The organism is Serratia sp. 201 (genome assembly GCF_037027545.1).
Classification (GTDB): Bacteria; Pseudomonadota; Gammaproteobacteria; order Enterobacterales; family Enterobacteriaceae; genus Serratia; species Serratia bockelmannii.
The window spans coordinates 110,394-225,736 of the sequence record NZ_JAXCHC010000006.1; the positions used below are offsets into that span (position 1 = coordinate 110,394).

The window sequence follows — 115,343 nt, forward strand, 5'->3', positions numbered from 1 at the left end:
GTCAAATTGCCGCTATCGTGCCGGTGAGAAAGCCTGACGGCATCATCCCGCCTGGGGATTAGCTGGGGAGGAGGATTGGGGCGTAGCTGGAATTGTGATCTCAGGCACTGTTTGACTCCCTTGCAACGATGCAAAAAAGCCCGCCAACGCGTGCGGCGAGCACTGAGAACGTTAACCATGACGTTAGCACAAGTATTCGCGCTGCTGAAGTTTTGTCCATGGCCGGAAATGCGATCCGCGACCGCATCGCCGCGCGCCGGCGCCAAACGTAAAAAAGTGTGATCAATAGCAACTTAACTCCAAGCCTATGCGGAAGCTTGTTGCAATACGTTTAGGGTTGGCAGAAGTTAGGGGGAGCTATTAATTACGAACCATAAAATAATTAGCGCCACTCCAATCCCGGCGGGAACCGCGATTTATACCCTGGAATACTATGCTGATCCCATCAAAACTGAGCCGCCCGGTACGGCTGCAAAATACCGTGATCCGCGATCGCCTGCTGGCCAAACTGGCCAGCGCGGGCAACTATCGCCTGACACTGGTCAATTGCCCGGCGGGATACGGGAAAACCACGCTGATCGCCCAATGGGCGGCCGGCAAGGCCGATCTGGGCTGGTATTCGCTGGATGAGAGCGACAACCAGCCGGAGCGCTTCGCCAGCTACCTGATTGCCGCGCTGCAGCAGGCCAGCGGCGGCCGCTGCGTCAAGAGCGAGGTGCTGAGCCAGAAACACCAGTACGCCAGCCTGTCGGCGTTGTTCGCCCAGCTGTTTATCGAGCTGGCCGACTGGCACCAGCCGCTGTACCTGGTGATCGACGACTACCACCTGATCACCAACGACGCCATCCACGAAGCCATGCGCTTCTTCCTGCGCCATCAGCCGGAAAACCTGACGCTGATCCTGCTCTCACGCACCCTGCCGCCGCTCGGCATCGCCAATTTGCGGGTGCGCGATCAGCTGCTGGAAATGGGCACGCAGCAGCTGGCATTCACCCACCAGGAAGCCAAACAGTTCTTCGACTGCCGCCTGGCGGCGCCGATGGAACAGCAGGACAGCAGCCGCCTGTGCGACGAAGTCGAAGGCTGGGCCACCGCGCTGCAGCTGATCGCGCTGTCGGCCCGCCAGTCCGCCTCGTCGGCTCAGCTGTCGGCCAAGCGCCTGGCGGGGCTGAACGCCAGTCACCTGTCCGACTACCTGGTAGACGAAGTGCTGGACCACGTCGATGCCGATGCGCGCGCTTTCCTTCTGCGCTGTTCGGTGCTGCGTTCGATGAACGATGCGCTGATCGTGCGACTGACCGGCGAAGACAACGGCCAGCAGCGGCTGGAGGAGCTGGAGCGCCAGGGGCTGTTTATCCACCGCATGGACGACACCGGCGAGTGGTTCAACTTCCACCCGCTGTTCGCCTCTTTCCTGCGCCAGCGTTGCCAGTGGGAACTGGCGCTGGAGCTGCCGGGGTTGCACCGCGCCGCCGCCGAGGGCTGGCTGGCGCTGGGGTATCCGGCGGAGGCCATTCACCACGCGTTGGCGGCCAGCGACGTCAGCATGCTGCGCGACATCCTGCTGCAACACGCCTGGTCGCTGTTCCACCACAGCGAACTGGCCTTGCTGGAGGAGTGCCTCAACGCGCTGCCCTATGAGCGCCTGATCCAAAACCCCAAGCTGGCGCTGCTGCAGGCCTGGCTGGCGCAGAGCCAGCACCGCTACAGCGAGGTCAATACCCTGCTGGAGCGCGCCGAGCGCACCATGCGCGAACAGAAAATCGAGATAGACCAAACGCTGCACGCCGAGTTCGACGCCCTGCGCGCCCAGGTGGCGATCAACGCCGGCAAACCGGAAGAAGCCGAGCGGCTGGCGACCGAAGCGTTAAAATTCCTGCCGCTGTCCAGCTACTACAGCCGCATCGTCGCCACCTCGGTGACCGGCGAAGTGCACCACTGCAAGGGCGAGCTGGCGCGCGCGCTGCCGATGATGCAGCAAACCGAACAGATGGCGCGTCGTCATCAGGCCAACCATTACGCGCTCTGGGCGCTGCTGCAGCAGAGCGAAATTCTTATCGCCCAAGGCTACCTGCAGGCCGCTTACGAAACCCAGGATAAGGCCTTCGAACTGATCCGCGAACAGCACCTGGAACAGCTGCCGATGCACGAATTCCTGCTGCGCATTCGCGCGCAGATCCTGTGGTCGTGGTCACGGCTGGACGAAGCGGAAGACGCGGCGCGCGCCGGGCTGAAAATTCTGGCGAACTACCAACCGCAACAGCAGCTGCAGTGCATCGCCATGTTAGCAAAATGCTCGCTGGCGCGCGGCGATCTGGACAACGCCAATACCCATCTGCAGCGGTGCGAAGCCCTGCTGCACGGCGCTCATTATCATCGCGACTGGCTGACCAACACCGACAAATCGCGGGTGATCCACTGGCAGATGACCGGCGACACCGCCGCCGCCGCCCAGTGGCTGCGCCACACCGAAAAACCCGGTATGGCGGACAACCACTTCACGCAGGGCCAATGGCGCAACATCGCGCGGGTGCAAATCCTGCTCGGCCAGTACGAAGAGGCCGGCGTGGTGCTGGATGAACTGAACGAGAACGCCCGCCGCCTGCGGCTGGTGAGCGATCTCAACCGCAACCTGCTGCTCAGCAACCAGCTCTACTGGCTGCAGGAGCGCAAGGGCGAAGCGCAGCAGGCGCTGATCGAAGCACTGTCGCTGGCTAACCGCACCGGCTTTATCAGCCATTTCGTCATCGAAGGCGAAGCGATGGCGCAGCAGCTGCGCCAGCTGATCCAGCTCAACACGCTGCCGGAGCTGGAGCAGCATCGCGCCCAGCGTATCCTGCGCGACATCAACCAGCATCATCGGCACAAATTCGCGCATTTCGACGAGAACTTCGTCGATAAGTTGCTGACCCACCCGCAGGTGCCGGAGCTGATCCGCACCAGCCCGCTCACCCAGCGTGAATGGCAGGTGCTGGGGCTGATCTATTCCGGCTACAGCAACGACCAGATCGCCGGCGAGCTGGACGTGGCGGCCACCACCATCAAGACGCACATCCGCAACCTGTATCAGAAACTGGGCGTGGCCCATCGCCAGGAAGCGGTGCAGCAAGCGCAGCAGCTGCTGAAGATGATGGGGTACGGCGCGTAAAAACCCTGATATCCCTCTGGTCTTAAACGCCGCCGAGTTGGTTACAATAGCGGCGTCCCCCAATAACGAGGCAGTCAGCAGTATGGAACAGTTCGAAGCGATCAACGTTGAGCAGGCGTACACCCGCTGGAAAGAGGGCAGCGCCGCCCTGGTCGACATCCGCGATCCGCAAAGTTTTGAAGCCGGGCATACGCCGGGCGCCTTTCACCTCACCAACGCCACCCTGTCGGCCTTTATGCAGCAAAACGACTTCGAGCGGCCGGTGATGGTGATGTGCTACCACGGCAACAGCAGCCGCAGCGCGGCGCAATACCTGCTGCACCAGGGGTTCGACGCGGTCTACAGCATCGACGGCGGTTTCGAAGCCTGGGCCCGCCAGTACCCGCAAGACGTGGAAACCTCTGCCTGATCCCCGCCGCCCGCTGCGCATCGGCGGGCTTTCCCTTCGATTTTATGCGCGTTTTCGCGGGTTTTTCGCAGATCCGTTTGCCAGCGCTCAGGATTTCGACGTTATAATCGGCCGTCAGGGTCATCGGCGAGCAAGCCGCGGCCAAAATCATTCACTTACGACGGAAGAGCAATGGTTAGAGTAATCGCCATATCCAACCCGCGCCTGGCGCTGGCCTTTGTCGACTATATGGCGACCCAGGGCATCCGGCTTGAGCTGCGCAACAGCGGCGAGGCGGCGGAAATCTGGCTGGCCGACGACAGCCACCTCGAGCAGGTGCAACACGAGCTGCAGCAGTTTCTGGTCGATCCGCTCAACCGCCGTTATCAGGCCGCCAGTTGGCAGACCGGCCATACCGACGCCGGCCTGCACTATCAGAGCGAATCCTACCTGCACACCCTGCGCAGCAAGGCCGGGCCGCTGACGCTCGGCGTGATGGTACTGTGCATCGCGGTCTACATCCTGATGCAGGTGCTGGGTGACGATACCGTGATGTACTGGCTCTCCTGGCCGCAAGACAGCAGCCAATACACGCAGCTGTGGCGCTGGGTCAGCCATGCGTTCCTGCACTTCTCCCTGCTGCATATTCTGTTTAACCTGATGTGGTGGTGGTATCTCGGCGGCCAGATGGAAAAACGCCTCGGCGCCGGTAAGCTGTTCGTGCTGGCGGTGGTGTCGGCCTTCTTCAGCGGCTGGGCACAATCGCTGTTCAGCGGCGCGCTGTTCGGCGGGCTGTCGGGCGTGGTCTATGCGCTGATGGGCTATGTGTGGCTGTCGGGCGAACGGGCGCCGGAGCGCGGCCTGATGCTGCCGCGCGGCCTGATGGTGTTCTCGGTGCTGTGGCTGGTGGCCGGATATTTCGATATTTTAGGAATGTCGATCGCCAACGCGGCACACGTAGCCGGTTTAGTGTTAGGGTTATTGATGGCATTTTGGGATACGCGTCATCGCGCACACAACGAACAATAACAGCCGGGAGCTGTGCCCAGCGGGCATGGCGGGCGTTTTAGGGGATTATCGTGAAGCAAACACAGCGTCATGACGCAATTATCGAGCTGGTGCGCCTGCAGGGTTACGTCAGCACGGAAGAGCTGGTGGAACATTTTGACGTCAGCCCGCAAACGATTCGCCGCGATTTGAATGACCTGGCCGACCAGAACAAGATCCAGCGTCACCACGGCGGCGCGGCGCTGCCTTCCAGCTCGGTCAACGCTGCCTATAACGATCGCAAGGTGATGTGGTCGGAAGAGAAAGCCCGCATCGCGCAGCGCGTCGCCAGCCAGATCCCGGACGGCGCCACGCTGTTCATCGATATCGGCACCACGCCGGAAGCGGTGGCCCATGCGCTGATGAACCACAAGAACCTGCGCGTGGTCACCAACAACCTCAACGTCGCCACCCTGCTGACCGCCAAGGAAGACTTCCGCCTGATCCTGGCCGGCGGCGAAGTGCGCACCCGTGACGGCGGCATCATGGGCGAAGCCACCCTGGACTTCATCTCTCAATTCCGCCTCGATTACGGCATTCTCGGCATCAGCGGCATCGATATGGACGGCTCGCTGCTCGAATTCGACTATCACGAAGTGCGCACCAAACGCGCGATTATCGAAAATTCCCGCTGCGTGATGCTGGTCACCGACCACTCTAAATTCGGCCGCAACGCCATGGTCAACCTGGGCAACATGAACCTGATCGACTACCTGTTTACCGACCAGCTGCCGCCGCCGAGCGTGATGAAAATCATCGAGCAGTACGACGTGCAACTGGAGCTGTGCTGATCCGCTGTTAACCTGCGGGGCGCGCCGCCGCCCCGTTTCCTACTCCCCGCCCTCTTCATCGACAGCCGTTTGCGCGCTCGCGCCATATCCACATCATTTATGTGACTATCATCACCAAACTGTTACCTCTATCACGCCTAAATGTTTTTGTTTGGTTAAGTCTTGGCTTGCTTGTTGGTTTTTGATTACAATCATGAGCGAAAACGAACATGAAAGAGCTATTTCGAACATCTGGAGGAAGATGACGTGGAAACCAAAGACTTGATCGTTATCGGTGGCGGCATCAACGGTGCCGGCATCGCGGCGGATGCTGCCGGGCGCGGGCTGTCGGTACTGCTACTGGAAGCGCAAGACTTGGCCTGTGCTACGTCTTCCGCCAGTTCCAAACTGATCCACGGTGGCCTGCGCTACCTGGAACACTACGAATTCCGTCTGGTGAGCGAAGCGCTGGCCGAGCGTGAAGTGCTGCTGAAGCTGGCACCGCACATCGCGTTCCCGATGCGTTTCCGCCTGCCGCACCAGCCGCACCTGCGTCCGGCCTGGATGATCCGTATCGGCCTGTTCCTGTACGATCACTTGGGCAAACGCACCAGCCTGCCGGGCAGCAAGGGGTTGCGCTTTGGACCAGAGTCGGTGCTGAAGCCTGAACTGAAGCGCGGTTTCGAATATTCCGACTGCTGGGTTGACGATGCTCGCCTGGTGGTGCTGAACGCGCAGGAAGTGGAAAAACGCGGCGGCGAAGTGCGCACCCGCACCAAAGTGACCCGCGCATGGCGTGAAAACGGCCTGTGGATGGTGGAAGCGGTCGATATCGACAGCGGCAAAACCTTCACCTGGCGCGCCAAAGGCCTGGTGAACGCCACCGGCCCGTGGGTGAAAAACTTCTTCGACGACGGCCTGAAGCTGAAATCGCCTTACGGCATCCGTCTGATCAAAGGCAGCCACATCGTGGTGCCGCGCGTGCACGATCAGCCGCAGTCTTACATTCTGCAGAACGAAGACCACCGCATCGTGTTCGTGATCCCGTGGAATGACGAGTTCTCCATCATCGGTACCACCGACGTGGAGTACAAAGGCGATCCGAAAGACGTGAAGATCGACGAGAACGAAATCGCTTATCTGCTGAAAGTGTACAACGATCACTTCAAGAAGCAGCTGGGCCGCGACGACATCGTCTGGACTTACTCCGGCGTGCGTCCGCTGTGCGACGACGAGTCCGATTCACCGCAGGCGATCACCCGCGATTACACGCTGGACGTGCACGATGAGCAGGGCAAAGCGCCGCTGCTGTCGGTCTTCGGCGGCAAGCTGACCACCTACCGCAAGCTGGCCGAGCATGCGATGGAAAAACTGGCCCACTACTACCCAGGCTGCGGCCCGGCGTGGACCAAAAACGCCACGCTGCCGGGCGGTGACATCGACGGCGACCGCGACGGCTACGCGGCCAAACTGCGCCGTGCGCACGGCTGGTTGCCGGAAGCTCTCGCGCGCCGCTATGCCCGCACCTACGGCAGCCAGAGCGAGCTGATCCTGGCCGGCGCCAACGGCCTCGCCGATCTGGGCGAAGATTTCGGCCACGGTCTGTATGAAGCCGAGCTGCGCTACCTGACCGAGAAAGAGTGGGTCGTAGAACTGGCCGACGCCATCTGGCGCCGTACCAAGCTGGGTATGTGGCTGGACGAGGCGCAGCAGGCGCGAGTGAAAGCCTGGCTGGCAGAACACGCGAAAACGAAAGCGCTGTCTCTGGCTTCCTGAGCCGCAGCGTAACGAAAAAACGAAAAAGGGCCGGTTATCCGGCCCTTTGCTTTTTTCCTGCCCCGCTTTACAGCTTCACCGGCTGAATGTGCCAGATTTCGTCCGCGTATTCCTGAATGGTGCGATCGGAGGAGAAGTAGCCCATGTTGGCGATGTTCAGCACCGCGCGCCGCGTCCATTCGTCCTGATTGAGATAGACCTCGTCCACCTTGTCCTGCGTGTCCACATAGCTGCGGTAATCCGCCAACAGCTGATAGTGGTCGCCGAGGTTGACCAGCGAGTCGAACAGATTGCCATAGCGTTTCGGCTCTTCCGGGCTGAACACGCCGGTGGCGATCTGCGTCAGCGCCTGATGCAGCTCCGGGTCTTGCTCATAGTACTGGCGCGGGTTGTAACCGTTGCGGCGCAGCTCCTCGACCTGCTCGGCGGTATTGCCGAAGATAAAGATGTTCTCCTCCCCCACGTGCTCGCGCATCTCGACGTTGGCGCCGTCCAGCGTGCCGATGGTCAGCGCGCCGTTCAGCGCGAACTTCATATTGCTGGTGCCCGAGGCCTCGGTGCCCGCCAGCGAGATCTGCTCCGACAGATCCGCCGCCGGGATGATGATCTGCGCCAGGCTGACACCGTAGTTCGGAATGAACACCACCTTCAGCTGGGTATGCACGCGCGGATCGTTGTTGATCACTTTGGCCACGTCGTTGATCAAGCGGATGATCTGCTTGGCGGCATAGTAGGCCGAGGCCGCCTTGCCGGCGAAGATCACCACCCGCGGCACACGCTCGATCTCCGGATCGTCCAGCAAACGGTTATACAGCGTGATGACATGCAGCACGTTGAGCAGCTGCCGTTTGTACTCGTGGATGCGCTTGATCTGCACGTCGAACAACGCATCCGGGTTGACCACCACGTTGAGCGTTTTGGCGATATACAGCGCCAGCCGCTCCTTGTTCTGCCGCTTGGCACGCTGTACCGCCTGCAGGAAGCTCGGGTAGTCGATATTGGCCTGGATCTCGCTCAGCTGGCTGAGATCGGTGCGCCAGGTTTGGCCGATGCAGTCGTCCAGCACCGCCGCCAGCGGCGGGTTGGCCAGCGCCAGCCAACGACGCGGCGTTACCCCGTTGGTTTTGTTGCAGAAACGAGTCGGGAACAGCCGGGCGAAGTCGGCGAACAACGACTGCACCATCAGTTCAGAATGCAGGGCGGAAACGCCGTTGACCTTGTGGCTGGCCACCACCGCCAGCCACGCCATGCGCACCCGGCGGCCGTTGGTTTCGTCGATGATCGAGACCCGCGCCAGCAGATCGTTGTCGCCCGGCGCCACTTCCTGCACCATCTTGAGGAAGTGATCGTTGATTTCGAAAATCAGCTGCAGGTGGCGCGGCAAGATGCGGCCTATCATGTCCAGCGGCCAGGTTTCCAGCGCCTCGCTCATCAGCGTGTGGTTGGTGTAAGAGAACACCTGCTCCACCACTTCCCAGGCGTCGAGCCACTTGAATTTGTGCTCGTCGATCAGCCGGTGCATCAGCTCGGGAATCGACAAGACCGGGTGGGTGTCGTTGAGGTGAATGGCGATTTTGTCCGCCAGGTTGTCGAAGGTTTTGTGCATCAGCCAATGGCGATTGAGGATATCCTGTACCGTGGCCGACACCAGAAAATACTCCTGCCGCAGCCGCAGTTCGCGCCCGGAGGAGGTCGAATCGTCCGGATACAGCACGCGCGACACGTTCTCCGAATGGTTTTTATCTTCCACCGCCGCGAAGTAATCGCCCTGGTTGAACTTGCCGAGGTTGATCTCGTTACTGGCCTGCGCGCCCCATAACCGCAGCGTGTTGGTGGCGTCAGTGTCAAAACCGGGGATCACCTGATCGTAGGCGATGGCCACGACCTCTTCGGTCTCCAGCCAACGCGCCTTGGCGCCCTCCTGCTGCACGCGGCCGCCGAAGCGCACCTTGTAGCGGGTGTTATGGCGCGGAAACTCCCACGGATTGCCGTACTCCAGCCAGTAGTCCGGCGATTCCATCTGTTGGCCGTTGACGATGTTCTGCTTGAACATGCCGTATTCATAGCGAATGCCGTAGCCGCGCCCCGGCAGCGCCAGCGTGGCCAGCGAGTCGAGGAAGCAGGCCGCCAGCCGGCCCAGACCGCCGTTACCGAGCCCGGGGTCGTTCTCTTCCTCCAGCAGCTCCGCCAGGTTCAGCCCCATCTCATTCAGCGCATTGTCGATATCCTGATAGATGCCCATCGACAGCAGCGCGTTAGACAGAGTGCGGCCGATCAGGAACTCCATCGACAGGTAATACACCTGCCGCACGTCTTGAGACAGCTGGGCGCGGTTGGAACGCAGCCAGCGCTCCACCATGCGATCGCGCACCGCGAACAGCACGGCGTTCAGCCAATCGTGCCGGTTGGCGATAGCCGGATCCTTGCCGACGATAAACATCAGCTTATAGGCGATGGAGTGTTTCAGCGCTTCCACACTGACCGTAGGTGAGGTGTAACTAAACGGTGAAGTCATGGCTTTTTAATCCCTTGTAGGGAGCCCCGCCATTCGCCGCGGAATAGCGGGCTCCGCTGAACATGGACGCGGTACGCCGCGCCCCGACAATCTACCCTTACGGCTGCCCGCCGTGCGTCAACCCGAGACGCGAAACGCGGGCTACAAGCGTTGATAAAGCGATAAATACTCTTTCGCCGCCACCGGCCAGCCGAAGTCCACGCTCATGGCGTGACGCTGAACGTGGCGCCAGTGTTTCGGCCGGCTCCACAGCACCATGGCGCGGCGGATGGCGTTGCCCAGCGCAACGGCGTCGCAATCGTCGAACACAAATCCGCTGGCGGTGCCGTCGGCCAGGTTCTCTAGGGCGCAGTCCACCACCGTGTCCGCCAGCCCGCCGGTACGGCGCACCAGCGGCAGCGTGCCGTATTTCAGGCCGTAGAGCTGCGTCAGGCCGCAGGGCTCGAAGCGGCTCGGCACCAGAATGACGTCGGCGCCGCCGATGATGCGGTGGGAGAAGGATTCGTGATAACCGATCTGCACGCCGACCTGCTCAGGGTAGTCGGCGGCGGCGGCCAGAAACGCCTGCTGCAGCACCGCGTCGCCGGCGCCCAGCAGCGCCAACTGCCCGCCCTGCGCCAGCAATTCGGGCAACGCCTGCAGCACCAGATCCAGGCCTTTTTGGCTGGTCAATCGGCTCACCACCGCGAACACCGGCAGCGATTCGTCCACCTTCAGCCCCATGGCCTTTTGCAGATGCAGCTTGTTTTTGACCTTGCTTTTCAGATCGTCGGCGTCGTAGCGGGCACTCAGCCGCGGGTCGTGGGCCGGATCCCAAATCTTGTCGTCCACGCCGTTGAGGATGCCGCTCAGCCTGCCCTGCCGCTGCCGCTCCTGCAGCAGCCCCTCCATGCCGTAGCCGAACTCCGGCCGGGTGATCTCGCGCGCATAGGTCGGGCTGACGGCGGTCACGTGGTCGGCATAAAACAGCCCGGCCTTGAGGAACGACATCTGGCCGTAAAACTCCAGGCCGTAGACGTCGTAAAACGACGCCGGCAGCCACAGCTCGGTCACGTGATGGGCGGAGAACAGCCCCTGGTAGGCCAGGTTGTGCACCGTGAACACCGAACGCGCCGGGTGGCCGTTGGCGGCCAGATAGGCGCAGCTGAGACCGGCGTGCCAGTCGTGGGCGTGCACCAGCTGCGGGCGCCAGTAGCGATCCAGCCCCTTGGCCAGCTCGCAGGCCATCCAGCCCAGCAGCGCAAAGCGCCGGTGGTTGTCGGGGTAGGCGTACATGGACTGATCGTGGTACGGGCTGCCCGGCCGGTCATACAGCCAGGGCGCATCGATCAGGTAAATGCCCACGCCATGATAGGTGGCGTAACGCAGGCCCACCCGGCCGGCGAACGAATCGATTTCCGCCACCAGCACGGTGTCCGGAATGCCGTTGCGTACGTCAGGGAAAGCGGGCAATAGCACCCGAACATCGGCGCCTTCGGCGATTTGCGCCGCCGGCAGTGCGCCAACCACGTCTGCGAGTCCGCCCGTTTTCAGCAGGGGGAACATTTCAGAACATACGTGTAAGACCTGCATTATCACTCCTGAAAGTCGGCCGAAGGCCTCTGGATAAGAAATAAAGCAGGCTTGCCGCTGTTATGTGTGCCGCGTTGCGCAAGCCATCGAACCGTTCATCGGGCGGCAGGCTATCGTTCTGCCGCCCACGTTAACTCACAATTTTGACAACATTTCGCGCGTCACCAGCACGATGCCGCCTTCCGAGCGATAAAAACGCTTGCTGTCCTCATCGGCGTTTTCCCCGATCACCATGCCCTCCGGAATGTGGCAGGCGCGGTCGATGATGCAGCGCCGCAGGCGGCAGGAACGGCCGACGTTCACGTCCGGCAACAATACGGTAGAGTCGATGGTGCAAAACGAGTTCACTCGCACGCGCGGGAACAGCACCGAATGCACCACCACCGACCCAGACACGATGCAACCGCCGGACACCAGCGAATTCATGGTCATGCCATGGCTACCGGAGCGATCCTGCACAAACTTGGCCGGCGGCAGCGGTTCCATGTGGGTGCGGATCGGCCAGGCGCGGTCGTACATGTCCAGCTCCGGCGTCACCGACGCCAGATCGAGATTGGCGCGCCAGTAGGCGTCCAGCGTGCCCACGTCGCGCCAGTACGGCGGCAAGTCGGGGTTGGACGTCACGCAGGATAAGGTAAACGGATGTGCCCACGCCGCCTGCTGCGCGGTGATTTTCGGGATCAGATCCTTGCCGAAGTCGTGGCTGGAGCCGGGGGTCGACATATCCTCCTCCAATAGCTGGAACAGGTAGGCGGCATTAAAAATATAGATGCCCATGCTGGCCAGCGACATATCCGGGTTGCCCGGCATCGCCGGCGGATCGGTGGGTTTTTCCAGAAACTCGATGATGCGATCGCTTTCATCCACCTTCATCACGCCGAATTCACCGGCCTCGCTGCGCGGCACCGGCAGGCAAGCCACAGTGCACTGAGCGCCCTTCTCGACGTGGTCGATCAGCATGCGCGAATAATCCATCTTGTAGATGTGATCGCCCGCCAGGATCACCACGTATTCGGCCTCGTAGCGGCGGATGATATCCAGGTTCTGGTACACCGCGTCTGCGGTGCCCTTGTACCAATGCTCGGTGCTGAGGCGCTGCTGGGCCGGCAGCAGATCGACGAACTCATTCATCTCCTCGTTGAGGAATGACCAGCCGCGCTGAATGTGCTGCACCAGCGTGTGCGACTGGTATTGGGTGATCACGCCGATGCGGCGGATGCCGGAGTTCAGGCAGTTCGACAAGGCGAAGTCGATGATGCGGAATTTGCCGCCAAAGTGGACGGCGGGCTTGGCGCGGGTGGAGGTCAAATCTTTCAGACGTGAACCGCGGCCGCCGGCCAGGATCAGCGCTACGGATTTAATCGGCAACTGGCGCGCCAACATCAGGGGGTCTTTATTTTCAAACCTAACCATAGCGGACTCCTTTTATTATTTCCGTACCAGTACGCAAAGCGAGCGCGCGGCCTGGTGCCAGGCGGGCAATACCGCCCGTGAGTCTTCCTGAGTGAACGGGGCGACAACCTGCCAATCGCCTTCCGGCAACCTCATCTCCGTCGTTTGCGGCGTGGCGTTGATCAGCAGCAGCCAGCGCTGCGACAGCAGGATCTGCATGAGCGGCTCGCCCTGCTCCCACTGCTGCGCGTCGAGCGCCTGCCCTTGCGCGTTCAGCCACTGCACGCTGCCGTCATCCTGCTGCCACCAGCGGTCCTGCTGCAGCGCGGGGATCTGGCGGCGCAGCGCGATCAGTGCCGCGACGTAATCGGTTAGCGCATCGTCCGCCGTGGCCCAATCGAGCCAGGTGGTGGCGTTGTCCTGACAATAGGCATTGTTGTTCCCCTGCTGGCTGTGTCCCTGTTCATCGCCGGCCAGCAGCATCGGCGTTCCCTGGGACAGCAACAGCGTAGCGAGCATCGCCCGCTGGCTGGCCCTGCGGCGTTGTACAATGGCGTCGTCGGCGACCAGGCCTTCGACGCCGTGGTTGTTGCTGAAATTGCGATCGCTGCCGTCGCGGTTGCCCTCGCCGTTGGGCTGATTGTGTTTCTCATTGAAGCTGACCACGTCTTGCAGGGTAAAACCATCATGGGCGGTCAGCATATTGACGGTGGCGTAAGGCGCTCGCCCGCGCTGGTTATACAGATCGCTGGAAGCGGCAAAACGCCGGGCGAACTGGCCGAGCGACACGCCGCTCTGCAGCCAGAAACGGCGCATGTCATCGCGGTAATGGTCGTTCCATTCGGCGAAGCGGCCGGGAAACGCCCCCACCTGATAGCCACCGGGGCCAACGTCCCAAGGTTCAGCGATGAGCTTGCAGCGCGACAGCACATCGTCCGCCAGCATCGCCTGGAACAGCGGGGCATCGCGATCGAACTCCGGCGTGCGGCCGAGCACGCTGCCCAGATCGAAACGGAAGCCGTCGACGTGGCACTCCCGTACCCAAAAACGCAGGCAATCCATCACCCAGGCCACGCCTTGCGGCTGATCCAACCGCAGCGTGTTGCCGCAGCCGGTGTCGTTGACATAGTCCCCTTCGGGCGTCAGCCAGTAGTAGCTCAGGTTATCGATGCCGCTCAGCGACAGCATCGGCCCGTCCCTATCCAGCTCGGCGCTGTGGTTAAACACCACGTCCAGGATCACCTCGATGCCGGCTTGGTGCAGCGCCTTGACCGCATCGCGGAATTCGTTCAGCGGCGTGGCATCGGTGCTCAGGCTGGCGTAGCGGTTGTCCGGCGCATAGGGCGCCAGCACGTTATAGCCCCAATAGTTGATCAGCCCCAACCGCTGCAGGCGCGGTTCGGAGGTATGTTGCTGCACCGGCAGCAGTTCCAGCGCGGTGATGCCGAGGCGTTTGAAGTGGGCGACCATCGCCGGGTGCCCCAATGCGGCGAAGCTGCCGCGCAGCGCCGGCGGGATCTTCGGGTGCAGCAGCGTCAGGCCGCGCACGTGCGCTTCATAAATCACCGTCTGGCCCCAGGGCGTGGCAGGCGGGCGATCGTCCTGCCAGTCATACCGTTCGTCCACCACCACACATTTCGGCATTAGCTCTGCGCTGTCGTGCGGGTCCGGCTGCTCGTAACCGCCGTGCAGGTGCGGGTGATCCCCCACCGGCCCTTCCACCGCGCGCGCGGCCGGATCGAGCGCCAGTTTGTTGGGGTTGAAACGCTGTCCGTTCGTCGGATCAAACGGGCCATAGACCCGGTAACCGTAACGTTGCCCCGGCCTGCCGCCCGGCAAATAGCCATGCCAGATATCGCCGCTGCGCGCCGGCAGCGGCAGGCGTACTTCGCGCTGCTGGCCGTCGAACAGGCACAGCTCCACCCGCTCGGCGTGCGCCGAGTACAGGGTAAAGTTGATGCCTTCGCCGTCGTAATGCGCGCCCAGCGGCGCGGCGAGGCCGGCCGTCAGCTCCGTCATGGCGCCTCCCGCAGCAGATAAATGGTCGCCAGCGGCGGCAGCGTTACGCAGATGGAGAAGTCGCGGCCGTGGCTGCCGACCGCTTCGGAAGAGACCCGCCCCTGATTGCCGGCGTTGCTGCCGTGATAGTGGTGCGAATCGGTATTGAGGATCTCGCGGTAGTCACCGGCGCGCGAGAGGCCGATGCGGTAGCGGTAGCGCGGCACCGGGGTAAAGTTGCTGATGGCGATCAGCTCATTGCCCTGCGAATCGTAGCGCGCGAAGGCGAACACCGAGTTATCGTGATCGTCGACCACCAGCCACTCGAAGCCGTCCGGCCGGTAGTCGCGCTCGTACAGCGGCGCCTGCTGCCGATAGCAGTGGTTCAGATCGCGCACCAGCCGCTGCACGCCGTTATGCCAATTATCCAACCCCTCCAATAAATGCCAGTCGAGGCTGGTATCGAAATTCCACTCGCGCCCCTGCGCGAATTCGCAGCCCATAAACAGCAGCTTTTTGCCCGGATGCGCCCACATAAACCCGTAATAGGCGCGCAGGTTGGCGAACTTTTGCCAGGCGTCGCCCGGCATGCGGTCGAGGACCGATTTTTTGCCGTGCACCACTTCATCGTGCGAGATAGGTAACACGAAGTTCTCGGTATAGGCATACAGCATGCCGAAGGTCATCTGGTTGTGGTGATATTTGCGGTGCACCGGATCGCACTTCATATAATTGAGCGTGTCGTGCATCCAGCCGAGGTTCCATTTGTAGTGGAACCCCAGGCCGTTGGCGTCCGGCGGCAGAGTGACGCCGGGATAGTCGGTGGACTCCTCCGCCAGCGTCACCGCGCCCGGCTGCGCCTGGCCAATAGTTTGGTTGGTATAACGCAGGAAGGCGATGGCCTCCAGGTTCTCGTTGCCACCGTAGTAATTCGGCACCCACTCGCCGTCGGCGCGGCTGTAGTCGCGATAAATCATCGACGCCACCGCATCGACTCGCAGCGCATCGATACCGAAACGCTCCAGCCAATACAGCGCGTTGCCCGCCAGGTAGTTGCGCACCTCGTGACGGCCGTAGTTGTAGATCAGCGTATTCCAGTCCTGGTGGTAGCCCTCACGCGGATCGGCGTATTCGTACAGCGCGGTGCCGTCGAAATTCGCCAGGCCGTAGGCGTCGCTCGGGAAGTGCCCCGGCACCCAGTCAAGGATCACGTTGATGCCCGCCTCATGCGCCGCCGCCACGAACGCCCTGAAATCGGCCGGCGTGCCGAAGCGACGGGTCGGCGCATACAGCCCCAGCGGCTGATAGCCCCAGCTGCCGTCGAACGGGTGCTCGTTGATCGGCAACAGCTCGATATGGGTGAATCCCATGTCCTTCACATAGTCGATAAGCTGCACCGCCAGCTCGCCATAGCTAAGCCAGAAGTGATTATCGGTGTGGCGGCGCCATGAGCCGAGATGCACCTCGTAGATGGCGATCGGCTGGTCAAAATCGTTGGCGCGGCGGCGCGCCGGCGTCGACGGCACCCCCTCCGGCAGCGGCGCCACCAGCGAGGCGGTATCCGGGCGCATCTGCGCCTCAAAGGCGTAAGGATCGGCTTTCAGCTGGGTATTGCCGTAGCAATCGACGATTTCATATTTGTACAGCTGGCCGGCCCGCACGCCGGGCAGGAACAGCTCCCAAATGCCGTTCTCACGCCGCAGACGCATCGGATGGCGGCGGCCGTCCCAGAAGTTGAACTCCCCCACCACCGAGACGCGCTGGGCGTTGGGCGCCCAGACCGCAAAACTGACGCCGTCGATGCCATCCAGCGTAACGAGGTGGGCGCCCAGCCGTTCATAGGGACGCAAATGCGTGCCCTCGGCCAATAGCCAACTGTCGATATCCTGCAGCAGCGGGCCAAACCGGTAGGGATCGTCGACAGTCTGTTGGTGATCGCGCCAGCTGACCTGCAGCTGATAGCGGAAAGGATTTTTTCGCCGCGGCACCACGGCGCTGAAGAAACCGCGCGGATCGTCGCAGTTCAGCTGCACCAGCCGCCGGCCGGTTTGCTGTTCTACCAGCCAGACTGCGCCGGCGTCCGGCAGCAGCACGCGCACCTGCAGACCGTTATCGGTCGCATGCATGCCAAGCAGAGCAAAAGGGTCGGCGTAATGGCCGGAGATGATCTGATCAATCACGTCACGATCGGGAAGTACAGGCATAGTCTTCTTCCTTAGATTAACAGCATGATCTAAGCACGGCTTGTTGGTTATTCCTTGGCCGTTTTGGTCATCATGCAATGCATTCGGACTCTAAAGCGTGATTGCGGTCGGTTATTGACCAATCTTTACTCTGCCGACCTGAATTTCGCTCTTTATGCTTATTTTTTGAAATATTTCAGTCATGGTGAAAAAGTGTTCACCCATGCGTTAAGCATAGCCAATGTCTGTTAAAAACTGCTCAGCATTGCTCAGGAAAATTCTTCATTAAGAAAACTGCCAGCCCGGCGGCGTCTGAATGCGGCGGCCGACGAGGCGATATGCGGGGTGGAGCCCAGTGAAACGAGGCTTGCGGTGACGTTGTCCGACGCGGTGCGCGGCGAACAAAAAGGCGGAAAATAAGGCTTTAGGGGGCTGAAATCAGCCAGCCCCCAGGAAGTGCGGGTTTACAACAGGATGCGCAGCATGCGGCGCAGCGGCTCGGCCGCGCCCCACAGCAGCTGGTCGCCCACGGTGAACGCCGACAGGTACTCTGGCCCCATGTTCAGCTTGCGCAGACGGCCGACCGGCGTATTCAGCGTGCCGGTCACCGCCGCCGGCGTCAGTTCGCGCATGGTCAGCTCGCGGTCGTTCGGGATCACGCGCACCCAGTCGTTGTGCGTCGCCAGCATCTGCTCGATTTCCGGCAGCGACACGTCTTTTTTCAGCTTCAGGGTGAACGCCTGGCTGTGGCAGCGCAGCGCGCCCACGCGCACGCACAGGCCATCGACCGGGATCACGCTGCCGGTGTTCAGAATCTTGTTGGTTTCCGCCTGGCCTTTCCACTCTTCGCGGCTCTGGCCGTTGTCGAGCTGCTTGTCGATCCATGGGATCAGGCTGCCGGCCAGCGGCACGCCGAAGTTATCGGTCGGCAGTTTGCCGCTGCGGGTGGCTTCGGTCACCTTGCGCTCGATATCCAGAATGGCGGAAGCCGGGTTCTGTAGCTCTTTCGCCACGTCGGCGTGCAGCATACCCATTTGGGTCAACAGTTCGCGCATGTGGCGCGCGCCGCCGCCGGAGGCCGCCTGGTAGGTGGCGACCGACGCCCACTCCACCAGATCGTTGGCGAACAGGCCGCCGAGGGACATCAGCATCAGGCTGACGGTGCAGTTGCCGCCGACGAAGGTTTTGATGCCTTTGTCCAGGCCCTGCTGGATCACCGCGTGGTTGACCGGATCCAGGATGATAATGGCGTCGTCCTGCATGCGCAGCGACGAGGCCGCGTCGATCCAGTAACCCTGCCAACCGCTGGCGCGCAGCTTAGGATAGACTTCGTTGGTATAATCGCCGCCCTGACAGGTAATAATGATATCGAGCGCGCTCAGTGCGTCGATGTCATACGCATCCTGCAGCGTGCCTTGCTGGCCGCCGAAGGCCGGCGCGGCAGAACCGTGCTGCGAGGTGGAGAAAAAGACCGGGCGAATGGCGTCGAAATCGCGCTCTTCCGTCATGCGTTGCATGAGAACCGAGCCGACCATTCCGCGCCAACCGATGAAACCAACGTTTTTCATAATATCTGTATCCCGCCCGGATAAGGGCTTATGTAGGTGATAACGAGTTGTGTGCAATATCTCCTCACCTTACAAAATGTCGGCGCGGGCGCAAAGTGAATTTATTCGATGGCTGAGGATTTCTCAGCAATCCTTCTTATAGGCAAGGACGCGGCCGAAAAGGCCGAGGCGTTTTCCCGATCACGAGGTCACCATGACAGAGATGATTTCCGCTACGGTATTGCTGTTTTTAATTATGGATCCGCTGGGCAACCTGCCGATTTTCATGTCGGTGCTCAAGCACCTGGAACCGCGCCGCCGCCGGGTGGTGCTGATCCGCGAGCTGCTGATCGCCCTGCTGCTGATGCTGATCTTCCTGTTCGCCGGCGAGAAAATTCTGGCGTTCCTCAACCTGCGTACCGAAACCGTCTCCATTTCCGGCGGCATCATCCTGTTTCTGATCGCCATCAAGATGATTTTCCCCACGCAGGAGGGGAACAGCTCCGGGCTGTCCGCCGGCGAGGAGCCGTTCCTGGTGCCGCTGGCGATCCCGCTGGTGGCCGGGCCATCGATTCTGGCGGCGCTGATGCTGCTGTCGCACCAGTATCCGCATCAGCTGCCCCATCTGGTGGCAGCGCTGTTGATCGCCTGGGGTCTCTCTGCGGCCATTTTGCTGATGTCGAACCTGTTCCTGCGCCTGCTGGGCAGCAAAGGCGTCAGCGCGCTGGAGCGGTTGATGGGGCTGATTCTGGTGATGCTGTCGACCCAGATGTTCCTGGACGGCGTGCGGGCTTACATGAAGCTGTAGGCGCCTGGCGGCGCCGACAACGGCCCGCGCTCAGCGGGCGGTAACGCGGCGAATATAGGCGAGCGTATCGGCGACCACGCCGTCCAGCGGCTGGTTGATGTCAATCGCTTGCACATCCGGCTCCTGCTCGCCCGGCTCTTCCAACGTGGCGAACTGCGAAACCAGCATCTGCGGTTTGAAGAAGTGACCTTTGCGCTGCTTCAGGCGCTCCTCGATCACCGCCTTGTCGCCTTTCAGGTAGAGGAAATGCAGGTTGCTATTCCCTTCGCGCAGGCGGTCACGATAGCTTTTTTTCAACGCCGAGCAGACCAGCAGCGACACGGGATTGGTGCGTTGCATGGCGAAGATGGCGTCGTTCAAGGCCGCCAGCCACGGGGCGCGATCGTTGTCGTCCAGCGCGTGCCCGGCAGCCATTTTGTTGATGTTGGCGCGCGGATGCAGGTAATCGCCGTCCAGCATAGCTGCCTCGGCCTCGTGGGCGACGGCGCTGGCCACGGCGGATTTGCCGCTGCCGGATACGCCCATCAGGATAAATACGTGATTCTGCGGATTGCTCATTGTGTCATGCCCCTATGGGAACTGGCGCGAGCGCGCCAAATGCGTCCCAACTGATAAAGATACTCTGGAACGCCGACGCCCCGCAGGGCGTCGGATAAAGATTATACGACCGTCGCCAGCAGCAGACAGCCCACCAGGCCGCACACCGAGATGATGGTTTCCAGCACCGACCAGGATTTGATGGTTTCCATGATGCTCAGGTTGAAATACTCCTTGAACAGCCAGAAGCCCGGATCGTTGACGTGCGAGAAGATGACGCTGCCGGAACCGACCGCAATCACCATCAGCTCAGGGCTGACGCCGGTAGTGGCGATCAGCGGCGCGACGATGCCGCCGGCGGTGATCGCCGCCACGGTGGCGGACCCCAGAGCCAGACGCAGCGCGGCGGCGATCGACCAGGCCATCAGAATCGGCGAAACGTTGCTGCCCTCCATCAGGCCGGCGATGTACTGCTCGACGCCGCTGTCCACCAGCACCTGTTTAAAGGCGCCGCCACCGCCGATGATCAACAGCATCATCGCGATGATTTTAATCGAGTCGGTGATGGTGCCCATCACTTCATCCATGGTGCGGCCGCGGTTCAGGCCGAAGGTGAAGATGGCGATCAGGACGGCGATCAGGGTCGCCATCACCGGATCGCCGAAGAACTCGGCGAAGCGCAGCAGGCTGTGGCCCTTCGGCAGCACCATTTCAGCGACCGCGCGCAGCGCCATCAAGATCACCGGCACCAGCGACGTGGCAACGCTGACGCCAAAGCTCGGCATCTCCGCGTCGGTAAAGGTTTTCGGGTTGTACAGGCCTTCCGGCACCGGCTTGTCGATGCCTTTCAGGAAGCGGGCATAGACCGGGCCGGCCAGGATCACCGTCGGGATCGCCAGCAGCGTGCCGTACAACAGGGTTTTACCCATGTCGGCATGGAAGATGGTGGCGATGGCGGTCGGGCCTGGGTGCGGTGGCAGGAAGCCGTGGGTCACCGACAGCGCGGCGGCCATCGGCACGCCGACGTACAGCAGCGGAATGCGTGCGGAGGCGGCGATGGTGAACACCAGCGGCAGCAACAGCACGAAGCCCACTTCGTAGAACAGCGCGAAGCCGACGGTGAAGCCGGTCAGCACCACCGCCCATTGAATGTGTTTTCTGCCGAACTTGTCGATCAGCGTGGTGGCGATGCGCTGTGCGCCGCCGCAGTCCGCCAGCAGCTTGCCGAGCATGGCGCCGAAGCCCATGATCAGCGCCAGGCTGCCCAGCGTACCGCCCACGCCGGCCTTGATGGAGCCGATGACCTTATCGACCGGCATACCCTGTGCAATCCCGACCGCCAGGGCAACCAGAACCAGAGAGATAAAGCCGTTCAGCTTGAAGCGGATCATCAGCAGCAGCAGCAGCGCTACGCCGCCTGCAACAATCACTAATGGCATAGTTTTTCTCCAACCTTTTATCGCGACTCTCTTTACGATAGGCGTAAAGCGTGCGGTTGTTTTATTTTTAGGCTCTTTCCCGGTGTTTAAGAAGAGCTGTAGGTGTTGTTGAGTCAGAGGTTCAGTCTTGCAGCAAGATGACCGCACACTCGTTGTTACCGGTATCATGATACCGGTAACAACATGAGCGCCGGAACCGGGTAAGCGGCTAAAATTCGCGTTCTGGGACAGAGATCAAACTTATGTCGGCAACGAGCGGCGGGCTTACAGGCGGGATAACCAGCGCGCCTCAGGGCGCGCTGCAAAAAGAAAGGGTGTTAAAACAGAACGTTAAAATGGCTCAGATACTGCCACCGGGGATCACGGTGAAACCGACGTCCACCATGCGTGGGCATACCGTTTCACCGCGCAGCCGGGCCAGCAAGCGCTCGGCGCCGATCTGCCCCATGCGTTCACGCGGCGTCAGCACGCTGGCCAGCTTCGGCACCATCACCTGGCCGATGTCATGGCCGTGGAAGCCGGCGATCGCCATGTCCTGCGGGATCGACAGCCCCTGCCGCTGGCACTCGAAGGCCGCGCCGATCGCCAGGTCATCGTTGGTGCAGAAGATACTGTCGATCTGCGGATAGTCGCGCTGCGCCACGCGCAGCAGTTCACCGCCGGCGGAATAGGAGGAAGATCGCGCGGTCATGATGCTGTACGGCTCCAGGCCGGATTCACGCATCGCCTGCTCATACCCCTGCTGCTTGATGATGGTACGTTCATCCTGACGGGCGCCGAAATAGACCACGTGACGGTGGCCGTGCGCGATGATCTGCTGGGTCATCTGGCGCGCCGCCTCGAAGTTGTTGAAGCCCACCGCCAGATCGATGCACGGCGAGACGCAGTCCATCAGCTCCACCACCGGAATGCCCGCCACCTCGATCATTTTCAGGGTGCGCGGCGTGTGATGGCGCTCAGACAGGATCAGGCCGTCGATATTGTAAGAAAGCAGCGAGGTCAGACGCTCTTCTTCACGCTCCGGCAGGTAGCCATAGTGCGCCAGCATGGTCTGGTAGTTGTGCGCGTCGGTCACGCTTTCGATGCCGCGCAGCACTTCGGCGAACACCTGGTTGGTCAACGACGGCAACAGCACGCCAATCGCCCGGCTGGTGGCGTTGGAGAGGATGTCCGGCGCGCGGTTGGGGATGTAGCCCAGCTCATCCAGCGCGACGGCGATTTTTTGCTGCAGGGCGGCGGAAACCTGGTCGGGATTGCGCAGATAACGGCTCACCGTCATCTTGGTCACGCCCACCTTGTCCGCCACATCCTGGAGTACCGGCCGTTTTTTCTTCATTATCAATGAACTGACTAACCGTGAATGGGCAGTCATTTTAGCAAAAAAAACGGCGGGCCGATATTGTCGGTTATGCGACGGCCAACGCAAAAAGGGCTCACATCGTGAGCCCTTCATACGCAGACAAAGGGGGAAAAAGCGTGGTTTCTCCCCCTTTGTGACGATCAGCCGAAAATCAATAAATTGATTTTCCTTGTTTTTATATGTTTTGCCGGCGTTAAGTCAGGCAACGTCGGCAGGCGAGTCACTCACCTCAAGGGCTCACACCGTGAGCCCTTGATATTTACCGCTTAATCACACCGGCGGCAGATCGAACAGCAGGATTTCGCTCTCTTCGTCGGCCTGGATCGTCAGCGCCGATTCATCCCACACCGCGAACGCGTCGCTGATGCCGGCGGTCTGGCCGTTGACCGAGACCTTGCCACGCACCACCTGGATCCAAACGCGACGGCCGGCGGCGATCGGGCATTCCCCCTGCTCGCCTTTATTCAGCGCCCAACGCGACAGCGTCATATCCTGGAACACCTTCAGCGAGCCGTCACGCGCATCCGGCGACAGCACCAGCTGACGGCCCTGCGGCGCGTCGAACATGCGCTGCTCGTAGCGTGGCTCAAGCCCGACCTGATCCGGGATGATCCAAATCTGGTACAGGTGCAATGGACGATCCTGATTGGCATTGTACTCGGAGTGACGCACCCCGGTGCCCGCACTCATGATCTGGAATTCACCGGCCTGGATCTGCTCCTTGTTGCCCATGCTGTCCTGATGTTCCACCGTGCCGCTCAGCACGTAGGTCAGGATTTCCATGTCTTTATGCGGGTGAGTACCGAAACCCTGCCCTGCATCGATCATATCTTCGTTGATCACCCGCAGCGCCGAGAATCCCATAAAGTTCGGATCGTAGTAATCGGCAAATGAGAAGGTGTGCCAGCTATCCAGCCAGCCATGATTGGCGTGGCCGCGGTCTTCCGCTTTACGTACATAAATCATATTCAACTCTCCTCAATGTTTTTTTACAGTCTAGTCCTGCCAGCAGAATAAGAAAGCGTAAAAAACTCATGCCTCTGTTCAAAAATTTCGATGGAATGAAACAGCGGATGGGCAGCGGATTTGTTGAAGGCGGAAACGGCTGAAAAAAGGGCAAAAAAAAAGCCAGCACCCGAGCTGGCTAAGTAAACACTGGAAGCAATGTGAGCAATGTCGTGCCTTCGCAGTGAGAGTATCAAGGGTTGATGCCCTCCCCGGAACGCATCGCAATAATAATCATTATCATTCGCACCTGTAAAGCGTTTTTTTTGACCCGTTGAAATAATATTGACTCAAGGCAGTAAACGGATAAATTCAGAGGTTATTCAACCGGTAAGCAAAAGGAGCAGCGACATGAGCGAGATCGTGATACGCCACGTGGAAACAACGGATGCGCAAGCCCTGCATCATCTTTATTCGCAGACGCCCGTCTACCGCGATACGCTGCAGCTCCCGCTACCGTCCGTCGAGTCCTGGCAGAAGCGACTCGCCAATCCCGAACCGGGCACGCATAACCTGGCGGCCATCATCGACGGGCAGCTTGCCGGCCAGTTGGTTGTGATGCTGAATCAGCGCGTTCGCCGCCGCCACGTCGCCACCTTCGGCATCGGCGTCGATCCGCGCTACCACGGCAAAGGCGTCGGCAGCCGCCTGATGCGGGCGATGATCGACCTGTGCGACAACTGGGCCGCCATCGAGCGCATCGAACTGACGGTGTTCACCGACAACCCGGCCGCCATCGCGCTATACCGCAAGTTCGGCTTCGAGATAGAGGGCACCAGCCGCGGCTATGCCATGCGCGATGGCGTGCTGGTCGACGCCTACCATATGGCGCGTTTGCGTTCCGGGCAGCCGCACGGCGATGCGTAATATTCCCCACCCGCAGGGGCCGCTGTGCCGGCCCCTGCATATCAACCGCCGAACCTTTTTACACGCGCTGGCCGGCCTGACCGCCGCCGTCGGCATATTCTCTCCTCTCACCCCATTAGGTGCCGCTATGCCAACTTCCGCCGCCGGGCGCCCAGGCTCCCGCAACCTGATTACCGATGTGCCCGGCCTGAAGGTCGGCGTGGCTCAGGACAGCCGGGTGCGCACCGGCGCGACGGTGATCCTGCCGGACAGCCCGGCGATTGCCGCCGTGGACGTGCGCGGCGGCGGCCCCGCCACCCGGGAAACCGACGCGCTCGGTGAGGACAATTTGGTACAGACCATCGATGCGCTGACGTTCAGCGGCGGTTCGGTTTACGGTCTGGCGGCGGCGGATGGCGTCGCAGCCTGGCTGGGGCAACAGGGTAAAGGCTACGCACTGCGCCCAGCACCCGGCGTGCCGGTCTCCCCTATCGTGCCCACCGCCTGCCTGTACGATCTGGCCAACGGCGGCGACAAAAACTGGCAGCTCACGCCGCCGTATCGCCAGTTGGGCATCGAGGCGGTCGGCAAGGCCGGCCTGGACTTTCCGCTGGGCACCGTCGGGGCCGGCTACGGCGCCATGACCGGCATGGGCAAGCTGAAAGGCGGCCTCGGTTCGGCGTCGATCGTGGCCACCAACGGCGCTACCGTCGGCGCGCTAGTGGCGGTCAACAGTTTGGGTGCGGTGGTCGCACCCGGCACCCGCGCCTTCTGGGCGACGCCTTATGAAATTAACGGTGAATTTGGCAACGGCGGCGCGGCGGCGCTGGCGCAACTGCATGCGCAGGGTGAAGACGGGATGGTGCAAGAGCCGCAGGGCGGCAGAAAGAACACCACCCTGGCCTGCATCGCCACCGACCTGGCGCTGACGCGAGTGGAGTTGAAACGGGTGGCCATCATGGCGCAAGACGGTATGGCGCGCGCTATTCGCCCGCTGCACAGCCCGTTTGACGGCGACGTGGTGTTCGCCCTGTCCACCGGGCAGCGCGAGGTACAGGGCAGCCGCGAACTGGCGGTGCTGCAAATCGGCGCGCTGGCGGCGGACACCCTCGCTCGGGCGATCGCCCGTGGCGTGCATGCCGCTACACCATGGCCAGGCAGCCAGGTCGCAACCTGGCAAACGCTCGGCGGCTAACGCGCCGCCATCAAAAAAGGGGCGCTGGCAGCGCCCCTCGATCTTTATTCACCCTTACCGCTTAAATACCGGCGGTTTCCCGAATATAGCGGCGCGCTTTCACCGCATACTCGAACGGGTTGGCCAGCGCCGGATCCTGCTCGGCCTCCACCACCATCCATCCCTTGTAACCGCGCTCGTCCAGCAGCTTGAACACCGGCCTGAAGTCGATCACGCCATCACCCGGCACGGTGAAGGTGCCCTTCTTCACGCCATCGAGGAAGCTCAGCTTGTTGGCCTTCACTTCCGCCACCACCTCATCGCGCACGTCCTTCAGATGGACGTGGTTGATGCGCGGCAGATACTTCTCCAGGATCGCCATCATCGCCTGCTGGCTGCCTTCCGAATAGTAGGCGTGCCCGGTATCGAACAACAGGTAAACGTCGTCGTTGACCATGCTCATGTAGCGATCGATTTCGGCGGTAGTCTGAATGCCAGTACCCATGTGGTGGTGCAGACACACCTGCATGCCTTTGCCGGCGGCGATCTTCGCCAGCTCGTTGTAACCGTCGGCCACGCGCTGCCACTCTTCATCGCTGAAATACGGCTTCTCTTCGAACACGCCTTTGGTGGTGCCCTGAATGCTCTTGCTCTGCTCGGAGCAGCCAATCACCCTGGCGCCCATGGCATGCAGGAAATTCATGTGGTTGATAAATTCATCGATGGTTTTGTCTTTTTGGCCGTCGGCGAAAAAGGTGCTGAACCAGGCGTTGCAGATCTGGATGCCGCGAATATCCAGCATCGGTTTCAGCACCGCCGGATCGCGCGGGTATTTGCTGCCCACTTCGCTGCCGGTGAAACCGGCCAGCGCCATTTCGCTGACGCACTGCTGGAAGGTGTTTTCCTTGCCCAGATCGGGCATGTCGTCGTTGGTCCAGCCGATTGGCGCGATGGCCAATTTCACGTTGTCTTTATTCATGGTCTGCCTCGGTCCTTGGAGGGCCGCCGGTGCAAATGACGCCGGCGAGCCAAATAAGATTATTTGCCCAACAGCTCTCTTTCGATGCGCTCTCTGGTCGCCACCGCCTGGCTCGGCATCTTTTCCGGATAGCCGAACAGCGAGGTGCAGATGATCGATTCGCCGCCGGCCTTGAAGCTGCGGTTGGCAAATTCCATGTCGCGCAGCGTCTGGAACAGGGCGTCGAAATTCACCTCACCTTCGCCGATGCCGACGTGCTGATGCACCGCGGCGTCAACGCCCGGCGGATTGACGATATAACGGCAATGCTTGGTGTGATTCATGGTGTCGGCAATCAGCACGTGGGAAAGATCGTCCCCGGCGTACTGCAACATGCCGGCCACATCGCCCTGCCCCTTGTCGTAGTAGAAGGTGTGCGGCACGCTGTAGAGGTATTTGACGTGGTCGCTGCGCAGCGATTTCACCAGATCGGCGGTTTCGTTACTCAGCTCGCAGAAGTCCCACGGGTGCGACTGGATCTCCATACGGATACCTTCACGCTCGATGATCGGCAGCAGCTCCTCCATCGAGCGATACCACAGCTCCTCGCAGATCTCCGGCTCGTTGGGGTTGCCGGCCAGTTCGGTGTTGATCACCTGCACGCCCATTTCCACCGCGATCTCGATCATCCGTCGCCAGTTTTTGACTGCCGCCTGGCGGCGATCTTCGCCCGGCCCGGACCAGCGATACACCACGATAAATGAGGAGATCTCCACGCCGGTCGCTTTCAGGGCGTTTTTATACTCCGCCATGATTTCGCGGCTGGCCTTCGGATGCTTGTAAAACGGGTTGATCTGCGGGTGCGGCGACTGCTCGATGTATTTATAGCCCCAGTCCGCCACCTGCTGAACCATTTTGGTCACGCCCAAATCCCGGATAACGTCGACATCAAAAGCGATCTTCATGGTCACTCCTCTGCAATCATGGGTACGGGGTTCAAGCCGATGGCTTGTTGTAAAACGCCGGGCGCGCCGGCAGGGTCACCGGTACGATCTCACCGCTGAGCTGGGCCGCCACACAGGCGTCGGCGGTCACCGCGGCGGCGTAGCCGTCCCAGGCGGAAGGCCCGGTCAACTGGCCCGCGGCCACGTCGTTGATGAACCCCTGCAGCTCGACGTCATAGGCGTCGATAAAGCGATCCTTCCAGTCGGTCAGGATTTCGGTCGACAGGCGGGCGCCGCTGCGCATCTGCACCGAGGACGGCTCCGGCAGTTTGGCAATGCCGGTTTCCCCCACCACTTCACACTGAATGTCGTAGCCGTACTGGCAGTTGACGAAAATTTCGACGTCGATGCGCGTGCCTTTGGCGGTTTCGAACAACACAATCTGCGGATCTTTCAGATGCGGGAACGCCTTCGGGCTCTTGCGTGGGAACACCACCTGCACCGACACATAGTCGTCGTCGAGCAGCCAGCGCAGCACGTCGATTTCGTGGATCAGGGTATCGGTGATCGCCATATCGGTGGTGTAGGCCTCGCCGACCGTCGGGTTGCGGTGCGCGCAGTGCAACATCAGCGGTTCGCCGATCTGGCCGCTGGTCAGCACCTGTTTCAGCGCGCGATAGCCCTGGTCATAGGGGCGCATAAAGCCGACCTGCACCAGCCGCTTGCCGTGCTTCGCTTCGGCATCGACGATGTTCTTGCAGCCCTGCGCGGTCACCGCCAGCGGCTTCTCGCAGAACACCGGTTTGCCGGCGGCGATGGCCGCAAGCACGAATTCTTCGTGGCTTGGCCCCCAGGAGGTGACCAGCACCGCCTGCACGTCGGCGGCCTTGATAAGATCGTGGCCGTTGTCATACACCCGCGCATCCAGCTGCAGATCGCTCACCACCTTGGCGGCGTTGTCGCGATTGATGTCGTTCACCGCCACGACGCGGGCGCCCTGCAAAACTTTGCTGCAGCGACGGATATGATCGCGGCCGATGGCGCCGGTGCCGATAACCCCAATGTTCAATGTCATTTTCGCTACCCTCTGGAAAGTGTGTTGTGTTCGAAAACGAATCAGTAATCGCGCGCCTTATCGATGTTTTCCTGCAGCTTGCGCGCCACTGCGACGATTTTCTCGCTGTCGGCCACCTGAGCGCCGCCCACGCGCCACCAGCTGAGATACTTGTGCACCATGGTCTTCGGCAGCACCTTGATGTCCAGCAGCGTGGACACGGTCTGCCTGCGGGCGTCGGCCAGCGCATCGAGCAGCTGCTGCTCGGTGGTGACGCGATAGGTTTTACAGCCGTAAGCCGCCGCCAGCATGGCGAAATCGACCGGCACCAGTTTGCCGTCGAGCTTGCCGCCCTCTGGATTGCGGAAGCGGAATTCGGTGGTATAGCTGTCCATGCCGTGTTCCATCTGCAGGTTGTTGATGCAGCCGTTGGTCATGTTGTCGAACAGCACCACGTTGATCTTGCAACCTTCCTGAATCGAGGTGACCAGTTCGGAATGCAGCATCATGAAGGCGCCATCGCCCACCATCGCGTACACCTCACGCTGCGGCTCGGCCAGCTTGACCCCCAATGCGGCGTTCACCTCGTACCCCATGCAGGAGTAGCCGTATTCCACGTGATAACCGTGCTCGCCGCGGTTGTGCCACACCCGCTGCAGATCGCCCGGCAGGCTGCCGGCGGCGGCCACAATCACGCTGTCCGGCGGCAGCTCACGGTTCAGCACCCCCAGCACCCGGCTTTGCGTCATCGCCGAGTCGGTCTGAGCGATAAATTCGGCGAACACCCGTTCGCGATCGAGGTGATCGTCTATTTCCGGCACAAAGCCTGCGCCGCTGTATTCCACCGCGTAAACACGCTCGGTCTCTTCACGCTGGGCGCCGCGCGCCGCGGCGATGGCGTCGCCCCAGCCGGCGCGATAATCAGCCTGCGCCAGCAGCGCGCTCAGTTCGCTCAGGCCCTCACGGGCGTCCGCCAGCACCTGCACGCCGTCGAGTTTGCCGGCGTCAAAGGCGCTGACGTTGATATTGAGGAAGCTGACGTCCGGATGTTGGAACAGCCATTTGGACGAGGTGGTAAAATCGGTGTAACGGGTGCCGACGCCAATCACCAGATCGGCCTGTCGAGCCAGCGTGTTGGCCGCCAGGCAGCCGGTTTCGCCGATGCCGCCGAGGTTGAATTCATGATCGCTCGGCACCGCGCCTTTGCCGGCCTGGGTTTCGGCGAACGGAATGCCGAAGCGCTCGGCGAATTCGCGCAGCGCCCGCCCGGCCTGCGAGTACTTCACGCCGCCGCCGCACACCAGCAACGGTTTGCGTTTGGCCGTCAGCAGCGCCAAGGCGTCCGCCAACATGCCATCGGTCGCCGGGCGGCGATCGAGCCGGTGCACGCGTTTTTGGAAGAAATAGTCGGGGTAGTCGTAGGCTTCCCCCTGCACGTCCTGCGGCAGACACAGCGTCACCGCGCCGGTTTCCGCCGGATCGGTCAACACGCGCATCGCATTGATGCAGGCGCTCATCAGCTGTTCCGGTCGCACGATGCGGTCCCAGTATTTGCTCACCGCGCGGAACGCGTCGTTGGTGCTGATGCTGAGATCGTAAGACTGTTCGATTTGCTGCAGCACCGGGTCCGGCTGGCGGGAAGCGTAAACGTCGCCCGGCAGCAGCAATAAAGGAATGCGGTTGGCGGTGGCGGTGGCCGCGGCGGTGATCATATTGGCGGCGCCGGGGCCGACCGATGAAGTGCAGGCGTAGATCTGCCGGCGCAGTTTTTGTTTGGCGAAGCCGATCGCCGCATGGGCCATCCCCTGCTCGTTGCGGCCCTGATGCACCCGCAGATCGCCGCTATCCTGTTCCAGCGCTTGCCCCAGCCCCAGCACGTTGCCGTGGCCGAAAATCGCGAAAATGCCCGCGACGAATTTGGTTTCCACCCCGTCGGCCAGCAGATACTGGTTATCGAGAAATCTGACGAGCGCCTGCGCCATGGTTAGCCTGATCTTGCCCATTTACTCACCCTTTAGATTGAGGGCCGCCCCGGAAAGGGCTCGCGCCGAGCCGACAATCCCGTGTTTGTATTACGCGGCGGCAGCTATTATCTTGAGCAGGCGATGCCCGCTGCTCACGAAGTCGACAACCTGAAACGTGAAGCGATTATAAACAAATATATTTTTCATAAAATCACATTACAGAAGAAACATTTCATTTTGCGATAAAGATCGCATATTACATGAAAAGCCCGTTTCATCTCGTGATTCAGCCTTTACTGGCTTCGCGCCGCGCACCGGCCGATAACAACCGTTACCACACGGGCTGACAGCCTTTTATCCTGATCTAACCCCCTTTTCTGCGCGCGCCCGGTCGCCGTCTTATGGCCGCTTCATCGGCTTTTCCCGTTCTCCTGTCGATGTTTTAAACGCATCACATTTTCGGGGTGTAAATTTCATTCTATATTGAAATTGAAATTTTCATTCCCCATACTATCCACATGCTTCCTGCAGGGCGCCACGCTCGGGCCGCCGCCGGAGTTTTGCTTAAACAGAAGGAAACGGGTATGGCTACACAAGAAAAACAGCTTGATGTCATTTGTCTCGGGCGCATCGCCGTCGATTTCTATGCTCAGCAGATCGGCGCGCGGCTGGAAGACGCCGGCACATTCGCCAAGTACCTCGGCGGATCTTCCGGCAACGTGGCCTACGGCACCGCCATTCAGGGGTTAAAATCCGGCATGCTGGCGCGCGTCGGCGATGAACACATGGGCCGCTTTCTGCGCGAAGAGCTGCAGCGCGTCGGGGCCGATACTCGCTGCCTGATCACCGACAAACGTCGGTTAACCGGCCTGGTGATCCTCGGCATCAAGGATCAGGAAACCTTCCCGCTGATCTTCTACCGCGAAAACTGCGCGGACATGGCGCTGACGCCCGACGACATCGACGAGGCCTACATTGCTTCCGCGCGCGCGCTGGCCATCACCGGCACGCACCTGTCGCACCCGAACACCCGCGCCGCGGTGCTGAAGGCGCTGGAATACGCGCGCCGCCACGGCCTGCGCACCGCGCTGGACATCGATTACCGCCCGGTGCTGTGGGGGTTGACGTCGCTGGGCGACGGCGAAACCCGCTTTGTGGAATCGGATCAGGTAACGCGCGAGCTACAAGAGGTGCTGCACCATTTCGATCTGATCGTCGGCACCGAAGAGGAATTTCATATCGCCGGCGGCAGCACCGACACGCTGACGGCGCTGAAAAACGTGCGCCGGGCCACGGCGGCCACGCTGGTGTGCAAGCGCGGCGCGCAGGGCTGTTCGGTGTTCGAAGATGACATCGCCGACGACTGGGAACAGGTGAAGCTGCACGCTGGTGTGCGAGTGGAGGTGCTGAACGTGCTGGGAGCCGGCGACGCCTTTATGTCCGGCCTGCTGCGCGGCTACCTGAACGATGAGGGCTGGGATCGGGCCTGCCGCTACGCCAACGCCTGCGGCGCATTGGTGGTCTCGCGTCACGGCTGCGCCCCGGCCATGCCGACCAAACGGGAGCTGGATGACTATCTGCAGCGTGAACAACAGGTCACGCGCCCGGACCGCGACGCACGCCTGAATCACCTGCACCGGGTCACCACCCGCAAGCAACAGTGGCCGGAATTGTGCGTATTCGCCTTCGATCACCGCAAGCAGCTGGCGGACATGGCGCGCGAAGCCGGCGTCAGCGAGGAACGCATTCCGCGCCTGAAAACCCTGCTGTTAACGGCGGCGCAACAGGCTGCCGCGCAGGCCGGCCTCAACGGCAACAGCGGCATTCTGGCCGACACCACCTACGGGCAGGCGGCGCTGAACGAAATCACCGGTCAGGGATGGTGGATTGGCCGGCCGGTGGAGCTGCCCAGCTCGCGCCCGCTGCGCCTGGAGCACGGCAACATCGGTTCGCAATTGATCGACTGGCCGCAGGAGCACGTGGTGAAGTGCCTGGTGTTTTATCATCCGCACGACGCGGCAGAACTGCGCCGCGAACAGGATGAGCTGATCGCCGACGTCTACCGCGGCTGCTGCAAATCCGGCCATGAGCTGCTGCTGGAAGTGATCCTGCCGGACGGCAACGCCGACAAGGACGAGCGCTATTACCTGGAGATGATTGAACACTTCTACCGGTTGGGCATTCAGCCGGACTGGTGGAAACTGCCGCCGCTGAGCGCGGAAAACTGGCAGCAGGTCGGCGCGCTGATCGACGCCTACGATCCCGACTGCCGCGGCGTGCTGATCCTGGGGCTCGATTCCCCAGAGGCGGTGCTGAAGGCGGGCTTTGCCGCCGCCGCAGATGCGCGCTGGGTGAAAGGTTTCGCCGTCGGCCGCACTATTTTCGGCCAACCTTCGCGTCGCTGGCTGCAGGGGGAAATCGACGACGCGGCCCTGATCGAGCAGGTGAAACAAAAATACCTGACGCTGATCGGTTTCTGGCGCCAGTACCGTCCACAGGCGGGCGGCACGCACTGACAGCGAGAGCAGGTTCACGTCCCCTTAAGGCCATTTCGCCGCTTTAAGGGGATTTTTTTGCCCATTTTCTGTGAAGTCGCGCAATGTGCGATCGAATAAATCGCTTTTTGAGGAAATGAAATTTCCGCTCCGTCTGTTAAAATACCCTGTCAATATTTCAGGCGTCAGGCCAATGCGCCTTCACCCCACTGCGAGCCGAATGGATGAACAACCCAACTCAACTTTCGCTGTTACAGGACGAGATCCGCCACCGTTATGAAACGCTGAGCAAGCGTTTGAAGCAGGTGGCGCGCTATATTTTGGATAACAGTAACAGCATCGCTTTCGATACCGTTGCCTCCATCGCCGCACAGGCCAGCGTGCCGCCTTCCACCCTGATCCGTTTCGCCAACGCCTTCGGTTTCAGCGGCTTCAACGAAATGAAGCAGGTGTTCCGTCAGCATCTGATGGAAGAGACGGTGAACTATACCGAGCGCGCGCGCCTGTTCCGCCAAACCTCCACCGACGACAACGTCGCGCCAGAGAAGCCGGCGGAGATTCTCAACGTATTCACCATGGTCAACGCGCAGGCGCTGCAGCAGCTGGCGATGCAGATCGCTCCCGAGCAGCTGGATCGCGCCGTCGAGCTGCTCAACAACGCTGAAAACATCTACGTGATCGGCCTGCGCCGCTCGTTCAGCGTCGCTTCCTACCTCACCTATGCGCTGCGCCATCTGGAGCGCCGCGCGTTTCTGATCGACGGCCTGGGCGGGATGTTCACCGAACAGCTGAGCATGGTGAAACCGAAGGACGTGGTGATCGCCATCAGCTATTCGCCATATGCCCGCGAGGCGGTGGAACTGGTGGAATTGGGCGCCAAGCGCGGCGCGCAGCAGATCGCCATCACCGACAGCCAGGTCAGCCCGCTGGCCGCCTTCAGCGACGTCTGTTTCGTGGTGCGCGAAGCGCAGGTGGACGGGTTCCGCTCGCAGGTGGCTTCGATGTGCCTGGCGCAGACGCTGGCGGTCTCGCTGGCGCTGAATAACGCCCGGGACGAGTAAGGCTGACAAAAAAGCCCGGCAAGCCGGGCCTCAGGCGCTTATTGCGCGGCGGGATAGCCGTCGCCGTTAATCCAAGCGTGGTCTTTTTCCCAGGTGAATTTCCACTGCCGCACCGGCCCGGCCATCACGTTGAGGTAATAGTTGTCGTAACCCGCCAGGGTCGCCACCGGGTGATAACCGCGCGGCACTTTCACCACGTCACGATTGTAGACCGGCATGCACTCATCGAGCGTGCGATCGTCGGTATAGACGCGCTGCATGCAGAACCCCTGCTCCGGCTGTATGCGGTGATAGTACGTCTCTTCGAGATAGGTTTCGTGCGGTGAGTCTTCTTGATCGTGCTTGTGGCTCGGGTAGGAGCTGGTATTGCCCTCGTCGGTGTAAACCTCCACCACCAGTAGACTGTCGGCCGGCTCACTGTCCGGCAGAATGTTATGCACCAACCGCTGGTTACGCCCCTTGCCGCGCCGCTCCACGCCGATATCCGCCGGCGTAATCAGCCGTGAAGGCAGGTGGCCGCTGCCGGGTGCGCTGCACACCGCCAGCTCCAGATCGGTTTCTGCCCGCACGTCGATGCGATCGTGGTGCGGCACATACACCGCGTAAGGCGGCGTACGTTCGAACGGGCTCATGCGTTTACCGATATGCGGGTATTCGGCGCGCAGCGTGGCGACGGAGGCGATACCGGCAACCAGCACCAGGCACAGTTCCTGGTCGCCGCACTCAAGCTGCAGCGACTGCCCGGCGGCCAGGCGGTAAACGTCAAAGCCGACATAGCGCCAACCGGCATTTTCCGGCGTCACGTGCTGAATACGCCCCTCGGCATTCGGCGTCTGACATTTGGCAAGCAGTGAAGACATCTCGATTCTCCTGTTAATGACCCGTGCAAAGGCCGCTGCCCCGAAGGAGCAACGGCCTGGCCTGAATATGACAGCGCTTAACCCAGCGTCGGCATGCTGAATTCGGACACCGTCTGCTGCCCGGCCGGCCAGCGTGCGGTGGCGGTCTTCATGCGCGTGTAGAAGCGCACGCCGTCGGTGCCGTGCACGTTCAACGCGCCGAACACCGAGCGCTTCCAGCCGCCGAAGCTGTGGAACGCCATCGGCACCGGCACCGGCACGTTGACGCCGACCATCCCGGCCTGCACTTCCTGCACGAACTGACGCGCGTAGTGGCCGCTGCCGGTAAAGATGGCGCTGCCGTTGCCAAACTCATGGCCGTTGACCGTGTCGATGGCGGTGCGATAGTCCGGCACCCGCACGATGCCCAGCACTGGCCCGAAGATCTCTTCGCGGTAGATGCGCATATTCGGCTTCACATGGTCGAACAGCGTGCCGCCGACGTAGTAGCCTTCAGGGTAGCCCGGCACCTGATAATTGCGGCCGTCGGCCACCAGGGTTGCGCCTTCTTCCACGCCCAGATCGATGTAGCCCAGCACCTTTTTCTGGTGGGCAGACGACACCAGCGGCCCCATTTCATTCTCTTCGCCACCCTGCTGCAAGCCCGGCCCGACGCGCAGCTGCGCGATCAGCGGCTTCAGTTTGGCGATCAGTTTGTCGGCGGTATCGTCACCGACCACCACGGCGATCGGCAGCGCCATGCAACGCTCGCCGGCGGAGCCGAACGCGCCGCCCATCAACGCGTTGACCGTGGCGTCCAGATCGGCGTCCGGCATGACGATCGCCTGGTTTTTCGCCGCGCCGAAGGCCTGTACCCGCTTGCCGTGCGCGCTGGCAGTGGTATAGATATGTTCCGCCACGGTGGAGGAGCCGACGAAGCTCACCGCCTGAATGCGCGGATCGGTGCACAGCTGCGCCGCATCTTCATTGGCGCAGTGCACCACGTTGAACACGCCGTCCGGCAGGCCGGCTTCTTTCAGCAGCTCCGCCAGGCGCACCGAGGCCGAAGGCACCAGCGCCGGCGGCTTGAGGATAAAGGTGTTGCCGCAGGCCAGTGCGATGGGGAACATCCACATCGGCACCATCGCCGGGAAGTTGAACGGGGTAATGCCCGCCACCACACCCAGCGGCTGCATCAGCGAGAAGCTGTCGACGCCGCTGCCGACGTCCGGCGAATACTCTCCCTTGATCAGATGCGGGATACCGCAGGCGAATTCGACCACTTCCATGCCGCGCGTCAGTTCGCCCAGCGCATCCGAATACACTTTGCCGTGCTCGCTGACGATAAGCTCGGCCAGCTCGTCGCGGTGTTGTTCCAACAGCGCCTTGAAATTGAACATGATGCGCGCACGGCGCAGCGGCGTGGTGCGCGACCAGTCGGCGAACGCCCGATGCGCCACGTCGATGGCCTGTTTGACTTCGGCGGCGGTGCTCTGCGTGACGCGCCGCTCAACCTGCCCGCTGGCTGGGTTGTGCACGTCGATGGTTTGATTGCTGCTGCTCAGGCACACCTGCCCGTCAATAAAATTACCCACGGTTTTCATGTCACGCCCTCTTTTCAAGTCCGCTGTCGCCAGGCCACTCACAGGCGGCGCGGCGTTAATCGTCCCGCTCGCCAAACTCCGTCGGCAAGCCGGCTAAATCCTGACCGGATGCAGCAAACTCTATTTCATTGAAAAAAAAGTTTCAAATAAATTGTTTTGAAAAATTTGTTTTTAGTGCGTGAGGTCGCAATTTTGCGGTGTCGATCGGATTGGCGCTTTCATTGCCGTGCCAGGGAAAGCACAACAGCGGCGGAGAAAACAGAGCTAATACACACTGACTTTGCTACAGAAAACCCGCACTGAGCCTGCTCTGCCGTCGTTACCGTCCGCCCCCGAACGCCCAAGGCGCCTGGCGCAGAGGTGACGGTTTTTTTTGAACTGGATCTAAAAATCAATATTCCATTATTCACTAATTATGAAATAAATGTTCTTGTTTGTTCCAGCATTTATCGACGACATCGCCTTGATGACAGGCACGGTTCACACCCTTCCGCTCGCCCTCTTCCCGACACCCCGACCGTGCGGACGGAAGCCAGGATAAAAATCGGAGCAACACATGTCATATCAGCGTAAGCACAATACCGGCTACATATTGCGAATTTGCGGCATCGCCGCCCTGGGCGGCATTCTGTTCGGCTACGATACCGCCGTGATCTCCGGCGCGATCGAAGCGTTGAAAACCTATTTCGATCTCAGCCCGGCCGAAACCGGTTGGGCCGTCTCCAACGTGGTGATCGGCTGCGTGGTCGGCGCCTTCGCCGCCGGGCCGCTGGCGGCGCGCTGGGGCCGCAAAAAGGCGCTGATGCTGGCGGCGCTGCTGTTCACCGTGTCCGCCGTCGGCGCCGCATTGGCCCCGACCTTCACCTGGTTCGTCATCTACCGCATCATCGGCGGGCTGGCGGTCGGCATTGCCGCCACCGTGTCGCCGATGTACATGTCGGAGGTGTCGCCGAAAGACATGCGCGGGCGGGCGCTCAGCATGCAGCAATTCGCCATCGTCTTTGGCCAGATCGTGATTTTCTACGTCAACTTCAAAATCGCCAGCATCGCCAGCGAAGCCTGGCTGGTGGAAATGGGCTGGCGCTGGATGTTCGCCTCGGGCGTGATCCCCTGCATTCTGTTCTGCATCCTGGTGTTCGTCATTCCTGAATCGCCGCGCTGGAACGTGATGATGGGCCGCGACGATCAGGCGCTGGCGATGTTGACCAAGGTCTCCAACGCCGCCCACGCGCAGAATCTGCTGAAAGAAATCAAAGACTCGCTGCAGCAGGATCAACAGCAGCAGCACCGGAAGCTGAACTACGGCGATGTGCGGGTGCGGTTTATCCTGTTCGTCGGCTGCATGATCGCCATGTTACAGCAGGTCACCGGCGTCAACGTGATGATGTACTACGCGCCGGTGGTGCTGAAAACCGTCACCGAAAACGCGCAGGAAGCGCTGTTCCAGACCATCTGGATCGGCGTGCTGCAGCTGGTCGGTTCGGTCATCGGCGCCATGCTGATGGATCGCATGGGCCGCATTCCGCTGATGCGTTACGGCACGCTGGGCGCCATCGCCGGCCTGCTGCTCACCTCGTACGCGCTCTACACGCAGGCCACCGGCTATTTCGCGCTGTTCGGCATGCTGTTCTTCATGGTGTTCTATGCGCTGTCCTGGGGCGTCGGCGCCTGGGTGCTGGTGTCGGAAATCTTCCCGAACCGCATGCGCGCGCAGGGGATGAGCATCGCCGTCGGCTGCATGTGGGTCGCCAACTTCGCGGTGTCGCAGTCGTTCCCGATGATCAACGACCACCCTTACCTGTTCTCGCATTTCCACGGCGCCTTCCCGATGTGGATCTTCGCCGCCTGCTGTCTGTTCAGCTACTGGTTTATCGGCCGCTATATTCCGGAAACCAAAGGCGTCTCACTGGAAAAAATGGAGCAGGTGGTGATGGCCAAACGCCACCGCCAATCCCTGCCCGACGGCAAGCCGCTGCCGCTGGAAAACGGCAAATCCTGATCTCTCAACCCTGACCGCTGGAGTCATGCCCATGAACATTGCGCTGGACCGCTTCTGCATTAACCGCAAGATCGCGCCGAATCTCAATCTGGACCATTTTTTCCGCCTGGTGAAACGCTGCGGGCTCAGCAAAGTTGAGCTGCGCAACGACATGCCCAGCGGCAAGGTGACCGACGATCTGAGCGACGCGCAGCTCAACGCGCTCGCCGCGCAATACGGCATTGAAATCGTCACGATCAACGCCCTCGGCATGTTCAATCTGATGGATGACCCGGCGGCGCTGCAGCAGCGCGCCGAAGCGTTGCTGGCGCAGGCGCAGGCCATCCACAGCCGGGCGCTGGTGCTGTGCCCGCACTGCAGCGCCGACGACACGCGCAGCGAGCAGCAAAAACGCGACGACACCCTCGCCGCGTTGCGGCTGCTGGCACCGCTGTTTGCGCGCTATGGCGTACAGGGATACGTCGAACCGTTGGGCTTCGGCATCAGCTCGTTGCGATCGTCGCTGCTGACCCAGGCGCTCATCCGCGACTCGGGCGCGCCGTACCGTATCGTGCTCGATACGTTCCACCACTATCTGAGCGGCGTGACGCAAGCCGACTTCGACGCGCAGATCCAGGTGGCGCAGATCGGCCTGGTGCATCTGTCCGGCGTGGAGGACGGGCGGGATAAAGGCACGTTGAGCGACGAAGAGCGCATTATGCTGAGCGAGGGCGATCGGCTAGAGAGCCGCCGCCAGGTACAGAACCTCGAACGCCTGGGCTACACCGGCGTCTATGCCTTCGAGCCCTTCTCTTCACAACTGGACAGCTGGAGCGAGGCGGATATCGAACGGGAAATCCGCCAGAGCATCGCCCTGCTGCAAGGGTAAAAAAACGGCCTCCGTGGAGGCCGTTTTTCATGGCGTTACTTCAGGTTGCCGACCACCAGCTGGTGGCGCTCGTTGTAAAACTTACGGTAGGCCAAATAGCAGGCGATGATGGTTGACAGGCTGGCAGTAGAAAGCAGCATGAAGGTCACCATAATCTGGTATTTGATCGCTTTCACCGGATCGATACCGGCAAAGATCAGCCCGGACATCATGCCCGGCAAGCTGACCAGCCCAACGGTTTTCGCCGAGTCCACGGTCGGGATCAGCGAAGCGCGGATGCTGTCGCGGATCAGCGCCGCCGACGCGAACTTGGGCGTCGCCCCCAGGCTGAGCATCTCCTGAATCTTCTGCTGCTCGCCTTTGAAACGCTGGCCGAGGTTGGTGTAGCACAGCCCCACCGCCACCATGGCGTTACCGGCGATCATCCCGGAGATGGGGATCACCTGCATCGGTGTAAATTCGATGGAGCCGGTCAATACCAGCACCGCCAGCGTCAGCACCGCGCCGGTGGTAATGGCGATAAACGACGTCACGAACGCGTGTTCGATGTACTTGCTGCGTTTCTTGGCGTTGTAGGCCGCGTTAAAGCAGATGAACAGCACCATCAACACGGTGAGAACGGCGTTATCCAGGTCGAAAATATACTTCAGCACGTAGCCGACGATGATCAGCTGCACCACCGCGCGGCAGATGCTCCAGATAATGTCCTTTTCCAGCGCCAGTTTTTCCCGGTGGCTGATCAGGATGGCGACCACCACCAGCACCATCGACAAGCCCAAGGATTCGTTGGTGATGTTATGCTGATTCATGCTGTTGCTCCTGTTGCTCGGCGCCATGCGCGCGCAGGGTGATCACCTCGTCCGCATGCGCTATCTCTTCGGTATCGTGCGTCACCCACAGCACCGCCAGCCGGTGTTCCGCCACCAGTTGATGCACTATTTCGTTGACGTTGCGCTTATTTTCCTCGTCCAACGCGCTGGTGATCTCATCGAGCAACAGCACCCGCGGCATAAACTGCAGGTTGCGGATCAGGGACACGCGCTGCTTCTCCCCGCCGGACAGTTCATTGATGCTTTTGGTCAGCATCGCCTCTGGCAGCCCGAAACGCGCCAGATCGGCCTTCATTTTTCGCTCGGCTGGCGGTTCCTGGCGGATCTGGTAAGGCAGCGCCAGATTGTCGTAAACCGTATTGCCGAACAGTGACGGCGTCTGGAAGCAGTAAGAGACCTGCTTGCGATACGCCTCCGGCGACATCTCGTCGATCGCCTGGCCGTCGAAATAGAGCTTTCCGCTGGTCGGATCCATTAAGGAAGAGATGATTTTCAGCAGGGTGCTTTTCCCGCAGCCGGAAGGCCCGGTGATCAGTTTGAACTCGCCTTCACCCAGCGTGAAAGAGACGGAATCCAGGATCACCTGGCTGTCTATTTGATAATGAATATCATCCAATCTCAGTATGTCTTTCTTTTCCTTCATTACGATGCCGGCTCCCTACACCTGTTCCCGTCTGAGCGATAAGTATATGGCCGCAAAAAACATCTTAGCAATGGCTGTGCGGATGGCAGTGAACGAAGAGGGAGGATTGACGGAGCGAAACGCCCCGTCAAATGATAAATTTAATTAATGATTAGCTGTGGGAATAGTCAAAAGCGACCACCAGGGTCGAATCACTCTTTTTTTATCGCTGCCTGTTCGTCGCAGCTGTACCAACGGAGAGAATTGTTGATGCTGCGGTGGGTGCAGTGAACCTTGCCCTCCTTTTCCAGCGCCAGCAGCAGGGTGCGGGTGGTATAAATATTTTCGCCGCATTTATCCGCCAACTCGCGCGTCTTCGGCCACTGTTCCGGCGGGGGATGATGGCCCCCGGATCCTTCCACACGCTCCCTGCACAACCCTTGCAACACATTCAGCATCAGCGATTTTCTGCTTTCAAACGTTTTCGGCGCCTTGGCCATAGCATTCCTCCTGAGTGGTTACTGCTGAGCACCCCGCTCACGGCTGCACGTCAGCGATGCGCAGGGTGTAAATCATGGTGGCATTCGGGGGGATCGCCGGCGGGCTGCCCTGTTTGCCGTACGCCAGCGCCGGCGGCACCACCAGCGTGATCGAGCCGTGGCGCTGCAGCTTCTCGATAGCGGCGCGAAACAGCGGCGGATAGCGCGTCAACGGCTGCGAGATCACCGTCCCCGCCAGCTCCATGTCTTTGACCACCCGCCCGTCGGTCAGGCTTTCGCGCACCACGATATCTACCCGATCGTCGGCGCCGATCGCCCCGCTGCCGGCATAGTCCACCCGGTAGTAGAAACCGAGCGCATCCTGCTTGACGCCCTCCTGACGGGTAAAAGCGGCCAGATAGTCTTTACCGTCCAGAGGCGGAGCCTGCGTCTGCTGCGCCTGCTGCAAGCGCTGATGCGCCGTGCGCAGCGCGCTGTCGATGGCGGCCTCATCCAGCCGCAACCGCCCGGCCAGGGTATCGGCGATGCCCGCCAACAACAGCGGACTCTCCGCCTCCAGCCCCGCGCGCCGGTTCTCCTGCTGCAGATGCAGAATGTCGCGCCCGAGCGACACGCCGGCGGCATATGCCAGCTTGTCCGCCTCACTGGCCAGCACGGGTGGCTTGGCCGCCTGCTGCCGTTCGGCCAGCAAGGTCTCTACCCGCTGCTGCTGCTGTGCCAGTTGCGCCGCCAAACTTGCGCTGCGCTGTTCGGCCCGCGTGAGCGAAGCGGCCAATGCGCCCACCTCTGGCACCGGCGCAACGGCTTGCCGCAATCCCTTCAGGGCATCGGCCAGCGGCCGAATATCGACGACGACCCGCTCCCGTTTCGCCGCCGCCGCGGCCTGAGCCGCCGCCAACTGCCGCTCCAACTGACGGATTTTCTCCGCCTGTTGTTGCAAAGACTGCTTCAGCGACGTTAAACGAACGCTGTCTGCCCCGACGATGGCGGCCGGTTTGGTGGCCGGTTTGGTGACCGGTGCGGGCGCCGATTTACGCACTGTTTCTTCCCTGGGCGCGGCCGGTGGTGCCTGCCGTTGTTCGGCAAACTTCAACAGCGCGGGAATGCCGTCATCGGCGGCGCAAGCGGCCCCGCTCGCCGCTAACAGCAAAAGAACCATCGCCCATCCCTGCGCGCATCGCTTCATGGCTACAGATTCTCAACCCGGCTGGACAGATCGGACATCAGCTCATGCTCGACGTCGGCGCAGAATTTCTCGGTTTTATATTGATAAAGAGCATCTATCGCTTTACGGGTACTCTCATCCACGTTGCCGCGTACCCCGGCATATCCGGAGGCGTTGGAAAGAAGGCCGTTAAAATAGGCGATGCGTTTTTGGTAACTTTGCGGATTAATATTCTTTAATGAATTAACCCGTTGCTGACAAAGTGCGATGCGTTGCTCATCGGATTTATCATTAGGATTATTCTGTGAGATTTTTTTCACGGAATTCAGTTTTGTCTTGCTCCCGCCCGCACAGCCAGAAAGCGCCATAAAAGACAGCAGAAATATAGCCAAACCCATCCAGCGGCGCCCGCTGCAAGCATTAATCATCGTTATCATTCCGTTTATAATCCTTTAATTGTCACTTAGGTCATCATTATGTGGCGAACGGCAGCAGCACATGCCTTAATTTGATTAATCAAAATGGGTTAGGCGGTGAAAAATCCCTATACCGCAATGCGATAGGATAATTCACTACCGGTGTAATTGTTATTTAATTGTTAATCAATTAGGCTTAAACGCGAACTAAACGCGAATAAGAAACCCAATCTCTCGTGAACAAAAAACCATGAAACAACAATAAAAACAATGAATTATGTTTTATATTTTGTTTCTAAAGGGAAATGCATCATCTGCTGCCTAAGGGCGATATTAGCAAAACAATATTGTGAATTGTAGGTATCACCCTATTTCCCCCGATCTAATATCTCGCATATCGTTATTTATATAGTGATTTATACTGGATAATATTTGTATACGATCTATTGATTTTAAAGCAAATATGTTTCTTTTTCCTTTTGGTTTTATATTCTGAATTTGACTTAATTTAATAAAATCTATTTCCAAGCAATACTATTATTTGCAAGAATATTCCCAGCAACACGCCACACGTAAAACTCGTATTTTATTTACCAGAAAATCCATTGTCGATTTTCCAAATCTCGTTATTTCTCATAAATAACGGATGTCGGCGTATTGCCCAGAGCAAAAGGATCTGGCTCCAACCGCACGGACGGCGACATGGCGTTGCCGCCGCCGCGGGGGATTTAGATGTGCTGTTCTTTTATTTAAAAACTCTCTACAGGAACCTGAGAAATGAAACTGAATAAATTAATGCTGGCAACCGTGATTGCTTTCGCTTCCGCCTCTGTTGCTCATGCCGCATCTAATCAGGGCAGCGGTAAAGTCACCTTTACCGGCGAAATTATCGATGCGCCATGCAGCGTCGCGCCGGAATCCGTTGACCAAACCGTGCCGATGGGCCAGATCAGCAGCCGCATCCTGGCCAACCAGGGTAAATCCAGCATGCAGCCTTTCAACATCGAACTGAAAGATTGCTCCATCTCCACCATGAAAAACGTCAAAGTGACCTTTACCGGCACGCCTGATCCGGTCAACAACAAACTGCTGGCCCTGAGCGGCACGGCAACCGGCGCCGGCATCGTGATCTACGACAACCTGCACTCCAAAGAAGTGGAACTGGGCACCGCAACCGACGGTCAGGGTCTGAACGACGGCGACAACTCGCTGAAATTCGCCGCTTACCTGCAGGGCAGCAGCGCCTCAAGCGCCGTGGTACCAGGCGACTTCACCAGCGTGGCGAACTTCACCCTGGCTTACCTGTAATACCCCACAGGGGATGTCTCAGGGCATCCCCCGCTTTATTGCATGCCGCGGATACCGGCAAGGGAACAGGGAAAGACAGGGAGACGCCAGCATGACTATCCGCCTTTGCGGCCTGTTGCTCATCGCGCTCAGCGTCGGCAGCGCGGCGGCGGCAGCGAAAAATCAGGGCCACGGCAAAGTCAGCCTGGGCGGCACCATCGTTGAAACGCCGTGCGGCATCGCCAGCGACAGCCTGGATCAAACCGTCGATTTCGGTCTGATTTCCATGACCGACGCCTCGCAGGACGGGCAATCGGTGCTGATCGGCAGCCGCCGCCATTTCACGATCAAACTGGTGAACTGCGAGCTGGCCAGTCAGGTGAAACCTGACTTCATCTATCGCGCGGCCAACGTCACGTTCGACGGCACCGCTGACAGCGGGGATCCTTCCCTGCTCGGCGTTTACGGCGAGGCGCAGGGCGTGGCTATCGAGCTGTTGACCGATGCCGGCACCCCAATCCCGCTCGGCAGCACGACGGCGGATTACCAGATCGTCGCCGGCGACAACACGCTGCGCTTTGGCGCGCAGTTGCGCCTGCATCCTGACAAGGCGCGGGCAGGCGGCTTCAGCTCTCTGGCCAAATTCACCCTGTCTTATCTCTAGCGCCGGCGGGCGCTGCACAGCATTACGTATTCAGGTCGTACGGATGACCTGCTATTGGGCGCGGACTTGCCATGAGTGATTATGCTATGACGTCATTACTGACACGGAAACACCTACCTCTCCTCGTCATTCTATCTTTCCTCTGGGTACGTCCGGCATTTTCCGCCACGGAATTCAATACCGACGTCCTGGACATCGGTGAGCGCAGCAAAGTGGACCTTTCGCGCTTCTCCGACGCCGACTACGTCATGCCCGGCGCTTATTTACTGGACATCAAGATCAACCAGAAAACGCTGCCTCAGCGCAGCATTCAGTATTTCCCGTCACCGGATAACAAGAGCGGTAGCCAGGTGTGCCTGCCGCCTGACCTGGTGGAAAAAATGGCGCTGAAAGAAGAGGCGGCCAAAAAAATCACCCTGTGGCACGACAACCAGTGCGCCGACATTCGCGGCATCAAAGGCGCGACCCTCTCCGATCGCATCGGCGGCGGCGTGCTGGCGATCACCATCCCGCAGGCGTGGATGAAATACTCCGATCCCGACTGGACGCCGCCCGAACAGTGGGACGACGGCATTCCCGGTCTGCTGCTGGACTACAACCTGAGCGGCCAGTTAGGCAAGCAGAATCACAACAACAACACCGCCCAGAACCTGAGCAGCTACGGCACGCTGGGCGCCAACCTGGGCCCCTGGCGCCTGCGCGCGGACTACCAGGCCAATTACAATCAGCAGGCCGGCGATCGCAGCACCGGCTTCGACTGGAACCAGATCTACGCCTACCGCGCGCTGCCGATGCAGGCCGCCAAGCTGACGCTGGGTGAGATTTATCTCGACTCCGGGGTGTTCGACGCCTATCGCTTCACCGGCCTCAATCTGGCCAGCGACGAGCGCATGCTGCCGCCGAACCTGCAGGGCTACGCGCCGGAAGTGCGCGGCATCGCCAAGAGCAACGCCAAGATCACCGTCTCGCAGGAAGGCCGCACGCTGTACGAAACCACCGTGCCCGCCGGGCCGTTCGCCATTCAGGATCTCAACAGCTCGGTGCGCGGCAAGCTGGACGTCAAGGTGGAAGAGCAGGACGGCACCGTCTCGACCTTCCAGGTGGATACCGCCACCATTCCGTACCTGACCCGCCCGGGCTACGTGCGCTACAACGTGGCGCTCGGCAAAACCTCGGCCTACGACCACCGCACCCAGGGCCCGCTGTTTTCCGCCAGCGACTTCTCCTGGGGGCTGAGCAACGCCTGGTCGCTGTATGGCGGGGCGCTGCTCGGCGGCGACTATAACGCCTGGGCGCTCGGCCTCGGCCGCGATCTGAACGTGTTCGGCGCCATGTCGCTGGACGTCACCCAGTCGATCGCCCGTCTGCCCGGCGAGCCGACCGCCAGCGGTATGTCGTTCAAGCTCAACTACGCCAAACGCTTCGACGAGCTGAACAGCCAGATCACCTTCGCCGGCTACCGCTTCTCGCAGCGCAAGTTCATGAACATGTCGCAGTACCTGCAGGAGCGTTACGGCGATTACGACAAGAATTACAACGGCCGTCAGAAAGAGCTGTACACCATCACCGCCAGCAAAACCTTTATGGCGGAAGACAGCGCCAAGGCGATCACCGCCTACCTGACCTACTCGCACCAGACCTATTGGGATGCGCGAACCCAGGACCGTTACGGGCTGTCGGCCAGCAAGCTGTTCAGCGTCGGCGATATCAGCAACATCACCGCCTCGCTGTCGGCTTACCGCACCTATTACCAGGGCCGCACCGACGACAGTGTGATGCTCAACTTCACCGTGCCGATCGGCGACCGTCGGCGCGTCGGTTATGCGCTGCAAACCAACAACGGCGATGTCACGCAGACCGCGTCGTACAACGACTACAGCGATCCGGACAATACCTGGCAGGTCAGCGGCGGCTTTAATCAGTCCGGCAAATCGCTGGCGCGCGGGTACTACACCCACAACGCCTCGTTTGGCTCACTGAACGCCAGCGCCTCTTACCAGCAGGACAGCTACTCGTCGATCGGCGGCTCGTTCCGCGGCGGCCTCACCGCCACCCGGCACGGTATCGCGGCGCACCAGAACTCGAGCAACGGCGGCAGCCGCATGATGCTCGACACCGACGGCATCGCCGGCGTGCCGATCAACAACGGCCGCGCTTACAGCAACCGCTTCGGGCTGGCGGTGATTTCCGACATCACCAGCTACTACAACACCGACACCCGCATCGACGTCAACAAGCTGGCAGACGACGTCGAGGCCACCCGCGCCGTGGTGCAAGGCACGCTGACCGAAGGCGCCATCGGCTACCGCCACTTCGAGGTGGTGAAAGGCAGCAAGCTGCTGGCCACCATTCGCCTCGCGGACGGCAGCGAACCGCCGTTCGGCGCCGCGGTGCTGAGCGAGAAAGGCCGCGAGGTCGCGGTAGTCAACGACGGCGGCTCGGTCTACCTGACCGGCGTGCAGCCGGAGGAAAAACTGGACGTCGCCTGGGAAGGCCAACGCCGCTGCCGCATCGTGATCCCGGGCGCCGCCAAGCCGCTGGACCAGCTGCTGCTGCCGTGCGCCACCCTGTAATCCGTAACGCTGAGAAATAATGACATGAACACACACCCGATAACGCTACTGACCGCCGCCGGCCTGGCCCTGAGCGCCGTACTGCCCACCGCCGACGCGGCGATATCGCTGGATCGCACGCGCGCCGTCTATGTGAGCGACGCCAAATCGATCAGCCTGAATATCGTCAATGAAAACAAAGAGCTGCCCTTCCTGGCGCAGTCCTGGCTGGAGAACGAGCAGCACCAGAAAATCACCTCGCCGCTGGTGGTGCTGCCGCCGTTGCAGCGCGTGGAGCCAAGCGAGCGCAGCGTGGTACGCATCACCAAGACGCCGGAGGCGGATCGCCTGCCGCAGGATCGCGAGTCGGTGTTCTACTTCAACCTGCGCGAAATTCCGCCGAAAAGCACCAAAACCAACGTGATGCAGCTGGCGCTGCAAACGCAGATCAAGCTGTTCTACCGGCCGAAGGCCATCGTCGCGCCCAAGGGCCAGGTGTGGCAGGAAAAGCTGGTGTTCCGTAAAAGCGGCGGCGCTATCTCCGTCGATAACCCGACGCCGTTTTACATCACCCTGACCGGCATGACGCGGCAGACGCAAAAACAGGGCGGCGGCGCGATCGGCGGTTTTCAGCCGCTGATGCTGAAGCCGAAATCCAGCGAAAGCCTCAAGCTGCACGATACCGGCATGAACAGCTTCGTCATCACCTACATCAACGACTACGGCGGCCACCCCGAACTGCGCTTCGCCTGCAACGGCAGCGTTTGCACCGCCGTGCCCGAGAAAAAATAAGGAGGTCCAGCATGGCTGAATTCACCGATCGACTGCGCCCGCTGCTGCTCGGCGCACTGCTGTGCGGCGGCGGCGCGATGGCGGCAACGCCGCTGGGCGTGATCGAAGGCACCACCGGCACCGTCAGCTTTCACGGCGGCCTGCTCAGCTCCCCCTGCAGCCTGACGCCGGACAGCCGGGATCAGTCCGTCGATCTGGGCGACGTCAGCGCACGCGACTTCCGCAACGCCGGCGATCGCAGCGCGCCGGTGCGTTTTCGCCTCTCGTTCCGCAACTGCCTGCTGGGCGCGCGCGCGCTGGCGGATAACCCGGCCGGCCCGCGCAACGGCGACGCCGGCCGCCTCTACCTGCAGGGTGAGCAGGCCGCCACGCTGGTATTTCTTGGCGAAAGCGACGTCGACAACCCGTCGTTGCTGAAGCTGAACGGCGGCGTACAGGGCATCGGCCTGCGGCTGCAAGACCAGCAGGGCCAGGTGCTGGAGCTGAATCAGCGCAGCCGCCCTTACATTCTGCAGCCCGGCAGCAACACTCTGTGGTTCAGCGCCAGCGTGGAATCCACCCAGCGGGCGGTGATGGCCGCCGGGTTCGCCGCCGTGGCGCACATTCAGGTGATTTACCTGTGAGGCTCGAGAACGCGATGAAAACACAACTGACCAAACTCTGCCTGCCGCTGGCGATCGCACTGGCGGCCCCCGCCGCCTGGGCCAACGGCTACGTCACGCCGGACGGCGGCCCCAAACAGTTCTATATCGACCTCAATCAAAGCAACATCACCAACCAGGTAGGGTTCACCAAACTGTTTCCCTATGATCTGGGCGGCACCTATACCGGCAAGGTGTACTGCGATACCCCTATTCCCACCAGCCCGCACTTTTACAAGTCGGATTCGGCGTTGCCCCCCTCCGACTACGGCAACGGCTATTTAAAACTGAATGACTTTTTGGATTTAAAAGCCGAGGTGTGGATTGCCGGCAACAAGAATGCCTACGTCACCGTGCCTTTTTACAACGAATCGAATTTGCTGAGCCAACACCGTTGCCAGCCGCCGTACTTACAGGTCAACAACTACGGCAGCGGTTCCAAAGGCAAGATCACCTTCCGGGTGCGCAAAAAGATCATTAACGGCGTCGAGATTAACGATCGGCAGATCATCGAGATGTACGGCCGCCTCGGCTCGACCGACGGCGGTTTCGGCCCCAATCCGATGGCGCAGGTGTTTATCCAGTCCGCGATCCTCTATGTACCGGATAAATGCGTGGTGAACGAAGGCCAGCTGATCAACGTCGAGTTCGGCGAGATCGGCGGCAGCGATCTCAACGGTTCGAATTATCCGCAGAGCATTCCGGTGCGCTTCCAGTGCGAGGGCGGCAGCTTCGAGGACGGCACGCTGAACATCAAGCTGGCGGTGTCGGGCACGGCGGCTTCCTTCAGCAACGAGGTGTTCAAAACCGACAAGAACGATCTCGGCATCCGGCTGACGCACAACGGCCAGTTGGTTATCCCGAATGAGTTTTACCCGGTGCCGAACATCGGCAACGGCGGCTCCTGGAACCTGGTGGCGGCGCCGTTCGCCAACGGCGGCGCAGAGATCGGCGAAGGGGAATTCAACGCATCGGCCACCATCGTGGCGGCATTCCAGTAACCGAGGGAGGAACGGAAAATGCGTCTACGCGCTTTAGCGCTGCTGAGCTGCGCGCCCTGGTGGGTTGCCATACCGGCGGCGGCGAACACCGAGCTTATCGGCGCGCCGGTGCAGTTCCACGGCACCGTGGTGAGCCGCCCGTGCAATATCGAACCGCAGTCCGCCGATCAGCTGGTGGAGATGGGCACGGTGATCGTCAAAAACCTGTACCGCTACGGCCACACCACGCCGGTGCCGTTCAGCATCAAGCTGACCGACTGCAAGACCACGGTGTTCAAATCCGTCAGCGTGACCTTCAGCGGCACCGAAGACGGAGAGCTGCCGGGCAAGCTGGCGATCAACAACGGCGCGAACGGCGCCGCCATCGCCCTGTTCGATCATCAGGGAGCGGACATCGACCTGAATAAGGCCACCAGTGCCGTCGCGCTGCAAAACGGCCCCAACAGCCTGAACTTCACCGCCTATGTGCAGGGGCAGCCGAGCGCGATCCAGAACCAAAGCATTACCGAAGGCGAATTCACGTCCGTCGCCAATTTTGTGCTGGCGTACCAATAAGCCCGCACCACCCCAGGGAAATCAGGAAAACGACCGGCGCGCGAACGCCGGCAATGGGCCGTCACCGTTCGCTCCGGCGCGGTGCCACGGCCCTTTTAAGGAGCCACCCATGCCAGATATTCGCTTCACGCTGTTCGACAGCGATAACTTCTACCAGCAGGGGCTGCGTCTGCTGCTGCAGGACTATCTGCACTCCCTGAACGAATGCCAGCGTCTGTACCCGCAGTTCTCGCCGCTGGCGCTGCAGGCGTTGGATAACATCGAAATCGTGTTTCGCACGCCGGAAGAGCGCTGGGGTTGCGCCTGCTGCTACCAGAGCGCCTACGGCATCCCGCGCCAGCGGCAGCTGACCCTGCTGATCCTCGACGACACGACCCAGCAACAGGTGAAAAACCTGCCGCCGCTGTTCAGCATCCATCGGCGCGATTCGGCCTATGCCATCCGTCTCAAGCTGCAGATGGCGCTGGAAAAGTTCATCCAGCATCCGTGGGTGGCGCTGCACGCCGCCGGCCTGTGGAAATGCCAGGCCTGCCGCATCGCCGCGCTCAGCCACTGCGAAAAAAAGGTGTTGGGTTTGATGAGCAGCGGCATGTCCGCCTGCAGCATCGCCGGCCTGCTGCAGCGCAGCCAGAAAACCATCAGCGCCCATAAGCGTTCGGCGATGCGCAAGCTTAACGTGCGTAAAAACAGCGAGTTGAATAAGGTGCTGCTGAATCAGCGGGGGCTAAGCTGAGCGACAACAGGCTCGCGAGTGATATCAGAGTGGTTTACTCTGAATACTCATTTTTGTACTGCAAAGCGAGCCGGAATACATGCCCAGAACAGCCCAAGTCGTTGACGTCCCCGCCCTCGGCGAGATTGACCGCCAGGCGGGGCAGCTTAGCCACCAGCTGGCGCAGGCCCTGCGCCGGGCTATCCACAAAGGCGATCTGAAAGCGGGCGATCTGCTGCCTTCGACACGCCGGCTGTCGGCGGCGCTGAATCTGGCGCGCGGCACGGTATTGGAGGCCTTTGCTCAGCTGACGGCGGAAGGCTTTCTCGAACCGCAGCCCGGTTCCGGCACCCGGGTTGCCCACTATCAGGCGCCGCGCCGCACGCCACGCGCCACGGTACAGGCGAGTTCGGCGGTAGCGGTTCCGCTTTCTTCACAGGCGCAGCATCTGGCGCGCTTCGCCGCCCAGGTGCGGGCGCTGCCGCCGGTGCCGTTCACCGTCTCGGTGCCGATCGGCGATACCGCGCCCGACGATGTCTGGCGGCGGCTCGGCAACCGCATCCGGGCGCGCGGCCCCGGCGCCCCGTCGGGCTACGGCGATCCGCTGGGCGCGTTGCCGCTGCGCGAAGCCATCTGCGACTATGTGCGCCGTTCCCGCTCGGTAAATTGCACGCCGCAGCAAATCCTCATCACCGCCGGCACCCAGCAAGGACTGTATCTGGCCGCGCAGATCCTGCTGGACGCCGGCGACAGCGCCTGGGTCGAGGACCCCGCCTACGCCGGCATCACCGCCCTTTTTAACAGCCTGTTTCGCGATCGGCACATGATCAGGGTACCCGTCGCTAACGACGGCATCGACGTCGCCGCCGGCGTGCGCCTGGCCGCCGACGCCCGAGCCGCCTTTGTCACGCCGTCGCATCAATACCCGCTGGGCATGCCGATGAGCATGGCGAAACGAAGCGCCCTGCTGGCCTGGGCCAAAGAGCGGCAGGCCTGGATCGTGGAAGACGATTACGACAGCGAGATGCGCTACGCCGGCCACCCGTTCCCCTCGCTACAAGGGTTGGCGCCCGAGCGGACGCTTTATCTCGGCACCTTCAGCAAGGTGCTGTTCCCTTCGCTGCGGCTGGGTTACGCCATCGTGCCGCCGCCGCTGGTCGACGCCTTTTGCGGCGCGCGGATCCTGATGGATCGTCACCCGCCCAGCGCGGATCAACACGTACTGGCCGCCTTTATCGCCGAAGGGTATCTCGACCGGCATATCCGCAAAATGCGCGGCGTCTACGCCGAGAAACGCCGGATGCTGATCGAGGCGATCAACACGCATATCCCCGCCGATTTGGCGGTAGTGCAGCCCTGCAATCAGGGCATGCACATGGTGCTGTGGCTGAGGAAAGATCTCGATGACGTGCGGGTCGCCCAGTGCGCCAACGAAGCCGGGTTGGCGCTGCGGGCGGTGTCGCCGATGTATGCGCCCGGCCACGGTGAGCCGGGTCTGGTGCTGGGATTGGGCGGTTACCATGAACGCCAGGTACAGCAGGCGGTGAAACGGCTCGGCGAAGTGATCCTGGCCTGCGCCGGCAGCGGCGCCTAGCGGGAAAAACGCTTGGCGCCGAACACGCAAACCACCACGCCGGCCATCACGGCGATCATCATCGGCTGAACGGTTTCCTGCAGCAGCCAGGCCGCCAGCATCAGGCCGAAGAACGGCTGCAGCAGCTGCAACTGCCCGACGGCGGCGATGCCGCCCTGCGCCAGGCCGCGATACCAGAAGATAAACCCAATCCACATGCTGAACACCGAGACGTACACCAGCGACAGCCAGGCGGCACCGCTGACGGCAGGCCAAGTGGCCGGCGCCGCCCACCACGCCGCCACCAGCGTCAACGGCAAGGCGACCACCAGCGCCCAGGAGATCACCTGCCAACCACCGATCCGGCGCGACAACACCGCCCCTTCGGCATAACCCAGACCGCACAGCAGCACCGCGCCGATCATCAGCGCATCCCCCTGCCAGGCACCGCCGCTTTCCTGGCTCAGCGCGAACGCCCCCACCAGCGCGGCCCCGATACCGGAAAAGGCCCAAAAAGCGGGCTTGGGCCGCTCTCCGCCGCGCAAGACGCCAAAACCGGCGGTCGCCAGCGGCAGCAGGCCGATATACACCAGCGAATGCGCCGAGGTGGTGTGCTGCAGCGCCAGCGCCGTCAGCAGCGGGAAGCCGATGACCACGCCGAGCGCCACAAACAGCAGTGGCGGCAAATCGGCCCGCGTCGGCCGCGCCTGGCGGGTGATCAGCAACGCGCACAGGGCCAGCAAGGCGGCGATCGCCGCCCTGACCGCCGTCAGAAACAGCGGATCGAGCTCCAGCACCGCCACCCGCGTGGCGGGCAGCGAGCCGCTGAAGATAATCATGCCGAGGAAGCCGTTCATCCAGCCCTGAGCGGAATGCCCGACAACGGGATGAGCGGGGGTAACAACGAGAGTTTTTTCAGACTGACTGTCCATGATGCGAACGCTCCGCACGCCTGAGGCATACCGAAATCGGCAACCCGCGAGGCGAGGTCATAGTGAAAGAGAACAGCATTCCCCGGCGTCGCTTGCCGGGGTTGCGTTCTATTTTTCAGATAAAGCGGCTCACGGACAGGTCCAGATAGCGAGATTTTCACTGTGCCGGTTGCCAAAGCGCATCGCTAACGCCGAAGAAGGGCGTTTTTCGGGCTGTCCTTGGCCGTTTGGCGCCGCCGCCTGCGGGGTATCATGGACTTTTATGCGTTTTTGCAGAACAGGACAAGGTGCGGTGCCGTGGTGAAACCCTTCTTACGCAGTGGCAGTTTGGATGATGTGCTCGCTTTAGGCGAGAACGGGCAACCGATCTACGCCTGCGCGCAGCAGCTGCGGGAAACCCTGCGTCTTCGCCGGCAGCCACAGGCCGCCGACTGTCTGGCGATCCCCCAGCCGAACGAAAGCGGCACCCGCATCGACTGGTATGCGCCCTTCCCGGGAAAAGTGACCTCCTGGCTGGCGGCAAGCGACGCCCAGCGCGCGCAGGCGGTGCGCCACCTGGAACACTGTCTGGCGACCTTCCGCAGCCTGACGGAACAGACCCGGGCGACCGATCATCCCAGCCACCGCCTGTTCGGCGCGCTGCTGGCCAAAGCGATGCATATTCCCGATCCCAACCACGTCTACCTGGTAGACGACCGACCGGTGCTGACCTTTTGGGGCTTTATCAAACCGCAGGCGCAGAGCCCGGACGATCCGTTAGCCTGCCTGCGCCCGCTCGAATCGGAAGTGGAAAAACCGGCGCCGATCGCCGCCGCACCACGCAAGCCGGCCGTTGTTGAACCGGCAAAACCAACACCGGCCGCCGAGCCTGAACCGGTGCTCGCTCCGGCGGCCCCCGTCGAATCCCCTGCCGTCGTGCGCCCGCGTCGGCGCCACGCGCTATGGCTGTTACCGGTACTGCTGTTAGGCAGTGCGGCGCTGGCCGCCTGGCTGCACCGCTCACCGCCGCCGCAACCGGCGATGCCGGCTGAGGTGCACCCTCCGGCACCACCGGAAAAAACCGCCGCGCCATTGCCTAAGCTGCGCTTGCCGCTGGCGCACGCCACGCTGATGCCGCCGCCCCCGGCGCCGACCATCCCGCAACCGCTGGACAAAAATGCGCTGGTGCTGCCACCCGAGGCAGTGAAGGCTGGCTCCACCCGTTTCCTTAACGGCAAATGGCGCGCCACGGTGGCGCTGAAAGATCCGATCACCGGCAAACGCCCCAGCCTGCAATACCGCCTGAACGCGGGCAAAGGCAGCGCCATCATCGCCTACGGCGACGGCGTCACCTGCCGGGCGGCGGTCGAAGCCGGCCTGATGCAGTCCGGCAATCTGGTGATCAACAGCCGCACCAAGGCGCGCTGCAGCGACGGCAGCCGCTATCAGATCCCGGAAATCGTCTGCCGCCAAGGCGAGACCGGCGCGGCGGAGTGCACCGGCCGCTACGATGCGGACACCACCTATCCCATGACGTTCAAGCGCGAGAGTAAATGATGCTGGCCCCCCTTACTGACTACAAACACGGCATTACGCTGATTCAGGACAGCGGCATTCAGTTTCTGGACTTTGCCCTGACGCCGCGGCTGGACGCCGAGTTTCCCGGCAAATTCGTGCGCAAGACCGCCAGCGGCCCGCTGCTGCGCCTGCAATGGGAAGCCGAGAGCGGCAAATACCAGTTGCCGGCCGTGGGCGACCAGGCCGCCGAAGTGGTACGGCCGGAGTTCAGCTACCCGCTGCAGCAGTCGCTGCGCCTGCTGGATAAGCTCTGGCTGCCGTTGCCGTTCCTGCGCTACACCACCTCGGGAATGTTTTTATCAGGCCCGGATAACTGGGCACGTCTGCAGGTGGTGCAGTTGGATGAGCCGGATCAGGACGGTAACCTGCTGCGCGTGGTGCTGGCCTTCGACACCCGCGCCGCCGCGCCCGGTCAGGAAGCATTGGCGCCGGGCGAAAGCGATCTCGGCACCGGGCTGAACTTCACGCTGGCGCACCGCAACCACGAGCTGGGCGAGTTCCTCGATCTGACCTGGGTGGACGGCTGGCTGCGCGAGGCGTTCAGCCAGCGCGCCGCCGAGCGGGAACAGCGCGCCGAGGCGGAGATCAACGCCGGGCTGAAAACCTTCGAGTATCAGGCGCACTACCTCAACCTGTTGCACATGCTCGGCCATCAGCTGACGGTGCCGCAGATAAAAATGGTGGCGGCGACGCTGCAACAACCGGCGATCGACGTCGATCTGGTGCTGGACGTCGGCAATTCTCACACCTGCGGCGTGCTGGTCGAGGACCATCCGGAAGAGAGCAACGGCCTGAAGCAAACCTATGAGCTGCAGCTGCGCTCGCTTTCCGAACCGCATCAGGTCTACAACGAACTGTTCGAGAGCCGGGTGGAGTTTTCTCGGGCCGCGTTCGGCAAGCCGCATCTGTCCTTCCAGAGCGGACGCGACGATGCCTTCCAATGGCCGTCCATCACCCGCGTCGGCCATGAAGCCGCGCAATTGGCGCAGCGACGCGAAGGGCATGAAGGCACCACCGGCATCTCCAGCCCACGGCGTTATCTGTGGGACGAGGAGCGCTATGCGCCCGGCTGGCGCTTCAACGAGCGGCACGAGCCGATGGCCGCCGCCGCGCCGTTGACCACCCTGATCAACGATGAGGGCGTGCCGCTGTCCGCCCTGCCGACGGCCGAACGGCTGCCGGTGTTCGCCGCCCATTACAGCCGCAGTGCGGTGATGAGCCTGATGTTGAGCGAGCTGTTGGCGCAGGCGCTGATGCAGATCAACAGCATCGCCCAACGCAGCCGCATGCCGAACGCCACCGCGCCGCGCCGTTTACGCGCCATCATCCTGACGCTGCCTTCGGCGATGCCGAAGCCGGAGCGCGAGATCTTCCGCCGCCGCATGCAGGAAGCGATTGGGCTGGTATGGAAAGCCCTCGGCTGGCACCCGCAGGATGCGCCGTTCAACGGCGAGCACACCCGCCTCCCGGCGCCGCAAGTGCAGATCGAGTGGGACGAAGCCACCTGCGGCCAGATGGTCTATCTGTACAACGAAACCCAGGTGAACTTCGCCGGCCGCACCGACGCCTTCTTCGCCGCCATGGCGCGGCCCGATCGGCCGCTGGCGCCGGGTGAACAGCCCGGCAAGACGTTGCGCATCGCCTCCATCGACATCGGCGGCGGCACCACCGATCTGGCGATCACGCACTACTCGCTCGATGACGGCGTAGGCAACAACATCAAAATCAACCCGCGCCTGCTGTTCCGCGAGGGCTTTAAGGTCGCCGGCGACGATATCTTGCTGGACATCATCCAGCAGTTTGTCCTGCCCGCCGTGCAACAGGCGTTCGAGGCCGCCGGCGTGAGCGCCGCCGCGGCACTGATGGACAAACTGTTCGGCAACGAAGGGCGCATGGACGGGCTTTCCACCCTGCGTCAGCAGGCCGCGCTGCAGATCTTCATGCCCGCCGGACGCGCGCTGCTCGCCGCCTATGAGCAGTACGATCCGCTGGACAGCCGGGTGGAAATCGCCGCCAACCTCGGCGATCTGCTGCCGCAGCCGCCGACGCCGCAGGTGCTGGCGTTTATCAACGGCGAAGTGCAGCGCGAAGCCGACAGCGACGCCTTCGATATTCTGCACACCCCGCTGGTGACCCGCCTGGCCGATCTGCACGCCGCCTTCTTGTCCGATCGCATCGGCATCGGCCGCTGCCTGCGCCTGCTGGCCGAAGTGGTGGCGCTGTATACCTGCGACGTGCTGCTGCTGACCGGCCGCCCGGCGCGTTTCCCCGGCGTGCAGGCGCTGCTGCGCCACCTGCAGCCGCTGCCCGCCAGCCGCATTCTGCCGCTCGAGGGCTACCACACCCGCAGCTGGTACCCGTTCAACAAACGCGGCCGCATCGACAACCCGAAATCCACCGCTGCCGTGGGCGCCATGCTGTGCCTGCTGGCGATCGATCTGCGGCTGGAGAGCTTTTACTTCAACGTCGGCGATTTCCAGCCCTACTCCACCATTCGCTATCTGGGCATGCTGGACGGCAACAACATGCTGGCGGACGATAACGTCTATTACCGCGATATCGATCTGGATCGCGCCGATTTCGCGCTCGATCCCGCCGTCAGCTTCCAGCTGCGCGGCCCACTGCGTCTGGGCTTCCGCCAGTTGGACAACGAACGTTGGCCGGCCTCCCCGCTCTATACGCTGACCATCAATGACGCCCAGCTGGCGCGCAAGCTGGCCGGCGACGCGGTGATCGGCCTGCGTCTGGCCATCACCGCCAGCGCCGAACAGGGCGCCGAAAGCGTCAAGATCGCGCAGGCGGTGCTGGCCGACGGCAGCCCCGTCCCGGCTCACCACCTGCAACTGAAACTCAATACCCTGGCTGCCAGCGCCTCCGGTGCGACCCACTACTGGATAGACAGCGGGAGCATTTACCCACGATGAAAACGCACACCTTTGCCCCAGCGGCTCCGAATAACGCGCTCAGCGCCGGCATTGTGCAGGCGATCGACTGGGTGGACGCCACACGCCGACAATCCGCCCGCCTGGAGCGGGAAGCCGATCGCCTGACGCTGCGTCTGCGCGGTTGCCATAACCGCGCCGTCCAGTTGGAAAACACCCGGCCTGCGCAGGTCGCCATCGGTTTGTATGGCCACAACGCCGCCGCCAAGGCCCATCTGCTGGCGGCGCTGGCGCCTGGCGCCAAACGCTTCAACGCGGACCTGTCGCTCGCGGTGCGCTACTGCACGGCGGCCGAAACGGGGCCCGCCGATTATCCGATCGCCCTCGCGCTGCTCAACGAAGCGCAGTGGTTGGCCATCACGATCGACGCCGCCGCGATGCGCGGCTTTCGCCCGGACTGGGACGCCCGCGCCATCGCCGGCCATTTGCAAGCGTTGGCGCGCCACCGCCAAGCCGTCGCCCTCGATGGCCTCGATGGCCTCGACAGCAACGCCGTGCTGGCGCTGTGGGACAATCAACGCCGCCACGGCGGCAAAGAGCAACCCACGCTCGACAGGCACTTCTGGCCGCAGGCCGTGGCGCTGGCGCCGCAGCTGAGCATCGACGATCGCGCGCGCCTGTTTGCACCGCTGTGGGGAGAGGAGGCGACGTTGACGGCGCGTTATCGCCAGTTGGCGCACGCGTTGCAGGCGCTCGACGGCAGCCGACAGGTTCATGCCCCGCGCCACGCGTTGGCGCTGCTGACCGCAAGCGCCGCACCGGAAAACGCCACGATCGCCGTCATGACCGAAAACGGCGATGAACGGGAGATCGCACTGAGCGATCTGGCCTGGCTGACCGCAGAAGTGACCACCCTGCTGCCGCAAACGGCGCAGGCAGGCTTGCCCGCCGACGTGGCGCTGATCGACCTACCCGGCAGCCGCAGCTGTCCGCAGGCGGAGCCGGCGCAGCGTCTGCAGCAGGCGAAGCGCGCCCATTTACTGGCCCGTTGCGCCGACGGCCAGCACGCCAGCCTGCTGCTGGTGACCGATGCCGCCGCCACGCCGCAGGACGCCGCGCGCGTCGGCCAGGCGCTCGGCGATTGGGTCAACCACACCCAGGGGGAAACCCCGGCGCTGCGCCAACGCCGCAAGCCCGGTTTAATCTGGGCAATCACGCCGTTCGACTCGCGTCAGGAAGGCAAAGCGCGGCCCGACGACGCCGTCCAGCGTCAGGTCGGCGAGCCCGGCGACAGCTGGGCCACGCTGCTGGCGCTGGATGAACAGGACTGTCGCCGCATGGTGAACTACCTGGCCGCTCAGGCGCGTCCGGCCCACAAGCAAGCGCGCCTGCTCGAACAGCGTGAGGAATTGCAGCGCGAGCTGACGGAAAGCCTGCTCGGTAACTGGCTCACCGCCGCCGATCCGCACGCGACGCAGCAACGCGCGCAACAGCTGCTGCGCGCACTGCAGGCACAGGCCGGACGCCACGGCGAACTGCTGGAGCGGTTGCTACCCCAGCGCGATACGCTGCGCCAGCTTTATCAGCAACAGCAGCACACCGCACCGGCTCCGACGATGGCGCCTTCACCGTTCGGGCTGGATATCGATCTGTTCGGCGAGCAAGACCCTGCGGCGCCCGGCGAGCAAGACCCTGCGGCGCCCGGCGAGCAGCCCGCATCGCCTTTTGCCGCACGGATCTTCGCAGACTGGGTCAATCATCTGCGTGCGCTGCCGGACAGCCGCCGGTTGCTGGATCTGCTCGGCGTCGAGAAACCACACCTGGAATTGCTGGTCGATGCGCTGATCGGCGCCGCCTGCCGCCTGCGGCTCGACAACGAACTGGAGCGTGCGCTGTACGCCGGGGGCCTGCCGGAACAGGGTGAAGATCGGCAGATCAGCCAGGCGCTGGCGCTACTGGGCGACTTCGTCGCCTGGCTCGGCTTCCCGCGGCGCGATGTGGCAACGCGCCCCGAAAGCCGCGTCAATCCCGGCCAGCCGATCTTTACCCCGCCGCCGCAGCCGGCGGTGGATTGGAGCGGCCAGCAGCGGCTAACCCGACTGGCGCCGACGCCGACCAAGAATACCGCGTTTTATATCTATGACTGGCTGATCGGCCTGCAAACCCTGCTGGCGGAGAATGCGGCACAGGCGCAGCCCGCGCTGGCAGACGAGCAGCGCGCCGACCTGGCGGCGATCGTCGCCACCCTGCGCGCTGTGCCGTAGCGGGCGCAATCCGGGCCGGGCGCCGCCGGCGATCAGTGGCAGGCCGGCCCGGCCGACATCACTTCGCGAAAATGGGTGACCAGCGGGCGCAGGTTGGCCTTGTGCCACACTGCCCACAGCTGCGTGGTGTATTGCATCCAGGGCAGCTCGCGCAGCACCACGCCCTGCGGCGCGTTATGCCGCAGGCTGTGCTGGATCAGCGTCATCCCCAACCCGGCGGCGACCAGCCCCAGCGCGGTCAGCGGTTCGCCCGCTTCCAGCCGAATATCCGGATCGAACCCGGCCTTCACGCAGGCCGCCACAAAGTCGTCGCGCGAATGAGCATCCTCTTTGTGGATCACCGAGATCCAGGCCTGATCGGTGAGATCCGCCGGCTGCAGCGTCTCCCTTTCAGCCAGCGGATGCGTCTGCGGCAGGGCCAGCAGCATGCGATCGTCCAACACCTGCGTATAGTCCAAATCCTGATCGTCACGATCTGGCGCCGTATTGACCAACGCCACGTCCAGGCTACGCTGCCGCAGCCCTTCCAGCTGCATGGAAGAAGGTTGGCTGTAAAGCACGATGTGCACATCCGGCCGGGAAACCCGCAGCGATCGCAATGCGTTCGACAAAACGCCGGAGTGCATCGCATTTTCGATATAGCCGATGCACAGCCCGCCGTCTTCCCCCCGCCCCAGGCGGCGCCCGAGCGACTCAAGCCGGTTGGCGTGCGTCAACAGCGCGCGGGTTTCGGCCAGAAACGTCTGGCCGTCGGCGGTCAGGCGGATGCGCTGCTGATTGCGCTCAAACAGCATCAACCCGAGGCGCTCCTCAAGCTGGGAAATCTGCCGGCTCAGCGGGGACTGGGAAATGTGCAGCCGTTCGGCGGCGCGGCCGACGTGCTCCTCTTCCGCCACCGCGACAAAGTATTTCAACTGACGTAAATCGATCATGTGAGACCTCAAAGGACTTAACTTAGACAAATTATGTCCTATCAAGTCACAACTTGCCACGTTATCTTTAGCCTCGTGACGGGGCAGACAGGTATGAGCCCCATAAGTTTCCCTGAAAAGATAACGTATTGAGGATCGACTATGAGCATCAAAAATATTTTACCCGGCAAGATCGGTTTGGGCGGCGCGCCGCTCGGCAATATGTTCCGCAACATCCCGCAAGAGGACGTGCAAGCCACCGTCAGCGGCGCCTGGGATCTGGGCATCCGCTACTTCGACACCGCACCGCTCTACGGTTCCGGCCTGTCGGAAATCCGCATGGGTGAAGTGCTGTCGCAATACCCACGCGACGAGTATGTGCTGAGCACCAAAGTGGGCCGCATCATGCTGGACGAAGAAGAAGACACCTCCGCCCGCGATCTGGGTGAGAAAGGCGGTTTGTTCGAACACGGTTTGAAGAACAAGATCGTCAACGACTACTCCGCCGACGCCACGCTGCGTTCCATTGAAGACAGCCTGAAGCGCCTGAAAACCGACCGTCTGGACATCGTCTGGATCCACGATCCGGCCCAGGACTTTTACGGCGACAACTGGATTGAGCAGTTCAACATCGCTCGCACCGGCGCTTTCCGCGCGCTGACCCGTCTGCGTGAAGAAGGGGTGATCAAGGCCTGGGGCCTCGGCGTCAACCGCGTCGAGCCTTGCGAATTGGCGCTGGGCCTGAGCGAAACGCAGCCGGACGCCTTCCTGCTGGCCGGCCGTTACAGCCTGCTGGATCATGAACGCGCGCTGCAGCGTTTGATGCCGGAAGCCCTGGCGAGCAACGTCGACATTGTCGTCGGCGGCCCTTACAACTCCGGCGTGCTGGCCGGTGGCGAGCACTACGAATACCAGAAAGCGTCCCCGGCGGTGCTGGCAAAGGTAGCGCAAATCAAAGCGATCGCCGCTCGCTTCCAGGTCGACGTCAAAGCCGCCGCGCTGCAGTTCTCGCTGGCTAACCCGGCGGTCGCCGCCGTGATCCCCGGTTCGAGCCGCCCTGGCCGCATGGCCGAAGATCTGGCTGCGCTGGACGCCGTTATCCCGGCTGAATTCTGGGCCGAAATGCGCCGTCAGAAACTGGTGGCCGACAACGCGCCGCTGCCGATTCGTTAAGTTTTATGGGGCCGCATGGCCCCATTACCCCCATTAACTCGATGAGATACATGATGAAACTGGATCTATCAGGCAAAGTCGCCGTCGTCAGCGGCTCCACCTCCGGCATCGGCCTCGGCATCGCGCGCGGGCTCGCCAAAACGGGCGCCACCGTCGTGATCGTCGGCCGTCAGAAAACCGGGGTCGATAACGCTATCGCCGACATCAGCGCCAACGTGCCCGGCGCGCAGGTGCGCGGCGTGGTCGCGGATCTCGGGACGGAACAAGGGGCTGCTACCCTGTTCGCCGCGGAACCGAAAGCCGACGTGCTGATCAACAACCTGGGCATTTTCAACGATAAAGACTTCTTTACCGTGCCCGACAGCGAGTGGATGCACTTCTATAACGTCAACGTCCTCTCGGGCGTGCGTCTGGCGCGCCACTATGCGCAGAGCATGACCGAGCAGGGATGGGGACGCATTATTTTCGTGTCGTCCGAATCCGGCGTCGCCATCCCGGCGGACATGATCAACTACGGCGTCACCAAAAGCGCCAACCTGGCGGTGTCTCACGGCCTGGCGAAACGCCTCGCCGGCACCGGTGTGACGGTCAACGCCATCCTGCCGGGGCCAACCTTTACCGAAGGCCTGCAAGAAATGCTGGCGGATGCGGCGGCCAAATCCGGGCGCAGCGCACGCGATCAGGCCGACGAGTTCGTTAAAACCGAACGCCCAAGCTCCATCATTCAGCGCGCGGCGGACGTCGATGAAGTGGCCAACCTGGCCGTTTACCTCGCGTCTCCGCTGTCTTCGGCCACCACCGGCGCGGCGCTGCGCGTTGACGGCGGCGTCGTAGATACGCTGGCAATGTAACCCTGTACCCGAAACCGATATTAAGAGAGAAAGAAAATGGCTACTACATCCGTCTCTATGGACATCCCGGCATCTGCCGACACCGTATGGCAACTGATCGGCGGCTTCGACGCCCTGCCTGACTGGCTGCCGTTCATCCCGAAAAGCGTCGTTTCTGAAGGCGGCCGCGTGCGTACCTTAACCACCGCCGACGGCGGCACCGTCATCGAGCGGCTGGAAGCGTTCGACAACCGTCAACGCAGCTACAGCTACTCCATCATGCAAGCGCCGTTCCCGGTGGTGAATTACCTGTCCACCCTGTCAGTGCACGCCACCGACGACGCCAACGTGGCGCGCGTGGAATGGTCGGGCAGCTTCACGCCGGTCAACATCAGCGACGACGAGGCCATCGCCCTGTTCAGCGGCATCTACCAGGGCGGCCTGGATGCGCTGAGCGACAACTTCCCTCGTTAACGCTTGAACGCTTAAGCCCCACGGTCGATGGCTGCACCCATCGGCCGTTTTTTTTGGGGTTTGGGCGCACGAACGGGAACGCCGCGCAGCAGGATAAATCCGTCATCGCCGCTTATGCTGTAAAGGAGATGTTCGTTTGAGGAGATGACCGTGCGCCCCTTCAACTTGCAACGGCTGGATCATGTGGTTCTGCGCGTGCGCGATATGCAGAACAGCCTGCGTTTTTATACCCAGATCGTCGGCTGTGATATCGCCAAACAGCGACCGGATTTGGGGCTGGTGCACCTGCGCGCCGGTGCCTCCATGATCGACCTGGTGGACGCCAACGGCGTGCTGGGGAAAAAAGGCGGCGAAGCGCCCGATCCTCATAGGCAAAATGTCGATCACGTCTGCCTGCGCATCGATCCGTTCAACGAAGAGGCGTTGTTGACCTATCTGCGATCGCAGGGGATCGGCGTTGATCCCGCCGAATCGCGCTATGGGGCGGAAGGCGACGGGCCGTCCATTTATTTCAGCGATCCGGACGGTAATCGCGTGGAATTGAAAGGGCCGGCGGGATGAGATTAACGGGCCATAGATAATGGAGCCTTATCGGCCCCATCTGTTTGAACGCCACGGGTAGGTGTTCCACGCACCAACAATAAGCTGCTAGCTTATGGTTCTATCAATGTCATTGGCTATGAGAGGCGCTGCCCCATATGAGAAAACCGATCGCCTCGGTGATTTTTGTCCTGGTATTCGCTGTCTTGCCGAACATCATTCCCTCTCGGCTGCTGCTGACACCGGACATGGCGTTGGAAATGGTTCACAAGTCTAATGAATGGGGTCTCGGCGATCCGCAAGCGCTTTCGACAACCTGCCTGCTAATGCTTTATGCAGCTGTCGCGGGGTTGTGTCTGCGTTTTATGCCAAAAAAATCGGCCTAACCCGTCACTGCTGAACGTTAACGCCCCTGCGCTGCCAGCGCCTGGGCGCAGGCCCAGGCCGAGCTCCAGGCCCACTGGAAGTTGTAACCGCCCAACCACCCGGTCACGTCCACCACTTCGCCGATAAAGTAGAGCCCCGGCGCCTTGTGGGCTTCCATCGTCTTGGAAGAAAGTTCGTTGGTGTCGACGCCGCCGAGCGTCACTTCCGCCGTGCGGTAGCCTTCGGTGCCGTTCGGCTGCACGCGCCAGTTCTGCAACAGATCCACCAGCGCCGCCTGCTGCGGCGCATTCAGCTGCTTCAGCGTCGCCTCCGGCAATTGTCCCAGGGTCTGCAAGCACTCCACCAGCCGCTTCGGCAAGTGCAGCGCCAGGGTATTTTTCAGGCTTTGGTTCGGGTGCTGCAAGCGTTGTTCATCCAGGAAGCCCGCCAGATCCAGCTCGGGAAGTAAGTTAACGCTCACATACTCACCCGGTTGCCAGTAGCTGGACAGCTGCAGCACCGCCGGGCCGGACAGGCCGCGATGGGTAAACAGAATGCTTTCACGGAAGCTGACGCCGTTCTCGGCGGTGATCACCGCCGGCACCGAGACGCCGGACAGCGTCTGTACATGCTCCAACAGCGGTTTATGCAGGGTAAACGGCACCAGCCCGGCGCGCGTCGGCAGCACCTTAAGGCCGAACTGCTCAGCCAGTTTGTAACCGAACGGCGACGCGCCCAACCCCGGCATGGATAATCCGCCGCTGGCCACCACAAGTGAGCGAGCGCTCACTTTTTCACCATTCAGCGCCAGTGCGTAGCCATTCTCGGTTTTTTCCACGCCCAGCACTTCGCTGCGCAGGCGCATCGTCACCTGGCCCAGCTCGCACTCTTTGACCAGCAGATCCACCACCTGCTGCGCCGAATCGTCGCAGAACAGCTGCCCCAGCGTTTTTTCATGGTAGGCGATGCCGTAACGGTTGATCAGACCGATGAAGTCCCACTGGGTGTAGCGCGCCAGCGCCGACTTGCAGAAGTGCGGGTTGTTCGACAGATAGGCCGCCGGTTCGGCGTACATGTTGGTGAAGTTGCAGCGCCCACCGCCGGACATCAGGATCTTGCGGCCCGGTTTTTTGCCGTTGTCGAGCAGCAATACGCGGCAACCGAGTTGCCCCGCCTGCGCGGCGCAAAACATGCCGGCGGCGCCCGCCCCAATCACTACGACATCAAACTGTTCCACCTGAGCCTCACTTATCAAAACCACAATCGCGACAAAAGAGCGCCATATTACGCCGTTTCGCCGCCGGTCACCGCCAAATTCACGGCGGCAGATTGTAAAGCCCCGGCGGCGCCAACGCCATAGTAAGAAAATATTACAGAGGTCAGAGCAGATTAACGCGTTGATATTCCATATTTTTGTTATAGGCGCGTCATCGTTTCGTCATGTCCAAATCAAAAAAACGTCATATTTTCCTTTTCCCCGGCCCCGGTTGTCACTGATAATGCGCGGCGTTCATGTCCACAAACTGGCGTAACGCTTATGCTGCATTTGTTCGCTGGCCTGGATTTCCATACCGGCCTGATGTTAATTCTCGCATTGTTGTTCGTGTTGTTTTATGAAGCCATCAACGGTTTTCATGATACGGCCAATGCGGTCGCTACAGTTATTTATACCCGCGCCATGCGCTCGCAACTTGCGGTCGTGATGGCAGGTTTGTTCAACTTTCTTGGCGTAATGCTCGGCGGTTTGAGTGTTGCTTACGCCATCGTCCACTTGCTGCCTACCGATCTGTTGTTGAACGTCAGTTCAGCACACGGATTAGCCATGGTCTTCTCCATGCTGCTGGCGGCAATCATCTGGAACCTCGGCACCTGGTATTTCGGTTTGCCGGCCTCCAGTTCCCATACGCTGATAGGCGCAATCATCGGTGTCGGTTTAACCAACGCCCTGATGACCCACACCTCGGTCGTGGATGCGCTTAACGTCCCGAAAATGATTGGCATTTTCCTTTCTCTGCTGTTCTCGCCGCTGGTCGGCATGATGGTAGCGGGAGTGATGGTGTTCGCCTTGCGCCGCTATTGGAGTGGCACCAAGAAACGCCAGCGTATCCACATGACCCCTGCGGAACGTGAAAAGGTCGACGGCAAACGCAAGCCGCCGTTCTGGACCCGTATCGCGCTGATCCTGTCGGCGATTGGCGTCAGCTTCTCGCACGGCGCCAACGACGGCCAGAAAGGTATCGGCCTTATCATGCTGGTGCTGATCGGCGTTGCGCCGGCTGGCTTCGTGGTCAATATGAATGCAACCGGTTATGACATCACCCGTACGCGTGATGCCGTGACCCACCTGCAGCAATATTACCAGCAGCACGGCGACGCGCTGTCGCATGCGGTGTCGCTGACGCCGCTGGTGCCAAGCCCGGATGACGAAGCCGCGCCTGGCAAGCCTGCCGAGTTCCACTGCGACAGTTCGCGCGCCATGCCGGCGATCGAGCTGGCTCAGGGCATGCTGACCAACCTGCAAAGCTACGATCAGCTGACGGTTGACCAGCGCAGCCACCTGCGCCGCCTGCTGATGTGCGTGACCGACACGGCGGATAAAGTCGCCAAGCTGCCGGAAACCTCATCCGCCGACCAGCGTTTCCTGAAGAACCTGCGTCAGGATCTGCTGCAGACCGTCGAGTACGCGCCGATGTGGATCATCGTCGCCGTCGCGCTGGCGCTGTCGCTCGGTACCATGGTGGGTTGGAAACGCGTGGCCACCACCATCGGCGAGAAGATCGGCAAGAAAGGCATGACCTACGCCCAGGGCGTATCGGCCCAGATGACCGCGGCGCTGTCTATCGGCGTGGCGAGTTATACCGGCATGCCGGTCTCCACCACCCACGTCCTCTCTTCGGCGGTTGCCGGGACGATGATCGTGGACGGCGGCGGCGTGCAGAGCAAAACCGTGAAGAACATCCTGTTGGCCTGGGTACTGACCCTGCCAATCTCGATTCTGCTTTCCGGTGCGCTGTATTGGGTTGCGTTGAAGCTGATCTAAGCGATAAGCATCATGAGGAAGGCGGCCCCAGGGCCGCCTTTTTTTTGCCTGCATCAAGGGAAACAGAAAGGCATTAATACCAGATCATCAGCGCTATCAGGCTGATGACCACCAGGCCGCACAGGGCCGAGGTCAGCATAAACTGCCCGCGCACCCGCTCGCAGCGGCGGATAAACTCCGGATCGTGATGCTCGACATAGCGCTGCGCGAAGATATAGCGCACCAGCCTCAGCTGCTTGCTGGGTTGCCCGTGGGCGGTGAAAAAACCGCCGCCGTCGACGTACTGGTACAGCAACGGGTCACAGCCGCGCAATACCACCAGCAACGCGCGCAGAGAAGAGTAATACCGCACCATGTTTACCACACACACCACACATAAGGCCCAAAACAGCGCGACGGTACTGATCATGATTACCCCCTCAAGGCGTTGTTATCCGCGGCCTTCCGCCGGGTCCAACCGCCCTACCTCATTACCCGATACTCTGCTGGAGCTTACCGCTCTCATCCCCTTTTTTGCCTGCACGGGCCATGCCCATAACCCACCGCCTCCGGAGACGTTACCGCACCGCACAGAGAGATTTGCACGGCGTGGTTCCACTCAGAGGGGAAATGATGAGGCCCATATCCATCATTGTAGGTTAATGAAACGCAAACTGGCCTGAGCAGTGGATAAAATTTACCGCCCTGTGCCGAAAAGTCACCTGCCGGGACGTTATAAGCGATAACCGCCCGTTTTCGATTAGGCGGTTTTTATGGATAGTCTATCCCGCGCCACGCCGCTGATCTTTCCTCCCACGCTGGCTAGACTCAGGTTTCCGTTACGTTCATCCAAGGAAACTGTTATGGCAAACCATTCAATCAAGGGAAAAACCGTCCTCATCGCCGGCGGCGCCAAGAACCTCGGCGGGCTGATCGCGCGCGATTTGGCTGAGCAAGGCGCCAAAGCGGTGGTGATCCACTACAACAGCTCCGCCTCCAAAGCCGAAGCGGAGAAAACCGTCGCCGCCATTCAGGCCGCCGGTGCGCAAGGCGTCGCGCTGCAGGCCGATCTGACCACCGCGGGCGCAGTCGAGAAGCTGTTCGCCGATGCGGTCGCCGCCGTCGGCAAGCCGGATATCGCCATCAATACCGTCGGCAAGGTGCTGAAAAAGCCGATGGTCGACATCAGCGAAGCCGAGTACGACGAGATGACCGCGGTCAACGCCAAAACCGCGTTCTTCTTCCTGAAAGAGGCGGGCAAGCACCTTAACGACAACGGTAAAATCTGCACGCTGGTCACCTCGCTGCTCGGCGCCTTCACGCCGTTTTACGCCGCTTACGCCGGCACCAAAGCGCCGGTGGAGCACTTCACCCGCGCCGCCGCCAAGGAGTTCGGCGAGCGTGGCATCTCCGTGACGGCGGTCGGCCCCGGCCCGATGGACACCCCGTTCTTCTACCCGGCTGAGGGTGCGGACGCCGTGGCCTACCACAAGACGGCGGCGGCGCTGTCGCCGTTCAGCAAAACCGGCCTGACCGATATCGAAGACGTGGTGCCGTTCATCCGCCATCTGGTCAGCGACGGCTGGTGGGTAACCGGCCAAACCATCCTGATCAACGGCGGCTACACCACCAAATAAGTTCGACGGGGGGCGGAGATGCCCCCGCACCTGCTCGCGCGCAACCGCGTCATACGGCTACACTCTCTGTCAGAAACGGCGCCACGGAACAGCAGGTCACGAGATGGACAGATTCAATCAATACCGCGTATTCGTGCAGGTGGCGGAAATGGGCAGCTTTATCCGGGCGGCCCACGCGCTGGAGGTGCCGCGCGCCTCGGTGTCCGCCGCCGTGCAACAACTGGAAACACAGCTGGGCGTGCGCCTGCTGCACCGCACCACACGGCAAGTGCGCCTAACCGCCGACGGCGAACAGCTGCTCGAGCGGCTGCGCCCGCTGCTGGCCGAGGTGGAAGACATCGATCAGTCGTTTCAGGCCAGCCAGCGGCAGGCCTCCGGGCGGCTCAGCGTCGACGTGCCGAGCCGCATCGCTCGCCGGTTGATCGCCCCGGCGCTGCCTAGCCTGTTGCGGCGCCACCCTCATCTGCAGCTGGTGCTCGGCTCCGCCGATCGCGCCATCGATCTGGTGCAGGAAGGGGTCGACTGCGCGGTGCGCGTCGGCGATCTGCACGACAGCAGCCTGGTGATGCGCCCGCTCGGCCATATCGCGCTGATCAACTGCGCCAGCCCCGCCTACCTGAGCGAATTCGGCCATCCGCGCCAGCCCGCCGACCTCGCTGAGGGGCACTGGAGCATCGGTTACGCCTCGCCCAAAACCGGCCGCGAATCCCCCTGGGAATACCTGACCGACGACGGCCATACGCAACGCCTCGAACTGCCCAGCCGGGTGGTGGTCAACAACGCCGAAAGCTATATCGCCTGCTGCCGCGCCGGGCTGGGGCTGATGCAAATCCCGCGCTACGACGTGCAACACCTGCTCGACGCCGGTGAACTGGTGGAAGTCCTGCCCGGTTACCGCGCCGCCTCCATGCCGATCGCCCTGATCTACCCCCATCGCCGCCAGCGATCGCGCCGCCTGGCGGTGTTTCATGAGTGGTTTGAAAGCCTACTGCAGCCGCATCTGGAGCGCTGATTGCACATTTAGCGCTATACTTTGTTTAATAACGCTTATAATTCAAGCGGTCAGACCGTTAAAGCCCGCATAACCCATAGGCTTTTACGCCGCGCGGGTGTACAACGAAAGGTATCGGGCGGAGAGATTTTCGATGCGGCGCAGTGTGATCGCCCCAACATATCATTGCGTTATCCGAATGATACTATGGAACCAAAAGCGCCAGGCGGGTAAACGGAACGCCTGCTAACCCTTTTTAATCGGCATGTTTATGGAAGGAGTATTCTTATGGCTTACAAACACATACTGATCGCGGTGGACCTATCCCCGGAAAGCAAGATCCTGGTAGAAAAAGCCGTCTCGATGGCGCGGCCGTACAACGCTAAAGTTTCTCTGATCCACGTCGATGTCAACTATTCCGACCTCTATACTGGCCTGATCGACGTCAATCTCGGCGACATGCAAAAACGCATCTCTGAGGAAACCCATCAGGCGCTGACCGAGCTGTCGCAGAACGCCGGCTACCCGATCACCGAGACCCTGAGCGGCAGCGGCGATCTGGCGCAGGTATTGGTCGATGCCATCAAGAAATACGACATGGACCTGGTGCTGTGCGGCCACCACCAGGACTTCTGGAGCAAGCTGATGTCTTCCGCTCGCCAGCTGATCAATACCGTGCACATCGATATGCTGATCGTGCCGCTGCGCGACGAAGAAGACGAATAAAGTAAGCGCTTGCTAACCTAACTACCCCACGCCCGCGCCCTGCGGGCGTTTTTCATGCCGCCACGCCGATTAATCGCTTGATAATCAACCGCCCTCCGATGATATAGTCGCTAAAGACACAACATCCTCCCCCGGGCATCATCGACACCCAAATCTATAAGAAATAGCGGGGGAAATTTAATGCGAAAAGGAGTTATCCATGGAATATGCCGTATCGGTAGAGTCTTTCCTGTCCTCGTTACAACGCCATAACCCCCACCAGCCGGAATATCTACAGGCGGTGCGCGAAGTGTTCACCTCGCTGTGGCCGTTTATCGAGCGCAACCCGCGCTATCGCGAACAGGCGCTGCTGGAGCGCCTGGTGGAGCCCGAGCGTATCATTCAGTTCCGCGTCAGCTGGGTGGACGATCGCGGCCAGGTGCAGGTCAATCGCGCCTTCCGCGTGCAGTTCAACTCGGCCATCGGCCCCTATAAGGGCGGCATGCGCTTCCACCCATCGGTAAACCTGTCGATCCTGAAGTTCCTCGGCTTTGAGCAGACCTTCAAGAATGCGCTGACCACCCTGCCGATGGGCGGCGGCAAAGGCGGCTCCGATTTCGATCCGAAGGGCAAAAGCCAGGGCGAGATCATGCGCTTCTGCCAGGCGCTGATGACCGAGCTGTACCGCCATCTGGGGCCGGACACCGACGTGCCGGCCGGCGACATCGGCGTCGGCGGCCGTGAAGTCGGCTTTATGGCCGGCATGATGAAGAAACTGTCCAACAACACCGCCTGCGTATTTACCGGCAAAGGGCTCTCCTTCGGCGGCAGCCTGATCCGCCCCGAGGCGACCGGCTACGGCCTGGTGTACTTTACCGACGCCATGCTGCAGCGCCACGGCCTGGGCTTTGAGGGCATGCGGGTGGCGGTGTCCGGCTCCGGCAACGTGGCGCAGTACACCATCGAAAAAGCGCTGGAGCTGGACGCGCGCGTGATCACCGTATCGGATTCCGGCGGCACCCTGGTGGACGAAGACGGCTTCACTACCGAGAAGCTGGCACACCTGGCGGAGATCAAAAACCAGCGTTACGGCCGGGTGGCGGACTACGCCCGCGAACGCGGCCTGACCTATCTGGCGGGCCAGCAGCCGTGGAACGTGCCGGTGGATATCGCCCTGCCGTGCGCCACCCAGAACGAACTGGATCTCGAGGCGGCGCAGACGCTGATCCGCAACGGGGTGAAGGCGGTGGCGGAAGGCGCCAACATGCCGACCACCATCCAGGCCACCGACGCCTTCCTCGACGCCGGGGTGCTGTTCGCACCCGGCAAGGCGGCCAACGCCGGCGGCGTGGCCACGTCGGGGCTGGAGATGGCGCAAAACGCCGCGCGCATCGGCTGGCGGGCGGAAAAAGTGGATGTACGTTTACAACATATCATGGCGGATATTCACCATGCCTGCGTGGAATACGGCGGCGAGGGCAAGCAAACCCACTATGTACACGGCGCGAATATCGCCGGTTTCGTCAAGGTCGCGGAGGCGATGCTGGCCCAAGGCGTGCTGTAATCCGTCGTAAAGGTGATCTTGTTCACACATCGATTAAATGCTTCAATGCCGGCCTCTGCGCCGGCATTATTTTATGCCTTCACGCCATCAGAATGATGCAACCTAGTTAAATAAAAGTTAATAAATAGTTATTTACTACCATTTAATTGGTAGTAAATTTACCACCACCAGATAATTAAACATTTATTTAACACTAAATACGCCAATATTTTACTTAAATGTGCGCAGATCACATTTCATTAACTTCAGCTACGCCCCCTCTTCCATTCCTTTGTAATCTGCAGCGGTGGAAAAACCGCCACCCCTACAGATAAAAAAAGGTACAGCTAATGAAATTTAACCTCGCATTATTAAATGCATGTGTGGTTTCTGCGTGCATGTTATCGACAACACCTGTGTTCGCCGCTGATAAGTATGAGATTGCCGTAGTCGCCAAAGTGACCGGCATCCCGTGGTTCAACCGCATGGAAGTGGGCGTCAACGAAGCGGCGAAAAAACTCGACGTCAACGCCTACCAGACCGGCCCTTCTACGCCGGATCCGGCCGCGCAGGTCAAGGTGATTGAGGATCTGATCGCCAAGAACGTCAACGCCATCATCGTGGTGCCGAACGACGCCAAGGTGCTGGAACCGGTGCTGAAAAAAGCGCGCGACAAAGGCATCGTGGTGCTGACCCATGAATCCCCGGACCAGCAGATCGGCCAGTGGGACATCGAGACCATCGACAGCGAGAAATACGCGCAGGCCAACGTCGATGAGCTGGCGAAAGACATGGGCGGCAAAGGCGGCTATGCGATCTACGTCGGTTCGCTGACCGTGCCGCTGCACAACGCCTGGGCCGACTTCGCCATCAAATACCAGAAAGAAAAATACCCGGACATGTTTGAAGTCACCTCGCGCTTGCCGGTGGCGGAAAGCATCGACAAATCCTACGCCACCACGCTGGATCTGATGAAAACCTATCCGCAGATGAAGGGCATCATCGGCTTCGGTTCGCTCGGCCCGATCGGCGCCGGCCAGGCGGTGGCCAAGAAACGCGCCAAGGACAAAATCGCAGTGGTGGGCATCGCCATGCCGGCGCAGGCCGCCCCTTACCTGATGCGCGGCGACATCAAGAAAGCGCTGCTGTGGGATCCGAAAGACGCCGGTTATGCGCTGGTGACGGTGGCCGACCAGCTGTTGCAGGGCAAGGAAGTGAATAAGGACCTGTCGATCGAGGGCCTCGGTAAGGCCGACGTCGATATGGAACACAAAGTGATTCGGTTTAATAAGATTTTGGAAGTGACCAAAGACAACGCCAAATCGCTCGGATTCTGATTTTTCGCGTAATTTCGCCACACCGGGAAAGAAGTTAAACCCTCGTAGGGGCGCAGCGTTGCTGCGCCCAGGGCTTCGGCCGCTACGCAAGCACAGGTTAACGTTATGACAGCCTCCCCCGCATTTATCACCCTGGAGAATATCAGCAAGCGATTCCCAGGCGTGCTGGCATTAGACCAGATCAACCTGACGCTGAATAAAGGCGAAGTGCACTGCCTGGCCGGGCAAAACGGCTGCGGCAAAAGCACCATTATTAAAATCATCTCCGGCGTCTATCAGCCGGAAAAAGGCGCCAACATTTCGCTGGAAGGCAAACTCTTCCACGCCCTGACGCCGCAGCTGTCCGGTTATTACGGCATACAGGTGATCTACCAGGACCTGTCGCTGTTCCCTAACCTGACGGTGGCGGAAAACATCGCTATCCACCGTTACCTGCCCGGCGGCCACTTCTGGGTGCGCAAGCGGGTGATGCGCCAGACGGCGCTGGACGCCATGGCACGGGTCGGCGTACACATCGATCCCGATAAAAAGGTGGAAAAATTGTCGATCGCCGATCGGCAGCTGGTGGCGATTTGCCGCGCCATCGCCGCCGAAGCGCGGTTGGTTATCATGGACGAACCGACCGCCTCGCTGACCCGCCAGGAAGTCGACGGCCTGCTGCGGGTGGTTAACGAACTGAAGGCGGCCGGCATCTGCGTGGTGTTCGTCAGCCACAGATTGGACGAAGTGATGGAAGTCGCCGATCGCATCAGCGTAATGCGCGACGGCAAGCTGGTGGGCACCTGGCCGGCCAGCGAACTGGACAGCCATGAACTGGCGTTCCTGATGACCGGCCAACGCTTCCATTACAGCCCGCTGCCGCCGCTGCCGCCGGCTGAACAAGCGCCGCTGCTCGAGGTGCGCAACCTCAGCCGCGGCGAAAAATACCGCAACGTCAATCTGGCGCTGCGCGGCGGCGAGATCGTCTCGATCGTCGGCCTGCTCGGCGCCGGCCGCACCGAACTGTGCCTCAGCCTGTTCGGCATGACGCGGCCGGACAGCGGCGAGATCCGCATCGAGGGCCGCACGGTGCAGCTGCACAACAACCGCGAAGCGGTGCGCCACGGCATCGGCTATGTGTCGGAAGATCGCCTGACGCAGGGGTTGATCATGGAGCAATCGATCTACGACAACACCATCGTCACCGTCTTCGATCGGCTGCATACCTCGCTCGGGCTGCTGGATCACGCCAAGGCGACCGAGCTGGTCAACCGGCTGATCCGTGATTTGAACATCAAGGTGTCCGACAGCGCATTGCCGGTGAAAACCCTGTCCGGCGGCAACGCCCAACGTATCGCCATCGCCAAATGGGTGGCGACCCAGCCGAAGATCCTGATCCTCGACTCGCCTACCGTCGGCGTGGACATTGCCAACAAAGAGGGGATCTACCAGATCGCTCGCGATCTGGCGCAGCTAGGCATGGCGGTGCTGATGATCTGCGACGAGATCCCGGAAGCCTATTACAACAGCCATCGGGTGATGGTGATGCGCAAGGGCGAACTGATCGCCGAATTCGCGCCGCACCAGAGTACCGAACAACAGATCGCCGAGGTGGTGAATGGATAAGTCATTATTGGCCCGCCTGGCCGGGCGGCACGAGTTTTATCTCGGCCTGTTGGTGCTGCTGCTGGCGATCGGCCTAAGCGCCGGCACCGATGAGTTTCTGACGCTCGGCAACCTGACCGACGTCGCCACCAGCTACGCCATTCTCGGCATTCTGGCCTGCGGGCTGTTCGTGGTGCTGATCGCCGGCGGCATCGACATTTCGTTCCCGGCGGTCACCGCCATCGCCCAGTATGTGATGGCCAGTTGGGTGATCCAGCACGGCGGCAGCTTCCCGCTGGCGTTCGCCCTGGCGATCGGCGTCGGCCTGCTGCTCGGGCTGGTGAACGGTTTCCTGGTGTACTGGCTGAAGGTGCCGGCGATCATCATCACCATCGCTACCCTTAACCTGTTTTACGGCCTGCTGGTGTACGCCACCAACGGCACCTGGCTGTACGGCTTCCCGGACTGGTTCATGAACGGCATCAACTGGTTCTCGTTCCAGGGCGCCGACGGTTACGACTACGGCCTGACGCTGCCGCTGCTGTGCCTGCTGGCGACCATCGTCGTCACCGGCGTGCTGATGAACCGCACCCGGCTGGGGCGCCAGATCTACGCCATGGGCGGCAACCGCGACGCGGCGTCGCGCCTGGGGTTGAACCTGCTGCGGCTGCACTTCTGCGTCTACGGCTATATGGGCATTCTGGCCGGCGTCGCGGCGGTAGTGCAGGCGCAGATCACCCAGTCGGTGGCGCCCAACTCGCTGCTCGGCTTCGAGCTGACGGTATTGGCGGCGGTGGTGCTGGGCGGCACCAGCATGAGCGGCGGCCGCGGATCGTTGACCGGCACCCTGCTCGGCGTGGTGCTGCTGGCCTTCCTGCAAAATGGGCTGACGCTGCTCAGCGTCTCGGCCTATTGGCACCAGGTGTTCAGCGGCGCGATCATTTTGATCAGCATCAGCACCACCGCCTGGAACGAAAAACGCAAGCTGCTCAAGGAGATCTGACATGACGCAGTTAACTCGGTTGATCCCAAGCGATCGGATCATTCGTCTGCAGGGCGCGATCATCATCGCGGTGGCGCTGCTGTTCGCCGGTCTGCTCGGATCGCGCTTCTTCAGCCTCGGCAACTTCCAGTCGATCGCCTCGCAGCTGCCGATCCTCGGCCTGCTGGCGCTCGGCATGGGCATCACCATGCTGACCGGCGGCATCAATCTGTCGATCATCGCCGGCGCCAACGCCTGTTCGCTGGTGATGGCGGCGATCATCGTCAGCCATCCCGACCAGCCGCTGTTCCTGGTGCTGGCGCTGCTGGCCGGCCTGCTGGTGGCGGTGGCGATCGGCGCACTGAACGGAGTACTGGTGGCCTGGATCGGCGTTTCGCCGATCCTCGCCTCGCTCGGCACCATGACCCTGATCACCGGCCTGAATATCCTGCTGTCCAACGGCGCGGTGATCTCCGGCTTCCCGGCGGCGATTCAATTTCTCGGCAACGGCGCCGTGCTCGGTGTGCCGGTGGCACTGATCCTGTTTCTGTTGGTGGCGGTCGGGCTGTGGCTGCTGCTGGAGCACACCACGCTGGGCCGCAGCCTGTACCTGATCGGCTCCAACGAGCAGGCCACCCGCTTCAGCGGCGTGAACACCGCGCGGGTGCAGATCGCGGTGTATATCCTGTCGGCGCTGCTCGGCTGGGGCGCCGCCCTGCTGATGATGGCCAAGTTCAACTCGGCCAAGGCCGGCTACGGCGAATCTTATCTGCTGGTGACCATTCTGGCCTCGGTGCTGGGCGGCATTAACCCGGACGGCGGTTTCGGCCGTATTCTGGGGCTGGTGCTGGCGCTGATCGTGCTGCAAATGTTGGAAAGCGGCCTCAATCTGCTGGGGGTCAGCAGCTACCTGACCATGGCCCTGTGGGGCGGCGTGCTGATCCTGTTTATCGCGTTACAGAATCGAAAAGCCTGAGGAGAAAATAATGGCAAGCTATTTTATTGGCGTAGATGTGGGCACCGGAAGCGCGCGCGCAGGCGTATTCGATCTCAACGGCCGCATGGTCGGCCAGGCCAGCCGGGCCATCGATCTGTACCGGCCGAAGGCGGATTTCGTCGAGCAGTCGTCGGATAACATCTGGCAGGCGGTGTGCAATGCGGTGCGCGACGCGGTCAACCAGGCCGACATCAACCCGATCCAGGTCAAGGGGTTGGGCTTCGACGCCACCTGTTCGCTGGTGGTGCTGGATAAAGAGGGCAAGCCGCTGACCGTCAGCCCCTCCGGCCGCACCGAACAGAACATCATCGTGTGGATGGATCACCGGGCGATCGCCCAGGCCGAGCGCATCAACGCCACCAAACACCGGGTGCTGGACTTCGTCGGCGGCATTATCTCGCCGGAGATGCAGACGCCGAAACTGCTGTGGCTGAAACAGCACATGCCCACCACCTGGGCCAACGCCGGCTACCTGTTCGATCTGCCGGACTTCCTCACCTGGCGCGCCACCCAGGACGCCACCCGTTCGCTGTGCTCGACGGTGTGCAAGTGGACCTATCTCGGCCACGAGCAGCGTTGGGACAAGAGCTACTTCCAGCAGATCGGGCTGGAAGACGTGCTGGAACACGACGCGGCCAAGATCGGCAGCGACGTTAAAATGATGGGCGAGCCGCTGGGCCACGGCCTGACTCAGCGCGCCGCCAGCGAGATGGGGCTGATCGCCGGCACGGCGGTGAGCGTATCGATAATCGATGCCCACGCCGGCACCCTCGGCACGCTGGGCGCCACCGGCGTCTCCGGTGAGGTGGCCGACTTCAACCGCCGCGTCGCGCTGATCGGCGGCACCTCCACCGGTCATATGGCGATGTCGCGCACCGCGCGCTTTATCGGCGGCGTCTGGGGGCCGTATTACTCGGCGATCCTACCGGAATACTGGCTGAACGAGGGCGGCCAGTCTGCCACCGGCGCGCTGATCGACCACGTCATCCAGTCGCACCCGTGCTACCCGGAGCTGCTGGCGCAGGCGAAAACCCAGGGGCAGACCATCTATGAGGTGCTGAACGCCATTCTGCGCCGCATGGCCGGCGAGCCGGAGAATATCGCCTTCCTGACGCAGGACATTCACATGCTGCCGTACTTCCACGGCAACCGCTCGCCGCGCGCCAACCCGACGCTGACCGGCATCCTGACCGGGCTGAAGCTGTCGCGCACGCCGGAGGATATGGCGCTGCACTACCTGGCCACCATTCAGGCCATCGCGCTCGGCACCCGCCACATCATCGAAACCATGAACCACAGCGGCTACAGCATCGACACCATCATGGCCAGCGGCGGCGGCACCAAGAACCCGATCTTCGTGCAGGAGCACGCCAACGCCACCGGCTGCGCCATGCTGCTGCCGGAGGAAAGCGAAGCGATGCTGCTCGGCGGTGCGATGATGGGCACCGTGGCGGCGGGCGTGTTCGACACCTTGCCGGAGGCGATGAGCGCCATGAGCCGCATCGGCAAGACGGTGACGCCGCAGACCAATCAGATAAAAAGCTACTACGACCGCAAATACCGGGTGTTCCATGAGCTGTACAACGACCACATGAAATACCGCCGGCTGATGCAGGAGGAGGCGTGATGCAGCAGGAGTGGCGGCAGGCCGTGCAGGGTTGGCAAACCTACAGCCAGGAGCTGGCGCAGCTGGGCGAGCGCCTCGACGCGCGCACCTGGCAACGGCTGCTGGCGCTGCTGGCCGACTGCCGCGGTAAAATCGCCGTCACCGGCGTCGGCACCTCGGGGATTGCGGCGCGCAAGATAGCCCACATGCTAGCCTGCGTGGAACGGCCGGCGATCTACCTCGACGCCACCGGCGCGGCGCACGGCGATCTGGGCTTTCTGCGCGCCGACGATCTGCTGATCCTGATCTCGCGCGGCGGCAATTCCGACGAGCTAACCCGCCTGCTGCCGACGCTGCAGGCCAAAGGGGTGACGCTGATCGCGGTGACGGAAAACCCGCACTCCGCCATCGCGCAGGCGGCGCAGCTGACGATCGCCACCGGGGTGCAAAAGGAGATAGATCCGCTGAACATGCTGGCCACCACCTCAATTGTGCTGGTGCTGGCGATCTTCGACGCCGCCTGCGCCTGCCTGATGGCGCGCAGCGGTTACGACAAGGAGACCCTGCTGGCGGTGCATCCGGGCGGCGGCGTGGGGAAAAGTTTGCGGGAGGAAAACTGAGGGCCCGACACGGCGGGCCCGGCTGACATTACAGCGGCATGTAGATATCGAAACGGTGGCTTTTGGTCAGCGTGGCGGCGTGCGCCGGCACGTCGGCCAGCGGCGGCGCGTAGTCCGGGCGTTTCACCACCACGCGCTTGGTCGCCAGGCGGCGCGCCGGCTCCAGCAGGCCATCGGCGTCATCGTCGCTGCCCACCAGCGATTGAAACACCCGCATCTCTTTCTTCACCAGCGCGCTTTTTTGCTTGTGCGGGAACATCGGATCGAGATACACCACCTCGGGGCGCGGGCTGAGATCCGCCAGCGCCGTCAGGCTGGAAGCGTGCAACAGCGTCAGGCGCTCGCGCAGCCACGGGCCGATTTCCGCATCCTGATAGCCGCGCTGCAGGCCGTCGTCCAGCAACGCCGCCACCACCGGATTGCGCTCCAGCATCCGCACCCGGCAGCCCAGCGCCGCCAGCACGAAGGCGTCGCGCCCCAGCCCGGCAGTAGCGTCCACCACGTCCGGCAGGTAGCTGCCCTTGATGCCGACCGCCTTGGCCACCGCCTCGCCGCGGCCGCCGCCGAAACGGCGCCGGTGCGCCATGGTGCCGGTGACGAAGTCGACATAGATCCCGCCGAGCTTCGGCTCGTCGCGCTTACGCAGCTCCAGCCGTTCCGGCGTCAGTACCAGCGCCATCGGCGCATCGTCGTCGGACGTCAGCTGCCAGCGCTGCGCCAAAACAGACAAGGCGCCGGGATCGGCGCCTGCTTCACACAATAAACACACGCTCACGTGTCGGGTTATCCTTTAATGCCGTAATGGCGCAGCATAGCATCCAGCTGCGGCTCGCGGCCACGGAAGCGTTTGAACAGCGTCATCGGCTCTTCCGACCCGCCGCGCGACAGGATGTTGTCGAGGAAGGATTTGCCGGTCTCGGCGTTGAAAATCCCCTCTTCTTCGAAGCGCGAGTAGGCGTCGGCCGACAGTACTTCCGCCCACAGGTAGCTGTAGTAACCCGCCGCGTAGCCGCCGGCGAAGATGTGGCTGAAGGCGTGCGGGAAGCGGCCCCAGCTCGGCGAAGGCACCACCGCCACCATTTTCTTCACTTCCGCCAGCGTCGGCAGGATCTGCGCGCCTTTTTCCGGGCTGTATTCGAAATGCATGCGGAAATCGAACAGGCCGAACTCGAGCTGGCGCAGGATGAACAGCGCCGCCTGGTAATTCTTGGCCGCCAGCAGCTTGTCGAGCATGGCCTTCGGCAGCGGCTCGCCGCTCTGGTAATGGCCCGAGATAAACGCCAGCGCTTCCGGCTCCCAGCACCAGTTTTCCATAAACTGGCTCGGCAGTTCGACCGCATCCCACGGCACCCCGTTGATGCCTGAGACGCCGGCGGTATCGATCTGCGTCAGCATATGGTGCAGACCGTGGCCGAACTCGTGGAACAGCGTGGTCACTTCGTTATGGGTGAACAGCGCCGGCTGGTCGCCCAGCGGACGGTTGAAGTTGCAGGTCAGGTAAGCGACCGGTTTTTGCAGCGTGCCGTCAGCCTTGCGCAGGCTGCCGACGCAGTCGTCCATCCAGGCGCCGCCGCGTTTGTTTTCGCGGGCGTACAGATCGAGGTAGAAACTGCCGCGCAGCTCGCCGTCGGCGTCGAACAGATCGAAGAAGCGCACGTCCGGATGCCAGGTCTCCACGTCTTTACGCTCTTTGGCGGTGATGCCGTAGATGCGTTTCACCACTTCGAACAGCCCTTCCACCACACGCTGTTCCGGGAAGTACGGGCGCAGCTGCTCGTCGCTGATGGAGAACAGGTGTTGCTTCTGTTTTTCGCCGTAATAGGTGATGTCCCAGGCGTCGAGCTCGTCCACGCCATAGTGCTGTTTGGCGAAGGCGCGCAGCTGTGCCAGCTCCTGCTCGGCCTGCGGGCGGGCGCGCTTGGCCAGATCGCTCAGGAAGCCGATCACCTGCTCCGGGCTTTCCGCCATCTTGGTCGCCAGCGACTTGTCGGCGTAGGTGTCAAAGCCCAGCAGCTGAGCCAGCTCATGGCGCAGCGCCAGCGTTTCCGCCATCACTTCGCTGTTGTCCCATTTGCCGGCGTTCGGCCCCTGATCGGAGGCGCGGGTGGCGAAGGCGCGGTACATCTCTTCACGCAGCGCGCGGTTGTCGGCGTAGGTCAGCACCGGCAGGTAGCTCGGCATGTCCAGCGTCAGCAGCCAGCCGTCCTGCTCTTTGGCCTGCGCCATCGCCTGGGCCTGCGCCAGGGCGCTCTCCGGCAGGCCGCTCAGCTCGGCTTCGTCGGTAATCAGTTTGCTCCAGCCCATGGTGGCGTCGAGCACGTTGTTGCTGTAGGTGGAGCCCAGCTCGGACAGGCGTGCGACGATCTCGCCGTAGCGCTGCTGTTTGTCCGCCGACAGGCCGATGCCCGACAGCTCGAAGTCGCGCAGCGCGTTGTCCACCGCCTTGCGCTGCGGCACGCTCAGCGTCTCGAACGCCGCGCCCTCTTTCAGGCTGCGGTAGGCCTGGTACAGCCCTTCGTGCTGGCCAACCCAGGTGCCGTACTCGGACAGCAAGGGCAGCGCCTGCTCATAGGCGGCACGCAGCTCCGGGCTGTTTTTCACCGAGTTCAGGTGCCCGATCGGCGACCAGATGCGCGACAGGCGATCGTCCGACTCCGCCAACGGCTGACACAGATTGTCCCAGGTGAACGGCCCCGGCTGCGCGACCACGCGCTCTACCGCTGCGCGGCAGTCCGCCAGCGCGGATTGCACCGCAGGCACGATATCTTCAGGGCGGATCGCCGAAAACGGCGGCAGGGAAAACGGGGTCAGCAACGGATTTGTCATAGGGCAGTCCTGATTAGCGTTGGGGCCCGCCACGGGGGCGAGCCTTAAAATGCGTATGAATCTCTAACATGGAGCCAGGCAACAGGAAAATCAATGCCCGGCGTTGATCGTTCGTGCCTTAAACGGCGCATTGGCGAATGCGGGCGGCCAGCGCCGCCAGCTGTTCGTCGTCGGCGCGCGCCGCGTCGTGGGAGGAGATATAGCCTTCGTAACGCGCGAAAAACTTCGGCGAGGTCGATTCGATCGGCCGCCACTGTTCCAGCGACGCGGTGCCGTGCAGCGGGATCAGTTTGGCGTGCACATGGTCAACGCCGTAGCCCTCGAACACCATGCCGCAGCGGCCGACGTCGTCGAACGCGCGATCCAGCTGCTTTGCCACCCGCTTGGTCGCCAGCATCAACGCGCTCAGCACCTCGTCCGGCAGGTCAAAGGCGTAGCTCGGGTGGTGCGCCTTGGGGATCACCACGCTGAAGCCGTCGGTGTTGGGAAAGATGGACAGGAACGCCAGATGGTCGTCGTCTTCCCAGATTTTATGGCACGGCGCCTTGCCCGCCACGATGTCGCAAAAAATGCAGCTCATCCTTTCTCCTTGTGATTCACAGCGTTTCAACCCGTTCGAATTCTTCGAACACCAGCCACATGTCCGGCGCAAAGCTCCCCTCGCGGGTAAAGAATGCCTGATGCCCCTCGCGCCAAAACGCCAGGCTTTTGTCGCCTTCGCCCTCTTTGGCCGCCATCTCGGCGGTCACCTGGTCGTAGCGCACCAGGCGCAGCGCCAGGGTTCTGATCACGCAGGCCGGTTCGCCGCGGCCATCGAGAACGATGCTGTAATCGCCGATCCGCGGGGTTTGTTCCCGACGATAGCTCGCATAGGAACTGCAGGTGGCGGTTTTATCCCCGCTCAGCACCAATCCCAGCAGTTCGTCGGCTAACGCCGGGCCGTCGCCGAACGCCCAGCGCGCCGCGTCGGGGTAATTCGCCAAAATCGCCTGTTTGCTCATCGTCCTGTCCCTTTCTGTTAACGTCTGCGGCAACGGAGTCCGGTTTTTCCCGGCCAGACAGTTTATACTGTGCAGATTATAAGCCTTATTGCATTGAATGCTCCGTCTGCGGAGCACAAGGAACCGCCACCCGTCATGTTAAGTTATCGCCACAGTTTCCACGCCGGCAACCACGCCGACGTGCTCAAACACACCGTTCAGAGCCTGATCATCGAGTCGCTGAAGGAAAAAGAGAAGCCGTTCCTATACCTGGATACCCACTCGGGCGCGGGCCGTTATCAGCTCAGCGGCGAACACGCCGAGCGCACCGGCGAATACCTGGAAGGCATCGGCTTGCTGTGGCAACGCGACGATCTGCCGGAAGAGCTGGCGGCCTACATGAGCGTGGTGCACAACTTCAACCGTTCCGGCACGCTGCGCTACTATCCCGGTTCGCCGCTGATCGCCCGCCAGCTGCTGCGCCCGCAGGACAAAATCCACCTGACCGAGCTGCACCCGAGCGACTACCCGCTGCTGCGCAGCGAGTTCCAGAAAGACGAACGCGCCAAAGTGCAGCGCGCCGACGGCTATCAGCAGCTGAAATCCCAGCTGCCGCCCCTGTCGCGCCGCGGCCTGATCCTGATGGACCCGCCGTATGAAATGAAGACCGATTACCAGGACGTGGTCAAAGGCATTCAGGAAGGCTACAAGCGTTTCGCCACCGGCACCTATGCGCTGTGGTACCCGGTGGTGATGCGCCAGCAGATCAAACGCATGCTGCGCGATCTGGAAGCCACCGGCATTCGCCGCATCCTGCAGATCGAGCTGGCGGTGAAACCCGACAGCGATCAGCGCGGTATGACCGCCTCCGGCATGATCGTCATCAATCCGCCGTGGAAGCTGGAACAGCAGATGAAAAACGTGCTGCCGTGGCTGCACAAGGTGCTGGTGCCGTCGGGCATCGGTCACCATCTGGTGAACTGGGTGGTACCGGAATAATCCCCATCAGGGCGCGGTTTGCCGCGCCCTGCGTCCACCTATCGCAGCCATCGACGCAATCTTTGCGACAAACCCCGGTCAGGCGTTAAACTCTTACCCTCTTCAAATTCACAACTCATGGAAATCCCAGATGACGAAACATTACGATTATCTAGCAATTGGCGGCGGCAGCGGCGGTATCGCATCGATCAACCGGGCAGCCATGTATGGCCAAAAGTGTGCGCTGATTGAAGCCAAAGAGCTGGGCGGCACCTGTGTAAACGTGGGTTGTGTACCGAAAAAAGTCATGTGGCACGCGGCGCAGATCGCCGAGGCCATCCATCAGTACGGCCCGGACTACGGCTTCGACACCACCGTCAACGCCTTCGACTGGAAGAAGCTGGTCGCCAACCGCACCGCCTATATCGACCGCATCCACAACTCCTACGATAACGTGCTGGGCAAGAACAAGGTCGACGTGATCAAAGGCTTCGCGCGCTTCGTGGATGCGCACACCGTGGAGGTGAACGGCGAGACCATCACCGCCGACCACATCCTGATCGCCACCGGCGGCCGCCCGAGCCATCCGGCTATTCCGGGTGCGGAATACGGCATCGACTCCGACGGCTTCTTTGAGCTGGACGCCATGCCGAAACGCGTCGCCGTAGTCGGCGCCGGCTATATCGCCGTGGAGATCGCCGGCGTGCTGAACGCGCTCGGCGCGGAAACGCACCTGTTCGTGCGCAAGCACGCGCCGCTGCGCAGCTTCGATCCGATGATCGTCGAAACCCTGGTGGAAGTAATGAACACCGAGGGGCCGAGCCTGCACACCGAATCGGTGCCGAAAGCGATCGTCAAGAACGCCGACGGCAGCCTGACGCTGCAGCTGGAAAACGGCAAAGCATTCACCGTCGACTGCCTGATTTGGGCCATCGGCCGCGAACCGGCGACCGACAACCTGAACCTCGGCGTCACCGGGGTGAAAACCAACGAGCAAGGCTACATTGACGTCGATAAGTTCCAGAACACCAACGTCAAAGGCATCTACGCGGTGGGCGACAACACCGGCGCGGTAGAGCTAACCCCGGTCGCCGTGGCCGCCGGCCGCCGCCTGTCCGAGCGCCTGTTCAACAACAAGCCGGACGAGCACCTGGATTACAGCAACATCGCCACCGTGGTATTCAGCCACCCGCCGATCGGCACCGTCGGCCTGACCGAGCCGGAAGCCATCGAGAAATTCGGCGCGGACAACGTGAAGGTGTACAAATCCTCCTTCACCGCCATGTACAGCGCCGTGACGCAGCACCGCCAGCCGTGCCGCATGAAGCTGGTGTGCGCGGGTAAAGAAGAGAAGATCGTCGGCCTGCACGGCATCGGCTTCGGCATGGATGAAATCCTGCAGGGCTTCGCGGTGGCAGTGAAGATGGGCGCCACCAAGAAGGACTTCGACAACACCGTAGCGATCCACCCGACCGCGGCGGAAGAGTTCGTCACCATGCGCTGAGGCGCAACCTCGCCGGGTTTCGGCGCGTAACAGGCCAGGCGCGAAAGCGTCTGGCTTTTTTTATTTATCTCGCTCGCCTCACGGCGCCCGGCGGTAATGATCGCGAAGAAACACCGGCAAATCGTTCGCCGGCGAGGCGAAGGGTACTTGATAGAGCATATCGCCGACAAAACCGCGATGATAGGTCGCGTGGTTGACGACATGCAGCACGATTTCCTGGCGCGTCATCCGGCCTTCCCCCCCGCCGACGAACTCGAAATGTACCACCTGCGCCAGCGCCTCGGGTGACCAGCTGTCCACCTGTTCGATATACCAGCGGTCCATTTCCTCCACCGCGCACCGCAAGTCGTCAAGCGCAGGCGTTTGCTCGGTGTTGCGCGCGAGGTAGCCATGCTTGCGACCTTGCAGATGGTGCCTGAAGATATCGTCCACCACATACACATGATTCAAGGTATGCACCATATTGCCGAAACGGGTCGGGCGCGGCCGCAGCGCTTCGCCTTCCGGCAAGGCCGCCACACAGTCAAAGGTCAAGGCGTTCGCCCAGGCTTTGTAACGCACCAGCATTTTCAAGGTATCGATGGCCGTTGCAGACATACTGCTCACTCCTTATCGGATGAAAATCGATATTCAGCTCAGCCGCACGCGGTGCGGCGGCGCGTTCTACGCCGTGCCAATCCCTTGCAGCCGCCCTTCGACCTGAGTGCGCGTATCGCCGCCCACCCAAATCCGGCCGCTCTCGTCGCGGGTGACATGCACGCGTCCGTTGCGCCCACGGCAGCGCCCCTGAGCGGCGATATAGCCGCCGCTGACCACGCCGCTTGCGAACAACCACTGGGCCAGGGAGGCATTGAGGCTGCCGGTGACCGGATCTTCGACGATAGCGCCAAGATGATCGCTCAAAAAGGCGCGAACTTCGAAGGCTGCGTCACCATCGGCATGTGGGCCGACGACGCCCATGTCCACTCTGCGCGGCCAGCTTCTCGCCGGCGTCAGGGAAAGCACCCGCTCGGCGCTGGCCAGCCGGATCCCCAGCCACCCCGGACCGTTATCGATCCAGGCGGCATCGAGCGCCTCCTCAGGCGCGATCCCCAAAAACCGCAGCGCGTCGGCCAACGCCGCTTCTGAAGGCGCCCCGGAGCGAATCAACGGCGGCGCGGCAAAACACAGCCGTCCGGCCTCGCGGCGAATGCTCACCAAGCCCGCCCCACACTCCTGGATGATCTCCGCCTCATTGCGCGGCATCCCCTCCGCAGTGAGCCAGGCATGACAACTGCCCAGCGTCGGGTGCCCGGCAAACGGCATTTCACGATCCAGCGTGAATATCCGCACCCGGTAATCCGCCTGGGGGTGCGTCGGCGGCAGCAAAAAGGCCGTCTCCGACAGGTTGAACCAACGCGTCAAACGCTGCATGACCTCCGTCGACAACGCTTCGGCGCCCGTGATCACCGCCAACGGATTGCCGGCAAGCGGCCCGGCGCCAAAGACATCCACCATCTGCATGCCAAAAACCATCGCTTCTCTCCTCAGGTTAACGCCGGGCGTTCATTACCCCCGCGATATCAACAGCTCCAGGCCCGCCAAAGCGAACAGCAGCGCAAGCGTTCCTTCAATCCAGCGCCTCACCCGGGTGTAAAACGCGATCATCGGCGCCGTTGAGAACAGCAGGGCATACCCCCCGAAAATCGTCACGCCGAGCAGCGCGCAACCGCCAATAATTGCCGGTAAAACCTGCTCAGGCGCGCCTTGCCGCAATCCCAGCGACATGATCGCCATCCAGGACATGATGGCCTTGGGATTGCCGAGGTGCATCAGCACGCCCTGCCGATAAAGCGCCCGATAAGGCCGCGCATCGCGCCCTGCGGCCATGCCCGGCGCCGCGGCGGACGTCCGTAACGCGGACTTTCCAGCGCGCAGCGCCAGATACAGCATATACACGCCGCCAACGATTTTGATGGTCCACAGCGCCTGCGCATACGTGGCCAACACGGCGGAAAGGCCGGTCGCGGCCAACATCGCCCAGCACAGCGATCCGGTCATCACGCCGGCGGCCAGCACCAATGCGGGCCTGCGGCCGTCACGCATCGCCACGCCCATGATCGCCATGTTGCTGGGGCCGGGGCTGGCGGTAGCGAGGAGATAGGCGCCGTAAACCAATGCAAGCTGACTGACCATCATGGAAAAACTCCGCTGGCCCGCCTTACGGCCGAGCCGTTGTTGAAAACGCCGGGACTCCTCACCAACATAGTATGTGTTACACTTTTCGCCTATTTAAATAGTGTCACGTGACACTATATTCTTTCTCCGGGGAGCGACCATGCGGCTTCAATCCCCCTGGCAACCCCGCCTGGCCAACGTGGAAGCCACTACCGTCGAACGGCTGGTGCTGGCGTTGGCTGACGACATTATCGAGGGCAAGCTGCAAGGAGGCGATCGTTTGCCGGCACACCGCCCCCTCGCCTGGCAATTGGCGATCGGTCTGGGCACGGTGACCAAAGCCTACGCCATCCTGGAACGACGCGGGCTGGTCCGCAGCGTGAAGGGGCGCGGGATGTTCGTGGCGATCCGCCGCGCCCGTGAAGAACGTGAAATCGATCTCTCGTCCAATGCGCCGCCGGCGATGCTGACTGACCGTTTGCTGGCACGCACGCTGGCCGGCATCGCACGGAAAATGGATGCAGATCATCTGAACCTCTATTCCCCTCCGACCGGGCACTTGGAACATCGGCGTCTGTTGGCCCGCTGGCTGGAAAACGCCGGCGTCACGATCGAACCGTCGCACCTGGCGCTGACCAGCAATGCCCGTCAGGCGATTTCGTTGGCATTTGACCTGGCCTGCGGGCCACGCGGGACGATACTGACCGAGAGGCTGACCTACCCCGGCGCGATCGCGCTGGCCCGACGTAAAGGCCATCGCCTGATCGGCGTGGAGATCGATGCGCAAGGCATGGTGCCGCAGGCGCTGGCGAGCGCGCTCGAGCGTGTCTCCTCCGGCCATATTGCGGTCTATCTGACACCGACGCTGCATAACCCGACGACCGCCACCATGAGCGCCGAGCGCAGGCGGGCTATCGTCGAGATATGCCGGCAGGCGAATGTCTGGATCATCGAGGATGGCGTGTATGCCCTAGGGCATTCAGCAGTGCCTGCGCTCGCGACGTTGGCACCCGAGCGGGTGTTCCATGTCAATGGCCTGTCGAAAACGCTCGGCCCGGGGTTGCGGATCGGTATGCTGACTCTACCGCCCGACATGCAAACCGCGGCGGAAGAAGCCTTGCAAGATATTCCCTTCGCACCTTCGCCACTGTCTTGCGCCGTGGTGGGGGAGTGGTTGTCCAGCGGCGCGATCGAGGTGATACCGCAAGCGTTGCGCCATGAGGCTCAGCGAAGAGTGCATCTGGCTACCTCGATATTCGATGCCGACGAATGCGTATCGCATCCCGACGCTTACCATGTCTGGCTGCCGATGCCGCGCGAAACCGCCGAGTCTGTGGCCGCCGCCGCCGCGTTGGCGGGCGTTAAAGTCACGCCGCCGGCCGCGGTCATGGTCAATGACGGCGAAAGTGAATCGGGCATTCGCCTGTGCCTGGGTTCCCCCTCACTGGACGAGCTAACGGCAGGCCTGACGCAGCTGGCCCAGCTGTTGAAAGCACATCGGAACGGCTGACAAACGGAAGGGAAAGGTTACGCGCACGGGCCGACCGACCCAGACCTGTTCTTTTTGTGCGGTTTACTATTCCCTTCGCACCCGCCTGCTTTTTCTGCCATTATTCTGCCTGATAAATTAGCGGGACTGATACAACCTCCCCGCGCCTCTGGAGAACACCGATGCTGTTCAAACTATGCAAAACCCTTGCGATAGCCTGCGTGGCCCTGATTATCGCCCAGAGCAGCGCCCTCAGCTTTACCCTGGAAGTGGCGGGCAAGATCGACAACGTGACCGACCCGGTCAACAAAAGCTATCTGTTCACCGATAAACAACTGTTGGCGATGCCGGTGCGCAGCATCACCACCTCCACGTCCTGGACGCCGCAGAGAAAATTCGAAGGGATTTCGGTGGCCGATATCCTGGAGCGCGTCGGCGCCAAGGGCGAGACGCTGACCTTCTACGCGCTGAACGATTATTACATCGACGTGCCGCTGTCCGACGTCACGAAATACAACATGATCCTGGCCTACAAGATGGACGGGGAAATGCTGAAGCTCAGAAACTTCGGCCCGCTGTTCCTGGTGTACCCGCGTGACGCCGCCGGGCCTGAACTGAACTCGCCGTTGTACAATTCACGCTTTATCTGGCAAGTCGACAGGATCGTGATCAAATGAAGCTGACGACCTTTAAGAACGGCAGCAGGCTGGCGATCCCGGCCATCTTTGCCGCGCTGTTTTTAGTGGCTTCAACCGTCACGCTCTATTACTACAGCGCCACCCTGTCGAAGAAAGGGCTGTATGCCATCGCCGGCACGCAGGAGAACTACTCCTGGTCGATCGCCAAGTTCTCCATCAAGCTGGCGGAGTTCGACACGCTGGTCGAACAGCAAAGTCACGCGCCGCAGGTGGACAACGACAACCTGCGGCTGCGGTTCGAAATCCTCTATTCGCGTTTTTACGTGCTGGAAACCGTCTCCGAATCGACCCAGCCGCTGTACGCCGAGCCGGGCTACCCGGAAGTGGTCAAACAGATGCGCCTGCAGATGGATCGCATCGATAAGCTGCTGGACAGCCCGAAAATCGACTTCGACCAGGTTTTCGCGGCCATGAAGGCCATCAAGCCTTACTCCATCGAAATGGCCAACCTGACCGACCATGCCGAGGTGAAGCAGCGCACCGCCGCCTATGAGGACTACATCGAGAAGCGGCACATTATTTTCTATGGGCTGGTGATCGTCATGTTCTCGGTGATCGCGCTGATCGCCATCACCCTGATCGTGTTCCGTCAACAGCGGCTGACCATTCGCCAACAGGCCAAGGCGATTGAGGCGGAGAAAGCGACGCGCACCAAAAACGCCTTCCTCGGCGCTATTGGCCACGAGCTGCGCACCTCATTGCAGAGCGTGATGTCGGCCATCGACGTGCTGGTGAATACCCGGGTGTCGGCAGAGCATGCGGACACCTTCCAGCGGCTGGAGACCGCCGCGCAGCAAATCGAAAGCCAGATGAAAGATCTGACCGACTACGCGCACCTCGACAGCGGCATGATGGAATTGCGCATCGTACCGTTCGACGCGCAGAAGCTGATCGCGGAGACCGCCAACGAAATCGCCACCCTGACCCGCAAAGAACAGGTCAAACTCAGCTGTGAAGTGGAATGCAGCCACCTGCTGGTGCACTCCGATCCGCTGCGCATCCGGCAGATTATCGTCAACCTGCTGACCAACGCCTACAAGTACACCGAAAGCGGCAGCATTACGCTGCACAGCTGCCTGCGCCGCCAACCGGGCGGCAGTTCGTTGATTATCGAAGTGACTGACACCGGCATCGGTATCGAAAAAGACCAGCTCGATCAGATCTTCAAGCCCTTTACCCAGTTGGATCAGTCGCATACCAAGCAGTATGCCGGCGTGGGGATGGGGTTGGCGATCGTGCACGGCCTGGTGACGTTGCTCAACGGCACCATCACGGTGTACAGCGAAATCAAGAAGGGCAGCACCTTTATCGTCAGCATTCCGGTGCAGATCAGTGAAGACGAACGTGCCGACGAGCCCGCCGCTGCCAATGCCTCTCTGCAGCATAAGCCGCAGCAGGTTCTGGTGGTGGATGACAACAAGTCGGTGGGTGACGCCTTTGCGGCGCTGCTGGACAAGCTGGGTTACCAGCACGAACTGTGCGACTCGCCGGAACGCGCGCTGCAGAAGCTGCTCAGACGTCCTTACGATGCGCTGTTGCTGGATTTGCAGATGCCGGGCATCGACGGCGCTGCTCTGGCCAGGCAGCTGCGCAACCGTCGCGGCCCCAACCGCCATGTGCCGATCATCGGCATCAGCGCCTACACGCCGGAGCAGTTAACGGCGGATCAGCGCGCCCTGTTCGATAACTACCTGATGAAGCCGGTTCGACTGGATGCGCTGTCGAGCGCGCTGGCCGAGGTGTTCCCCGCTAAAGATTAAAACAGCGTTGCAGTGCGGCTTCGATCACATGGAGCCGCACCGGTTTTTCATAAGGGCCGAGCACATCGTACTCGCGCATCGCCTGAGCGATTTCCGATTCGCGTCGGTCGGTGCCCAGTTCACCGGTCAGCACCAGTACCGGCGCGTCCGGATTGTCGGAGGCGCGGATGGTAGCGATACAGCGATCCGCCGTTTCCTCACCGATCAACCAGTCCACCACATAACCGTCGAACAGGCTTTGCTGCAACGCCTGACAGAAACTGTCGACGTCGTAAAACGCCACCGCGTTGAACCCGCAGCCACCCAGATACTTGGCCAGTTCATCGGCCGCCTGATGCGAATCGTCCAATACCGCGATGCTCAGCCGCTCGTCGTCGCCGAAGCCGGGCCGGATTTCGATCAGATCGACGCCGTAACGCGGGCCTGCCGGCGCCTCATCGGTGCGATAGATATGCCACTGCCCTTCCACGCGCAGCGCCACAAATTCCGCCGGCCGCCCGGCAGGAAGCTCGTCGCCGATGTGCCCGACGCAAGGTATCGCCACCCCCGCCACGACAAAGATGGCATCGCGCGCCATGTTTGGCTCGGGAGTCTCGTGTTCGGCGCTCAAATCGGCGATCGCCGCCGGCGTTTCTCCGAGCGCGGCCGCGACGCTGTTGATCTGTTCCAGCGTCCAGGGGCTTTGCCCTTTCAGTTTGCGGTGCGCATGTGAAAAACTCAGATCCAAGATGCGGCTGAGCTCGCGGGCATGCTGACGTTTTCCAATCCCGTAATGTAAAAACAGCTCCCTGACCCGATTGGCAATCGACTGTGAATCGAATTTTTGGTGATTGTTATCCATTTGTTCCTTCGATTTTTTTTACTGATTTATCAGTCGTTTTGATTATTTCTGCTGAAAAAGCCACATCTAAAACTAGCATCTCATGCAATTATGCGTTAAAAACGTTGCTTGACATACCATGTTGCATCGTCAAACATGGTATCAAAAGAGACATACAGCAATACACTATAAAAAATAACACCAGCACGTTTTTTAATAATAACCATAGTAACACCAGGGAAAATTTGTTCCGTTGCCGCTACTGAGACGATGTCCACATCGCTCGGACTGCGCAAATCAAACGGGGCTTGAGCCTTTAGCGCTAATCTGTTTTACCCACTTTTAAGCCGGGATCCGTCAGGGTCCCGGTTTTTTATTGCCCTGGCGCCGCGCCATCATACGGACTCACCCCACAGCCGCAAATAAAAACGGAGCCGGCATGCCGGCTCCGTTGTCCTTGAGATCGCTGCTGAACGTCAGAAGCGCCAGGTGAAGCCGGCGTTGACGCTGTTGTCCTGATGGTTTTGCGACAGCAGTCCGCCGTAGCCCAGCGACAGCGTGGCATTCTCGTTCACCGCCACTTCCGCCCCTGCCTTCAACACCATGCCGTCACGCGACACCGGCACGCTGTCCACCACGAACGGCGCGTTGCCGCCGTTGAACCGCAGTCCGGTGCCACGGTCCAGCCCGCCGTACTGGTGTTGCCACCCCAGCTCACTGCGCAGCGCCACCGTCGTGCCCGCGCTCACCTGCCATTCGGTGTCCGCACGCAGGCCCAGCGTCGACACCGTCGCATCCGTGTGCTGCTTGTCGCCGCGCAATGCCGCCGCGCCGCCGCTTTCCGCGATGCCGTTGTTCTCGAAGTTCACGTACGCCAGGTTCACGAACGGCTCCAGGTTCAGCCACTCGCCCTGCACGCTGTAGCCCGCTTCCGCGAACAGCTGTTCGGTGCGCGCGCTGTACTTCGCCGTGTCACGGTCCGACTGCATCCCGTAGTTCACCGACCGTTTGGTGTCGATGCGATGCCAGGTGTAGCCCGCCCCGCCACGCAGCGCCAGCGCCCCGAACTGCTTGTCGCCGTACGCCGCCAGGTGGTAGTTGTCGCTGTCCGCCTTCGACCCGTACCCCCCGTGCAGCGAGGTACGGGTGTAGCCGGTCGCCACCCCCAGCCGCCAGTCGTCCGCCGCCGCCGAGTCCAGCCCCACCAGCACCCCGTAGGTCGAGGCCTGATAGCCGGTGGCGTTGGCGTCGCCCGACGCGTGGTCCCACGCTCCCAGCAGCTGCGCCCAGGCACCGCCCTCGTCCGCCTTGATGGCCGACGAACTCGCCAGCCCTTCCGCCTGACGCAGACGCCCGTTCAGCGCCTCACGCAGGTAGCGGCTGTCGTTCACCAGCGCCGAGGCGATATCCGCATGGATTTGCCCCGACAGCTGACGGAACGCCTGCCGCGCTTCGCCCGCCGTGCCGCTGGTGAGCAGGCTCTCGTACAACGGGTTGCCCGCCGCCAGCGCATCCGCCGCCACCGCCACCGCCCGCTCGTTCGAGGTCTGCGCCACGCTGGCGAAGCTCGTGCCGTTGCGCCCGACGCTCAGCGTCACCCCGGTCGGCTGGTAGCTCAGCCCGGTGCCGAGGAACAGGTAGTTCGGCGCCACCGCGTCAAACTGCCCGCTGACCCCCTGCTGCGCGCTCAGGACGGTGTACTGCTGGCCCAGCAGGCTGCGCACCTCGCTTTGCGTCAGCAGGTTGGGGCTGTTCTCCAGCGTCACCGCCACCTCGCCGCCGCCGATCGTCGCCGATCCGCTGCTCTGGATCCGATCGCTCTGGCCGTTCGGGCCCACCTCCACCGCGTAGCGCGACCCCGGTTCGAAGCTGACGTTGCCGGCCACGCTCAGGGTGCCGATCGAGTTGCCCGGCGCCACGGTGCCGCCCTGACGGGCGATCAGCGAACCGACCGTGCCGCTGCCGCCGACGATGCCGCCGTTCTGCACGCTGACGGCCGAGGTGACCGAGCCGTTGACGGCCAGCAGCCCCTGATTGACCAGCGTCGGGCCGGCATAGGTGTTGGTGCCGGTCAGCTCCAGGGTTCCCGCGCCCTCTTTGGTCAGGCCGCCGTGGCCGGAAATGTTGTTGGAGTAGATTTCCCATCCACAGTGGAAGTCATCACATTTCCTGGCGTGCAGCGTACCGGCATCCACCTCGGCGCCCCTCCCCGGAATATTGGCGACAAACTGGGTCGGGCCGTAGGCCACGCCCGTCGGATCCGGGATGCGGAACTCCGCAGGAATATCTTCGACGGTATAGAACATGCCCGGGCCGTTGATAGCCTTGCCCAGGTTGATCATCCCCCAGCCGTAGAGCGCGTCGATGCCCGGCGCACCCATGTCGGTGGCGGTGGTTTTCAGCACGTCGGCAATCTGCGCCGAGCTCATGTACGGGAAGCGCTGCAGCAACACCGCCACCGCGCCGGTCACGTGCGGCGTCGCCATCGAGGTGCCGTTTTTATTGCCGTAGTCCGACACCAGGTTGGCCGGATCGGAACCGTTGGCCACGGTGCTGTAGATTTTGCTGCCCGGCGACGAGACGCAGAAGCTGGCGGTATAGCCGCAGCGGGAAGAGAAGCTGCTGATGGTATAAGGCACGCTGTTGGTCGATGCCGCATCCTGCGCCACGCTGGCGACCGACAGCCAGTTCGGCGCGATGTCCGGCACGAAGTAGGCCAGCCCGCTGATCACATCCGGCTGGTTGTAGTTGCCGTCGTTGCCGGCGGCGAACAGCACCAGAATGTTTTTGCGCGCCGCATCGATCGCGCCCTGATAGCCTGCGCCGGCCAGGCTGCCGAGCAGCGGTTTGACCTGATCGAATTGTTCCTGCGCATCCTTCAGCTCAAAGTGCAGCGCGTTAGGATCGCGGCCGCCGTCGGACAGGAAATCGGGAATACTGACGCCCCAACTGTTGTTGATCACCCGCGCACCGCTGTTGATCATCGCCTGCCAGCCGGCATTGGTGACGGCGCCGTCCAGGCCGAGGAATTCGCCGTAGGCCGGGCCGTCGTTATCGTTATCGACGCTAATCACCTGCGAATCGAAGGCCACGCCGTGCATGCCGATGCCGTCGCGGTTCGCCGCGCTGATCCCCGCGACGTGCACCCCGTGATTGCTCAGCATGCCCTGCGAGCCGCTGTAGAAGTGGAAGGTGCCGTCGAAGTAAAAACGATCGCCGGCGTTAATCCCCGGCCGGTGTGGATCGGTATAGGCGCGGTAGCCCTCGGTGACGACGTTGATCAGTTTGCCGTCACCGGCGAACTCGGGATGACGGTTGACCGGAGTGTCGAAAATGCCCACCTTCTGCCCTTTGCCGGTGTAGCCGGCGGCGTAGGCCTCATCGGCGTGGATCGCCCCCAGCCCCCAGTTGGCGTTGAATTCGGCGCTGCGCCAGCTGGCCGGATCGCCGGGTTGGCCGTTCACCTCGTGCGGCGCCGCCTGTGCATACCCCGCCAGCGCCATGCAGCAGACCAACGCGTTCAGCCGCCACGGCAAGCGGCGAGCGTTTCCTTTGCTATCAAAACCCATTGTTGTTGTCATTTCCTTACCTTTTGCTTGTTATTGGCCGACGCCCCAGGTGCGCCGGGTTCTCATTAGCAGGATGTGAAAAAGGAACCGCCCGCAGACGGTTCCCGTACAAGGATTGAGTCAATGTTGCTTAGAAACGCCAGGTGAAGCCGGCGTTGACGCTGTTGTCCTGATGGTTTTGCGACAGCAGCCCGCCGTAGCCCAGCGACAGCGTGGCGTTTTCGTTCACCGCCACTTCCGCCCCTGCCTTCAACACCATGCCGTCACGCGACACCGGCACGCTGTCCACCACGAACGGCGCGTTGCCGCCGTTGAACCGCAGTCCGGTGCCTCGCTCCAGCCCGCCGTACTGGTGTTGCCACCCCAGCTCACTGCGCAGCGCCACCGTCGTGCCCGCGCTCACCTGCCATTCGGTGTCCGCACGCAGGCCCAGCGTCGACACCGTCGCGTCGGTATGCTGCTTGTCGCCGCGCAATGCCGCCGCGCCGCCGCTTTCCGCGATGCCGTTGTTTTCGAAGTTCACGTACGCCAGGTTGACGAACGGCTCCAGGTTCAGCCATTCACCCTGCACGCCGTAGCCCGCTTCCGCGAACAGCTGTTCGGTGCGCGCGCTGTACTTCGCCGTGTCACGGTCCGACTGCATCCCGTAGTTCACCGACCGCTTGGTGTCGATGCGGTGCCAGGTGTAGCCCGCCCCGCCGCGCAGCGCCAGCGCCCCGAACTGCTTGTCGCCGTACGCCGCCAGGTGGTAGTTGTCGCTGTCCGCCTTCGACCCGTAACCGCCGTGCAGCGAGGTGCGGGTGTAGCCGGTCGCCACCCCCAGTCGCCCGTCGCCCGCAACCGCCGAGTCCAGCCCCACCAGCACCCCGTAGGTCGAGGCCTGATAGCCGGTGGCGTTGGCGTCGCCCGACGCGTGGTCCCATGCCCCCAGCAGCTGCGCCCAGGCGCCGTCCTCGTCCGCCTTGATGGCCGACGAGCTCGCCAGCCCTTCCGCCTGACGCAGACGCCCGTTCAGCGCCTCACGCAGGTAGCGGCTGTCGTTCACCAGCGCCGAGGCGATATCCGCATGGATTTGCCCCGACAGCTGACGGAACGCCTGCCGCGCTTCGCCCGCCGTGCCGCTGTTGAGCAGGCTCTCGTACACCGGGTTGCCCGCCGCCAGCGCATCCGCCGCCGCCGCCACCGCCCGCTCGTTCGAGGTCTGCGCCACGCTGGCGAAGCTCGTGCCGTTGCGCCCGACGCTCAGCGTCACCCCGGTCGGCTGGTAGCTCAGCCCGGTGCCGAGGAACAGGTAGTTCGGCGCCACCGCGTCAAACTGCCCGCTCACCCCCTGCTGCGCGCTCAAAATGGTGTACTGCTGGCCCAGCAGGCTGCGCACCTCGCTTTGCGTCAGCAGGTTGGGGCTGTTCTCCAGCGTCACCGCCACCTCGCCGCCGCCGATCGTCGCCGATCCGCTGCTCTGGATCCGATCGCTCTGGCCGTTCGGGCCCACTTCCACCGCGTAGCGCGAGCCCGGCTCGAAGCTGACGTTGCCGGCCACGTTCAGGGTGCCGATCGAGTTGCCCGGCGCCACGGTGCCGCCATCACGGGCGGTCAGCGAACCGACCGTGCCACTGCCGCCGACAATACCGCCGCTCTGCACGCTGACGGCCGAGGTGACCGAACCGTTGACAGCCAGCCGCCCCTGATTGACCAGCGTCGGGCCGGCATAGGTGTTGTTACCGGTCAGCACCAGGGTGCCGATGCCCTGCTTGGTCAGGCCGCCGTGGCCGGAGATGTCGTTGCTCCAGAAGTCCAGGCCGCAAAGATCGCTGCTGCAGACGCGCTCGGTCGGTTTACCCTTGTCCAGCACCGCGCCGACGCCCGGCAGATCGACCACGAACTGGGTCGGGCCATAAGCCACGCCCGTCGGATCCGGGATGCGGAACTCTTCGGGAATATCCTCAGCGGTCACCAACATGCCCGGGCCGTTGATGGCCTTGCCCAGGTTGATCATCCCCCAGCCGTAGAGCGCGTCGATGCCCGGCGCGCCCATGTCGGTGGCGGTGGTTTTCAGCACTTCCGCCACCTGCGCGCCATTCAAATACGGGAAACGCTCCATCAGCACCGCAACGCTGCCGGCCACGTGCGGCGCCGCCATCGAGGTACCGCTTTTATTGGCATAGCCGGTCGTCAGGTCGTCCACACCGGTGCCCGCGATCACCGAGCTGTACACCCGGGTACCCGGTGCCGAGACGCACAAACTGGCGGTATAGCCGCAACGGGAAGAGAAGGTGCTGATGCTGTAATCGCCGGTATTGTTGGGATCCTGCAGGCTGGCGACCGACAGCCAGTTCGGCGCGATGTCCGGCACGAAGTAGGCCAGGCCGGCCATGGCATCCGGGTTGTTGAGGTTACCGTCGTTGCCGGCGGCGAAGATGGTGACCACGCCGCTGCGCGCCGCGTCGATCGCGCCCTGATAGGCGCCACCGGGCTTGGTGCCCAGGATCGTTTTGATCTGATCGAACTGCTTTTGCGCATCGTTCACCGTGAAGTGCGGATAAGCCGGGTCATACCCGCCTTCATCGAATTTCTCGGTGATGCCGATGCCCCAACTGTTATTGATGATGCGCGCGCCGCTGGCCACCAGCGCCTCCCAGCCGGCCTGGTAAACCGCGCCGTCGTTACCGAGCACAATGCCGTCCTCCGGGCCGGGGTCGCCGTTTTCTGCGCTGATGATCTGCGCGTTGAATGCCACCCCATGCATGGCGCCACCGTCGCGGCTGCCGGCGGCGATGCCGCCCACGTGGGTGCCGTGCGAGCCTAATTTGCCGCTGGAGTCGGTGCTTGGCGTACCGTCATAGCGGAAGTCATCGCCTTTTTTCACTGGAATATAGGGATCGGTGTATTCGCGAGTGCCATGGGTAACCAGATTGATCACCTTATCTGGGCCGGAAAATTCGGGGTGCTTGGCGTAGACTGGCTGATCGAAAATACCGAGTTTGATGCCTTTTCCGGTATAACCGGCGGCGTAGGCCTGGTCGGCGTGGATCGCTCCCAGCCCCCATTCCGCGTTGAACTCACTGCTGCGCCAACTGGCCGGATCGCCCGCTTTGCCGTTCTCTATATAGCTGGAGGCCTGCGCCCCGCCGATCGCCGTCAGGCAGATCAGCATCGCGCTCCATTGTGCGCGATGAACTCCGATTTCAGGCCAGCCGAAGGCCGCCCGAGCGGATTTGACTCCTCTAAGTTTCTTCTCCATCCCAGATACCGTCCGTTGTTGTTTGCAAATGTTTTATAAGATTTTTTGTGTAACAGTTTGGTAACACCAAATAAATAAAGCACAACAATCTCAAGTGCGCTTAATGTGTCACTCGGCAGTTCGGCGGGGGGAGAGAACGTTTCAGGGGTGAATCAGGCCAACGCCAATAAGAAATGGCAATGACGTTTGCCGGTAGCGAAGCGGCGATAAAAAGTGAGAGGAAAAACCTTAATACGCTGATAAATAAAAATATAAATAAAGATCGAATGAAGGAGATGGCCGCCTGAAAAGTGCTTAACAGGCGTCTTTTATCACTTTTAATTATAAATTTTGCCAATATTCACTCAGTGAATTATGCTGGTTTTTCACTCGGTCATCGGCAAAAATTGGATTATCCTGCTGATGTTTTTTTGCGGTTCGTCGCGTCCTCTTCCGCCTGACGCAGGATGGCTTTGGCCATCCATTGCGTGACGTCCTGAATGCCCTCAAGTTCCAGCCCCCAGATATCTTTCAACACCAGGAATACCTCCGAGCCGTAAATCAGCGAGAAAGCATGAATCACTCTCTGTAGAGAATCCGGCGGCAGTTTGCCCTGCAACGGTTCTACCGCCAGCGCCAACAGACGCTTGCGGTTGCCGCGCACGAATTTTTCGCCCGGCGTGGCGTGCGCCCACTGCTGCAAAGAGAGCTGCAGTGCCGCACGCAATGCTCCCTCGTGCCGTTCCATCTGAGGATAGGCGAAGGTCAGCAACTGCTGGATACGCTTCAGGGCATCGTCGTCCTGCGGGCGCCATTCCAGAATAGGCCCCAGGCTTTCCGCCACCACGGCGCTAATCAGCGCACTCTGGGTCGGAAAATAACGGTAGGCGGTCGCGCGCGATACCTGGGCATGCGCCGCCAGCTCGGTGATCGAAGGAAACGCCCCTTCGTCATACAGCGCCATCGCGCTGGCCAGCAACAAACGGTAGGTTTTTGCCCGTGTGGAAGTCAGTGAAGGATCGAACGGGGTGGGAAAAGCATTTATCGGCACTTAAACCTCATACATCTGCACACGCTTGCGCAACAGAGGATGCGCCTCTGTCGACTGGCTACCGGCAAAGCGCCGGCCACGTTGAAAAGCTCAAAAATGAGACAGGAGTCCCATTTTGCACTGAGCTGCCCTTGCAAAAATGATACTACCGTCTCATTATATAAATACATTAATCAATTTAATTTAAATGCCAACACCAGGGCACCCTAAAAAATATAATAAAATGATTTTTAAATAAAAATTAGAAACACCCCAGGAAGACACATGAAAGAAACTTCAAATTTTGTCTATATTGCTACCACAGCAGATACGAAAGGACAAGAGTTGGAGTATGTACGGCGGCTAATCGCTGCCCTGAATTTACCCACGCGAACCGTCGATCTTTCCACTCGTCGCTTGCCGTTTGACTCCCCGGCCGATATCGGTCCAGAGGACGTTGCTCGCCACCATCCGGCAGGCGCCGGTGCGGTCTTTTGCGCCAGTCGCGGCCAGGCGATCGCCGCTATGGCGACCGCTTTCGAACGTTTTATCCTGACGCGCCGCGATATCGCCGCCTTGCTGGGTCTGGGCGGCTCCGGCGGCACCGCCATCATCACACCGGCCATGCAGCAGCTGCCGATTGGCCTGCCGAAAATAATGGTCTCAAGCATGGCGGCAGGAGACGTTTCCGCCTATGTCGGCGCCAGCGATATCAACATGCTGTATTCGGTCACCGATCTCGCCGGTCTTAACCGCATCTCGCGACAGGTGCTAGGCAACGCGACACGCCAGATAGCCGGCGCAGTGCACTTCGCCGCCGTCGACTATCACGACAACAAACCCGCGATCGGCCTGACGACGTTTGGCGTCACCACGCCCTGCATTCAGGCGTTGGTGGCCGAACTGGGAACACAATGGGATTGTCTGACGTTTCATGCGACTGGCAGCGGCGGCAGGTCGTTGGAAAAACTGATCGATAACCGCCAACTGCACGGCGCCATCGATTTGACCACCACCGAAATGGCCGATTACCTGTTTGGCGGTGTGCTGCCCTGCAATATGGATCGTTTTGGTGCCATCGCGCGTACCGGCATCCCGTGCGTGCTCTCCTGTGGCGCGATAGACATGATCAACTTCGGCGCGCCGAATACGGTGCCGGCTCGCTATGCCAACCGTCTGCGTCACCATCACAACCCACAAGTGACGCTGGTGCGTACCAGCGCGCGGGAGAATGCGTTAATGGGGCGTTGGATGGGCGAAAAAATCAACGCCTGCGCGGGCGAAGTGCGTTTCGTTATCCCGACGGGCGGCGTATCGGCTTTGGATGCGCCCGGGCAACCGTTCTGGGATCCGGCGGCGCTGGCCGCCTTTACGCAGGCGCTGGAAGAAACGGTGCACGCCACCGACAAACGCCGGTTGATAAAAACGCCTTATCATATTAACGACCCGTGCTTTGCGCAGGCCGTTGCCGAACATTTCCAGCACATTGTCGGCGGAGAATGATTATCACTCACGACAAAGTCTGCCGGCGATAACGCCAAATAGAAAAAGGGCCAGACAAATAGCCTGGCCCTTTTTTACTCACCGCGAGCGGATATTACTGACCGGAGGACATCTGCTCCTTCATTTTATTCATGTGGTCCATCATCTTTTGCTCGCGTTTCTGATAATTCTCATTGTATTGTTTTTTCTGCTCAGGCGTCAGCAGGTTATACATTTTATTTTCCGCTTTGGCGCGTTCCAGCATGCGTTCGGATTGTGCTTTGCCGATCGCGTCAATTTGCGCCTTCGCCTTCGCTTCGTCAAAGCTGTCGGAAGCGACCAGATTGTGCAGCGCCTGGCGTTCTTCTTTCATGCCCGGCCCGCGCTTCTGGTGCGACTCTTTCATGATATCGCGCATCTGCTGGCGCTGCTGCTCGGTCAGGTTCAACCCGGCGAACGGGCCGCCTTTACCTTCACCCTTGTGATGCATCATTTTCATCGGCGCCGCATCCGCCGCCGGGGCAGTCACCGTATCGGCGGCGAACGCCGCGGAAGCAGAACCCAGAGCCAGCGTGGAAGCAATAAATAAAGCCGTCAATTTACGCATAATCATTTCCTTAAAAGTTTTTCTTCATCAGGAGCGCTGTACGTTAACAGGCTCATTCGTCGTCGGAGATAATAATAGGCTGATAAAATTCAAGTAATGCGAGGGTGTGTAAACTTTTTAAAACCCGTCTCGGATTTATTCACCAATTATGAGAAAACTATGAAGATGGCGTTTATTTGATGGAAATTTTAATTTCTCGGCAAAAATCCCCCCGGTGGAGTTATTTTTCCGCTTTCCCCTCACCGCTATAATTTACTCGCCAGCACGGCAATCTTGCCTCAACCGTTTTCCGATAGCAGGGGGAAGTCAGTACAAGCATCATAGGATCCGATGTTCTCCTACACTTTAAGGCAAGCGGCCGCCGGGCGACGTTTACACCGCAAAACTAATCATTGCTTATATAATAGTTTCCATCACCCGTCCCGCCTGCAAAAACCTGTTATATGATGCACAGATGCGTACGGCGATCGCTTTCGGGCCAACAGGCTGCCCGGAGCTGCGCCGACCGGCCGACCGTGCTCTTTTGAGGAATCATCATGCCCGCAGACCAAGGCCCTGAGCTTCTTAACGCCCACTTCGGCACCCAAAGCCCCCACTGGCGGCTGGCGTTTGACAGCAATGCCCTGGAGCTGTCCGCCGTTAAGGGCAAAGCCCACGTCGCGGTGGCACTCAGCGCCATGGACGCGGCGAAAATTCGCCGTCTAACCGGCGTAACCGCCAGCCTTGAGCTGACCATTACGCTGGCCGGCGAACCGCTGCATCTGCATCTGGTCGGGCGCCGCGTCAACAACCTCGAATGGGCGGGCACCGCTTCCGCCTTCAGCGACACCCCATCCGTGGCGCGCGATCTGGTGCACGGCCTCTCCTTTGCCGAGCAGGTGGTGTCCGAAGCCAACTCGGTGATCGTGATCGTCGATCAGCACGGCCGCATTCAGCGTTTCAACCGGCTGAGCGAGGAGTACACCGGGCTGCACGAACACGAGGTGATCGGCAAAAACGTTTTCCAGCTGTTTATGAGCCCGGAAGAAGCCGCCGCCTCGCGGCGCAACATCGCCGGCTTCTTCCGCAACGGATCGTCTTATGAGGTGGAGCGTTGGGTAAAGACGGTCAAGGGCGAACGGCTGTTTCTGTTCCGCAATAAGTTCGTGCACAGCGGCAGCGGCAAGAACGAGGTGTTTTTGATCTGCTCCGGCACCGACATCACCGAAGAACGCCGTGCGCAGGAACGGCTGCGGGTGCTGGCCAACACCGATCTTATCACCGGCCTGCCTAACCGTAACGCTATCCAGGATAAGATCAACCACGCCATCGCTACGCGCAGCGAAGAGAGCTTCGGCCTGGTGTACCTCGATCTCGACAACTTCAAAAAGGTCAACGACGCCTACGGCCATATGTTCGGCGATCGGCTGCTGGTCGAAGTCGCGCTGGCGATCCTCGGCTGCCTGAGCCCGGATCAGGTGCTCGCCCGCCTCGGCGGCGACGAATTTCTGGTGCTGGCGCCGCAAACCGATCGCGAGCGCCTGCAAACGCTGGCGCAGCGCATTATCGACAGGCTGAAAACCCCTTTCCGCATCGGCCTGATTGAGGTGTATACCGGCTGTTCGATCGGCATCGCGCTGTGCCCGGAGCACGGCAACGATCTCGACAGCCTGATCCGCAGCGCCGATACCGCCATGTACGTCGCCAAGGAGCACGGCAAACGCACCTATACCGTCTTCTCGCCGGAGATGAACAAACGCGTCGCCGAATACATGTGGCTGGACACCAATCTGCGTAAAGGGCTGGAGCAAAATCAGCTGGTGTTGTATTACCAGCCTAAAATCGACGCGCGCAGCGGCGAAGTGCACAGCGTGGAAGCGCTGGTGCGCTGGGATTCGCCGGAGCGCGGCCTGATCCCGCCGCTGCAGTTCATCTCCTACGCCGAGGAGTCCGGCCTGATCGGCCCGCTGGGCCAATGGGTGCTGCAGACCGCCGCCAGCCAGGCAGCGCAGTGGCAAGAACAGGGATTGAACCTGCGGGTAGCGGTCAACCTCTCCGCCCGGCAGTTGGCCGACGACGGCATCGTCAACGACCTGCTCGGGGTGCTGCGCCATCATCGCATGGCCCCCTGTCTGCTGGACTTCGAGCTGACCGAAAGCAGTCTGATTGAAGACGAGAACCGCGCGCGCGCGCTGATCACCCGGCTACGCGAACTGGGCGCGCAGGTGCATCTCGACGACTTCGGCACCGGCTATTCGTCACTGGCGCAGCTGGCGCGTATACCTCTGGACGCCATCAAGCTGGATAAAAGCTTCGTGCGCGGGGTGAATTTCAATCCGGTATCGCAATCCCTGGTACGCGCGATCGTCGCGGCGGCGGAGGCGCTGGCCTTCCGGGTGATCGCCGAAGGGGTAGAGACCGAGAGCGAAAACCACTTCCTCGACGAGGTCGGCGTGGACGAAAAGCAGGGCTTTCTGTTTGCGCGGCCAATGCTCCCGGAACAGCTGGAGCATTGGCTGCAGTCCTATCGCCCGCGCTCACCTTCCGCGTGAGGCGGGCGCGTTAACGTTAGCCGGCACGACGCAGGTTCAGGGTGTGGCGATCCTGCAACATCACCAGCCGCTCAATGTAGGCGCGATCTTTTTCCTCAATGGTGAAGGCCGAGTGGACCCAATCCTCGGTAATATCCATCAGCTCGGAACGCGTCAGTTGCAATACGCGCTGACGCGCCCGCAGCATGGCGCGCATGCCGTTGAGCTTCGGCCGGATGGTATCGATGAAAGTGCGCGTCGCCATATAGGCATCGCCGGGCTGGAACAGCTGATCCACCAGCCCGCGGCTCTCGAACCACTCTGCGGTGTGCGACTCGCCGCCCCAAATCAGCTCCTCAGCCAAGCGCATGCCCGCCTTGCGCGCCACCAGCGAGTAACCGCCCATGCCGGGAAACAGGTTGAACGCGATCTCCGGGAACCCCATGCGCGCATTGTTCTGCGCCAACACGAAATGGTGCGCCAGCGCCGCTTCAAAGCCACCGCCCAGCGCGCTACCTTCAACCATGGCAATGCTGACCGCGCCGGTGTCGAAACCGCGCGCAGCGGCATGCACACAGTCGATGCAGGCCCGCGCGTAGGCCATCATCGCCTCGCGCCTGCGGTTTTTGATCGCTTCGGCGAAGAACTGCAGATCGCCGCCGACGTTGAACATGTTCGGCACCAGCGAGCCGGTGACCCAGAAATCGAATCGCAGCGAAGACTCCTTCGCCGCCTGCGCCAGCGTCATGATGTCTTCGATCAGCGCCTGGTTGAAGCAGGGGCGGGGCGCAGCGCGCAGCAGCATCCACATGATATGCCTCTCCTCTTCATAGTAGGCGGAAAGCTGCGACAGATTGCCCGCTTCGGTAAACGGACGGCAGGTGGGGTGATTAAGCAATTTCATAAGACCTTCCAGTTTTTCTGTTGATGACGGATGAGACCGTTCCAGCCCCTACGGCTGCAGCGGAGCGGCGGTCGGTAAAGCGCGACGCCACATCATGAGTAAACGCTTTCTCGCCGACGAAACAGATAAAAATCGGAGGTAGGGAAGTGAAAAAAACCGAGGCGCCACGGGCTTTTCATAGGAATTTTACCTATCGCGCCATCGTCGGCATTTCATGCCGGGCGCTAACGCGTTAAGCTCGGAAATTGACCGTTTGCCGCCCCGGCGCTCAAAACGCCGCGAGGCTTTGGCTATAATCAATACGGATACATGCCGTTTAACGTTAAGGAAATCGTGAAGTAATGCCTACAGGACCAGACCAGGAACGCCGCCAGCCCGCACAAGACACGCCGCCGAAGCCGCTTATCGCCATCAAGACCGGCCATGAGACCCTCGACCGCCGCATTGGTGGTTTTTCACGTCTGATTGAACGCATCAAAGCCTGGCCGAGCGTTGCGCACCTGCTGCGCGCGGCCGAACGCTTTAACGATCGGCTGGGTAGCCAGTTCGGCGCCGCCATCACCTATTTTTCATTCCTCTCGCTGATCCCGATCCTGATGGTGTCATTCGCCGCCGCCGGTTTCGTGCTGGCCTCCAACCCGGATCTGCTGGCCCGATTGATCAACCGGATCGTCGGCAGCATCAGCGATCCAACGCTGGCCAGCACGCTGAAGAACACCGTCAACACCGCCATTCAGCAGCGTACCACCGTGGGGTTGACCGGTCTGGCACTGGCGCTCTATTCCGGCATCAGTTGGATGGGCAACCTGCGCGAGGCGATCCGCGCACAGTCGCGTGACGTCTGGGAGCGCAATCCGCAGGATCAGGAGAAAATCTATTTCAAGTACACCCGCGACTTCATCTCGCTGACCGGCCTGGTGGTCGCGCTCATCATTACGCTGTCGCTGACCTCGGTCGCCGGATCGGCACAGGCGGCGATCGTCAACGCGCTGGGGTTGGACGGCATCGAATGGCTGCGGCCGGCGTTGACGACGATCGCGCTGTCGATCTCGATTTTCGCCAACTATCTGCTGTTCCTGTGGATTTTCTGGATGCTGCCGCGCCACAAACCGAAGAAAAAAGCGCTGCTGCGCGGTACCTTGCTCGCCGCCATCGGATTTGAGGTGATCAAGTTCGTGATGACGATGACGCTGCCGCAGGTGGCGAAATCGCCTTCCGGCGCGGCCTTTGGCTCGGTGATCGGGCTGATGGCGTTCTTCTACTTCTTCGCCCGTTTGACGCTGTTTTGTGCCGCCTGGATCGCTACCGCCGACTACAAAGGCGACAAAGCCTTGCCGGAACGCGAGCCACCGGCCCCCTGAAGCCACGCAATCGTGCCGGTGTTATCGCACACGCCGGCACTTTCCTCTGGTTAATAAGCAAAAACCCAGTCAATCCCTCTAAATCATGCGGCATGACATTCGGAAAACCAGCATAACAAACTACCCATTCACTTTTCTTTCCCGTTTTTACAGCCATTCCCTCTGTATGAAACCCATTTCTCAACGTTTAACGCTACAGAAAAGAAGCCCGGTAAAACATTAGTCTTTTTAACCGGTTAGCGGCGGCGCAGCCCAGAGTTACAGCGTTGAAAAGGCGGAATGCTGTCACTAAGATGGATTTTTACCCCCTCCAACAATAAGAAATAGATATGCAAGCCACCATCGCACCCCCACTCGACGCCGACGACGCGTCTACACCGGTGAATTCCCGCGGGAAAGTCATCGTCGCCTCGCTGGTCGGCACCGCCATCGAGTTCTTCGACTTTTACATCTATGCCACCGCCGCGGTGATCGTGTTCCCGCACATCTTCTTCCCGCAGGGCGACCCGACCACCGCGACGCTGCAGTCGCTGGCCACCTTCGCCGTCGCCTTTGTCGCGCGGCCTATCGGCTCTGCGCTGTTCGGCCACTTCGGCGATCGCGTGGGGCGCAAGGTGACGCTGGTCGCCTCGCTGCTGACCATGGGGATTTCCACCGTGCTGATCGGCCTGCTGCCGAGCTATGAAACCATCGGCATCTTCGCCCCTATCCTGCTGGCGCTGGCGCGCTTTGGCCAGGGGCTGGGGCTGGGCGGCGAATGGGGCGGCGCCGCCTTGCTGGCGACGGAGAACGCGCCGGCCAAAAAACGTGCGCTGTACGGCTCCTTCCCCCAGTTGGGCGCCCCGATCGGCTTCTTCTTCGCCAACGGCACCTTCCTGCTGCTCTCGTGGCTGCTGAGCGACCAGCAATTTATGGAATGGGGCTGGCGCGTGCCGTTCATCCTCTCCGCCGCATTGGTGCTGATTGGCCTGTACGTCCGGGTGTCATTGCATGAAACGCCGGTGTTCGCCAAAGCGGCCAAGGCCGGCAAACAGGTGAAAGTGCCGCTCGGCACGCTGCTGAGCAAGCATCTGAAAGCCACCATCCTCGGCACCTTCATCATGCTGGCGACCTACACGCTGTTTTATCTGATGACGGTCTATTCGATGACCTACGGCACTGCGCCGCAGCCGCTGGGGCTCGGTTACTCCCGCAACAGCTTCCTGTGGATGCTGATGGTGGCGGTGATCGGTTTCGGCGTGATGGTGCCCATCGCCGGCCTGCTGGCGGACGCGTTCGGCCGTCGCAAGACCATGATCGCCATTACCCTGCTGATGATCGGCTTCGCGTTCCTGTTCCCGACCCTGCTGGGTTCCGGCAACCAGGCGCTGGTGATGGGCTTCCTGCTGTGCGGCCTGAGCATCATGGGGCTGACCTTTGGCCCGATGGGCGCGCTGCTGCCGGAGCTGTTCCCGACCGAAGTGCGCTATACCGGCGCATCGTTCTCCTACAACGTCGCGTCTATTCTCGGCGCGTCCGTGGCGCCTTATATCGCCACCTGGCTAGCGGCCCACTACGGGCTGTTCTACGTCGGCATGTACCTGGCGGCAATGGCCGGGTTGACGCTACTGGCTCTGCTGTTGATGAAAGAAACCCGCCACCAGTCGCTGTGATCCCCTGCGGCCCCCTCACTGCGGGGGCCGCACGCGTTGTTCGTTTCCTGTCATAAAACCGGGCTATGCTGGATGTTTATCTCGGTAACAGGATCGGCCGATGTCTCTGCGTCGTGGGGTATTTGTCTGCGTTGCGCTGCTGGCGGCTCTCGCCATCGCGCTCTATTACGGGTTGAAGCCCGACCATCCCGATGCGCTGTGGCGCATCGTCAGCCAGCAATGTCTGCCCAATCAGCAAGCGCATGACAACCCGGCGCCCTGCAAGCAGGTGGATGTGCAGGCCGGCTTCGTGGTGTTTAAAGATCGCAACGGACCGCTGCAATACCTGCTGATGCCCAGCGCCAAAATCACCGGGATAGAAAGCCCGGCGGTGCTGGATGCCGCCACGCCGAATTTCTTCGCCCAGGCCTGGCGCGCGCGCCACGTGATGGCGGAACGCTATGGCAAACCCATCGACGACGGTGATATTTCACTGGCCATCAATTCGGAATATGGCCGCACGCAAAACCAGCTGCACATTCATATCTCCTGCCTGTTGCCGGCGGTAAAACAGCGCTTGGCGCAGATCGGCCCCGATTTCATCGAGCAATGGCAACCGCTGCCCGGCGGCCTGTTGGGACATGACTATCTGGGGCGGCGGGTAACCCCTGCCGAGCTGGAGCAACAGGGCGCCTTCCGCCTGTTGGCTGCCGGCCTGCCGCGCGCCGACGGGCGCATGGGCAGCTTCGGCCTGGCGATGACCGCGCTGCCGGACGGCGATTTCCTGCTGCTGGCGACCGAGCGCAGCCTGCTGCCGTTCACCCTGGCCTCGGCGGAAGAGATCCAGGATCACGACTGCCGGCTGCTTACGCCACCGCCGCGCGCCTGATTATTTTTTGCCTTTCATCTCCCGCAGGATCTGCCCGCACTGGTTCTCCTCGCCGCCTTCACTGGGCGAGACCAGCGCCAGCAGCGCCGCCGCCGGCGTCAGCACCGCCCCCAACGCCACCGCCGCCGCGCCGCGCGCGATCAGCGGCCCGGCTTTCACCCCGGCGTCCGGGTGCTTGAAGGTGCCTTTCACGTACAGCGGCGATCGCAGGGTCAGCACGCGCATCCCCTTGCTTTCCGGATCGATGGATAAATCCAGCCGCTCTGTGGCGAGGTTAGTGTTACCGGTGATGTTGATCACCGCGTTCTCGGTGTCGAACACGAACAGCCGCGGCGCGGCGACGCCGCTGCGGATGCCGACGTCCGCCGCCGCGCAGTTGATGCCTACCACGTCGTCACCGAACAATTGCGCCACCAGATAGTTGCCGACGTTCAGACCGAGGATCTCCATCAGGCTACGGCTGATCACCCCGTTATTGATCAGCAGGCGCAGATCGCCGTTGCTGGTCGCCAGCAGCTCGGCCACTGAATTACCGCTGCCCGTCAGCCTCGCGTCGCCGTTCATCTGCCCGAGGCTGCGCTTCATCGCCGCCACGTTAGGCAATAGCTGTTTGAGCTGGAGTTTGCGCGCGTGCATATCTACCTGGCCGCGCATCGGCTTTTTGCCGCCGTCGAGGCGCACCACGGCGTTCAGGCTGCCGCCCGCCATGCCGAAGCGCAGCGGATCCAGACGCAACTCGCCATTGTTCAGCTTCAGGTGCGTGGCCAGATCGCTCAGCGGTAAATCGCTGCCGCGCTCGATGCGCGCGGCGGCAAACTTCACGTCCGCATCCATCTTGCTCCAGCTTTGCGTATCGAACTGTTCAACCGGCAGCACCTTATCCGCCGGCTGGCGGCTCTTCTCGCCGCGGCCGGCTTTGGCAGCGTTGGAATCCGCGCCGATCAGCGGCGCCAGATCCGCCAGCCTCAGCTGCCGGGAGCTCACCGCGCCACTCAGCGTCGGCCGCGGTTTAGCGGCAACGTATTTCAAGTCGCCATGAATGTCGCTGTCGCCGATTTTGCCGTCGAATTTCTGATATTCGAACACGGCGCCGCCCGGCTGGTGCAGGCGGGCAATCAGATGGCCATCGGTCGCATACGGCGGCGTGTTCGGCAGCAGCACGCCGGTCAGGCCATAGAGATTCCCCAGGCTTTCACCGGAAAATTTCAGCTGCACGTCCAGGCCGCCGAGGTTCAGCGGATCGGACAAGGTGCCCGCCACCGCCACCCGGGTGCTGCCGGAGCGCACGTCGGCCTGCAGCGGGAACGGCAGATCGGCGCTCTGCAGTGACAGCATGCCGCCGATCTTGCCGCTGCCGCTCAGCGGTTCGCCGTTATATTTGCCTTTCACCTGCCAGCCGAAAACATAATCGGGTGTAGCGACCTTGCCGCCGCTCTGTTTGCCGGTCACTTCACTGAACGGCAGCGGTTTGCCGAGCGGATCGATAACGGCGCGGAAATCCGCCTTCAGCGTGGCGTCTTTAAAGGCGATCTGTCCCTTGTCGAACACGATGTCGTGCACAGTGAACGACCAGGCGGAAGGCGGCTGCTTGGGATCCTGGCCGCCGGCCAGGTCAAACGTCCAGTTGTTGTCGCCGTTGGCCAGGCGTTGCAACGACGCATTCGGCTGCTTGAGCCAGATGCGCGGGATCAGCAGTTCTTTCCTCAGCAGCGCCAGCGGTGCGATGCTGGCGTCGACGCGCTGCAGCGTCACCATGCTGTCGCCGGGGATGTTTTTCGGATTACCCAACCACACGTCTTCGGCGTGAATATGCGGCCAGGGCACCCAGGCGCGCCAGCCGCCCTCCTCAGGGTTACGCGACCAGTCGACGCCCAGATCGCCGCGGATGGCGAAGGGCCGCCGCAGTTCGGCCGACACCTTGTCGTTGATGGTAGGCTTGAGTCGATTCCAGTCGAAGGTGGCGATGAAGATCGCCAGCGCGGCGAGCACCAGCAGCACAATGCCGCCCAGCCAGCTGAAAACCTTTCCTGTTCTTGTCATAGGGCTCCCTCAGCACATAAACCGGGCTGCCGAATGAAAGGAAAAGGAATGAGCAGCCCCGTTTAAGCCTAGCTGAGGATAGGCCGGAGTTCACGCCGGCGCGCCGGGCGCGGCAAACAGCGTCGGTACGCTGTGTAAAGTTTCAAAGCACGCCGGGCGGGAAAGATAGTAACCCTGCGCGGCCAACGCGCCGGAACGCTGCACCAGCCGCCACTCCTGTTCGGTTTCCACGCCTTCGACGATCACCCCGTCGCTGTGCTGATTCATCATCTTGATCAGGGTGCCGAGCAGCTGTACGCCCTCTTCCGACTGTTTGAGCAAGGTGAACAATTCGCGCGCCACCTTGATGTATTGATAGCGCCAGGCGCCGACGGCGGAGAAGTTGGCCAGCCCGCTGCCGAAATCGTCCAGCCACAACCGTTCGCCGCCGACGATCTGCTGTAACGGGCGGTTTGACGCCGTTGCGGCTTGCTCCACCAGCTCGAAGCGCAGGTAGGGCATCTCGGCGATCTGCCGTTGCAACGCATCATGACGCTGCAACGCTTGCAGCGCCATACCATCGATATTGACCGACACCATCACCGCGTGGCGAATGAACAACGCCTGCCAGCGCTGCAACAGCGCCAACTGCTCCTGGATCACCCGCAAACGCTGGGCGACGCCGAGCGAGGCAAAATACTGTTCCGGGGATTGCCGTTTGTCCGGCTCATTAGGGTGATACACCGCCGTCAGCAGTTCCACCGCCAGCAACGCGCCGCTGGTGCGATAAATCGGCTGGAAGGTATACAAGCGCCGGCATTGCCGCCAGTAGCGCCGCGATTTGGCGCAGGCATAGAGGGCAAAACAGGGCGCCAGCAGACCCGAGATCAGGTTGGTTATCATCGGTACTATCGCCGTGGCGGGGAAGTGAGAGCGCTGCCGCTGTTTCTTTACCCAGCTTATCGGCCGCGCCGCGTAAAACTTTAAGCACGAATTACCGCAGGCTTTCCTCTTCACCCTGTTGGTGTTGGTCGATCGCGATCATAAAAAATTAAAACACTGTTTTAATTTATTGACTCCCTGACCGCCTTACGTGGAGACTGGCGGCTGTTGCTTCTTCTTTAGCCAGGGCTTATTGACGATGACTATCCGAAATCTCGCCGTGATCGGCGAATGCATGATCGAGCTGTCACAGCAGGGCGCACAGCTGACGCGCGGCTTTGGCGGCGATACCCTCAACACCGCCGTCTACCTTGCCCGCCAAATGCCGGAACAGACGCTGCAGGTGCATTACGTCACCGCACTCGGCACCGACAGCTTCAGCGGCGAGATGCTGCTGGCCTGGCGGCAGGAGAACATCGAAACCGGGTTGATTCAGCAGTTGGACAACAAACTGCCGGGCCTGTACGTGATCGAAACCGACGCCGCCGGCGAACGCACCTTTTACTACTGGCGCAACGACGCCGCCGCCCGGTATTGGCTTGCGGGCCCCCAGGCCGACGCACTGTGCGACCGATTGGCGCAATTCGATTACCTGTACCTCAGCGGCATTAGCCTGGCGATCCTCGCGCCTGCCGACCGCACGAAGCTGCTAGCGCTGCTGCGCCGCTGCCGTGCCAACGGTGGTCTAGTCATCTTCGACAACAACTACCGTCCGCGCCTGTGGCCAAGCCGTGAGGAAACGCAGCAGGCCTACCGCGAGGTGCTGGCCTGCACCGACATCGCCTTCCTGACGCTGGATGACGAAGCGTTGCTGTGGGGCGCGCAGCCGGTTGAACAGGTGGTGGCACGCACGCAGGCGCTCGGCGTCGGCGAGATCGTTATCAAACGCGGCGCAGAGGCCTGCCTGGTGTTCAGCGTGGAGGAAGAGCGGCTTGAGGTACCGGCGATCGCACTGCCGCCGGAGCGCGTGGTGGATACCACCGCAGCAGGCGACTCTTTCAGCGCCGGTTACCTGGCGGTACGCCTGAACGGCGGCAGCGCCCAGCAGGCGGCGCAGCGCGGCCATCTGCTCGCCGCATCGGTGATCCAACATCGCGGCGCCATCATTCCCGCAGCAGCGATGCCCAACCAATAAGACGACGGCGAGGTGACCTCGCCGCCGGCGCAATGGCTCCCAGACGTATTGATGAGAGGATGATTGAAGAATTTCCCTGGCGTTGGCTTATTGATACCCAGAACTGCTAAGCTCAGGTCTTGGCATTGCCGACTTTTTGAATTTATTAGCCGAGTATAAATTTCAATCCGCCGCACTGACTAGCTGGACTTTGGTGCAGGTCGGGCTGAATCGCCGAACGACAGGGAGGTTACCGATGGCCGTCGCATTCGCCAACGCCGTCGCCGCAAGACTGCATCTGGACAGCCGGCTGCACGCCTTTGGCAGATTCAAATATGCTTATTTGACCTTCAACAAACACCATCCCGATCGCCATCTGTTGGTATCGAGCTACCCGCAAGAATGGCTGAACATCTACAGCGACAATCGCTATCAACGCATCGACCCCGTCGTGCGCGCCGCCCATAGCCGCTGCGCGCCCTTTATGTGGCACGACACCCCAATCACCACCGAGGATCGGCATTACCGGAAGATCTTCAGCCAGGCACGGGAGTACGACATCGTGCACGGCTGCAGCTTTGTTTTGCACGATCACGACAACAACCTGGCGATCTTGTCGATCAGCGCGACGGCGGCCGATGACGCCGAACTGCGGCAACTGATGGAAGACGAAAGGGCCAACCTGCAGATGGTCTTGGTCGATACCCACCAGCACGCGCTGACATTGGCCAATGCCGAGGCGAACCGGACGGATCGACTCTCGCCGCGCGAAGGGGAAATTCTCTATTGGGCCAGCCAGGGCAAAACCTACCACGAGATCGCGCTGATCCTGGGGATCAAAACCCGTACGGTGAAGTTTCACATCGGCAATGCGGTGCGTAAGCTGGGGGTCACGAACGCCAAACACGCGATCCGGCGCTGTCTCGAGCGGCAGCTTATCGCACCGCCGGAAGCATAAAAAAGCCGGCATCGCTGCCGGCTCTTTGTGCTTTGCCTTGCGGAAAATCAGCCCGCGACGGCGATGCGTTTCATGTCAGTCATGTAGCCACGCAGTTTACGGCCAACGGTTTCGATAGGGTGGCTGCGCACCGCTTCATTCACGTCGCGCAGTTGCGCGTTGTCCACCGCCGTACCCGCCACGGCTTTGCCCAAATCGCCCGCCTGCAGAGTGGTCATGAAGTCTTTCAGCAACGGCACCGCCGCGTTGGCGAACAGGTAGTTGCCGTACTCCGCGGTATCGGAGATGACCACGTTCATTTCATACAGACGCTTACGCGCAATGGTGTTGGCGATCAACGGCAG

93 protein-coding genes (1 of these 93 only partly in view) are annotated in these 115,343 nt (G+C 61.5%); 52 read left to right on the forward strand and 41 right to left on the reverse strand.

All coding sequences use genetic code 11. The annotated features are described in order from the left end of the window. Window positions 1-433 precede the first annotated feature (433 nt). The 5 genes from malT to glpD all read left to right on the forward strand — a co-directional run bounded on the left by malT (window position 434) and on the right by glpD (window position 7,129). Complete coding sequence (gene malT, locus WA302_RS23650; protein WP_060435144.1) at window positions 434-3,148, forward strand: HTH-type transcriptional regulator MalT; 2,715 nt, start codon at window positions 434-436, stop codon at window positions 3,146-3,148. 82 nt (window positions 3,149-3,230) lie between these two features. Further along, on the forward strand, window positions 3,231-3,557 hold the full coding sequence (gene glpE, locus WA302_RS23655; RefSeq protein ID WP_004930790.1) for a thiosulfate sulfurtransferase GlpE: 327 nt from the start codon (window positions 3,231-3,233) through the stop codon (window positions 3,555-3,557). Window positions 3,558-3,728: 171 nt separating this feature from the next. Next, window positions 3,729-4,565 (forward strand): rhomboid family intramembrane serine protease GlpG, encoded by an 837-nt coding sequence (glpG, locus tag WA302_RS23660; protein ID WP_049205574.1) that lies wholly within the window; start codon window positions 3,729-3,731, stop codon window positions 4,563-4,565. Window positions 4,566-4,615: 50 nt separating this feature from the next. Continuing rightward, a complete protein-coding gene (locus WA302_RS23665) occupies window positions 4,616-5,374 on the forward strand; it encodes a DeoR/GlpR family transcriptional regulator (RefSeq protein ID WP_004930797.1) in 759 nt (252 codons plus the stop codon). A gap of 246 nt (window positions 5,375-5,620) precedes the next feature. Beyond that, window positions 5,621-7,129 (forward strand): glycerol-3-phosphate dehydrogenase, encoded by a 1,509-nt coding sequence (gene glpD, locus WA302_RS23670; RefSeq protein ID WP_043138961.1) that lies wholly within the window; start codon window positions 5,621-5,623, stop codon window positions 7,127-7,129. Window positions 7,130-7,196: 67 nt separating this feature from the next. Here the strand turns inward: glpD and glgP are convergent, their stop codons facing one another. The 6 genes from glgP to asd all read right to left on the reverse strand — a co-directional run bounded on the left by glgP (window position 7,197) and on the right by asd (window position 18,357). Continuing rightward, entirely contained in the window at window positions 7,197-9,644 is a 2,448-nt protein-coding gene (glgP, locus tag WA302_RS23675; RefSeq protein WP_025304564.1) for a glycogen phosphorylase, read from the reverse strand. Between the two features lie 141 nt (window positions 9,645-9,785). After that, window positions 9,786-11,216: a glycogen synthase GlgA gene (gene glgA, locus WA302_RS23680; protein ID WP_261456850.1), complete on the reverse strand. Its 1,431-nt coding sequence runs from the start codon at window positions 11,214-11,216 to the stop codon at window positions 9,786-9,788. A gap of 135 nt (window positions 11,217-11,351) precedes the next feature. After that, window positions 11,352-12,629, reverse strand: a complete 1,278-nt coding sequence (gene glgC, locus WA302_RS23685) for a glucose-1-phosphate adenylyltransferase (RefSeq protein WP_025304566.1) — start codon at window positions 12,627-12,629, stop codon at window positions 11,352-11,354. 15 nt (window positions 12,630-12,644) lie between these two features. After that, window positions 12,645-14,627 carry a glycogen debranching protein GlgX gene (gene glgX / locus WA302_RS23690; RefSeq protein WP_025304567.1) on the reverse strand — a complete coding sequence of 661 codons (1,983 nt, stop codon included), beginning with the start codon at window positions 14,625-14,627 and terminating at the stop codon, window positions 12,645-12,647. Next, window positions 14,624-16,810: a 1,4-alpha-glucan branching enzyme gene (glgB, locus tag WA302_RS23695; RefSeq protein ID WP_261456848.1), complete on the reverse strand. Its 2,187-nt coding sequence runs from the start codon at window positions 16,808-16,810 to the stop codon at window positions 14,624-14,626. Before glgB ends, glgX begins: the two co-directional genes overlap by 4 nt. Before the next feature lie 443 nt (window positions 16,811-17,253). Next, window positions 17,254-18,357, reverse strand: coding sequence for an aspartate-semialdehyde dehydrogenase (asd, locus tag WA302_RS23700; RefSeq protein ID WP_015379325.1), 1,104 nt, complete (start codon window positions 18,355-18,357; stop codon window positions 17,254-17,256). Window positions 18,358-18,550: 193 nt separating this feature from the next. Here asd and WA302_RS23705 point away from each other — a divergent pair, with 193 nt between their 5' ends. Continuing rightward, a complete protein-coding gene (locus tag WA302_RS23705; RefSeq protein WP_004930825.1) occupies window positions 18,551-19,144 on the forward strand; it encodes a YhgN family NAAT transporter in 594 nt (197 codons plus the stop codon). A gap of 30 nt (window positions 19,145-19,174) precedes the next feature. Here the strand turns inward: WA302_RS23705 and gntK are convergent, their stop codons facing one another. The 4 genes from gntK to WA302_RS23725 all read right to left on the reverse strand — a co-directional run bounded on the left by gntK (window position 19,175) and on the right by WA302_RS23725 (window position 23,446). Continuing rightward, complete coding sequence (gntK, locus tag WA302_RS23710) at window positions 19,175-19,702, reverse strand: gluconokinase (RefSeq protein WP_033631893.1); 528 nt, start codon at window positions 19,700-19,702, stop codon at window positions 19,175-19,177. A 101-nt stretch (window positions 19,703-19,803) separates the two neighbouring features. After that, a complete protein-coding gene (gene gntT, locus WA302_RS23715) occupies window positions 19,804-21,120 on the reverse strand; it encodes a gluconate transporter (protein WP_016930400.1) in 1,317 nt (438 codons plus the stop codon). Window positions 21,121-21,460: 340 nt separating this feature from the next. Next, window positions 21,461-22,456 carry a gluconate operon transcriptional repressor GntR gene (gene gntR, locus WA302_RS23720; protein ID WP_043138978.1) on the reverse strand — a complete coding sequence of 332 codons (996 nt, stop codon included), beginning with the start codon at window positions 22,454-22,456 and terminating at the stop codon, window positions 21,461-21,463. Window positions 22,457-22,750: 294 nt separating this feature from the next. Further along, window positions 22,751-23,446, reverse strand: coding sequence for a pirin family protein (locus WA302_RS23725; RefSeq protein ID WP_025304570.1), 696 nt, complete (start codon window positions 23,444-23,446; stop codon window positions 22,751-22,753). A gap of 390 nt (window positions 23,447-23,836) precedes the next feature. On the opposite strand from WA302_RS23725, the gene WA302_RS23730 reads away from it, so the two are divergent. Both WA302_RS23730 and WA302_RS23735 read left to right on the forward strand, forming a co-directional pair. Then, window positions 23,837-24,352 carry a GNAT family N-acetyltransferase gene (locus WA302_RS23730; RefSeq protein WP_049209126.1) on the forward strand — a complete coding sequence of 172 codons (516 nt, stop codon included), beginning with the start codon at window positions 23,837-23,839 and terminating at the stop codon, window positions 24,350-24,352. Beyond that, the gene (locus tag WA302_RS23735; protein ID WP_049205584.1) at window positions 24,345-25,526 is read left to right on the forward strand and encodes a P1 family peptidase; all 1,182 of its coding nucleotides are present in this window, start codon (window positions 24,345-24,347) and stop codon (window positions 25,524-25,526) included. The genes WA302_RS23730 and WA302_RS23735 overlap by 8 nt, the downstream gene beginning before the upstream one ends. A 61-nt stretch (window positions 25,527-25,587) precedes the next feature. Here the strand turns inward: WA302_RS23735 and iolE are convergent, their stop codons facing one another. Genes iolE through iolD form a run of 4 tightly spaced genes read right to left on the reverse strand, consistent with a single transcriptional unit; the run spans window position 25,588 to window position 30,464 of the window. Continuing rightward, window positions 25,588-26,484 (reverse strand): myo-inosose-2 dehydratase, encoded by an 897-nt coding sequence (gene iolE / locus WA302_RS23740; protein WP_019455194.1) that lies wholly within the window; start codon window positions 26,482-26,484, stop codon window positions 25,588-25,590. Between the two features lie 59 nt (window positions 26,485-26,543). Continuing rightward, the gene (locus WA302_RS23745) at window positions 26,544-27,428 is read right to left on the reverse strand and encodes a sugar phosphate isomerase/epimerase family protein (protein WP_049205585.1); all 885 of its coding nucleotides are present in this window, start codon (window positions 27,426-27,428) and stop codon (window positions 26,544-26,546) included. Between the two features lie 31 nt (window positions 27,429-27,459). Then, on the reverse strand, window positions 27,460-28,482 hold the full coding sequence (locus WA302_RS23750) for a Gfo/Idh/MocA family protein (RefSeq protein WP_025304575.1): 1,023 nt from the start codon (window positions 28,480-28,482) through the stop codon (window positions 27,460-27,462). Between the two features lie 41 nt (window positions 28,483-28,523). Further along, window positions 28,524-30,464, reverse strand: a complete 1,941-nt coding sequence (gene iolD, locus WA302_RS23755; RefSeq protein ID WP_169541241.1) for a 3D-(3,5/4)-trihydroxycyclohexane-1,2-dione acylhydrolase (decyclizing) — start codon at window positions 30,462-30,464, stop codon at window positions 28,524-28,526. A gap of 545 nt (window positions 30,465-31,009) precedes the next feature. On the opposite strand from iolD, the gene WA302_RS23760 reads away from it, so the two are divergent. Together WA302_RS23760 and WA302_RS23765 are read left to right on the forward strand one after the other, a co-directional pair. Beyond that, on the forward strand, window positions 31,010-32,941 hold the full coding sequence (locus tag WA302_RS23760) for a bifunctional 5-dehydro-2-deoxygluconokinase/5-dehydro-2-deoxyphosphogluconate aldolase (protein ID WP_261456847.1): 1,932 nt from the start codon (window positions 31,010-31,012) through the stop codon (window positions 32,939-32,941). A 203-nt stretch (window positions 32,942-33,144) separates the two neighbouring features. Then, entirely contained in the window at window positions 33,145-33,981 is an 837-nt protein-coding gene (locus WA302_RS23765; RefSeq protein WP_004930856.1) for a MurR/RpiR family transcriptional regulator, read from the forward strand. Window positions 33,982-34,019: 38 nt separating this feature from the next. Here the strand turns inward: WA302_RS23765 and iolB are convergent, their stop codons facing one another. Both iolB and WA302_RS23775 read right to left on the reverse strand, forming a co-directional pair. Beyond that, window positions 34,020-34,841, reverse strand: a complete 822-nt coding sequence (gene iolB, locus WA302_RS23770; protein WP_025304578.1) for a 5-deoxy-glucuronate isomerase — start codon at window positions 34,839-34,841, stop codon at window positions 34,020-34,022. Window positions 34,842-34,918: 77 nt separating this feature from the next. Continuing rightward, on the reverse strand, window positions 34,919-36,424 hold the full coding sequence (locus tag WA302_RS23775; protein WP_025304579.1) for a CoA-acylating methylmalonate-semialdehyde dehydrogenase: 1,506 nt from the start codon (window positions 36,422-36,424) through the stop codon (window positions 34,919-34,921). 556 nt (window positions 36,425-36,980) lie between these two features. Between WA302_RS23775 and WA302_RS23780 the strand changes: the two genes are divergently transcribed. Together WA302_RS23780 and WA302_RS23785 are read left to right on the forward strand one after the other, a co-directional pair. Next, window positions 36,981-38,423 carry a sugar porter family MFS transporter gene (locus tag WA302_RS23780; RefSeq protein ID WP_025304580.1) on the forward strand — a complete coding sequence of 481 codons (1,443 nt, stop codon included), beginning with the start codon at window positions 36,981-36,983 and terminating at the stop codon, window positions 38,421-38,423. Window positions 38,424-38,454: 31 nt separating this feature from the next. After that, window positions 38,455-39,291 carry a TIM barrel protein gene (locus tag WA302_RS23785; RefSeq protein ID WP_049205590.1) on the forward strand — a complete coding sequence of 279 codons (837 nt, stop codon included), beginning with the start codon at window positions 38,455-38,457 and terminating at the stop codon, window positions 39,289-39,291. A 35-nt stretch (window positions 39,292-39,326) separates the two neighbouring features. On the opposite strand, the gene fetB is transcribed toward WA302_RS23785, so the two are convergent. The 5 genes from fetB to WA302_RS23810 form a co-directional block, all read right to left on the reverse strand. Beyond that, window positions 39,327-40,100: an iron efflux ABC transporter permease subunit FetB gene (fetB, locus tag WA302_RS23790; protein WP_025304582.1), complete on the reverse strand. Its 774-nt coding sequence runs from the start codon at window positions 40,098-40,100 to the stop codon at window positions 39,327-39,329. Then, window positions 40,087-40,764 carry an iron efflux ABC transporter ATP-binding subunit FetA gene (gene fetA, locus WA302_RS23795; protein ID WP_004930881.1) on the reverse strand — a complete coding sequence of 226 codons (678 nt, stop codon included), beginning with the start codon at window positions 40,762-40,764 and terminating at the stop codon, window positions 40,087-40,089. Before fetA ends, fetB begins: the two co-directional genes overlap by 14 nt. A gap of 191 nt (window positions 40,765-40,955) precedes the next feature. After that, a complete protein-coding gene (locus WA302_RS23800; protein WP_004930885.1) occupies window positions 40,956-41,243 on the reverse strand; it encodes a FaeA/PapI family transcriptional regulator in 288 nt (95 codons plus the stop codon). Window positions 41,244-41,280: 37 nt separating this feature from the next. Next, window positions 41,281-42,402: an FKBP-type peptidyl-prolyl cis-trans isomerase N-terminal domain-containing protein gene (locus tag WA302_RS23805; RefSeq protein WP_235211372.1), complete on the reverse strand. Its 1,122-nt coding sequence runs from the start codon at window positions 42,400-42,402 to the stop codon at window positions 41,281-41,283. A gap of 29 nt (window positions 42,403-42,431) precedes the next feature. Next, window positions 42,432-42,806: a hypothetical protein gene (locus WA302_RS23810; RefSeq protein WP_373275267.1), complete on the reverse strand. Its 375-nt coding sequence runs from the start codon at window positions 42,804-42,806 to the stop codon at window positions 42,432-42,434. Window positions 42,807-43,601: 795 nt separating this feature from the next. On the opposite strand from WA302_RS23810, the gene WA302_RS23815 reads away from it, so the two are divergent. The 9 genes from WA302_RS23815 to pdxR all read left to right on the forward strand — a co-directional run bounded on the left by WA302_RS23815 (window position 43,602) and on the right by pdxR (window position 52,622). Further along, the gene (locus WA302_RS23815) at window positions 43,602-44,132 is read left to right on the forward strand and encodes a fimbrial protein (protein ID WP_015379342.1); all 531 of its coding nucleotides are present in this window, start codon (window positions 43,602-43,604) and stop codon (window positions 44,130-44,132) included. Between the two features lie 91 nt (window positions 44,133-44,223). Further along, window positions 44,224-44,775, forward strand: coding sequence for a fimbrial protein (locus WA302_RS23820; protein ID WP_025304586.1), 552 nt, complete (start codon window positions 44,224-44,226; stop codon window positions 44,773-44,775). An 86-nt stretch (window positions 44,776-44,861) separates the two neighbouring features. Then, the gene (locus WA302_RS23825) at window positions 44,862-47,348 is read left to right on the forward strand and encodes a fimbria/pilus outer membrane usher protein (RefSeq protein ID WP_060435168.1); all 2,487 of its coding nucleotides are present in this window, start codon (window positions 44,862-44,864) and stop codon (window positions 47,346-47,348) included. 24 nt (window positions 47,349-47,372) lie between these two features. Then, window positions 47,373-48,119 (forward strand): fimbrial biogenesis chaperone, encoded by a 747-nt coding sequence (locus WA302_RS23830; protein ID WP_049294961.1) that lies wholly within the window; start codon window positions 47,373-47,375, stop codon window positions 48,117-48,119. 11 nt (window positions 48,120-48,130) lie between these two features. Continuing rightward, window positions 48,131-48,742: a fimbrial protein gene (locus WA302_RS23835; RefSeq protein WP_049294962.1), complete on the forward strand. Its 612-nt coding sequence runs from the start codon at window positions 48,131-48,133 to the stop codon at window positions 48,740-48,742. Between the two features lie 14 nt (window positions 48,743-48,756). Continuing rightward, a complete protein-coding gene (locus WA302_RS23840; RefSeq protein ID WP_025304590.1) occupies window positions 48,757-49,761 on the forward strand; it encodes a fimbrial protein in 1,005 nt (334 codons plus the stop codon). Window positions 49,762-49,779: 18 nt separating this feature from the next. Further along, window positions 49,780-50,316 (forward strand): fimbrial protein, encoded by a 537-nt coding sequence (locus WA302_RS23845; RefSeq protein ID WP_336064765.1) that lies wholly within the window; start codon window positions 49,780-49,782, stop codon window positions 50,314-50,316. Between the two features lie 109 nt (window positions 50,317-50,425). Next, window positions 50,426-51,049 carry a helix-turn-helix transcriptional regulator gene (locus WA302_RS23850; RefSeq protein ID WP_043139025.1) on the forward strand — a complete coding sequence of 208 codons (624 nt, stop codon included), beginning with the start codon at window positions 50,426-50,428 and terminating at the stop codon, window positions 51,047-51,049. Between the two features lie 79 nt (window positions 51,050-51,128). Further along, a complete protein-coding gene (pdxR, locus tag WA302_RS23855; RefSeq protein WP_049294963.1) occupies window positions 51,129-52,622 on the forward strand; it encodes a MocR-like pyridoxine biosynthesis transcription factor PdxR in 1,494 nt (497 codons plus the stop codon). On the opposite strand, the gene WA302_RS23860 is transcribed toward pdxR, so the two are convergent. After that, on the reverse strand, window positions 52,619-53,533 hold the full coding sequence (locus tag WA302_RS23860; protein ID WP_049205608.1) for a DMT family transporter: 915 nt from the start codon (window positions 53,531-53,533) through the stop codon (window positions 52,619-52,621). The genes pdxR and WA302_RS23860 overlap by 4 nt on opposite strands. Before the next feature lie 297 nt (window positions 53,534-53,830). Here WA302_RS23860 and WA302_RS23865 point away from each other — a divergent pair, with 297 nt between their 5' ends. The 3 genes from WA302_RS23865 to WA302_RS23875 are packed head-to-tail and all read left to right on the forward strand — an operon-like array spanning window position 53,831 to window position 60,236. Beyond that, window positions 53,831-55,069 carry an SrfA family protein gene (locus tag WA302_RS23865; RefSeq protein ID WP_049294964.1) on the forward strand — a complete coding sequence of 413 codons (1,239 nt, stop codon included), beginning with the start codon at window positions 53,831-53,833 and terminating at the stop codon, window positions 55,067-55,069. Beyond that, window positions 55,069-58,014 carry a virulence factor SrfB gene (locus WA302_RS23870; protein WP_336064768.1) on the forward strand — a complete coding sequence of 982 codons (2,946 nt, stop codon included), beginning with the start codon at window positions 55,069-55,071 and terminating at the stop codon, window positions 58,012-58,014. Before WA302_RS23865 ends, WA302_RS23870 begins: the two co-directional genes overlap by 1 nt. After that, complete coding sequence (locus WA302_RS23875) at window positions 58,011-60,236, forward strand: virulence factor SrfC family protein (protein ID WP_336064766.1); 2,226 nt, start codon at window positions 58,011-58,013, stop codon at window positions 60,234-60,236. Before WA302_RS23870 ends, WA302_RS23875 begins: the two co-directional genes overlap by 4 nt. A 32-nt stretch (window positions 60,237-60,268) precedes the next feature. Here WA302_RS23875 and WA302_RS23880 read toward each other — a convergent pair whose 3' ends face one another. Continuing rightward, window positions 60,269-61,168 (reverse strand): LysR substrate-binding domain-containing protein, encoded by a 900-nt coding sequence (locus WA302_RS23880; protein WP_141972040.1) that lies wholly within the window; start codon window positions 61,166-61,168, stop codon window positions 60,269-60,271. Window positions 61,169-61,309: 141 nt separating this feature from the next. On the opposite strand from WA302_RS23880, the gene WA302_RS23885 reads away from it, so the two are divergent. From WA302_RS23885 to WA302_RS23905, 5 genes are all read left to right on the forward strand, one after another. Beyond that, window positions 61,310-62,320 (forward strand): aldo/keto reductase, encoded by a 1,011-nt coding sequence (locus WA302_RS23885; RefSeq protein WP_025304599.1) that lies wholly within the window; start codon window positions 61,310-61,312, stop codon window positions 62,318-62,320. A 53-nt stretch (window positions 62,321-62,373) separates the two neighbouring features. Beyond that, window positions 62,374-63,171, forward strand: a complete 798-nt coding sequence (locus WA302_RS23890; protein WP_043139048.1) for an SDR family NAD(P)-dependent oxidoreductase — start codon at window positions 62,374-62,376, stop codon at window positions 63,169-63,171. A 36-nt stretch (window positions 63,172-63,207) separates the two neighbouring features. After that, complete coding sequence (locus WA302_RS23895) at window positions 63,208-63,624, forward strand: SRPBCC family protein (RefSeq protein ID WP_025304601.1); 417 nt, start codon at window positions 63,208-63,210, stop codon at window positions 63,622-63,624. 144 nt (window positions 63,625-63,768) lie between these two features. Continuing rightward, entirely contained in the window at window positions 63,769-64,185 is a 417-nt protein-coding gene (locus WA302_RS23900; protein ID WP_127146863.1) for a VOC family protein, read from the forward strand. Window positions 64,186-64,322: 137 nt separating this feature from the next. Continuing rightward, entirely contained in the window at window positions 64,323-64,550 is a 228-nt protein-coding gene (locus WA302_RS23905) for a hypothetical protein (protein ID WP_025304603.1), read from the forward strand. 17 nt (window positions 64,551-64,567) lie between these two features. Here the strand turns inward: WA302_RS23905 and WA302_RS23910 are convergent, their stop codons facing one another. Beyond that, on the reverse strand, window positions 64,568-65,767 hold the full coding sequence (locus WA302_RS23910) for an NAD(P)/FAD-dependent oxidoreductase (RefSeq protein WP_261456843.1): 1,200 nt from the start codon (window positions 65,765-65,767) through the stop codon (window positions 64,568-64,570). Window positions 65,768-66,067: 300 nt separating this feature from the next. On the opposite strand from WA302_RS23910, the gene pitA reads away from it, so the two are divergent. Further along, complete coding sequence (pitA, locus tag WA302_RS23915; RefSeq protein ID WP_025304605.1) at window positions 66,068-67,570, forward strand: inorganic phosphate transporter PitA; 1,503 nt, start codon at window positions 66,068-66,070, stop codon at window positions 67,568-67,570. A 73-nt stretch (window positions 67,571-67,643) separates the two neighbouring features. Here the strand turns inward: pitA and uspB are convergent, their stop codons facing one another. Further along, window positions 67,644-67,979, reverse strand: coding sequence for a universal stress protein UspB (gene uspB, locus WA302_RS23920; RefSeq protein WP_016930435.1), 336 nt, complete (start codon window positions 67,977-67,979; stop codon window positions 67,644-67,646). Between the two features lie 433 nt (window positions 67,980-68,412). Here uspB and WA302_RS23925 point away from each other — a divergent pair, with 433 nt between their 5' ends. The 10 genes from WA302_RS23925 to WA302_RS23970 all read left to right on the forward strand — a co-directional run bounded on the left by WA302_RS23925 (window position 68,413) and on the right by WA302_RS23970 (window position 79,551). Beyond that, on the forward strand, window positions 68,413-69,186 hold the full coding sequence (locus tag WA302_RS23925; protein ID WP_099817024.1) for an SDR family oxidoreductase: 774 nt from the start codon (window positions 68,413-68,415) through the stop codon (window positions 69,184-69,186). Window positions 69,187-69,289: 103 nt separating this feature from the next. Continuing rightward, complete coding sequence (locus WA302_RS23930; protein ID WP_025304607.1) at window positions 69,290-70,198, forward strand: LysR family transcriptional regulator; 909 nt, start codon at window positions 69,290-69,292, stop codon at window positions 70,196-70,198. Window positions 70,199-70,465: 267 nt separating this feature from the next. Then, window positions 70,466-70,903 carry a universal stress protein UspA gene (gene uspA, locus WA302_RS23935; RefSeq protein ID WP_004930988.1) on the forward strand — a complete coding sequence of 146 codons (438 nt, stop codon included), beginning with the start codon at window positions 70,466-70,468 and terminating at the stop codon, window positions 70,901-70,903. Window positions 70,904-71,102: 199 nt separating this feature from the next. Then, window positions 71,103-72,446, forward strand: coding sequence for an NADP-specific glutamate dehydrogenase (gene gdhA / locus WA302_RS23940; RefSeq protein WP_021505207.1), 1,344 nt, complete (start codon window positions 71,103-71,105; stop codon window positions 72,444-72,446). Window positions 72,447-72,775: 329 nt separating this feature from the next. After that, entirely contained in the window at window positions 72,776-73,762 is a 987-nt protein-coding gene (locus WA302_RS23945; RefSeq protein ID WP_025304608.1) for an autoinducer 2 ABC transporter substrate-binding protein, read from the forward strand. 105 nt (window positions 73,763-73,867) lie between these two features. Next, window positions 73,868-75,367: a sugar ABC transporter ATP-binding protein gene (locus WA302_RS23950; RefSeq protein WP_025304609.1), complete on the forward strand. Its 1,500-nt coding sequence runs from the start codon at window positions 73,868-73,870 to the stop codon at window positions 75,365-75,367. Further along, window positions 75,360-76,349: an ABC transporter permease gene (locus tag WA302_RS23955; protein ID WP_015379367.1), complete on the forward strand. Its 990-nt coding sequence runs from the start codon at window positions 75,360-75,362 to the stop codon at window positions 76,347-76,349. Before WA302_RS23950 ends, WA302_RS23955 begins: the two co-directional genes overlap by 8 nt. Before the next feature lies 1 nt (window position 76,350). Beyond that, window positions 76,351-77,304 (forward strand): ABC transporter permease, encoded by a 954-nt coding sequence (locus tag WA302_RS23960; protein ID WP_025304610.1) that lies wholly within the window; start codon window positions 76,351-76,353, stop codon window positions 77,302-77,304. Window positions 77,305-77,314: 10 nt separating this feature from the next. Next, a complete protein-coding gene (locus WA302_RS23965) occupies window positions 77,315-78,952 on the forward strand; it encodes an FGGY-family carbohydrate kinase (protein WP_038873847.1) in 1,638 nt (545 codons plus the stop codon). Beyond that, the gene (locus WA302_RS23970; RefSeq protein ID WP_025304612.1) at window positions 78,952-79,551 is read left to right on the forward strand and encodes a KpsF/GutQ family sugar-phosphate isomerase; all 600 of its coding nucleotides are present in this window, start codon (window positions 78,952-78,954) and stop codon (window positions 79,549-79,551) included. The genes WA302_RS23965 and WA302_RS23970 overlap by 1 nt, the downstream gene beginning before the upstream one ends. 28 nt (window positions 79,552-79,579) lie before the next feature. Here the strand turns inward: WA302_RS23970 and rsmJ are convergent, their stop codons facing one another. From rsmJ to WA302_RS23990, 4 genes are all read right to left on the reverse strand, one after another. Beyond that, a complete protein-coding gene (gene rsmJ / locus WA302_RS23975; RefSeq protein WP_025304613.1) occupies window positions 79,580-80,326 on the reverse strand; it encodes a 16S rRNA (guanine(1516)-N(2))-methyltransferase RsmJ in 747 nt (248 codons plus the stop codon). A gap of 8 nt (window positions 80,327-80,334) precedes the next feature. After that, the gene (prlC, locus tag WA302_RS23980) at window positions 80,335-82,377 is read right to left on the reverse strand and encodes an oligopeptidase A (RefSeq protein WP_025304614.1); all 2,043 of its coding nucleotides are present in this window, start codon (window positions 82,375-82,377) and stop codon (window positions 80,335-80,337) included. Between the two features lie 118 nt (window positions 82,378-82,495). Then, a complete protein-coding gene (locus WA302_RS23985) occupies window positions 82,496-82,957 on the reverse strand; it encodes an HIT family protein (protein WP_025304615.1) in 462 nt (153 codons plus the stop codon). A gap of 16 nt (window positions 82,958-82,973) precedes the next feature. Beyond that, window positions 82,974-83,378, reverse strand: coding sequence for an ASCH domain-containing protein (locus tag WA302_RS23990; RefSeq protein WP_025304616.1), 405 nt, complete (start codon window positions 83,376-83,378; stop codon window positions 82,974-82,976). Window positions 83,379-83,513: 135 nt separating this feature from the next. Here WA302_RS23990 and WA302_RS23995 point away from each other — a divergent pair, with 135 nt between their 5' ends. Both WA302_RS23995 and gorA read left to right on the forward strand, forming a co-directional pair. Beyond that, a complete protein-coding gene (locus tag WA302_RS23995; protein ID WP_004931012.1) occupies window positions 83,514-84,356 on the forward strand; it encodes a 23S rRNA (adenine(2030)-N(6))-methyltransferase RlmJ in 843 nt (280 codons plus the stop codon). 130 nt (window positions 84,357-84,486) lie between these two features. Next, the gene (gene gorA, locus WA302_RS24000) at window positions 84,487-85,839 is read left to right on the forward strand and encodes a glutathione-disulfide reductase (protein WP_025304617.1); all 1,353 of its coding nucleotides are present in this window, start codon (window positions 84,487-84,489) and stop codon (window positions 85,837-85,839) included. A gap of 78 nt (window positions 85,840-85,917) precedes the next feature. On the opposite strand, the gene WA302_RS24005 is transcribed toward gorA, so the two are convergent. The 3 genes from WA302_RS24005 to WA302_RS24015 form a co-directional block, all read right to left on the reverse strand. Beyond that, window positions 85,918-86,436: a DinB family protein gene (locus WA302_RS24005; RefSeq protein WP_044030067.1), complete on the reverse strand. Its 519-nt coding sequence runs from the start codon at window positions 86,434-86,436 to the stop codon at window positions 85,918-85,920. 66 nt (window positions 86,437-86,502) lie between these two features. Beyond that, window positions 86,503-87,354: a PhzF family phenazine biosynthesis protein gene (locus tag WA302_RS24010; RefSeq protein WP_049205616.1), complete on the reverse strand. Its 852-nt coding sequence runs from the start codon at window positions 87,352-87,354 to the stop codon at window positions 86,503-86,505. Between the two features lie 33 nt (window positions 87,355-87,387). Beyond that, window positions 87,388-88,017, reverse strand: a complete 630-nt coding sequence (locus WA302_RS24015) for a LysE family translocator (protein ID WP_043139101.1) — start codon at window positions 88,015-88,017, stop codon at window positions 87,388-87,390. Window positions 88,018-88,156: 139 nt separating this feature from the next. Between WA302_RS24015 and WA302_RS24020 the strand changes: the two genes are divergently transcribed. The 3 genes from WA302_RS24020 (at window position 88,157) to WA302_RS24030 (ending at window position 91,943) form a co-directional block, all read left to right on the forward strand. Continuing rightward, entirely contained in the window at window positions 88,157-89,506 is a 1,350-nt protein-coding gene (locus tag WA302_RS24020) for an aminotransferase-like domain-containing protein (protein WP_049205619.1), read from the forward strand. Between the two features lie 161 nt (window positions 89,507-89,667). Then, window positions 89,668-90,162, forward strand: coding sequence for a molybdopterin-dependent oxidoreductase (locus WA302_RS24025; RefSeq protein ID WP_049205620.1), 495 nt, complete (start codon window positions 89,668-89,670; stop codon window positions 90,160-90,162). Then, window positions 90,159-91,943, forward strand: coding sequence for an ATP-binding response regulator (locus WA302_RS24030; protein ID WP_025304623.1), 1,785 nt, complete (start codon window positions 90,159-90,161; stop codon window positions 91,941-91,943). Before WA302_RS24025 ends, WA302_RS24030 begins: the two co-directional genes overlap by 4 nt. On the opposite strand, the gene WA302_RS24035 is transcribed toward WA302_RS24030, so the two are convergent. From WA302_RS24035 to WA302_RS24050, 4 genes are all read right to left on the reverse strand, one after another. Then, window positions 91,933-92,784, reverse strand: a complete 852-nt coding sequence (locus WA302_RS24035) for a helix-turn-helix domain-containing protein (protein WP_025304624.1) — start codon at window positions 92,782-92,784, stop codon at window positions 91,933-91,935. The genes WA302_RS24030 and WA302_RS24035 overlap by 11 nt on opposite strands. A gap of 455 nt (window positions 92,785-93,239) precedes the next feature. Then, window positions 93,240-96,266 carry an autotransporter outer membrane beta-barrel domain-containing protein gene (locus WA302_RS24040; RefSeq protein WP_443018050.1) on the reverse strand — a complete coding sequence of 1,009 codons (3,027 nt, stop codon included), beginning with the start codon at window positions 96,264-96,266 and terminating at the stop codon, window positions 93,240-93,242. 196 nt (window positions 96,267-96,462) lie between these two features. Next, window positions 96,463-99,486: an autotransporter outer membrane beta-barrel domain-containing protein gene (locus WA302_RS24045; protein ID WP_336064767.1), complete on the reverse strand. Its 3,024-nt coding sequence runs from the start codon at window positions 99,484-99,486 to the stop codon at window positions 96,463-96,465. A 478-nt stretch (window positions 99,487-99,964) separates the two neighbouring features. After that, window positions 99,965-100,603 (reverse strand): TetR/AcrR family transcriptional regulator, encoded by a 639-nt coding sequence (locus WA302_RS24050; protein WP_038630005.1) that lies wholly within the window; start codon window positions 100,601-100,603, stop codon window positions 99,965-99,967. Between the two features lie 264 nt (window positions 100,604-100,867). Here WA302_RS24050 and WA302_RS24055 point away from each other — a divergent pair, with 264 nt between their 5' ends. After that, window positions 100,868-102,085 carry a Tm-1-like ATP-binding domain-containing protein gene (locus tag WA302_RS24055; protein ID WP_151429183.1) on the forward strand — a complete coding sequence of 406 codons (1,218 nt, stop codon included), beginning with the start codon at window positions 100,868-100,870 and terminating at the stop codon, window positions 102,083-102,085. A 94-nt stretch (window positions 102,086-102,179) separates the two neighbouring features. On the opposite strand, the gene spy is transcribed toward WA302_RS24055, so the two are convergent. Continuing rightward, on the reverse strand, window positions 102,180-102,671 hold the full coding sequence (gene spy, locus WA302_RS24060; protein WP_043142950.1) for an ATP-independent periplasmic protein-refolding chaperone Spy: 492 nt from the start codon (window positions 102,669-102,671) through the stop codon (window positions 102,180-102,182). A gap of 536 nt (window positions 102,672-103,207) precedes the next feature. Here spy and pdeR point away from each other — a divergent pair. After that, window positions 103,208-105,202 carry a cyclic di-GMP phosphodiesterase gene (gene pdeR / locus WA302_RS24065; protein ID WP_025304630.1) on the forward strand — a complete coding sequence of 665 codons (1,995 nt, stop codon included), beginning with the start codon at window positions 103,208-103,210 and terminating at the stop codon, window positions 105,200-105,202. 16 nt (window positions 105,203-105,218) lie between these two features. Here pdeR and WA302_RS24070 read toward each other — a convergent pair whose 3' ends face one another. After that, complete coding sequence (locus WA302_RS24070; RefSeq protein WP_025304631.1) at window positions 105,219-106,085, reverse strand: crotonase/enoyl-CoA hydratase family protein; 867 nt, start codon at window positions 106,083-106,085, stop codon at window positions 105,219-105,221. A 341-nt stretch (window positions 106,086-106,426) separates the two neighbouring features. Here WA302_RS24070 and yhjD point away from each other — a divergent pair, with 341 nt between their 5' ends. The 3 genes from yhjD to WA302_RS24085 all read left to right on the forward strand — a co-directional run bounded on the left by yhjD (window position 106,427) and on the right by WA302_RS24085 (window position 109,966). Further along, window positions 106,427-107,446, forward strand: a complete 1,020-nt coding sequence (gene yhjD / locus WA302_RS24075; protein WP_025304632.1) for an inner membrane protein YhjD — start codon at window positions 106,427-106,429, stop codon at window positions 107,444-107,446. 329 nt (window positions 107,447-107,775) lie between these two features. Next, the gene (locus tag WA302_RS24080; RefSeq protein ID WP_016930463.1) at window positions 107,776-109,098 is read left to right on the forward strand and encodes an MFS transporter; all 1,323 of its coding nucleotides are present in this window, start codon (window positions 107,776-107,778) and stop codon (window positions 109,096-109,098) included. Window positions 109,099-109,198: 100 nt separating this feature from the next. After that, window positions 109,199-109,966: a CDP-diacylglycerol diphosphatase gene (locus WA302_RS24085; protein WP_025304633.1), complete on the forward strand. Its 768-nt coding sequence runs from the start codon at window positions 109,199-109,201 to the stop codon at window positions 109,964-109,966. Here the strand turns inward: WA302_RS24085 and WA302_RS24090 are convergent, their stop codons facing one another. Next, entirely contained in the window at window positions 109,967-112,006 is a 2,040-nt protein-coding gene (locus WA302_RS24090; RefSeq protein ID WP_149570073.1) for an AsmA family protein, read from the reverse strand. 90 nt (window positions 112,007-112,096) lie between these two features. After that, window positions 112,097-112,888, reverse strand: coding sequence for a cyclic-guanylate-specific phosphodiesterase (gene pdeH, locus WA302_RS24095; RefSeq protein ID WP_043142934.1), 792 nt, complete (start codon window positions 112,886-112,888; stop codon window positions 112,097-112,099). A 238-nt stretch (window positions 112,889-113,126) separates the two neighbouring features. Between pdeH and WA302_RS24100 the strand changes: the two genes are divergently transcribed. Continuing rightward, a complete protein-coding gene (locus WA302_RS24100; protein WP_148123819.1) occupies window positions 113,127-114,062 on the forward strand; it encodes a sugar kinase in 936 nt (311 codons plus the stop codon). A gap of 235 nt (window positions 114,063-114,297) precedes the next feature. Next, complete coding sequence (locus WA302_RS24105; protein ID WP_043142927.1) at window positions 114,298-114,999, forward strand: LuxR family transcriptional regulator; 702 nt, start codon at window positions 114,298-114,300, stop codon at window positions 114,997-114,999. A 47-nt stretch (window positions 115,000-115,046) separates the two neighbouring features. Here WA302_RS24105 and ilvC read toward each other — a convergent pair whose 3' ends face one another. Continuing rightward, window positions 115,047-115,343, reverse strand: the 3' end of a protein-coding gene (ilvC, locus tag WA302_RS24110; RefSeq protein WP_025304638.1) for a ketol-acid reductoisomerase. The gene runs 1,179 nt beyond the window's last position; the window shows 297 of its 1,476 coding nt (coding positions 1,180-1,476); its start codon lies beyond the right edge, outside the window; the stop codon is at window positions 115,047-115,049.

Excerpts from the sequence above, each read along its gene's own strand:
- malT (WP_060435144.1), top strand. The coding sequence starts at position 434 with ATGCTGATCCCATCAAAACTGAGCCGCCCGGTACGGCTGCAAAATACC.
- glpE (WP_004930790.1), top strand. The coding sequence starts at position 3,231 with ATGGAACAGTTCGAAGCGATCAACGTTGAGCAGGCGTACACCCGCTGG.
- glpG (WP_049205574.1), top strand. The coding sequence starts at position 3,729 with ATGGTTAGAGTAATCGCCATATCCAACCCGCGCCTGGCGCTGGCCTTT.
- glgP (WP_025304564.1), bottom strand. The coding sequence starts at position 9,644 with ATGACTTCACCGTTTAGTTACACCTCACCTACGGTCAGTGTGGAAGCG.
- glgA (WP_261456850.1), bottom strand. The coding sequence starts at position 11,216 with ATGCAGGTCTTACACGTATGTTCTGAAATGTTCCCCCTGCTGAAAACG.
- glgC (WP_025304566.1), bottom strand. The coding sequence starts at position 12,629 with ATGGTTAGGTTTGAAAATAAAGACCCCCTGATGTTGGCGCGCCAGTTG.
- glgX (WP_025304567.1), bottom strand. The coding sequence starts at position 14,627 with ATGACGGAGCTGACGGCCGGCCTCGCCGCGCCGCTGGGCGCGCATTAC.
- glgB (WP_261456848.1), bottom strand. The coding sequence starts at position 16,810 with ATGCCTGTACTTCCCGATCGTGACGTGATTGATCAGATCATCTCCGGC.
- asd (WP_015379325.1), bottom strand. The coding sequence starts at position 18,357 with ATGAAAAACGTTGGTTTCATCGGTTGGCGCGGAATGGTCGGCTCGGTT.
- WA302_RS23705 (WP_004930825.1), top strand. The coding sequence starts at position 18,551 with ATGACAGAGATGATTTCCGCTACGGTATTGCTGTTTTTAATTATGGAT.
- gntK (WP_033631893.1), bottom strand. The coding sequence starts at position 19,702 with ATGAGCAATCCGCAGAATCACGTATTTATCCTGATGGGCGTATCCGGC.
- gntT (WP_016930400.1), bottom strand. The coding sequence starts at position 21,120 with ATGCCATTAGTGATTGTTGCAGGCGGCGTAGCGCTGCTGCTGCTGCTG.
- gntR (WP_043138978.1), bottom strand. The coding sequence starts at position 22,456 with ATGAAGAAAAAACGGCCGGTACTCCAGGATGTGGCGGACAAGGTGGGC.
- WA302_RS23725 (WP_025304570.1), bottom strand. The coding sequence starts at position 23,446 with ATGATTTATGTACGTAAAGCGGAAGACCGCGGCCACGCCAATCATGGC.
- WA302_RS23730 (WP_049209126.1), top strand. The coding sequence starts at position 23,837 with ATGAGCGAGATCGTGATACGCCACGTGGAAACAACGGATGCGCAAGCC.
- WA302_RS23735 (WP_049205584.1), top strand. The coding sequence starts at position 24,345 with ATGCGTAATATTCCCCACCCGCAGGGGCCGCTGTGCCGGCCCCTGCAT.
- iolE (WP_019455194.1), bottom strand. The coding sequence starts at position 26,484 with ATGAATAAAGACAACGTGAAATTGGCCATCGCGCCAATCGGCTGGACC.
- WA302_RS23745 (WP_049205585.1), bottom strand. The coding sequence starts at position 27,428 with ATGAAGATCGCTTTTGATGTCGACGTTATCCGGGATTTGGGCGTGACC.
- WA302_RS23750 (WP_025304575.1), bottom strand. The coding sequence starts at position 28,482 with ATGACATTGAACATTGGGGTTATCGGCACCGGCGCCATCGGCCGCGAT.
- iolD (WP_169541241.1), bottom strand. The coding sequence starts at position 30,464 with ATGGGCAAGATCAGGCTAACCATGGCGCAGGCGCTCGTCAGATTTCTC.
- WA302_RS23760 (WP_261456847.1), top strand. The coding sequence starts at position 31,010 with ATGGCTACACAAGAAAAACAGCTTGATGTCATTTGTCTCGGGCGCATC.
- WA302_RS23765 (WP_004930856.1), top strand. The coding sequence starts at position 33,145 with ATGAACAACCCAACTCAACTTTCGCTGTTACAGGACGAGATCCGCCAC.
- iolB (WP_025304578.1), bottom strand. The coding sequence starts at position 34,841 with ATGTCTTCACTGCTTGCCAAATGTCAGACGCCGAATGCCGAGGGGCGT.
- WA302_RS23775 (WP_025304579.1), bottom strand. The coding sequence starts at position 36,424 with ATGAAAACCGTGGGTAATTTTATTGACGGGCAGGTGTGCCTGAGCAGC.
- WA302_RS23780 (WP_025304580.1), top strand. The coding sequence starts at position 36,981 with ATGTCATATCAGCGTAAGCACAATACCGGCTACATATTGCGAATTTGC.
- WA302_RS23785 (WP_049205590.1), top strand. The coding sequence starts at position 38,455 with ATGAACATTGCGCTGGACCGCTTCTGCATTAACCGCAAGATCGCGCCG.
- fetB (WP_025304582.1), bottom strand. The coding sequence starts at position 40,100 with ATGAATCAGCATAACATCACCAACGAATCCTTGGGCTTGTCGATGGTG.
- fetA (WP_004930881.1), bottom strand. The coding sequence starts at position 40,764 with ATGAAGGAAAAGAAAGACATACTGAGATTGGATGATATTCATTATCAA.
- WA302_RS23800 (WP_004930885.1), bottom strand. The coding sequence starts at position 41,243 with ATGGCCAAGGCGCCGAAAACGTTTGAAAGCAGAAAATCGCTGATGCTG.
- WA302_RS23805 (WP_235211372.1), bottom strand. The coding sequence starts at position 42,402 with ATGGTTCTTTTGCTGTTAGCGGCGAGCGGGGCCGCTTGCGCCGCCGAT.
- WA302_RS23810 (WP_373275267.1), bottom strand. The coding sequence starts at position 42,806 with ATGGGTTTGGCTATATTTCTGCTGTCTTTTATGGCGCTTTCTGGCTGT.
- WA302_RS23815 (WP_015379342.1), top strand. The coding sequence starts at position 43,602 with ATGAAACTGAATAAATTAATGCTGGCAACCGTGATTGCTTTCGCTTCC.
- WA302_RS23820 (WP_025304586.1), top strand. The coding sequence starts at position 44,224 with ATGACTATCCGCCTTTGCGGCCTGTTGCTCATCGCGCTCAGCGTCGGC.
- WA302_RS23825 (WP_060435168.1), top strand. The coding sequence starts at position 44,862 with ATGACGTCATTACTGACACGGAAACACCTACCTCTCCTCGTCATTCTA.
- WA302_RS23830 (WP_049294961.1), top strand. The coding sequence starts at position 47,373 with ATGAACACACACCCGATAACGCTACTGACCGCCGCCGGCCTGGCCCTG.
- WA302_RS23835 (WP_049294962.1), top strand. The coding sequence starts at position 48,131 with ATGGCTGAATTCACCGATCGACTGCGCCCGCTGCTGCTCGGCGCACTG.
- WA302_RS23840 (WP_025304590.1), top strand. The coding sequence starts at position 48,757 with ATGAAAACACAACTGACCAAACTCTGCCTGCCGCTGGCGATCGCACTG.
- WA302_RS23845 (WP_336064765.1), top strand. The coding sequence starts at position 49,780 with ATGCGTCTACGCGCTTTAGCGCTGCTGAGCTGCGCGCCCTGGTGGGTT.
- WA302_RS23850 (WP_043139025.1), top strand. The coding sequence starts at position 50,426 with ATGCCAGATATTCGCTTCACGCTGTTCGACAGCGATAACTTCTACCAG.
- pdxR (WP_049294963.1), top strand. The coding sequence starts at position 51,129 with ATGCCCAGAACAGCCCAAGTCGTTGACGTCCCCGCCCTCGGCGAGATT.
- WA302_RS23860 (WP_049205608.1), bottom strand. The coding sequence starts at position 53,533 with ATGGACAGTCAGTCTGAAAAAACTCTCGTTGTTACCCCCGCTCATCCC.
- WA302_RS23870 (WP_336064768.1), top strand. The coding sequence starts at position 55,069 with ATGCTGGCCCCCCTTACTGACTACAAACACGGCATTACGCTGATTCAG.
- WA302_RS23875 (WP_336064766.1), top strand. The coding sequence starts at position 58,011 with ATGAAAACGCACACCTTTGCCCCAGCGGCTCCGAATAACGCGCTCAGC.
- WA302_RS23880 (WP_141972040.1), bottom strand. The coding sequence starts at position 61,168 with ATGATCGATTTACGTCAGTTGAAATACTTTGTCGCGGTGGCGGAAGAG.
- WA302_RS23885 (WP_025304599.1), top strand. The coding sequence starts at position 61,310 with ATGAGCATCAAAAATATTTTACCCGGCAAGATCGGTTTGGGCGGCGCG.
- WA302_RS23890 (WP_043139048.1), top strand. The coding sequence starts at position 62,374 with ATGAAACTGGATCTATCAGGCAAAGTCGCCGTCGTCAGCGGCTCCACC.
- WA302_RS23895 (WP_025304601.1), top strand. The coding sequence starts at position 63,208 with ATGGCTACTACATCCGTCTCTATGGACATCCCGGCATCTGCCGACACC.
- WA302_RS23900 (WP_127146863.1), top strand. The coding sequence starts at position 63,769 with ATGACCGTGCGCCCCTTCAACTTGCAACGGCTGGATCATGTGGTTCTG.
- WA302_RS23905 (WP_025304603.1), top strand. The coding sequence starts at position 64,323 with ATGAGAAAACCGATCGCCTCGGTGATTTTTGTCCTGGTATTCGCTGTC.
- pitA (WP_025304605.1), top strand. The coding sequence starts at position 66,068 with ATGCTGCATTTGTTCGCTGGCCTGGATTTCCATACCGGCCTGATGTTA.
- uspB (WP_016930435.1), bottom strand. The coding sequence starts at position 67,979 with ATGATCAGTACCGTCGCGCTGTTTTGGGCCTTATGTGTGGTGTGTGTG.
- WA302_RS23925 (WP_099817024.1), top strand. The coding sequence starts at position 68,413 with ATGGCAAACCATTCAATCAAGGGAAAAACCGTCCTCATCGCCGGCGGC.
- WA302_RS23930 (WP_025304607.1), top strand. The coding sequence starts at position 69,290 with ATGGACAGATTCAATCAATACCGCGTATTCGTGCAGGTGGCGGAAATG.
- uspA (WP_004930988.1), top strand. The coding sequence starts at position 70,466 with ATGGCTTACAAACACATACTGATCGCGGTGGACCTATCCCCGGAAAGC.
- gdhA (WP_021505207.1), top strand. The coding sequence starts at position 71,103 with ATGGAATATGCCGTATCGGTAGAGTCTTTCCTGTCCTCGTTACAACGC.
- WA302_RS23945 (WP_025304608.1), top strand. The coding sequence starts at position 72,776 with ATGAAATTTAACCTCGCATTATTAAATGCATGTGTGGTTTCTGCGTGC.
- WA302_RS23950 (WP_025304609.1), top strand. The coding sequence starts at position 73,868 with ATGACAGCCTCCCCCGCATTTATCACCCTGGAGAATATCAGCAAGCGA.
- WA302_RS23955 (WP_015379367.1), top strand. The coding sequence starts at position 75,360 with ATGGATAAGTCATTATTGGCCCGCCTGGCCGGGCGGCACGAGTTTTAT.
- WA302_RS23960 (WP_025304610.1), top strand. The coding sequence starts at position 76,351 with ATGACGCAGTTAACTCGGTTGATCCCAAGCGATCGGATCATTCGTCTG.
- WA302_RS23965 (WP_038873847.1), top strand. The coding sequence starts at position 77,315 with ATGGCAAGCTATTTTATTGGCGTAGATGTGGGCACCGGAAGCGCGCGC.
- WA302_RS23970 (WP_025304612.1), top strand. The coding sequence starts at position 78,952 with ATGCAGCAGGAGTGGCGGCAGGCCGTGCAGGGTTGGCAAACCTACAGC.
- prlC (WP_025304614.1), bottom strand. The coding sequence starts at position 82,377 with ATGACAAATCCGTTGCTGACCCCGTTTTCCCTGCCGCCGTTTTCGGCG.
- WA302_RS23985 (WP_025304615.1), bottom strand. The coding sequence starts at position 82,957 with ATGAGCTGCATTTTTTGCGACATCGTGGCGGGCAAGGCGCCGTGCCAT.
- WA302_RS23990 (WP_025304616.1), bottom strand. The coding sequence starts at position 83,378 with ATGAGCAAACAGGCGATTTTGGCGAATTACCCCGACGCGGCGCGCTGG.
- WA302_RS23995 (WP_004931012.1), top strand. The coding sequence starts at position 83,514 with ATGTTAAGTTATCGCCACAGTTTCCACGCCGGCAACCACGCCGACGTG.
- gorA (WP_025304617.1), top strand. The coding sequence starts at position 84,487 with ATGACGAAACATTACGATTATCTAGCAATTGGCGGCGGCAGCGGCGGT.
- WA302_RS24005 (WP_044030067.1), bottom strand. The coding sequence starts at position 86,436 with ATGTCTGCAACGGCCATCGATACCTTGAAAATGCTGGTGCGTTACAAA.
- WA302_RS24010 (WP_049205616.1), bottom strand. The coding sequence starts at position 87,354 with ATGGTTTTTGGCATGCAGATGGTGGATGTCTTTGGCGCCGGGCCGCTT.
- WA302_RS24015 (WP_043139101.1), bottom strand. The coding sequence starts at position 88,017 with ATGATGGTCAGTCAGCTTGCATTGGTTTACGGCGCCTATCTCCTCGCT.
- WA302_RS24020 (WP_049205619.1), top strand. The coding sequence starts at position 88,157 with ATGCGGCTTCAATCCCCCTGGCAACCCCGCCTGGCCAACGTGGAAGCC.
- WA302_RS24025 (WP_049205620.1), top strand. The coding sequence starts at position 89,668 with ATGCTGTTCAAACTATGCAAAACCCTTGCGATAGCCTGCGTGGCCCTG.
- WA302_RS24030 (WP_025304623.1), top strand. The coding sequence starts at position 90,159 with ATGAAGCTGACGACCTTTAAGAACGGCAGCAGGCTGGCGATCCCGGCC.
- WA302_RS24035 (WP_025304624.1), bottom strand. The coding sequence starts at position 92,784 with ATGGATAACAATCACCAAAAATTCGATTCACAGTCGATTGCCAATCGG.
- WA302_RS24040 (WP_443018050.1), bottom strand. The coding sequence starts at position 96,266 with ATGGCGCTGGCGGGGTATGCACAGGCGGCGCCGCACGAGGTGAACGGC.
- WA302_RS24045 (WP_336064767.1), bottom strand. The coding sequence starts at position 99,486 with ATGCTGATCTGCCTGACGGCGATCGGCGGGGCGCAGGCCTCCAGCTAT.
- WA302_RS24055 (WP_151429183.1), top strand. The coding sequence starts at position 100,868 with ATGAAAGAAACTTCAAATTTTGTCTATATTGCTACCACAGCAGATACG.
- spy (WP_043142950.1), bottom strand. The coding sequence starts at position 102,671 with ATGCGTAAATTGACGGCTTTATTTATTGCTTCCACGCTGGCTCTGGGT.
- pdeR (WP_025304630.1), top strand. The coding sequence starts at position 103,208 with ATGCCCGCAGACCAAGGCCCTGAGCTTCTTAACGCCCACTTCGGCACC.
- WA302_RS24070 (WP_025304631.1), bottom strand. The coding sequence starts at position 106,085 with ATGAAATTGCTTAATCACCCCACCTGCCGTCCGTTTACCGAAGCGGGC.
- yhjD (WP_025304632.1), top strand. The coding sequence starts at position 106,427 with ATGCCTACAGGACCAGACCAGGAACGCCGCCAGCCCGCACAAGACACG.
- WA302_RS24080 (WP_016930463.1), top strand. The coding sequence starts at position 107,776 with ATGCAAGCCACCATCGCACCCCCACTCGACGCCGACGACGCGTCTACA.
- WA302_RS24085 (WP_025304633.1), top strand. The coding sequence starts at position 109,199 with ATGTCTCTGCGTCGTGGGGTATTTGTCTGCGTTGCGCTGCTGGCGGCT.
- WA302_RS24090 (WP_149570073.1), bottom strand. The coding sequence starts at position 112,006 with ATGACAAGAACAGGAAAGGTTTTCAGCTGGCTGGGCGGCATTGTGCTG.
- pdeH (WP_043142934.1), bottom strand. The coding sequence starts at position 112,888 with ATGATAACCAACCTGATCTCGGGTCTGCTGGCGCCCTGTTTTGCCCTC.
- WA302_RS24100 (WP_148123819.1), top strand. The coding sequence starts at position 113,127 with ATGACTATCCGAAATCTCGCCGTGATCGGCGAATGCATGATCGAGCTG.
- WA302_RS24105 (WP_043142927.1), top strand. The coding sequence starts at position 114,298 with ATGGCCGTCGCATTCGCCAACGCCGTCGCCGCAAGACTGCATCTGGAC.